At 65.1% G+C, this 115,343-nt stretch carries 92 protein-coding genes, 1 other RNA gene and 1 riboswitch (2 of these 94 running past the window's edge); of the genes, 45 read left to right on the top strand and 48 right to left on the bottom strand.

All coding sequences use genetic code 11. The features are described 5' to 3' along the window. The 6 genes from NDK18_RS07520 to NDK18_RS07495 all read left to right on the top strand — a co-directional run. Positions 1–329 carry the 3' end of a septal ring lytic transglycosylase RlpA family protein gene (locus tag NDK18_RS07520; protein ID WP_250627440.1) on the top strand. Its footprint begins 928 nt before the window's first position, so only the last 329 of its 1,257 coding nucleotides appear in the window; its start codon lies off the left edge, out of view; it ends in the stop codon at positions 327–329. A gap of 58 nt (positions 330–387) precedes the next feature. Continuing rightward, positions 388–1,602, top strand: coding sequence for a D-alanyl-D-alanine carboxypeptidase family protein (locus NDK18_RS07515; RefSeq protein WP_250624905.1), 1,215 nt, complete (start codon positions 388–390; stop codon positions 1,600–1,602). A gap of 14 nt (positions 1,603–1,616) precedes the next feature. Next, a complete protein-coding gene (locus NDK18_RS07510) occupies positions 1,617–1,901 on the top strand; it encodes a DUF493 family protein (RefSeq protein ID WP_250624906.1) in 285 nt (94 codons plus the stop codon). Between the two features lie 71 nt (positions 1,902–1,972). Next, the gene (lipB, locus tag NDK18_RS07505) at positions 1,973–2,641 is read left to right on the top strand and encodes a lipoyl(octanoyl) transferase LipB (protein ID WP_250627439.1); all 669 of its coding nucleotides are present in this window, start codon (positions 1,973–1,975) and stop codon (positions 2,639–2,641) included. A gap of 16 nt (positions 2,642–2,657) precedes the next feature. Further along, positions 2,658–3,656 carry a lipoyl synthase gene (gene lipA / locus NDK18_RS07500; RefSeq protein WP_250624908.1) on the top strand — a complete coding sequence of 333 codons (999 nt, stop codon included), beginning with the start codon at positions 2,658–2,660 and terminating at the stop codon, positions 3,654–3,656. Positions 3,657–3,686: 30 nt separating this feature from the next. Continuing rightward, on the top strand, positions 3,687–6,023 hold the full coding sequence (locus tag NDK18_RS07495) for a carboxy terminal-processing peptidase (protein WP_250627438.1): 2,337 nt from the start codon (positions 3,687–3,689) through the stop codon (positions 6,021–6,023). A 573-nt stretch (positions 6,024–6,596) separates the two neighbouring features. Here NDK18_RS07495 and msrB read toward each other — a convergent pair. Continuing rightward, entirely contained in the window at positions 6,597–7,193 is a 597-nt protein-coding gene (gene msrB / locus NDK18_RS07490; RefSeq protein ID WP_250627437.1) for a peptide-methionine (R)-S-oxide reductase MsrB, read from the bottom strand. Between the two features lie 84 nt (positions 7,194–7,277). Between msrB and NDK18_RS07485 the strand changes: the two genes are divergently transcribed. Further along, positions 7,278–7,706, top strand: a complete 429-nt coding sequence (locus NDK18_RS07485) for a putative toxin-antitoxin system toxin component, PIN family (protein WP_250627436.1) — start codon at positions 7,278–7,280, stop codon at positions 7,704–7,706. 102 nt (positions 7,707–7,808) lie between these two features. After that, a complete protein-coding gene (locus NDK18_RS07480) occupies positions 7,809–9,275 on the top strand; it encodes a GGDEF domain-containing protein (protein WP_250627435.1) in 1,467 nt (488 codons plus the stop codon). On the opposite strand, the gene NDK18_RS07475 is transcribed toward NDK18_RS07480, so the two are convergent. Continuing rightward, positions 9,272–9,994, bottom strand: a complete 723-nt coding sequence (locus NDK18_RS07475; RefSeq protein ID WP_250627434.1) for an HAD family hydrolase — start codon at positions 9,992–9,994, stop codon at positions 9,272–9,274. The genes NDK18_RS07480 and NDK18_RS07475 overlap by 4 nt on opposite strands. A 63-nt stretch (positions 9,995–10,057) precedes the next feature. Between NDK18_RS07475 and NDK18_RS07470 the strand changes: the two genes are divergently transcribed. Beyond that, positions 10,058–10,246 (top strand): CPXCG motif-containing cysteine-rich protein, encoded by a 189-nt coding sequence (locus tag NDK18_RS07470; RefSeq protein ID WP_250624916.1) that lies wholly within the window; start codon positions 10,058–10,060, stop codon positions 10,244–10,246. Here the strand turns inward: NDK18_RS07470 and NDK18_RS07465 are convergent. Further along, positions 10,243–11,115, bottom strand: coding sequence for an NAD(P)-dependent oxidoreductase (locus NDK18_RS07465; protein ID WP_250624917.1), 873 nt, complete (start codon positions 11,113–11,115; stop codon positions 10,243–10,245). The two genes, NDK18_RS07470 and NDK18_RS07465, sit on opposite strands and share 4 nt — an antisense overlap. Before the next feature lie 141 nt (positions 11,116–11,256). Between NDK18_RS07465 and NDK18_RS07460 the strand changes: the two genes are divergently transcribed. Beyond that, positions 11,257–11,631 (top strand): hypothetical protein, encoded by a 375-nt coding sequence (locus NDK18_RS07460; protein ID WP_250624918.1) that lies wholly within the window; start codon positions 11,257–11,259, stop codon positions 11,629–11,631. On the opposite strand, the gene NDK18_RS07455 is transcribed toward NDK18_RS07460, so the two are convergent. Genes NDK18_RS07455 through NDK18_RS07440 form a run of 4 tightly spaced genes read right to left on the bottom strand, consistent with a single transcriptional unit; the run spans position 11,594 to position 15,811 of the window. Further along, a complete protein-coding gene (locus NDK18_RS07455) occupies positions 11,594–12,376 on the bottom strand; it encodes a carboxylesterase family protein (protein ID WP_250627433.1) in 783 nt (260 codons plus the stop codon). The genes NDK18_RS07460 and NDK18_RS07455 overlap by 38 nt on opposite strands. An 11-nt stretch (positions 12,377–12,387) precedes the next feature. Then, entirely contained in the window at positions 12,388–13,806 is a 1,419-nt protein-coding gene (gene cls / locus NDK18_RS07450; RefSeq protein WP_250627432.1) for a cardiolipin synthase, read from the bottom strand. A gap of 13 nt (positions 13,807–13,819) precedes the next feature. Then, complete coding sequence (locus NDK18_RS07445; RefSeq protein ID WP_250627431.1) at positions 13,820–15,190, bottom strand: FAD/NAD(P)-binding protein; 1,371 nt, start codon at positions 15,188–15,190, stop codon at positions 13,820–13,822. 42 nt (positions 15,191–15,232) lie between these two features. Next, entirely contained in the window at positions 15,233–15,811 is a 579-nt protein-coding gene (locus NDK18_RS07440; RefSeq protein ID WP_250624922.1) for a cysteine dioxygenase, read from the bottom strand. Positions 15,812–16,008: 197 nt separating this feature from the next. Here NDK18_RS07440 and NDK18_RS07435 point away from each other — a divergent pair, with 197 nt between their 5' ends. Beyond that, entirely contained in the window at positions 16,009–16,302 is a 294-nt protein-coding gene (locus NDK18_RS07435) for a hypothetical protein (protein WP_250624923.1), read from the top strand. Between the two features lie 47 nt (positions 16,303–16,349). On the opposite strand, the gene NDK18_RS07430 is transcribed toward NDK18_RS07435, so the two are convergent. Together NDK18_RS07430 and NDK18_RS07425 are read right to left on the bottom strand one after the other, a co-directional pair. Next, positions 16,350–17,018 (bottom strand): energy transducer TonB, encoded by a 669-nt coding sequence (locus tag NDK18_RS07430; RefSeq protein WP_250627430.1) that lies wholly within the window; start codon positions 17,016–17,018, stop codon positions 16,350–16,352. Between the two features lie 147 nt (positions 17,019–17,165). Further along, positions 17,166–17,990 (bottom strand): universal stress protein, encoded by an 825-nt coding sequence (locus tag NDK18_RS07425; protein ID WP_250624925.1) that lies wholly within the window; start codon positions 17,988–17,990, stop codon positions 17,166–17,168. A gap of 134 nt (positions 17,991–18,124) precedes the next feature. On the opposite strand from NDK18_RS07425, the gene trhA reads away from it, so the two are divergent. After that, a complete protein-coding gene (trhA, locus tag NDK18_RS07420; protein ID WP_250625878.1) occupies positions 18,125–18,796 on the top strand; it encodes a PAQR family membrane homeostasis protein TrhA in 672 nt (223 codons plus the stop codon). A 4-nt stretch (positions 18,797–18,800) separates the two neighbouring features. Here trhA and NDK18_RS07415 read toward each other — a convergent pair whose 3' ends face one another. Continuing rightward, positions 18,801–19,283: a DUF456 domain-containing protein gene (locus NDK18_RS07415; protein WP_250625879.1), complete on the bottom strand. Its 483-nt coding sequence runs from the start codon at positions 19,281–19,283 to the stop codon at positions 18,801–18,803. Continuing rightward, the gene (locus NDK18_RS07410) at positions 19,283–20,038 is read right to left on the bottom strand and encodes a DUF3298 and DUF4163 domain-containing protein (RefSeq protein ID WP_250627429.1); all 756 of its coding nucleotides are present in this window, start codon (positions 20,036–20,038) and stop codon (positions 19,283–19,285) included. Before NDK18_RS07410 ends, NDK18_RS07415 begins: the two co-directional genes overlap by 1 nt. 140 nt (positions 20,039–20,178) lie before the next feature. Here NDK18_RS07410 and NDK18_RS07405 point away from each other — a divergent pair, with 140 nt between their 5' ends. Next, positions 20,179–20,757, top strand: a complete 579-nt coding sequence (locus tag NDK18_RS07405; RefSeq protein WP_250625880.1) for an RIO1 family regulatory kinase/ATPase domain-containing protein — start codon at positions 20,179–20,181, stop codon at positions 20,755–20,757. Positions 20,758–20,772: 15 nt separating this feature from the next. Here NDK18_RS07405 and NDK18_RS07400 read toward each other — a convergent pair whose 3' ends face one another. Beyond that, a complete protein-coding gene (locus NDK18_RS07400; RefSeq protein ID WP_250624927.1) occupies positions 20,773–21,549 on the bottom strand; it encodes a ferredoxin--NADP reductase in 777 nt (258 codons plus the stop codon). 114 nt (positions 21,550–21,663) lie between these two features. Here NDK18_RS07400 and NDK18_RS07395 point away from each other — a divergent pair, with 114 nt between their 5' ends. Genes NDK18_RS07395 through NDK18_RS07385 form a run of 3 tightly spaced genes read left to right on the top strand, consistent with a single transcriptional unit; the run spans position 21,664 to position 28,584 of the window. Continuing rightward, complete coding sequence (locus NDK18_RS07395) at positions 21,664–25,098, top strand: ATP-binding protein (protein ID WP_250627428.1); 3,435 nt, start codon at positions 21,664–21,666, stop codon at positions 25,096–25,098. A gap of 25 nt (positions 25,099–25,123) precedes the next feature. Then, on the top strand, positions 25,124–27,526 hold the full coding sequence (locus NDK18_RS07390) for a phosphoketolase family protein (protein WP_425600628.1): 2,403 nt from the start codon (positions 25,124–25,126) through the stop codon (positions 27,524–27,526). Continuing rightward, positions 27,523–28,584 carry an acetate/propionate family kinase gene (locus tag NDK18_RS07385; protein WP_250627426.1) on the top strand — a complete coding sequence of 354 codons (1,062 nt, stop codon included), beginning with the start codon at positions 27,523–27,525 and terminating at the stop codon, positions 28,582–28,584. Before NDK18_RS07390 ends, NDK18_RS07385 begins: the two co-directional genes overlap by 4 nt. On the opposite strand, the gene NDK18_RS07380 is transcribed toward NDK18_RS07385, so the two are convergent. The 5 genes from NDK18_RS07380 to ahcY form a co-directional block, all read right to left on the bottom strand. Then, positions 28,581–29,498 carry a branched-chain amino acid transaminase gene (locus tag NDK18_RS07380; RefSeq protein ID WP_250624931.1) on the bottom strand — a complete coding sequence of 306 codons (918 nt, stop codon included), beginning with the start codon at positions 29,496–29,498 and terminating at the stop codon, positions 28,581–28,583. The two genes, NDK18_RS07385 and NDK18_RS07380, sit on opposite strands and share 4 nt — an antisense overlap. Positions 29,499–29,552: 54 nt before the next feature. Further along, a complete protein-coding gene (locus NDK18_RS07375; protein WP_250624932.1) occupies positions 29,553–30,038 on the bottom strand; it encodes a DUF4124 domain-containing protein in 486 nt (161 codons plus the stop codon). 29 nt (positions 30,039–30,067) lie between these two features. Then, on the bottom strand, positions 30,068–30,907 hold the full coding sequence (gene metF, locus NDK18_RS07370) for a methylenetetrahydrofolate reductase [NAD(P)H] (RefSeq protein WP_250624933.1): 840 nt from the start codon (positions 30,905–30,907) through the stop codon (positions 30,068–30,070). Positions 30,908–31,064: 157 nt separating this feature from the next. Then, entirely contained in the window at positions 31,065–32,312 is a 1,248-nt protein-coding gene (locus tag NDK18_RS07365) for a M12 family metallo-peptidase (protein ID WP_250627425.1), read from the bottom strand. Positions 32,313–32,524: 212 nt separating this feature from the next. After that, positions 32,525–33,955 (bottom strand): adenosylhomocysteinase, encoded by a 1,431-nt coding sequence (gene ahcY, locus NDK18_RS07360; protein WP_250624937.1) that lies wholly within the window; start codon positions 33,953–33,955, stop codon positions 32,525–32,527. A gap of 16 nt (positions 33,956–33,971) precedes the next feature. After that, a riboswitch (S-adenosyl-L-homocysteine riboswitch) is annotated at positions 33,972–34,064 on the bottom strand. A 100-nt stretch (positions 34,065–34,164) separates the two neighbouring features. Between ahcY and ppc the strand changes: the two genes are divergently transcribed. Beyond that, positions 34,165–36,870: a phosphoenolpyruvate carboxylase gene (ppc, locus tag NDK18_RS07355; protein ID WP_250627424.1), complete on the top strand. Its 2,706-nt coding sequence runs from the start codon at positions 34,165–34,167 to the stop codon at positions 36,868–36,870. Positions 36,871–36,915: 45 nt separating this feature from the next. Here ppc and NDK18_RS07350 read toward each other — a convergent pair whose 3' ends face one another. The 11 genes from NDK18_RS07350 to NDK18_RS07300 all read right to left on the bottom strand — a co-directional run bounded on the left by NDK18_RS07350 (position 36,916) and on the right by NDK18_RS07300 (position 56,074). Further along, a complete protein-coding gene (locus NDK18_RS07350; RefSeq protein ID WP_250624941.1) occupies positions 36,916–38,796 on the bottom strand; it encodes an ATP-binding cassette domain-containing protein in 1,881 nt (626 codons plus the stop codon). A 127-nt stretch (positions 38,797–38,923) separates the two neighbouring features. Further along, entirely contained in the window at positions 38,924–41,890 is a 2,967-nt protein-coding gene (locus NDK18_RS07345; RefSeq protein ID WP_250627423.1) for a TonB-dependent receptor, read from the bottom strand. 470 nt (positions 41,891–42,360) lie between these two features. After that, positions 42,361–43,572: a methionine adenosyltransferase gene (gene metK, locus NDK18_RS07340; RefSeq protein ID WP_250624944.1), complete on the bottom strand. Its 1,212-nt coding sequence runs from the start codon at positions 43,570–43,572 to the stop codon at positions 42,361–42,363. A 171-nt stretch (positions 43,573–43,743) separates the two neighbouring features. Then, positions 43,744–45,186 carry an efflux transporter outer membrane subunit gene (locus NDK18_RS07335; protein ID WP_250627422.1) on the bottom strand — a complete coding sequence of 481 codons (1,443 nt, stop codon included), beginning with the start codon at positions 45,184–45,186 and terminating at the stop codon, positions 43,744–43,746. Continuing rightward, the gene (locus NDK18_RS07330; protein WP_250627421.1) at positions 45,183–48,497 is read right to left on the bottom strand and encodes an efflux RND transporter permease subunit; all 3,315 of its coding nucleotides are present in this window, start codon (positions 48,495–48,497) and stop codon (positions 45,183–45,185) included. The genes NDK18_RS07335 and NDK18_RS07330 overlap by 4 nt, the downstream gene beginning before the upstream one ends. Beyond that, entirely contained in the window at positions 48,494–51,601 is a 3,108-nt protein-coding gene (locus tag NDK18_RS07325) for an efflux RND transporter permease subunit (protein ID WP_250627420.1), read from the bottom strand. Before NDK18_RS07325 ends, NDK18_RS07330 begins: the two co-directional genes overlap by 4 nt. Positions 51,602–51,620: 19 nt before the next feature. Further along, complete coding sequence (locus tag NDK18_RS07320) at positions 51,621–52,877, bottom strand: efflux RND transporter periplasmic adaptor subunit (RefSeq protein WP_250627419.1); 1,257 nt, start codon at positions 52,875–52,877, stop codon at positions 51,621–51,623. A gap of 121 nt (positions 52,878–52,998) precedes the next feature. Beyond that, complete coding sequence (locus tag NDK18_RS07315) at positions 52,999–53,280, bottom strand: DUF427 domain-containing protein (protein WP_250624949.1); 282 nt, start codon at positions 53,278–53,280, stop codon at positions 52,999–53,001. Between the two features lie 58 nt (positions 53,281–53,338). Further along, positions 53,339–54,325 (bottom strand): tRNA dihydrouridine synthase DusB, encoded by a 987-nt coding sequence (dusB, locus tag NDK18_RS07310; protein WP_250624950.1) that lies wholly within the window; start codon positions 54,323–54,325, stop codon positions 53,339–53,341. 65 nt (positions 54,326–54,390) lie between these two features. Further along, entirely contained in the window at positions 54,391–54,945 is a 555-nt protein-coding gene (locus NDK18_RS07305; protein ID WP_250627418.1) for a methyltransferase family protein, read from the bottom strand. 40 nt (positions 54,946–54,985) lie between these two features. Beyond that, positions 54,986–56,074 (bottom strand): PepSY-associated TM helix domain-containing protein, encoded by a 1,089-nt coding sequence (locus tag NDK18_RS07300; protein ID WP_250627417.1) that lies wholly within the window; start codon positions 56,072–56,074, stop codon positions 54,986–54,988. Between the two features lie 199 nt (positions 56,075–56,273). On the opposite strand from NDK18_RS07300, the gene NDK18_RS07295 reads away from it, so the two are divergent. Beyond that, the gene (locus NDK18_RS07295; protein ID WP_250627416.1) at positions 56,274–56,945 is read left to right on the top strand and encodes a hypothetical protein; all 672 of its coding nucleotides are present in this window, start codon (positions 56,274–56,276) and stop codon (positions 56,943–56,945) included. A gap of 17 nt (positions 56,946–56,962) precedes the next feature. Here the strand turns inward: NDK18_RS07295 and NDK18_RS07290 are convergent, their stop codons facing one another. Continuing rightward, positions 56,963–57,376 (bottom strand): hypothetical protein, encoded by a 414-nt coding sequence (locus NDK18_RS07290; RefSeq protein WP_250627415.1) that lies wholly within the window; start codon positions 57,374–57,376, stop codon positions 56,963–56,965. 494 nt (positions 57,377–57,870) lie between these two features. Then, positions 57,871–59,175, bottom strand: a complete 1,305-nt coding sequence (locus NDK18_RS07285; protein WP_250627414.1) for a NupC/NupG family nucleoside CNT transporter — start codon at positions 59,173–59,175, stop codon at positions 57,871–57,873. A gap of 110 nt (positions 59,176–59,285) precedes the next feature. On the opposite strand from NDK18_RS07285, the gene NDK18_RS07280 reads away from it, so the two are divergent. Then, positions 59,286–59,915, top strand: a complete 630-nt coding sequence (locus NDK18_RS07280; RefSeq protein ID WP_345777070.1) for a LysE family transporter — start codon at positions 59,286–59,288, stop codon at positions 59,913–59,915. A gap of 8 nt (positions 59,916–59,923) precedes the next feature. Here the strand turns inward: NDK18_RS07280 and NDK18_RS07275 are convergent, their stop codons facing one another. The 3 genes from NDK18_RS07275 to NDK18_RS07265 all read right to left on the bottom strand — a co-directional run bounded on the left by NDK18_RS07275 (position 59,924) and on the right by NDK18_RS07265 (position 65,208). Then, a complete protein-coding gene (locus tag NDK18_RS07275) occupies positions 59,924–62,782 on the bottom strand; it encodes an autotransporter family protein (protein ID WP_250627413.1) in 2,859 nt (952 codons plus the stop codon). A 203-nt stretch (positions 62,783–62,985) separates the two neighbouring features. Continuing rightward, positions 62,986–63,360, bottom strand: a complete 375-nt coding sequence (locus tag NDK18_RS07270) for a YraN family protein (RefSeq protein ID WP_284692068.1) — start codon at positions 63,358–63,360, stop codon at positions 62,986–62,988. Between the two features lie 48 nt (positions 63,361–63,408). Then, positions 63,409–65,208 (bottom strand): penicillin-binding protein activator, encoded by a 1,800-nt coding sequence (locus tag NDK18_RS07265; RefSeq protein WP_250624957.1) that lies wholly within the window; start codon positions 65,206–65,208, stop codon positions 63,409–63,411. 144 nt (positions 65,209–65,352) lie between these two features. Between NDK18_RS07265 and rsmI the strand changes: the two genes are divergently transcribed. From rsmI to lpxC, 17 genes are all read left to right on the top strand, one after another. Next, positions 65,353–66,174, top strand: a complete 822-nt coding sequence (gene rsmI, locus NDK18_RS07260; RefSeq protein WP_250627412.1) for a 16S rRNA (cytidine(1402)-2'-O)-methyltransferase — start codon at positions 65,353–65,355, stop codon at positions 66,172–66,174. A gap of 59 nt (positions 66,175–66,233) precedes the next feature. Further along, an RNA gene (gene rnpB, locus NDK18_RS07255) (RNase P RNA component class A) lies at positions 66,234–66,598 on the top strand. 230 nt (positions 66,599–66,828) lie between these two features. Beyond that, positions 66,829–67,275: a division/cell wall cluster transcriptional repressor MraZ gene (gene mraZ, locus NDK18_RS07250; protein ID WP_250624959.1), complete on the top strand. Its 447-nt coding sequence runs from the start codon at positions 66,829–66,831 to the stop codon at positions 67,273–67,275. Between the two features lie 43 nt (positions 67,276–67,318). Beyond that, positions 67,319–68,245: a 16S rRNA (cytosine(1402)-N(4))-methyltransferase RsmH gene (rsmH, locus tag NDK18_RS07245; protein WP_250624960.1), complete on the top strand. Its 927-nt coding sequence runs from the start codon at positions 67,319–67,321 to the stop codon at positions 68,243–68,245. Continuing rightward, a complete protein-coding gene (gene ftsL, locus NDK18_RS07240) occupies positions 68,242–68,511 on the top strand; it encodes a cell division protein FtsL (protein ID WP_250627411.1) in 270 nt (89 codons plus the stop codon). Before rsmH ends, ftsL begins: the two co-directional genes overlap by 4 nt. Next, positions 68,508–70,316 (top strand): peptidoglycan D,D-transpeptidase FtsI family protein, encoded by a 1,809-nt coding sequence (locus NDK18_RS07235; RefSeq protein ID WP_250624962.1) that lies wholly within the window; start codon positions 68,508–68,510, stop codon positions 70,314–70,316. The genes ftsL and NDK18_RS07235 overlap by 4 nt, the downstream gene beginning before the upstream one ends. Further along, on the top strand, positions 70,313–71,794 hold the full coding sequence (locus NDK18_RS07230) for a UDP-N-acetylmuramoyl-L-alanyl-D-glutamate--2,6-diaminopimelate ligase (protein WP_250627410.1): 1,482 nt from the start codon (positions 70,313–70,315) through the stop codon (positions 71,792–71,794). Before NDK18_RS07235 ends, NDK18_RS07230 begins: the two co-directional genes overlap by 4 nt. After that, positions 71,791–73,152 carry a UDP-N-acetylmuramoyl-tripeptide--D-alanyl-D-alanine ligase gene (locus tag NDK18_RS07225; protein ID WP_250624965.1) on the top strand — a complete coding sequence of 454 codons (1,362 nt, stop codon included), beginning with the start codon at positions 71,791–71,793 and terminating at the stop codon, positions 73,150–73,152. Before NDK18_RS07230 ends, NDK18_RS07225 begins: the two co-directional genes overlap by 4 nt. Next, positions 73,142–74,224 (top strand): phospho-N-acetylmuramoyl-pentapeptide-transferase, encoded by a 1,083-nt coding sequence (mraY, locus tag NDK18_RS07220; RefSeq protein ID WP_250624966.1) that lies wholly within the window; start codon positions 73,142–73,144, stop codon positions 74,222–74,224. Before NDK18_RS07225 ends, mraY begins: the two co-directional genes overlap by 11 nt. Further along, positions 74,224–75,444, top strand: coding sequence for a putative lipid II flippase FtsW (gene ftsW, locus NDK18_RS07215; protein WP_250624967.1), 1,221 nt, complete (start codon positions 74,224–74,226; stop codon positions 75,442–75,444). The genes mraY and ftsW overlap by 1 nt, the downstream gene beginning before the upstream one ends. After that, on the top strand, positions 75,441–76,514 hold the full coding sequence (murG, locus tag NDK18_RS07210; protein WP_250624968.1) for an undecaprenyldiphospho-muramoylpentapeptide beta-N-acetylglucosaminyltransferase: 1,074 nt from the start codon (positions 75,441–75,443) through the stop codon (positions 76,512–76,514). Before ftsW ends, murG begins: the two co-directional genes overlap by 4 nt. Then, positions 76,511–77,953: a UDP-N-acetylmuramate--L-alanine ligase gene (gene murC, locus NDK18_RS07205; protein ID WP_250624969.1), complete on the top strand. Its 1,443-nt coding sequence runs from the start codon at positions 76,511–76,513 to the stop codon at positions 77,951–77,953. The genes murG and murC overlap by 4 nt, the downstream gene beginning before the upstream one ends. Next, positions 77,950–78,936 carry a D-alanine--D-alanine ligase gene (locus NDK18_RS07200; RefSeq protein ID WP_250624970.1) on the top strand — a complete coding sequence of 329 codons (987 nt, stop codon included), beginning with the start codon at positions 77,950–77,952 and terminating at the stop codon, positions 78,934–78,936. The genes murC and NDK18_RS07200 overlap by 4 nt, the downstream gene beginning before the upstream one ends. After that, positions 78,933–79,682: a cell division protein FtsQ/DivIB gene (locus NDK18_RS07195; protein WP_250627409.1), complete on the top strand. Its 750-nt coding sequence runs from the start codon at positions 78,933–78,935 to the stop codon at positions 79,680–79,682. The genes NDK18_RS07200 and NDK18_RS07195 overlap by 4 nt, the downstream gene beginning before the upstream one ends. Then, positions 79,679–80,911 carry a cell division protein FtsA gene (ftsA, locus tag NDK18_RS07190; protein WP_250624972.1) on the top strand — a complete coding sequence of 411 codons (1,233 nt, stop codon included), beginning with the start codon at positions 79,679–79,681 and terminating at the stop codon, positions 80,909–80,911. Before NDK18_RS07195 ends, ftsA begins: the two co-directional genes overlap by 4 nt. A gap of 124 nt (positions 80,912–81,035) precedes the next feature. Then, a complete protein-coding gene (gene ftsZ, locus NDK18_RS07185; protein WP_250624973.1) occupies positions 81,036–82,202 on the top strand; it encodes a cell division protein FtsZ in 1,167 nt (388 codons plus the stop codon). 295 nt (positions 82,203–82,497) lie between these two features. Continuing rightward, on the top strand, positions 82,498–83,409 hold the full coding sequence (gene lpxC, locus NDK18_RS07180) for a UDP-3-O-acyl-N-acetylglucosamine deacetylase (RefSeq protein WP_250624974.1): 912 nt from the start codon (positions 82,498–82,500) through the stop codon (positions 83,407–83,409). Positions 83,410–83,700: 291 nt separating this feature from the next. Here lpxC and NDK18_RS07175 read toward each other — a convergent pair whose 3' ends face one another. Next, the gene (locus NDK18_RS07175; RefSeq protein WP_250624975.1) at positions 83,701–84,180 is read right to left on the bottom strand and encodes a DciA family protein; all 480 of its coding nucleotides are present in this window, start codon (positions 84,178–84,180) and stop codon (positions 83,701–83,703) included. 31 nt (positions 84,181–84,211) lie between these two features. On the opposite strand from NDK18_RS07175, the gene NDK18_RS07170 reads away from it, so the two are divergent. Then, positions 84,212–85,162: a M23 family metallopeptidase gene (locus NDK18_RS07170; RefSeq protein WP_250624976.1), complete on the top strand. Its 951-nt coding sequence runs from the start codon at positions 84,212–84,214 to the stop codon at positions 85,160–85,162. 113 nt (positions 85,163–85,275) lie between these two features. Beyond that, positions 85,276–88,005, top strand: coding sequence for a preprotein translocase subunit SecA (gene secA, locus NDK18_RS07165; RefSeq protein WP_250624977.1), 2,730 nt, complete (start codon positions 85,276–85,278; stop codon positions 88,003–88,005). Positions 88,006–88,111: 106 nt separating this feature from the next. On the opposite strand, the gene NDK18_RS07160 is transcribed toward secA, so the two are convergent. From NDK18_RS07160 to NDK18_RS07120, 9 genes are all read right to left on the bottom strand, one after another. Then, positions 88,112–88,948 (bottom strand): hypothetical protein, encoded by an 837-nt coding sequence (locus NDK18_RS07160; protein WP_250627408.1) that lies wholly within the window; start codon positions 88,946–88,948, stop codon positions 88,112–88,114. Between the two features lie 116 nt (positions 88,949–89,064). Further along, positions 89,065–89,916, bottom strand: coding sequence for a symmetrical bis(5'-nucleosyl)-tetraphosphatase (locus NDK18_RS07155; protein WP_250624979.1), 852 nt, complete (start codon positions 89,914–89,916; stop codon positions 89,065–89,067). A gap of 10 nt (positions 89,917–89,926) precedes the next feature. Then, positions 89,927–90,310 carry a Co2+/Mg2+ efflux protein ApaG gene (apaG, locus tag NDK18_RS07150; RefSeq protein WP_250624980.1) on the bottom strand — a complete coding sequence of 128 codons (384 nt, stop codon included), beginning with the start codon at positions 90,308–90,310 and terminating at the stop codon, positions 89,927–89,929. A gap of 64 nt (positions 90,311–90,374) precedes the next feature. Further along, entirely contained in the window at positions 90,375–91,169 is a 795-nt protein-coding gene (gene rsmA, locus NDK18_RS07145; protein ID WP_250627407.1) for a 16S rRNA (adenine(1518)-N(6)/adenine(1519)-N(6))-dimethyltransferase RsmA, read from the bottom strand. Continuing rightward, the gene (pdxA, locus tag NDK18_RS07140) at positions 91,166–92,161 is read right to left on the bottom strand and encodes a 4-hydroxythreonine-4-phosphate dehydrogenase PdxA (RefSeq protein WP_250627406.1); all 996 of its coding nucleotides are present in this window, start codon (positions 92,159–92,161) and stop codon (positions 91,166–91,168) included. The genes rsmA and pdxA overlap by 4 nt, the downstream gene beginning before the upstream one ends. A gap of 6 nt (positions 92,162–92,167) precedes the next feature. Continuing rightward, positions 92,168–93,556, bottom strand: a complete 1,389-nt coding sequence (locus NDK18_RS07135) for a peptidylprolyl isomerase (RefSeq protein ID WP_250624983.1) — start codon at positions 93,554–93,556, stop codon at positions 92,168–92,170. A 43-nt stretch (positions 93,557–93,599) separates the two neighbouring features. Further along, entirely contained in the window at positions 93,600–96,104 is a 2,505-nt protein-coding gene (locus tag NDK18_RS07130) for an LPS-assembly protein LptD (RefSeq protein WP_250624984.1), read from the bottom strand. Positions 96,105–96,176: 72 nt separating this feature from the next. Continuing rightward, on the bottom strand, positions 96,177–96,743 hold the full coding sequence (locus tag NDK18_RS07125) for a cob(I)yrinic acid a,c-diamide adenosyltransferase (RefSeq protein ID WP_250624985.1): 567 nt from the start codon (positions 96,741–96,743) through the stop codon (positions 96,177–96,179). Positions 96,744–96,749: 6 nt separating this feature from the next. Beyond that, on the bottom strand, positions 96,750–97,343 hold the full coding sequence (locus NDK18_RS07120; protein ID WP_250624986.1) for a hypothetical protein: 594 nt from the start codon (positions 97,341–97,343) through the stop codon (positions 96,750–96,752). Between the two features lie 90 nt (positions 97,344–97,433). Between NDK18_RS07120 and NDK18_RS07115 the strand changes: the two genes are divergently transcribed. The 3 genes from NDK18_RS07115 to NDK18_RS07105 are packed head-to-tail and all read left to right on the top strand — an operon-like array spanning position 97,434 to position 100,650. Beyond that, on the top strand, positions 97,434–98,639 hold the full coding sequence (locus tag NDK18_RS07115; protein ID WP_250627405.1) for an FAD-dependent monooxygenase: 1,206 nt from the start codon (positions 97,434–97,436) through the stop codon (positions 98,637–98,639). Then, positions 98,636–99,826, top strand: a complete 1,191-nt coding sequence (locus tag NDK18_RS07110) for an FAD-dependent oxidoreductase (protein ID WP_250627404.1) — start codon at positions 98,636–98,638, stop codon at positions 99,824–99,826. The genes NDK18_RS07115 and NDK18_RS07110 overlap by 4 nt, the downstream gene beginning before the upstream one ends. Before the next feature lie 32 nt (positions 99,827–99,858). Continuing rightward, positions 99,859–100,650: a dienelactone hydrolase family protein gene (locus tag NDK18_RS07105; protein WP_250624989.1), complete on the top strand. Its 792-nt coding sequence runs from the start codon at positions 99,859–99,861 to the stop codon at positions 100,648–100,650. Between the two features lie 46 nt (positions 100,651–100,696). Here the strand turns inward: NDK18_RS07105 and NDK18_RS07100 are convergent, their stop codons facing one another. Together NDK18_RS07100 and NDK18_RS07095 are read right to left on the bottom strand one after the other, a co-directional pair. Then, positions 100,697–101,785, bottom strand: a complete 1,089-nt coding sequence (locus NDK18_RS07100) for a glycoside hydrolase family 18 protein (protein WP_250627403.1) — start codon at positions 101,783–101,785, stop codon at positions 100,697–100,699. 2 nt (positions 101,786–101,787) lie between these two features. After that, a complete protein-coding gene (locus NDK18_RS07095) occupies positions 101,788–102,786 on the bottom strand; it encodes a polyprenyl synthetase family protein (RefSeq protein ID WP_250627402.1) in 999 nt (332 codons plus the stop codon). Between the two features lie 193 nt (positions 102,787–102,979). On the opposite strand from NDK18_RS07095, the gene NDK18_RS07090 reads away from it, so the two are divergent. Both NDK18_RS07090 and ssb read left to right on the top strand, forming a co-directional pair. Further along, a complete protein-coding gene (locus tag NDK18_RS07090; protein ID WP_250624992.1) occupies positions 102,980–103,957 on the top strand; it encodes a DedA family protein/thiosulfate sulfurtransferase GlpE in 978 nt (325 codons plus the stop codon). A 172-nt stretch (positions 103,958–104,129) separates the two neighbouring features. Further along, on the top strand, positions 104,130–104,684 hold the full coding sequence (gene ssb / locus NDK18_RS07085; protein ID WP_250627401.1) for a single-stranded DNA-binding protein: 555 nt from the start codon (positions 104,130–104,132) through the stop codon (positions 104,682–104,684). An 81-nt stretch (positions 104,685–104,765) separates the two neighbouring features. Here ssb and NDK18_RS07080 read toward each other — a convergent pair whose 3' ends face one another. After that, the gene (locus tag NDK18_RS07080; protein WP_250624994.1) at positions 104,766–105,623 is read right to left on the bottom strand and encodes a LysR family transcriptional regulator; all 858 of its coding nucleotides are present in this window, start codon (positions 105,621–105,623) and stop codon (positions 104,766–104,768) included. A 265-nt stretch (positions 105,624–105,888) separates the two neighbouring features. Between NDK18_RS07080 and NDK18_RS07075 the strand changes: the two genes are divergently transcribed. Both NDK18_RS07075 and NDK18_RS07070 read left to right on the top strand, forming a co-directional pair. Then, positions 105,889–106,401, top strand: a complete 513-nt coding sequence (locus tag NDK18_RS07075) for a lipocalin-like domain-containing protein (RefSeq protein WP_250627400.1) — start codon at positions 105,889–105,891, stop codon at positions 106,399–106,401. A 16-nt stretch (positions 106,402–106,417) separates the two neighbouring features. Continuing rightward, positions 106,418–106,942 (top strand): dihydrofolate reductase family protein, encoded by a 525-nt coding sequence (locus NDK18_RS07070; RefSeq protein ID WP_250627399.1) that lies wholly within the window; start codon positions 106,418–106,420, stop codon positions 106,940–106,942. A 63-nt stretch (positions 106,943–107,005) separates the two neighbouring features. On the opposite strand, the gene NDK18_RS07065 is transcribed toward NDK18_RS07070, so the two are convergent. Further along, the gene (locus tag NDK18_RS07065; protein WP_250624997.1) at positions 107,006–108,709 is read right to left on the bottom strand and encodes a ShlB/FhaC/HecB family hemolysin secretion/activation protein; all 1,704 of its coding nucleotides are present in this window, start codon (positions 108,707–108,709) and stop codon (positions 107,006–107,008) included. A gap of 59 nt (positions 108,710–108,768) precedes the next feature. Beyond that, on the bottom strand, positions 108,769–115,343 hold the 3' portion of the coding sequence (locus NDK18_RS07060) for a YDG domain-containing protein (protein ID WP_250627398.1). The gene runs 2,392 nt beyond the window's last position; the window shows 6,575 of its 8,967 coding nt (coding positions 2,393–8,967); its start codon lies off the right edge, out of view; it ends in the stop codon at positions 108,769–108,771.

The following is a 115,343-nucleotide window of genomic DNA, read 5'->3' as shown; positions in this document are numbered from 1 at the left end:
CCCCGTCAGCGGGCGATATTGCCTCGGCCAGCATCGCTTCGGCGTTGCCGCCGGAACCCTCGGCGCCGCCCGCGGTCCCAACCGTCAACCCCAAACCGAAAATCTACCTGCAAGTGGGCGCTTTTTCCGATCTTGCCAATGCCTCGCGCGTGGCCGACCAGCTGGACAAAGCCGGCCTCGGGCCCGTGAGCATCATTCAGGCCGATATCAATGGCCGCAGTGTGCGCCGGGTGCGCGTGGGACCGCTGGCGGACGTGGACACCGCCGACCGCGTGACCGACCAGATCGCAGGCCTGGGCCTGCCCCGACCCTCGGTCGCGGTAGACTGAGCGCTTGGCCTCAAGGCCATGGCACCACTTTGAAGACCTTACCGGACACAACCTAACGATGAAATTTGCACCCCGTTCGCTGCTCGCCCTCGTAGCCACCCTTGCTGTCGCCGCCACTGCCGCCCAGACCGCGCCACCGCGGCCGGTGCCCGTGCCGCGGCCGGTGGTACCCGAGGCGCCGGTGCCGCCGCCACCGGAAGTGGACGGCAAGAGCTGGGTGCTGATGGACTACAACACCGGGCAGGTCCTGGCCTCGAAGGATCCGGACGTGCAGGTCGAGCCCGCCTCGATCACCAAGGTGATGACCGACTACGTGGTGTCGGCGGAAATTGCCAACGGCAAGATCCACATGAACGACCAGGTCAACATCAGCGAGAACGCCTGGCGCGGCGGTGGCGCGGGTACCGACGGCTCCACCAGCTTCCTCAAGCTCAACAGCCAGGTGAACCTCAAAGACCTGCTCTACGGCATGATCATCCAGTCGGGCAACGATGCCGCCATTGCCCTGGCCGAGCACACCGCGGGCTCGGAAACGGCGTTCGCCAACCTGATGAACGCGTACGCCAAGCAGATCGGCATGACGCACTCGCAGTTCCAGAATGCATCCGGCTACCCGATCGCCAACCACTACACCACGGCCCGTGACATCGCCATCCTGTCCCGCGCGCTGATCCACGATTTCCCCGAGGACTACGCGATTTCCGCGGTCAAGGAGTTCGAGTGGAACGGCATCAAACAGCACAACCGCAACCTGCTGCTGTGGCGCGACAACAACGTCGACGGCATCAAGACCGGCCATACCGCGGCTGCCGGTTATTGCCTGGCGGCCTCGTCGAAAGTGGGCGACTCACGCATGATCGCCATCGTCATGGGCGCCAGCAGCGAGAAAGGCCGCGCCGATGCAGCCCTGGCGCTGATGAACTACGGCTTCCGCTTCTACGAGTCGCACAAGCTGTACGACCACGCCAAGCCGCTGGCGACGCCGAAGCTCTGGAAGGGCGCTGAAAACTCCATTCCGCTGGGCGTGGAGGCCGATGTGCTGGTGACCGTCAAGCGCGGCGACTACGACAAACTCAAGGCCGACATGGACGTCCCCGCTACCCTGATAGCCCCGTTCAAGAAGGGCCAGCAGGTGGGCACGCTGCGCATCACGCTCGACGGCCAGCCGGTGTCCAGCACCCCGCTGGTGGCCCTGGAAGATGCGCCCGAAGGCGGGTTCTTCTCACGGCTGTGGGACACCATCATGTTGTGGTTCCATAGCGACAAGAAATAAGCGGAGGGCAGGCGATGCAGATCAACGATATCCAGCCGGCCGAGGGGCAGGGCTTCCAGTTCCCCGGCGAGTTCGAGATCACCGCGATGGGCAACGCCGCTGCCCATCTGGAAACGCTGGTCCCTGAACTGCTCCAGGGCGTGGGGCTCGAAGTGCTGCATGAAACCGTTTCCTCGCGCCAATCCAGCGGCGGCACCTACACCTCGGTGACCATCCGGTTCCTGTGCCGGACCCGCGAGGATTACGACAAGGCCCATGAGGTGCTGCGGGCCCACGACGAAATCCGCTTCACTCTCTAGCCGTCGCGGGGCTTGCGAACGCGGCCCCGAACCCGCAGATTGCCGGCATTGCATTTGATTCCCGGCCTGCCATGTCCCTTCCTCTGAATATCCGCCGGCTCGGCCGCGTCCCGTACGAGGCCAGCTGGAAGGCGATGAGCGCCTTCACCGACAACCGTACCGAGGACACCCCGGACGAACTGTGGCTGCTTGAGCACGATCCGGTATTTACCCTTGGCCAGGCTGGCAAAATGGAACACGTCCTTGCCCCGGGTGATATTCCGGTGGTTCCGGTGGACCGCGGTGGACAGGTCACCTACCACGGACCGGGCCAGATCGTGGCCTACCCGATGGTAGACCTGCGCCGCTCAGGCGTGGGCGTGCGGGAACTGGTGAACCGTATCGAGCAGGCCATCATCGACACCATGGGCCACTGGAACATCGTGGCCGAACGGGTGGAGGGTGCCCCAGGGGTGTACGTGGCCGGGGCCAAGGTGGCCGCCCTGGGCCTGCGCGTGCGCCGGGGCTGCAGCTTCCATGGCCTGGCCTTCAACGTGAACATGGATCTTTCCCCGTACCACCGCATCAACCCCTGCGGCTACAAGGGCTTGGAGGTCACGCAGGTGCTAGACTTGGGCGGACCGTCGTCCCTCGCGGAAGTGGAAAATACCCTGGTAGAGGAATTCTGCCGGCAGTTCGATTTCCGCCCCGTGCAAGCCGATCCCCACCTCCCCGAACTCCCGGCCCGCGTCGCGGTCTGAAAGCCCTAGAGCAGCCATGAGCCAAGTGTCCACGTCCCCCTTGAAGTCCATTCCCATCGCGGTTGTCGACAAGCCTGGCGAGAAAATGCTCGGCAACGACAAGATCGCGCTCAATCGCGCGGGTTTCGATAGCACCGTTCCCACCTTGCGCAAGCCCAGCTGGATCCGCGTGCGCTTGCCGCAGGGCAACGCGGTGCAGCAGCTGAAGGCGCGCCTGCGCGAAAACTCGCTGGTCACCGTGTGCGAGGAAGCCTCCTGCCCGAACATCCATGAGTGCTTCTCCAAGGGCACGGCCACCTTCATGATCCTCGGCGAGGTTTGCACCCGCCGTTGCTCGTTCTGCGATGTCGCCCATGGCCGCCCGCAGCCGCCCGATCCGCTGGAGCCGGCGCGCCTGGCCCAGACCATCGCCGACATGCGCCTGCGCTACGTGGTGATCACCTCGGTCGACCGCGACGACCTGCGCGACGGCGGCGCCTCGCATTTCGCCGCCTGCATCCGTGCCACGCGCCATGCCAGCCCCGACATCCGCATCGAGATCCTCACCCCGGATTTCCGTGGCAAGGGCCGCATGGAGCGCGCGCTGGAAGTGCTCAAGGAATACCCGCCGGATGTGTTCAACCACAACCTGGAAACCGTGCCCCACCTCTACCGCGAGGTGCGCCCGGGTGCCGACTACCAGTGGTCGCTGGATTTGCTCAAGCAGTTCAAGGCGCAGCATCCGGATGTGCCGACTAAGTCCGGCATCATGCTGGGCCTGGGCGAAACCCACGAGCAGGTGCTGCAGACCATGAGCGATCTACGCGCCCATGACGTCAACATGATCACCATAGGCCAGTACCTGCAGCCAACGGCGCATCACCATCCGGTGGTCCGCTACTGGACGCCGGACGAATTCGAAGCACTGCGCGTGGCGGGCGAGGCGATGGGTTTCGACCATGTCGCGTCCGGACCGCTGGTGCGTTCTTCCTACCATGCCGACCTGCAGGCGCACGCCGCCGGCGTCGTCGAATAAACACACGCAACTCCAGGCGAATCCACTGATATGACACTCCGCCCCGCGTTCGCCCTGCTGCTGGCATTGTCCGCTGCCGGCCTCCATGCCCAGGCCGCCGCCCCGGCGAAGGCCAGTGCGCCCGCCGCCCAGGCACCGGCTGCGAATCAGCAACAGGACGCCTCCGAGGCCGCCACCTCGCCGGTGGCCAAGCGCAAGGTTTCGGAGCTTCCGCTGAAGTGGAATCCCACCGAAGCCCAGGCCGCCCAGTTGTCGGCGCGCTTCCTGACGCGTTTCCACTACCAGGCTCAGCCGCTCGACGACGCCATGTCGGCGAAGATCTACAAGGCCTACTTCGATTCGCTGGACAGCGAAAAGGTGTTCTTCACCCAGGAGGACATGACCAAGTTCGAACCGATGAAGACGCAGTTCGACGATGCGGTCTGGAACCAGGATCTCTCCGCGCCCTTCAGCGTGTTCAACCTGTACCTCACGCGCGCGCTCGACCGCATGAACTATGCACGCGGCCTGCTGAAGAAGGGTTTCGACTTCGCCGGCAACGAAACATACAACTACGACCGCAAGAAGGCCGCCTGGCCCAAGGATCAGGCCGAGCTGGATGATCTGTGGCGCCGACGCACCATGAACGACTGGATGCGCCTCAAGCTCGCCGGCAAGTCCGACGATGAAATCCGCAAGACGCTCGACAAGCGCTATGCGAACTACATCGACCGCGTACGCCAGCTTGACCAGGAAGACGCCTTCCAGACCTTCATGACGGCTTATGCCGAATCCACCGACCCGCATACCGATTACCTCGGTCCCCGTGCGGCGGAGAATTTCGACATCGCCATGAAGCTCTCGCTCGAGGGCATCGGCGCGGTGCTGCAGGGTCGCGACGACTACACCATGATCCGTGAGCTCGTCCCGGCAGGCCCGGCGGCGAAGTCTGGCCAGGTCTCGGTGGGCGACCGCATCGTTGCCATCGGCCAGGGCACCACCGGCCCCATGGTGGATGTGGTGGGCTGGCGCCAGGACGATGTGGTGAAGCTGATCCGCGGCAAGAAGGACACCACCGTGCGGCTGGAGATCCTGCCCGCCGATGTGGGCATGGACGGCAAGCACAAGCAGATCACGCTGGTGCGCAAGAAAGTGACCATGGAAGAGCAGGCGGCGAAGAAGAAGATCGTGGAGTGGAAGGACGGCGACGTCGACCACAAGGTCGGCGTGATCGACCTTCCCACGTTCTATCAGGACTTCGGCGCACGCCGCGAAGGCGACAACAATTTCAAGAGCGCCACCCGCGACGTTGCCAAGCTGCTGGGTGAGCTGAAGGCCGAGAAGGTCGAGGCCGTGGTGGTGGACCTGCGCAACAACGGCGGCGGTTCGCTGTCCGAGGCCAATGAGCTCACGGGCCTGTTCATCGACCAGGGCCCGGTGGTGCAGGTGCGCGACGCGCGCGGCCAGGTGGAAGTGCAGGGTGACGACCAGGTGGGCATGAGCTGGGACGGCCCGCTAGCCGTGCTGGTGAACCGTGGCTCGGCGTCGGCGTCGGAGATCTTCGCCGCCGCGATCCAGGACTACGGCCGTGGCCTGATCATCGGTGAGCCGACGTTCGGCAAGGGCACCGTGCAGAACCTGGTGGATCTGGACCGTTTCGGCCAGGCATCGGAGTCGGCCAAGTACGGCGAGCTGAAGATGACCATCGCCCAGTTCTTCCGCATCAACGGCGGCAGCACGCAGCTGCGCGGCGTTACGCCGGAAATCCAGTTCCCGCAGAATGGCGACGCAAAGGATTTTGGCGAGTCCACCTACGACAACGCACTGCCCTGGACGCAGATCGCACCGGCCAACTACAAAGCCGTAGCCGACCTGAAGCCCCTGGTGGCACCACTGCAGGCCAGGCACGACGCGCGCACGGCCAAGTCGCCAGGCTGGAAGCTGATGCTCGACGAGCTCGCCGCCTACCGCAAGGCCCGCGACAAGACCGAAGTCTCGCTCAACTACGCCCAGCGCGAAGTGGAACGCAAGCAGATGGACGCCATGCAGGCGGACTTCCGCGCCCGCCACAAGGCCCTCGACGGCGGCACTGGCAAGCCGGGCGACATTGCCACGGGCAAGGGCAGCGACGACGACGATCCGGCCGACACCGGCGACGACGGCCTGCAAGCCAACGAGCGCAGCCTGAAGAGCGAACTGCAGGCCGAAAAAGACGCCAAGAAAGCCAAGGACCCGCAGCTCGACGAAACCGCCCACATCGTGGCCGACGAAGTCCAGCTGATCAAAGCCGACACGCGCCTGGCCGCTACGGTGCTGCCGTACGCGGGCAAGGGCATGAACACCGACGCTCCGGTGCCGCCGACGCCTACTGCGCAGAATCCGCACTGAGGGTTTTGACGGCTCGGCTTCGCCATCGCGATGGGCGCTCGGCTGCGCCATCGCGGTGAGGAGCCTCCGCCGGCCGCCCTCACCGCGACTGGCTTCGCCGTCCTGACGGGAAAGGAGAGCCGCTGCGCGGCTCGTGTCTTGTGGCTTCGCCCCGTCAAGACCGCACAGTCGGGCGGGGTTTTTCGAATCGGCATCCTGCCTCAGCGAAAAATACCGGCCATCCATGGCCGGCACCGCTGCGCGGCCTTGTCCGCCCGACTGTGCTCGGCTGCAGAAGTCGCGGTGAAGGCGGCCGGCGGAGGCTCCTCACACGTCTCGATGGTTTGGGAGGAGAGCGAAGGGCGAAGGGTGAAGGGCGAAGAGCACGGAACGCGAAGGGCGATTTTGGCGCGTGCGTTTTTGTGAGTTGCTGGTGCGTGAGTTGCGTCCGCGGAACGGACTGGGCGGATGAACACACCGGTCTTTGCACCCTCGCTCAGGTCATCATCGCTTCGCGATAAATGACCTGAGCTACTTCAGCTTGCCGTATTCAGTTTCTTCGCTCGCACCGACGCGATGGCGAAGCCGAGCCCGCTAACCCGCTGCGGCACCAACCGCCACGAACTTCATCGCCACGGCGTTCATGCAGTAACGCAGGCCCGTCGGTCGCGGGCCGTCATCGAACACATGGCCTAGGTGAGCATCGCAGCGTGCGCACGATACGGCGGTGCGTTCTTCGAACAGGCTGGTGTCGCTGCTTTGCACGACGTTGCGTTTGGATAGCGGCTGCCAGAAGCTGGGCCAGCCGGTGCCTGAGTCGAACTTGGTGGCTGAGTCGAACAGGGCGGTGTCGCAGCAGATGCAGCGGTACAGGCCGTTGTCGTGGCGGTCCCAGCCGGGGCCGGTGTAGGCGCGCTCGGTGCCTTCGTGGCGGGTGACTTGCCAGGAGAGCGGGGAGAGTTTTGCCTTCCATGCTTCGTCGGTCATCACCACTTTCGGCTCGACGCAGGTGCCGAGGGGCTTCTTGTCGGCGCCGAAGCAATCCAGGGTGACGTTACCGGTGGGCGGGGCGCCTGACGGGCCCTGGGTGGGCGCCAGGGCGTCGGCCAGCAGGCGGCCGGCGGGCAGGATGCCCACGGCGGCGAGGGCGGCAGCGACGCCGAGGAAGCGGCGGCGGGTGGTGGTTGGCATGGGTGTTCTCCGGTTTGCTGACAAGGAGACCGCCGGAGGGGTGAAGTCATTGCGTAGAGCGCTGGCTTCGTTCAGCCTGCTGCCATGAGCGCTCAACCACTCCCGCCGCGCGTGGTGCTGGACACCAATGTTTGCCTGGACCTGTTCTTTTTCCGCGATCCGCGCTGCCAGGCCCTGGCCCAGGCGCTGACGGAGGGCCGGGTGCAGGCGGTGTCGCGGGCCGATTGCCATGCTGAGTGGCTGCGGGTACTTACCTACCCGGATCTGCCGATCACCGACGCGGGGCGTCAGCAGGCGATGGCGGCCTACGATGCCCATCTGTCGTTTCCGGACCTGGAGGAAAAAGACGGTGTAGCGTTGCCTCGCTGCCGTGATCCCGATGACCAGATGTTCCTGGAAGTGGCCCTGGGGGCGGGTGCGGGGGCGCTGGTAACCAAGGACAACGAGTTGTTGCGCCTGGCTTCGCGCTGTCCGTGGTTTGCCATCGTGTTGCCGGAAGCGTGGCAACCCTAGAGGGACTTTCGACCGGGTCAAATGCGGGGGAAAAAGTCTTTGGCACCAATCTTGTATGGCTAGCGGACCATTGTCGTAACGCAGCGCGCGCGAGGAGGGCGAATGCGGGACTACCTGATCGTCTTTGCCGTGCTGGTGCTGCACGCCGTTTCCGTGAGCGTGGCTCCGGAGATCGGCATGGCGCTGTCGTACTTCTTTTTCGGCGCCTTCGGCGTTGCCGCGGGTGCCGCGGCGGTGCATCGCGCCCTGACCTCAGGCCGGCGGCCGGACCCACGCTGGCTGGCGTTGGCGCTGACCATGGCGCTTTGGCTGTGCGGCGTAGCGTTGTCGGCCCGGCAAAGCTATGTGCTGGACAACGCCAATCCCGCGCCCGGCGACAGTATGTTCTTCTACATCATCTACGTGGTGCCGGCGCTGGTGACGCTTTCGTCATCGCCGGTGGCCGCTCGCAAGCGCTGGGCGCTCGGCATCGACCTGGTGCTGGCCTGCATGCTGGCGACGCTGTTCTATGCACGGGTGTTTGCGTTGGTGACGATGGAAGGCGCGGCGGGAAGGCCCGAGGCCGAAGCCATCGCCACCATGCTGGACATCGAGAATATCTTCCTGGCCGTCGCTGCCACCGTTCGCCTGCTCGCCGCCGAACGGCAGCGTGATGCGGTGTTCTATCGCGCGGTTTCGATCTTCTTTGTCGCGTACACGCTGGTGGTGGGGTACTACAACCATTTCGTGGCGTTGGGTGACTACCCCGACTTCGGATCGTCCTGGGACGTCATGCTCGACATTCCCTTCGCTGCGTGGCTGCTGGCGGCGCGGCGCGGGGATGGTCACGGGCGTGTTCGCTGGCGGCCGCCGGTATTCCTCGTGCGCTTCGTGCAAAGTGCCAGTCCCGTGTTCATGGCCTTGAGTGTGCTTACCTTGGGGTTGATGGTGATGAACGATCACCCGGGATTGGGCATGGCTGCCTGCGCCGCCGCGGTGCTGGGGATCGGTTTGCGCAGCACGTTGACGCAAGTGAGCCTGGTGGAAGTGGAGTCGCGCCTGACAGCGCGCCAGGCCACCCTTGAGGGCCTGGCCTTCCGGGACAGCCTGACGGAGCTGGCCAACCGCCGCGCGCTGGACGCCACCTTGCTCACCGAGTGGCACCGCACGGTTGAACGCAACGAACCGGTCGCCTTGCTGATGATCGATATCGACTTCTTCAAGCAGTTCAATGATCGCTACGGACACCTGGAAGGCGATGAATGCCTGCGCCGGGTGGCATCGGCGCTGGCTACCCGCATCGGTCGTGGCGAAGACTTCTTGGCCCGGTACGGCGGCGAGGAATTTGCGGTGGTTGCGCCGGCTACCACCCTCGCTGGCGCCCACCAGCTGGCACAGGCGCTGCGCGACACCGTGCAATCGATGGGTATCAAGAACGACGGAAGCCCTTATGGCATCGTCACGGTAAGCATCGGCGTGGCCGTGGGTATGGAATCACCCGATGCAGGACCGCTGAGCCTGCTGCAGGCGGCCGATAGCGCCCTGTATCGTGCCAAGGCCGGCGGCCGTAATGCGGTGGCCGCCGCTTAGCCCGCCTGCAACCGGGCGCGTTCTTCAAGCGTACGGACGGCGCCGGGAATGCCCGTGGCGTCGGCCACTTCCACCATGCGGTCGGCATCGTCGATGGCGGCGCCCGTCTCGTGGGCCCATGTAACGTGGTACGGCATGTAGACGCCCCAGGCCCCGAGCGCCACCACCGGCGCGATATCCGAGCGCAGGGAATTGCCCACCATGGCGAATCGTCCGGGCTCAATGTTGAACTCGCCAAGCACGCGCGCGTAGGCGCGGTTGTTCTTCTCCGAGACGATTTCGATGCGGTGGAAGAGGTCGGCGAGTTTCGAGTGGGCGACCTTGTGCTCCTGGTGGAAGAGGTCGCCCTTGGTGATCAGCACGATGCGGTGGCCTTGCGCCACGGCTTCCACGGCCTGGCGGATACCCGGGAGCAGTTCCACCGGGTGGTCGAGCACATCCTTGCCCAGCGACACGATACGGTGGATGTCGCGCGCACTGATGCGCTCGCTGGTGACTTGCACCGCGGCTTCGATCATCGACAGCGTCATGCCCTTCGCGCCATAGCCGAAGCGTGCCATGTTGGCCTGTTCGATAGCCAGCAGCCGTTCGTGCAGGCGAAGGTCGGCCAGGTCCACGTAGTTGCCCACGATGGCTTCGAATGCGCTGCTGGCAATCTCGAAGTATTCCTGGCTCCGCCACAGGGTGTCGTCGCCGTCGAAGCCGACCAGTTCAATCATGGCTTATCTTCCTTCCACCGACGGGGCGTTACGATACTCCATCGTCCTTGCCGGAGCTTATCGATGCTCACCCCCGTGGATGTCCATTGCCCGTACTGTGGCGAGCCGCTGGAATTGCTGGTGGATGCCGGCGAGGATGGCCAGCGCTACATCGAGGATTGCCAGGTGTGTTGCCGCCCGATCAACGTTACCGTCACCGTGGAAGGCGACGGCAGCATTGGCGTGAACGTGCGCAGCGAAAACGAAGGCTAGGTTTTCCGTCCTGCACGCCGCAGCGCGGTCTTGCCCAGCACGGCAAGGTCGCTCTCGCCATCACCCATGGCGACGGTTTCGAGCAACGCATCGTGCACCACGCTTGCCAGCGGCATGGGCACCTTCGCCGTGCCCGCCGCGGCAAGCACCAGGCGGAGGTCCTTGTGCGCCAGCCGTGCGGCGAATGCTGCCGGTGTGTAGGACGAACTGGCGATGCGGGCACCGTAACCTTCGTACACCGGACCCGGAAATACGGTGCCTGTGATCAGCTTGATGAAGGCATCCGGTTCCAGGCCATGCGCGCCGGCAAGTGCCGCCGCCTCCGCCGTGGCTTCGATCGCGGCACCCAGCATGAAATTCACCGCCAGCTTCACCGCGTTCGCGCGCGAGGGAACCTCGCCCAGATGCCAGGTTTTCTGGCCGATGGCGTCGAGCAGGGGCTGGACATGAGCGAGTGTCTTCGCGTCGCCGCCGGCCAGGATGTTGAGCTTGGCGGCCGCAGCGACATCGGGACGACCCAGTACCGGCGCCGCGAGGTAAGCCACACCCTGTGCCTGGTGCGCCTTGGCCATCTCCTCGGCCAGCGCCACTGACACTGTGGCCATGTTGACGTGGACCAGGCCTTTCTTCGCCTGCGCCAGCGCGCCGGAAGCCACGATGGCCTCGCGCACCGCGTCGTCGTCGGCCAGCATCGAGAAAACGGCGTCGCCGGCGAATGCCGCCGCCGGCGAGCCGACCGCGATGGCTCCCGCTGCCTCCTGCGCAGGCCCCGGCGATCGGTTCCACACACGCACCGTATGGCCCGCCTTCACCAGGTTGGCCACGATCGCCCGGCCCATGTGGCCAAGGCCGATGAATCCGATGTCCATCACGGTTCTCCTTCAGGGGAATAACAATCTGCCATCATGCGCTGCTGGACGTTGTGGCGGCGTATGGGCAAGTTCCTTCGGTGATTGATGGGCTACCATCGCCGCATCACCGGCCATCCATCCCGCGGAGCTTTCAGAAACATGTTCGATCACGACTGGCTCGGTTACGGCATCGTCGGGGCACTTGAAATCGGCGCCATCGCGCTCGTCGTCGGCTTCGTGCTGTACGCAGTGCTGCAGGCGATCAAGCGCGATGCAAATCATGGCGTACTGATGGCCTGGTCGTGGATGGCATCCACCGCACTGGTGGGCGCGGTGGATTTCAAGGACCTCTTCTATTTCAATTTCTCGAGGTTCCAGTCGATCCAGCTGCTGCGCCTGCAGCTGGCCGAAGTGCATGATCCCGACGCCATCGGCCTGCGGTGCTTCTTCGTGATGGTGGGTGCGATCGTTGGTGTCGGGTTGGCGTGGCTGATCTTCAGCCTGGCTTTGTGGCGTCGCCGAGGCGATGGCTGAACATCCACGGCCATAGGTCGGGTTCGTCGTAGGCCGGCAGCCACGATCCATGCCCTACGCCTGGGTACTCGGTGTAGCGGACTTCATGGTGGATGGCTTTAAGCGCCTGGTGCATCTGGCGCGATTGTTCCACCGGCACCGAGCCATCGTCCGAGCCGTGGAAAATCCATACCGGCGTAGACCCCATGCGCGAGGCGACCCAGGCGAAGGCGTCCGGGTCCTGGCGCCGGTCGTAGACCCGCTTGAAGGCATCCACGCCGTCCGGTTGGATGCCCCCGCAGATGACGGCGGCCGCGGCGAAGGTGGCCGGGTATTGCACCAGGAGTTCCCAGGCGCCGTAGCCGCCCATCGACAGGCCCGTCAGGTAGATCCGTTTACGATCCCCGTCGACAGCCTTGATGGTGTCTTCCAGCGCCTTCATCGCCGCTTGGGTGACCTCGCCACGCCAGAGCTTGTCTTCCGGCGCTTGCGGGATCACCACCACGCCCTGGAAGTCCGGGTGCTTGGCCAGCCACGGTGGCAGCCCCTGGGTCATCTGCGCCTTGTTGTCGGAGCCGCGCTCGCCCGAGCCGTGCAGGAAAAGCACCACCGGTGGATGGGCCGCTGCTTTGCCGTCGGGCGTGTACACCTGGTAGGGATAAGCGTGGCCGTTCACCGTGACCGTGTGCTGGCTGAAGGCAGCGTGCGCAGGGACGGTGGCAAGACCAAGCACGCAGGACAGCGCGGCGATCATGGGGATGCGCATGGGCGGCTCCTTCAAAGGATGGGGTCGAACAAGCGTGCCACGTGCATGGCAACGCGGGAAAGATAGCGGGTGCGGGCGTAGTCGGCGGGGAGCACTTCCACCGATTGCGCGAAGTCGTCGGCCAGCATGGCTTCGACTTTGCCGGCGAAGGCTAAGTCCACGGTGAGGGCTGCAATTTCGAAGTTCAGCCGGAACGAGCGGTTGTCGAGGTTCATGCTGCCGATCACCGCGGTGTCGTCATCCACCAGCATCACCTTCTGGTGTACGAAGCCGGGCTGGTAACGGAACATGCGGATGCCCGCCTGTACCGCCTCGTGGGTATGGAAGCGCGAGGACAGGAACACCGTGCGGTGGTCGGGCCGGGAGGGAATAAGCACGCGCACGTCCACGCCCCGGTAGACGGCCAGCCGCAGGGCGGCCAGTACGGCTTGGTCCGGCACGAAATACGGCGTGGACAACCACAGCCGGGTACGGGCGACAGCGATGGCCTGGGTGAAGAACAGCGAACAGCTTTCCTGCAGGTCCGCCGGGCCCGTGGCGGCGACAAGTACCGCGGCGCTGCCTTCGCCATCGGGCGGTGGTCGGAACGGTGGCACCTCGCCCGTCACCCAGTACCAGTCTTCGGAGAAGCTGCGTTGCAGCTCGGCCACGGCCGGGCCATCCAGGCGCATGTGGGTGTCGCGCCAGGGCGACAGGGGTGGCCGTGCACCCAGATATTCGTCACCGGCGTTGAGGCCGCCGACGAAGCCGGTGGCGCCGTCGACCACGACGATCTTGCGGTGGTTGCGGAAATTCAGCTGAAGGCGGTTGCGCCAGCGCCGCGTGCGGAACGGACGTACGTCCACGCCTGCCGCCTGCAACGAGGCCACGTAACGCTGGGGAAGGTCATGGCTGCCGATGCTGTCGTAAAGCAAATGCACCGTGACGCCGTTTGATGCGCGCTCCACCAGTGCATCGCGCAGCCGCCTGCCCAGCTGGTCGTCGTGGATGATGAAGAACTGCACCAGCACGTAGTGCCTGGCCTCGGCGATGGCCGCGAACATCGCCGCGAAGGCGGCTTCTCCATTGATCAAGAGTTCCGTGCGATGACCCCCGCTGATGTGCGATGCCAGCATGCGCGCGATCGGTTCGAAGCGCGGATGCACGCCGGCATGGCGTCGCAGGTAGTCTTCGCGCTGCGGCCAGCTGCGGTTGCCGTGTTGCTGGCGGTTGCGGATGCGCAGCAGACGGTGCATGTCGACGTAGCCGGCGAAGTGGCTGCTGCCCAGGAACAGGTAGGGCACCAGCGTGACATAGGGCAACAGCACCAGGCCCAGTACCCAGGCAAATGCGCCCTGGGGCGTGCGTGTATGCATCACTGCATGCATTGCCGCACCGATGCCCGCCACATGCAGGCACAAGGCCACCAGGGTGAGCACCGTGACCAGCATCGTGTGCCGGGCCTTAGCTGATGAGTCGATCGGCCAGGAGCCGCGCCTGCTGGCGGATCTCCGGCATGGCGGTGGTTTCCCATAGCAGGCCGCGCAGCAACGTGCCCATGGCGAACAGGTGCGTCGACGTATTTCCCGCGGCATCGAGCACGCCGAAGGTCGTATCGGCGTCCAGTCCCAGCCCAAGCACGTCGGCGCGCACATGGCCGTTGTCGCACAGCTGGCGCAGCAGCGGATGATCGCCACGCTGCACGTCGGTGTTCAGGCCCACCGTCTGGACCACCAGATCCGCCACGCGCATGCCGTCGGCGCCGTCGATCAGATGCAGGTCGACGTCGAGGCGGCCATCCGGGCGCAGGGTCACATGGCGAAGACGCCCGCGCATGCGCGTAAGGCGACCGTTGTGTTCGAGTGCGTCGACGCTCGCCGCCACCTGTGGCGGCATGCGGTGGCGGGCACGTTCCCACGCCCAGCGTGCATGGCGCAGGAAGCGGGCGCGCTCTTCCATGGGCAATTCATGCCATAGCGCCTGCGTGTGCGGACGCAGGCTGTCAATCACCGGACGCCAATCCTCGCCTTGGCCGGCGGCCTCGCGGATATGCTGCATCCATGCCCGTGCCGCGGGTTCCTCGCGCATTTCCTCGACCAGTTCCGCCCCGCTGTCGGCGGGCGCGGCGGCTTTCACCGGATGTACCTCGGGTGTGTGGCCATGCCGCGATATGGCGGTGAAGCGGGCGTTCGGCCATAGGGAAGCTAAGTCCAGCAGGACATCCACGGCGGTAAGCCCCATGCCGATCAGCATGACTTCGCGAGGCTCGTCGCTTTCTTGCGCGCCGGCCAGGTAGGACCACGGATCGACCACGTAGTTGCCGTGGGCGATGGCGGCCGGGTCCACGCCTGGGATCGGGCGTGGTGGTAGCGAGCCGACGCAGAGCACGGCCCGGTCCACGCGCGAGGATGCCTCGCCCACGAAGATGTCCACGCCGCCAGCGTCGGGAACGACGGCGTCGACGGCGACGGGCACCAGGTTCACCACATGCCCGCGCAGGCGCGCATCGTCGATGGCGCGACGGACCTCCGATTCAACATAGTCGCCGTACAACCGCCGCGGCAGGAAGTCGGCCCCCGCAACCTTGGCATCGATGTCCTGGGCGTAGTCAAGAAAGCCCTGCGGCTTTGCTGCCGTTAGACCCATGGCTGCGGCGCGCACGTTCAGAAGGTGGCGCTCGGATGAGGTGCCGTAGGCCACGCCGCGGGCGAACGGATGCGCCGAACCGGTGTACCAGTCCAGATGCAGTGGGCGGGGGGTTCGCCGCGCCAGCAATTCGCTGACCAGCGTGGCGCCCGCCGCGCCACCGCCGATGACGGCGACTCGTTTAGACATGCATTTTCCTTCTAGGGGACCGTTCGAAGGTCCCGCCGGACGTCAGGCTGTCAGGCGTCCGGCGAGTTCGGACTGCCGCGGGCGGGCAATCCAGTGGTCAGTCGGTCCAGGCTGCTCATAGGCCATGTACTGTGCCAGATCGCCGCCGTAAACATGAAGCGTCAGGGCCGATTCCTGCCGCGAAAGATTGCGGCAGCGATGCACATAGGCGTCGCCCGCGTCGAACCAGGCAGCGTCGCCTGGCCCGAGCCATGTGCGATTCTGGTGGCGCAACTGGCCTGTGGTTTCCTCGCGCAGGAAAGCATCGATCTCCAGGGCGCCGCTCAGCGACATTTCCAGTCCCCACAGGCCGCCATGGTCGTGCACGGGCGTGGCGTAGTTGGCGGGCCAGGACAGTACCAGCACGCTGATGCCCGGCTTGGCATGTTCGGCCACCAGCCAGCGCTCGAAGCCTCGCCGGCGGGCGCGCAACGGCGCCAATTGCTGTTCCAGGGCATGGCCGTCGCGGTGCACGGCCTGGCCCAGTTCGCGCGCCATGCTGGCCAGATCCGGATGCTCGGTGGCACCGGCATCGAAAGCGATGTCACGCAAGGTCTTCAGTACGTGTAATCGCTTGATCATGGGGGATTTCCTGCCGAAAAACGCTACGTCAACGGCGGAAAGTGGATCACGGGGGCCGTTAAACGGACGTAACCCGGCACCAGGGCTCGGCTTGGTACTTCTTTCACTGTCGCCCGGGGCCAGGTGGCAGTAACTTGCAGTCACGCTGCTGGCCCTTCGCCGGCCCCGTACGCCAAACGTGCAAGGAGCTTGCTGTCATGATCGTTGCCGCCATTCTCGTGTTGGGCATGCTGTGGCTGATGGGCGCCGTGGTGGGTGCCGTCTTCAAGCTGGTTTTCGGTCTCATCGGAGGCGTGTTCACCATTATCGGCGGCGCGCTGGGCATCCTTTTCGGCGGCCTGGCACTGGTGGTGATCGGCCCCCTCGTTGCATTGGCAATGCTTCCGGCCCTGCTGCCGGTGCTGTTGGTAGCAGGCCTTGTCTGGCTGATTGTTCGCGCCACGCGCAAACCGCCGGTGATCGTGGTCACGCCCGACCAGGTGCGTCGCTAAAGGCCTCGCACAGGGACCGGAGTTTTACTCCGATCCCTCGGCGGGTTTTAGCCGCCTTGCAAATTGAAGGTCACCGGGATGCGGGCCCATGCCTGCGTCGGCCGCCCTTGCGCGGTGGCGGGCTGGAACCGCCACTTCGACAGCACCTGGTTTTGCGCGGCGCGGTCGAGTTCCGCATGACCACTGCTTGACTCCACCAGCACTTGCAGCGGCTTGCCATCGATATCCACCAGCACGCGCAAGACCACCGTGCCTTGCATATGCATGCGTCGAGCAGCCGAAGGATACATAGGTGCCGGCGCCTGCATGTAGGCGAGGGTGGCTTCGACAGGCCCAGACGGCGCCGCTTCCACCGGTGTCGATGGCGTGGCCGGTGCCGCCGTTACCGGCACGGCATTCACGTTGGTCTCTTCAATCGCCGTCGGTGCCGGCGTCGGTGCCGGCGTGGGTACCGACCTTGTCACCGTGTGATGCGCCGGTGGAGGCGGGATGTCTATCACCGGTACGGGCTTCACTTCGGGAGGTGGACTGATCCACGTGACGATGATCGGCTCGGCGACACGCTTGATGGTTTGCACGAAGTCCGGGGCCATCGGACGGATCACGGCGATGAGGGCGGCGATGTTGAGGGCGATCGACGCGCTCAGTGCGACGATGCGAACGGCATCGGGGTGGAACTGGAACGCGGGGCGTGAAGCGATTGCGGCAGACGACATGGCACACCTCCATCGAGTGGGGGAAGGCAAGCTGCGGTCTTCTAAGGACGCCACGGCTTTTGCCGAGGGGGATGCGTCCGGCTTCAGACTATGCCCACGCCGGGATGCTCCGCAAGAGCCCGGCAAGCCGGCTGTCGGCTGGGTGGTTTAGTGGGCCACCAGCATGGGGATGTCGCTGTTCATGAAAAGATGCCGGGTAGTGCCACCGAGCACCATTTCCGACAGGCGTGAACGCCCCCAGGCGCCCATCACCAGAAGGTCCGCGCCTGCTTCGCGTGCAATGGCCAGCAGCGAGGGACCGGCCTGGTCGCGTTCGGCCGCCGACAGGTGGCGGACCGTCGCCTTGATGCCGTGTTCGCTAAGCCAGTGATCGATGTCTTCGGCGGGCAGCGGATGGGTGGTGGCGTAGGGTTCGTCGCAGCCGTCGAGCACCACCACCTCGTCGGCGCGCTCCAGTAGCGGAAGCGAGGCCCGGATCGCCAGCGCGGACTGCCGGCTGCCATTCCAGGCCAGCAGCACGCGCGTGCCCAGGCCCGTGACCTGGGCCAGCTCCGGTACCACCAGCACCGGCTTGCTGCTGCCGAATACCGAGCGCGAGACATTGCCGAAGCCCACCGGCGCATCGCCGCGGAAACCGCCGCGCTCCATCACCAGCCAGTCGTAGCCGGCCGCCGCATGGCATACCAGCGGCACCACGTCGCCCTCGGCCACCCGCCACCGGCCCTCAAGGCCTGCCTGGGCCAACACGGCATCGAAGGCCCCGCTGGCCGCGCGAGCTTCGTCAGCACGCTGGCGCACCGAATCCATCTGTAGCGGCATGGCTTCGGGAAGCGTGAAGGCGGCCGGAAGCATGTCGACCACGAACAGGGCGTCCAGCCGCGCCTGCATGCGCTGGGCCAGGGCCACGGCGGCAGCGATCGCCGCCCCCTGGAGGGGCAGGCGGGCCACGTGGAGCAGGAGCTCGGTCTTCATCGTCTGTGTCGGCTTCCGCACTTGAAGGGCGTTCGACGACACAATGCCACCGCTCGCGGGGGGTTGCAAAAGGCCGCTACGGGGGTGACCCTCAGGTCATGCGCTCGACCCTGGCGCGCCACCCCACGTTGCGCATGAATCTCCAGGCAAGCCTTTCCCCTCCCGTTTACCGACGCGGCGACGAAGTCGCCAGCAGCCTGATCCACGGCATCGGCATCGTGCTCAGCATCGCAGGGCTCGTGGTGCTGGTGGCATTCGCGGCGCGGTTTGGCGATGCGCGCGCAGTGGTGGCAAGCGCGGTGTTCGGCAGCACGCTGATCCTGCTCTACACCGCATCCACCCTGTACCACGCCATACCTGGCGCGATGGCCAGGCGCGTGCTGCGCACGCTCGATCACATTGCCATCTTCCTGTTGATAGCAGGCACCTACACGCCATTCACCCTGCTGGCGCTGCCCGGCGTCTGGGGCTGGAGTCTCTTCGGCACCATCTGGGCCCTGGCCATCATCGGCAGCATGCTGGAAGTAGGCCTGCTCAAACGCTACCGGAAGGCGGCGGTGTTCCTTTACGTGGCCATGGGCTGGGTGGCGATGATCGCCTTCAAGCCGTTGAGCGAGAGCCTTTCCACTGGCGGTATGGCGCTGTTGATTGCCGGGGGCGTGGCCTACACGGCGGGCGTGCCGTTCTACCTGGCCCGCAAGCTTCCCTATCACCACTCGGTCTGGCACTTCTTCGTGCTGGCCGGCAGCGTGCTGCACTATCTGGCCGTGCTGCTGTATGTATTGCCCAACGCGCCCGCGGGCTAGGCGTTCAGCCGAACACGAAGGCGAAGGCGAACATCCCCAGCATCACGAAGGACATCACCAGTTTCACCAGCGTGCCCACCAGCATGCCGAACCAGGTACTCAGGCCCACGTGTGCCGAACGCAGCACGCTGGTGCCCGAGGCTAATTCCCCCAGCAGCGCGCCGATGAACGGCCCAAGCAACAGCCCGGGCAGGCCGAAGAACATGCCTACCACCGTGCCGATGGCAGCGCCCCACAGCGCGCGGCCGCTGGCGCCGACGCTGCGCGCGCCCAGGAGCCCGGCGACGAAGTCCATGGCCATGCCGATGGCACCGGCCACCGCGATGGCCACCAGCCACCACAGGCCAAGATGCTGGTAATGGTCCACACCCGCGGCCAGCCAGATGCCGGCGAAGATGAGCGGGATGCCGGGAAGCGCCGGCAGGATCGCCCCCGCAACGCCAGCCACCATCAGCAGCGCCGCCACCACATAGAGGGCGACGTCGATCATGGCGTGGCGAAGCTGTCGCGATAGTCAGGCTTGAGCCATGGGGCGAAGACGCGGATGGGTACGTCCACTGTCTGCGTACCGGCGACATAGGCCGCCACCTGGTAGGGCGGAAACAGGATGGTGAGGTTGCCCGCGCGGCCATCGTGGCCCGGCGAAAGGGTAAAGACGTCGAAGTGGTGCTGCCCCGGCTGCGTACCGTCGTTGATCGCCTCTGCACTGGATGCCAGCGGAGCGTTGTCGTCCAGGCGCGTCAGCAGTTGTCGCCGCGCCTCCGCGGCCAGCGCCGATTCGGCGGCGGCGGGGTCGGTGAAGAGGTCGTCGAGCGACACCAGGCGTCGGGCCAGCGTGTCGTAGGTGAAGGTATCGAGGATCGGGCTGGGATGGGCGCCCCCGGTGAAGGATGACCCTTGGGCCTGCACGCTCACCAGGCGGCCGGCCTGGCCCAGTACTTCGATGTCCAGATCAAGGTCCCAGGGCAGCTGGTGGGCCTGCTCGCGTGCGCCGGGTTGCTTCAATCCAGCGAGGAAATTGGTCTTTTTTTGCGCCACATAAGCCTCAAGACCCTGCCGCAGCGGGCTCCAGTCAGGCTTGAGCTTGGGCAGGCGGGCCTCGATGGTGTAAAGGGTGGGCTCGCTGTATTGGGTATGCTGCGCGGCCGAAGGCATCGACGCAGTTGCCTCCGGTGCATGGCCGCCTTGGCAGGCGGCCAGCACGGCACAGGATGCCGGCACGGCCAGCCAACGTTGCATCATCTGTCCATTTCTCCCTCGATGATGTGACACGTTACCCGACGTTGCGTGACTTGCGAAGGAATGGTGTGGAAAAGGACGAAATCATCTTGCTCAAGGCCGATGAATTGGGCCGGATCGAATGCCACCGTCGCGGCGGCGTGATGGTGATCGTCCGCAATATTGCCGCGGCCCGCTGGTGGGCTCGCCGCTTTGCCCGGAATGCTGCCGCGCGCGAGGCCAGGGCACTCGAACGCCTGGAGGGCATTGACGGCGTGCCGCGGCTGCTGCGCTTCGATGGCCGGGTGCTTGAGCGCAGCTTCATGGCCGGAGCTCCGATGCAGCAGGCCCAGCCGCGCAACGCCGCCTATTTCCGGCAAGCCCGGCGCCTGCTGGCCTCGTTGCACCGCCGCGGCGTGGTGCATAACGACCTGGCCAAGGAGCCCAACTGGTTGGTGCGCGACGATGGCACGCCGGCGATGGTGGACTTCCAGCTGGCCTTCACGCGTCGCCGCCGGGGCCGACTGTTCCGCTTGCTGGCACGCGAGGACATCCGGCACCTGCTCAAGCACAAGCGCACCTACTTGCCGGAATTGCTCACTCGGCGCGAGCTGCACATCCTTGCCACGCCGGCGATGCATGCCAGGGTGTGGCGGCAGACGGCCAAACGCCTGTACAAGCTCATCGCGCGCAAGCTCTTCGGCTACTGGGACAACGAAGGCCAGGGCCGCGTCCGGCGTTAATCCGCAGCACGCGCGTTATTTCTCGACGAAGGCACGCTCGATCACGTAGTCGCCGGGTTCCCGCGTGCGCGGCGAGGCATGGAAGCCGCGCCCATCGAGCAGGGCGCAGGTGTCCTCGAGCATCGCCGGGCTGCCACACAGCATCACGCGGTCGTGAGCGGGATCCAGCGGCGGCAGGCCCGTCACGCGCGCCATGTCGCCGTCGGCAATGGCGTCGGTGATGCGTCCGCAATTTCGGAAGGGTTCGCGCGTGACCGAGGGGTAGTAGATGAGTTTCTCGCGCACCAGATCGCCCAGGTAGTCGTGGGCGGGTAGTTCCTGCTCGAGGTAGTGGGCATAGGCGAGGTCGGCGATGTTGCGGACGCCATGGGCCAGCACCACGTGCTCGAAGCGCTCGTAGGTTTCCGGGTCGCGCACGATCGACAGGAAGGGTGCCAGGCCCGTACCCGTGCCCAGCAGGTAAAGCCGCTTGCCGGGCTTCAGGTCGTTGAGCACCAATGTGCCGGTCGGCTTGCGCGACACGATCACCGGATCGCCGGGCTTGAGGTGTTGCAGCCGCGAGGTAAGCGGGCCGTCCGGCACCTTGATCGAGAAGAACTCCAGGTGTTCCTCATAGTGGGCGCTTGCAATCGAATAGGCGCGCATCAGCGGCCGGCCATCCACTTCCAGGCCGATCATGACGAAGTGCCCGCTCTCGAAACGGAAGCCCGGATCACGGGTCGTGCGGAAACTGAAGAGCGACTCGTTCCAGTGATGCACGTCGATGACGTGCTCGGTTGCCAGTGCCACCATGGGAAGGAAGGTTCCTTTCGGCGCCCTTGCGCCAGTCAACTGCGTATTCTAGCTGGCTTCGCAGCGACAGTCCGGCGATCATGGGTACCTGAAGGACGGCTGGGAAAGGATCCCATGGATAAGCGACGTTCGATGGCGGCCTTCGTGGCCGTCCTGGTTGCCGTGCTGGCCATGGGCTTTGGCTCGCTTGCGCGCGCCCAGGCGGCTACCGGGCTGGATCCGGCCTGGGCGCGCGCGCACCCGGTGGTGCGGGTGGGCGCCCTGCGCCCCGGCGTGCCGCCCATGCAGATAGTGGAAAACGGCCGCCTGCTGGGTGTGGGCGCCGATTTCCTCGAGCAAGCCCTGCCATCGATGGGGGTTTCGTGGCAGCCGGTGCTGTTCGATTCGCGCCAGTCCCTGCTCGATGCCTTGTGCAAGGGCACGGTGGATATTGCCCCGGAGATGATTTCCACCCCCGCCGCCATGCGTTGCATCGACTTTGGCACGCCTTACCTTGCGTCCTCGCCCGTGCGCGTGGCCCGCAATGGTGATTCGCGCTTCGTCGACGACGCAGCACTGGCGGGTGCCCGGATCGCCGTGGTGGCGGGCAGCCCGGCAGAGGAAATCATCGTCGCGGCCTTGCCGAACGCGAAGCTGTTGCGAGCGCCGGATGACCTCTCAGCGCTTGACGCCGTGGTGCAGGGGCGGGCCGATGTGTACCTGGCCAATCCGCTGATGGCCGTGCGCGAACTCGACCGCCTTGTCGCCACCGGCAAGCTGCAATACACAGGCCGTAGCACACTGCCGCTGGCACGTTACGGTTTCGCCTATGGAAGTGGGGCCAGGCCCCTGGAAGCGGCACTGCAAGTACGCCTCGACACGCTTGGCGACGAGGCGAGGGGCCGCGTCGTCGGGCGCTGGGTGGCGGTGTTCGAGCCCAGCGAAGATGCGAGCCTGGCCACGCCACTCAGTGCCGGGGAGCGGCAGTTCCTGCAGTCGCTACCGGTGATTGGCGCCGGCATCGACTCGGACTGGGCGCCGATGAGCTACATGGACCGCAACGGCGTGTCCGTCGGGGTCGCCTCCGACTACGTCGCCGAACTCAATCGCGCCCTGGGTCTGCGCACGCGCCGTGTCAACGTCGATACCGTGGCCGAGGCGCAGCAGGCGATCGCCGATGGCAAGGTGCAGATGCTGGTGAGCGTGGCGCGCGACAATCCCCTTTCGGCCGGGCTGGTGCTTAGCCGGGCTTACGAAGTTGCGCCACTGGTGGTGGCCGGGCGAAACGATGCGAAGTCCGTGTCGGGCCTGGACGACCTGCGTGGCAAGCGCGTGGCGGTGGTCGACCGGCCGTTCGATATCGCAACCCGTTTGCACAGCAGCGTCCCCTCGCTGCAGGTGGTGAGCTTCCCTTATACCGATGATGCCTTGCACGCACTGGCCGAACGTCGCGTGGACGCCGTGGTCGATACGGTGTCGGTGCTCTCGCAGCACATCGATGCCGACTACGCCGGCAGGCTGCGCATACTCGGTCCTTCGGGCATCACCATGAGCGTGCACATTGGCGTGGTGCCTTCGCAGGCGCAGCTGGTGCCGCTGATCGACCGTGTCCTTGCCGACGTAAGCGCGGCGCGAAGCCAGGCGATCCGCGCGCGCTGGATGCGCACGACCTACAGCTACGCCACGCCGTGGTCCGATATTGCGCTGATCAGCATACCGATCCTGCTGGTGGGCGTGGTGGTGGTGATCATCGTGCTGCGGGCCAACCGGCAGCTGCGGCACGCGGTGGAGGCCGAGCAGCGTGCTCGCGCCATGGCCGAGGACGCCACGCGTTCGAAGGCGCAGTTCCTTGCCATGATGAGCCATGAGATCCGCACACCGATGACCAGCGCCCTGGGCATGATCGACCTGCTCGAGCGAACACCGCTGGACGATGACCAGCGCGACATGGCTGGCGTGATGCGCGAATCGGGCGACAGCCTCCTGCGCATCATCGACGACTTGCTTGATTTCTCCCGTTTTGAGGCCGGCCAGATGCCATTGGAGGCCGTGCCTTTCGATGTGCGGCCGCTGTTCGATGACGTGGCCGGCCTTTTAGGCGCCACGGTGCGCGCCAAAGGCCTGCTGCTATATGCCAGCGTCGACGCCCGTGTCGGCGCGCGCCTGGTGGGTGATCCGGCTCGCTTGCGCCAGGTGCTGTTCAACCTTACCGGCAATGCGGTGAAGTTTACCCAGCGGGGCTTCGTGCGCATGCACCTTGCCTGGGTCGGCGGGGTCGATACGCAGCAATTGGCCATCGTCGTACAGGACACCGGGGTCGGCATTGCACCGGAGCGTAAGGCGGAGATATTCGAGCCCTTCATCCAGGAAGACGCCTCTACCCAGCGCCGCTTCGGCGGAACGGGACTGGGCCTTGCCATCGTCAGCCGCATCGCCACATTGATGGGCGCACGCGTGACCCTGGAGAGCATCATCGGCACGGGGACGCGATTTGAGTTCGCCTTCGATGCTGCCGTTGAGGCAACCCTGCCTGCCGTCGATTCGCGCAGGTTTCGGTTGGAGCTTGCCGATCCGATGCTGGCCGAGTGCGTCGCTTCGTATCTGCAGTTCGCCGGGCTGCAGGCGGAAGACGGCGCGCAGGCGGCTGGTGTCGTGGTTACTTTGGTGGGCGATCCATCGCGCCCAGCCGATGCGCAACTGCAACTGGCCGGCGCCGGGCGCACGGCAACGCTGCCGGCATGGCCGCCCAGGCTTGCCACCCTTCGGCGTGCACTGCACGTACTCGAGGGACATGTCCAGGCGGAGGACGGTGAAGGCGTCCGCATGACGCGTCCGGCACCATCGCGCGAGGTGGCCCTTGGCGAAGGGCGGCTGGTGATGGTGGTGGATGACCAGCCGCTGATCCAGCGTCTGCTGGTGCGGGAGTTGCGCATGCTTGGGTACGCCTGTGACGTAGCCAGCGATGGCGAGGAAGCCTTGCGATGCATGCGCTCGACCAACTACGGCCTGCTGCTTACCGATTGCTTCATGGCCGGCATGGACGGGTTCGAGTTGATGCGCCGGGTGCGTGCGTCGGGATGGCATTTGCCGATGTTGGCGATGACGGCCAGTCCCTTGCCCGAACTGATCGAGCGCTGCCGCCGTGCGGGCGCCGATGGCGTGGTGACCAAGCCGCTGCGCCTGGGTGAGCTCAAATCCATGCTCGAGCGTTACCTGCCGGAAACGGCATCGCCAGGCACGGAGGAGGCCGTGGAGGGGCCGGCTACCATCGTTGCGAATCTTCGCGGGGCCATGGGCGATGAGGCGGCGGGATTCATCGCACAGCTCAAGGCCCAGGCCGGCCGGGATCGCAGCGCGTTCGCCGATGCCATCGATGCGGGCGATGCGCCTGCAGTGGCGACGATCGCTCATCAATACGCCAGTATCTTCGGCTGGGCCCGGGCTCCCCGTCTGCGGGAATTGGCGCGTGCGGTGGAAGCGGAAGCACGCTCTGGGACCGACGTCCCGCCATCGGCCCGCGCCCTGTTGGCGTCATTGCAGGAACTTGACGCATGGCTCGCCCTGGAATGACTTCACGCGGCTGAAATACCCGGCGGTGCAGCATGGGAGCTCCACCGCAACGAAGCGAAGAGCCCCCATGGCCGACGTCCTGTCGAAATCCCTCTTGCGCAAGATGGACGCCTATTGGCGCGCGGCAAATTACCTTACCGTCGGCCAGATCTACCTTCGGGACAATCCCCTGCTGGAGCGGCCGCTGGAAATCGGCGACATCAAGCACCGCCTGCTCGGTCACTGGGGCACCACCACCGGCATCAATTTCATCTACGTGCACCTGAACCGGCTGATCACCGAGCAGGACGTGGACATGATCTACGTGATCGGGCCCGGCCACGGCGGCCCAGGGCTGGTCGCGCACACCTATCTTGAAGGGTCCTACACCGAGACCTACCCGCACATCGAGCGCAACCGCGATGGCATGCGGCAGTTGTTCCGGCAATTCTCCTGGCCCTACGGCGTGCCCAGCCACGTGGCCCCCGAGACGCCGGGATCGATCCACGAGGGCGGGGAACTGGGGTATTCCCTGTCGCACGCCTTCGGTGCGGCCTTCGACAATCCGGACCTGGTGGTGGCGTGCATCGTTGGCGACGGCGAGGCGGAAACCGGCGCGCTTGCCACCGGTTGGCATTCGAACAAATTCTTGAATCCCGCACGCGACGGCGCGGTGCTTCCGATCCTGCACCTGAACGGTTTCAAGATCGCCAACCCCACCGTGCTTGCGCGCATCGGCAAGGATGAGCTCACCGACCTGATGCGCGGCTATGGCTACGAGCCGCATTTCGTCGAGGGCCACGAGCCGATGAAGATGCACCAGGCATTGGCTGCAACCCTGGATACATGCATGGCCCGGATCCATGCCATCCAGAAGGAAGCACGCGAAGACGGCAACACCACCCGCCCGCGCTGGCCGATGATCGTGTTCCGCACGCCCAAGGGATGGACCGGGCCGAAGGTCGTCGACGGCAAGCCGGTGGAAGGCACCTGGCGCGCCCACCAGGTGCCGATTACAGACTTTGAAAAGCCCGGGCATTTGCAGATCCTGGAAGACTGGCTGCGCAGTTACCGGCACGAGGAATTATTCGATGAACACGGCAAGTTCCTCGACGAACTTGCCGCGCTGGCGCCGACCGGGCGCCGTCGCATGGGCGCCAATCCGCATGCCAACGGCGGGTTGTTGCTCAAGCCGCTGGAGATGCCGCACTTCCGCGACTTCGCCGAGGAAGTGAAAACCCCGGGCGATCACAAAGCCGAAGCCACGCGCGTGCTGGGCAAGTTCCTGCGCGAGGTGATGCGCAAGAACATGGCTACGGCCAACTTCCGTCTTTTCGGTCCCGACGAAACCGCATCCAATCGCCTGGAGGCCGTGTACGAGGCCAGCGGCAAGGCATGGATGGCGGAAGTCGAGGATGTCGATGAGAACCTCTCCCCCGACGGCCGGGTGATGGAGGTGCTGAGCGAGCATCAGTGCCAGGGCTGGCTGGAGGGATACCTGCTGACCGGCAGGCACGGTTTATTCTCGTGTTACGAGGCTTTCATCCACATCATCGATTCGATGTTCAACCAGCACGCCAAGTGGCTCAAGACCACCCGCACGATCGCATGGCGTGCTCCGGTCGCGTCGCTCAACTACCTGTTGACCTCGCACGTATGGCATCAGGACCACAACGGGTTCTCGCACCAGGATCCGGGCTTCATCGACCACGTGGCCAACAAGAAGTCCGAAGTGGTGCGGATATACCTGCCACCGGATGCCAATTGCCTGCTGTCGGTGGCCGACCATTGCCTGCGCAGCAGGCAGTACGTGAACCTGATCATCGCCGGCAAGCAACCGGACTGGCAGTGGCTGACCATGGACGAAGCCGTGCGCCACTGCACCGCCGGCGCGGGCATCTGGTCGTGGGCAGGGCAGGGGGAAGATGATCCCGACGTCGTCATGGCTTGCGCCGGCGATGCGCCGACCGTGGAAACCCTGGCGGCGGTCATGCTGTTGCGCGAGTTCGCGCCGGACATCCGCATCCGCGTCGTCAACGTGGTGGACCTGATGTCGCTCGAGCCCAATGAAGAACACCCGCACGGCATGGACGACGACCAGTTCGACGAACTCTTTACCCGCGACAAGCCGGTGATCTTCGCCTTCCACGGTTATCCCGGCGTGGTGCACAAGCTCACCTATCGTCGCCACAACCACGACAACATCCACGTGCGCGGTTACAAGGAAGAAGGCACCACCACCACGGCCTTCGACATGATGGTGCTGAACAATCTCGACCGGTTCCAGTTGACCCTGGATGCCATAAACCGTATTCCTCGGTTCGAGAATCTTCGCCAGGCCGCGGCCCATAACTACTGGACGGGCATCGAGAAGCATCGCCTTTACGTCAGTGAACACGGGCAGGACATGCCCGGGATCCGCGACTGGCAATGGAAGGGCGCCAAGTGACCACGGTGCTGGCCCTGAACGTGGGTTCGTCGACCCTGAAGTTCGGCTTGTTCGACGTGGATGCGGACGTTGCCCATGTCCGCGTTGCGGGCGATGCCGACACTGCCCACGAGGGCAGCATCCGTGTGCATGGCAAGCAGGTGGATGCACCTGGCGACGCGCTCGACCGCATCGCCCATGTACTGAAGGATCAGCCTCAGGTAGAGGCCATCGGCCATCGCATCGTGCACGGTGGGCCGAAGCTGCGCGAACATCGGCGCATCGATGGCGAAGTGCTGCGGATGCTCGACGCAGCCCGGGCCTTCGCGCCGCTGCACGTGCCGGCGGCATTGAAGATCGTCCGCCGCGCCGGCGAGGTGTTTCCCGGCGTGCCTGCCGTCGCCTGCCTGGATACCGCGTTCCATTCGACCATGCCGGAGGTAGCGCGGGTCCTGCCGTTGCCGCGTGCGCTTCGCGATGAAGGCATCGAACGCTATGGGTTCCATGGCCTGTCATGCGAGTCGATCGTCCGTGAACTGGGGCCGGACCTGCCCACGCGAACGGTGATTGCCCACCTGGGAAACGGCGCGAGCGTCACCGCCGTGCTCGATGGGCGCTCGGTGGATACCAGCATGGGCCTGACGCCCACCGGCGGCATCGTCATGGGCTCACGCCCAGGCGACCTTGATCCGGGCGTGATCGAATGGCTTATGCGCGAGAAGGATTGGTCCGCCGACGAACTGGACACCTGCATCAACCGGCAGTCGGGCCTGAAGGGCCTGTCGGGTATTTCCAGTGACATGCGCGAACTGCACGCATCGAAGGAGCCTGCGGGCCAACTGGCCATCGACGTATTCGTGCATACGGCACGCAAGGGCATCGCGGGCATGGCCGCGTCGATGGGCGGCGTCGATCTTCTGGTGTTCACTGGTGGCATCGGCGAACACGATCACCTCGTGCGCGACGCCATCGTCGAAGGCCTGCACTGGGCCGGTATCGGCACGACCCACATGGCGGTGGTGCCGACCGGCGAGGACGCGCAGATTGCCCTGCACGCCGCCCGCCTGGCGTTTACCTAGAGCGGTTCGAGCCAGCCCCAGCGATCAGCTGTGCTGCCGTCGAACAGGCCGAAGAAACGATCCTGCAACAGGCGCGTGATCGGGCCTGCGGAGCCCGAGCCCACCTTCTTGCCGTCCACTGAACGGATCGGGGTGACTTCGGCCGCCGTACCGCACATCAGGATCTCGTCGGCGAGGTACAAGTACTCGCGGGGCAGATCGCGCTCGATCACGTCGATGCCTTCCTCGCGCGCCAGGGTGATCAGCGTGTGGCGGGTGATGCCGGCGAGGATGGAAGCACTGGCAGGCGTCGTATGCAGTGCGCCGTCGAACACCAGGAAGAGGTTCTCGCCGGCGCCTTCGCTCAGGAGGCCGGACGACGCCAGTGCGATGCCTTCGCCAAAGCCCAGGCGACGTGCTTCGCGCGCGATCAACTGGCCGGAAAGATAATTGCCGCCGGCCTTGGCACCGGCGGGAATGGTGTTGGGCGCGAAGCGCTGCCAGCTCGACACGCAGGCGTCGATGCCCTGTTTGAGTGCCTCGGGCCCAAGATAGGGACCCATCGGCCAGGCCGCCACGGCGGTGTCGGTCGGGCAATCTGCGGACAGGCCGAAGCCGCCCAGGCCGCGGAAGGCCACCGGTCGCAGGTATGCCGCCGCCAGTCCGTTCTTTTTGATCACGTCGCGGCAAGCGGCGGCCAGTTCATCGATGCTGTAGGGGATGACGATGTCGTAGATCTTCGCCGACATGTACAGGCGTTTTAAATGATCGGTCAGCCGGAAGATCGCAGCGCCGTCGGGCGTGGCGTAGCTGCGGATGCCTTCGAACACGGACGAACCGTAGTGCAGGGCATGCGCCATGACGTGCACCGTGGCCTCTGGCCAGGGCTTGATCGCACCGTTCTGCCAGATCCACTCGGGGTATTGCTGCGACATGGGCTTCTCCAATCGGACCGCCTATTCTAACCCGGCCGATTGATCGCTACCGGATCAGCCGGGGGCGAGCCAGAGGCAACCGGAGCGCCGGCGCAGGCCAAAGTGGGCTTCATTGCTGCCGCCACTGCCCGATGTACGAACCGTCAGGCCGTCGTGTTCGTTACCTTCCACCGCCAGCAGCGGCTGGCGCACCAGGCCCGCCCACTGGCGAAGGCTGGCCACGGCATCCTCACGACCGCCTTCCCAAAGGGTGATGCCGCCCAGGCGGTTGGCATCCCGGGCCGCGAAGGCATCGGCAACGGCCTGGCGCAGCGTATCGAGGTCGGCGGCGCACAAGGTGGGCGCGAGCGAGGTGGCCGTTGGATCGACGTTGGCCGCGACACCCGGCTGCGGTGTGGGAGCCGCCGGTTGGGCACCGAGGGCCTGGCAAGGCTGGTCGGTGAACACCGATTGCCCGTCGGCGGCGACGCAGCGATGGATGACATCCTGGGCGAATGCCGTTGGGCCAAGAAAAAGCAGGGCAAGGAAGGCAAGGCGCATCAGCCAAGCCTAACCGGTTGCAGCCCTTGTCATCCCTTGCCGTGGATGCCGATCCTTGCCAGCACCGCCTGCGTGGCCTTGGCACGGTTGATCGTATAGAAGTGCAGGCCAGGCGCGCCGCCATCGAGTAGGCGCTGGCACAGTTCGCCTACCGCATCGGCCGCAAGTTCGCGCGTGGCCGCCGCGTCGTCGCCGTGGGCCTGCATGCGCTTGACCAGCCAGCGCGGGATTTCCGCACCGCAGGCCTCGGAAAACCGCCTCAGCTGGGTGAAATTGGCGATCGGCATGATGCCGGGCACGATGGGGATGGTGACGCCCAGCTTGCGCACGTCGTCGACGAAACGGAAATACGCGTCGGCATTGAAGAAGTACTGGGTGATCGCGCCGTCGGCGCCGCAGGCGACCTTGGCACCAAAGTGCCGCAGGTCTTTCAGCGCGTCATCGGCTTGGGGATGAGTCTCGGGGTAGGCGGCCACCTCGATGTGGAAATGATCGCCGCTGTGCTCGCGGATGAAGCACACCAGTTCCGAGGCATAGCGGAAGTCGCCCGGGCTTGCCATGCCCGAGGGTAGGTCGCCGCGCAGCGCCACGATGCGCCTGCAGCCGCCGGCCTTGTAGCCATCGAGCAAGGCGGCGATCTCCGCCTTGGTGCCACCCATGCAGCTCAAGTGCGGCGCCACGCTGAAACCGTGTTCCTCGCGCAGATGACGCACGGTCAGGTCGGTATAGCTCAAGGTTGACCCGCCGGCACCGAAGGTGACCGAGACGTAGTCCGGATCGTAGGCAGCCAGGCGGCCAGCGGCGGTATCGAGCTGGGCGCGCTGTTCATCGGTCTTGGGAGGGAAGAACTCGAAGCTGATGGCGGCCATGGGGGGTCCGTCGAAGGGAGTCGTCACAGTATATATCTTTGTATTGAGATGAAAAGATAAGGGGGGGCATGCCTGGCACGCCCCCTTCATCAAGCCCCCAGGGGAAATGACTGCTATCCATCCGCCGGGTTTACACGGGAGTTACCTGACTTAAGGCTCACCTGAAGTTGCCGACGGTACCCGCACGAGCGTTCAACACGCGCGTATTGTCCGATTCATGCGCATTGCCCATGACATTGCCATTCCAGCGATTGTTGGGACCAGACCAGATGTTCACGCGCGTGCAGCCGCCGCTGCAGTCGTAGGCCATGACGGTACGCAGGCGTGCGCCCAGGTGCTGAAAACCATGTCCATACGGGTAGTTGTTGTTGCGCCCGGCGGCGGGATCATGCGTGGCCCCGTAGTTGTGGCCCAATTCGTGGCCATAGCTGTAGTAGCCGGTAGCGCAGTCTTTTGTGGCGACGGTAAATGCACTGCCTGCATTGGAGTTCAGATAGCCGACACCGCATGCGTCGCCACCAGCGGTGATGAGCGTCACCAGGTCCGCCTTCTTCTCGTTTCTGAGCGTGTGGATCCAGTCGATGAAGCCATCATTGGTACTGGTAAGGCGCCCAAGATCCGTACCCAGCCTGCCGGAATCCCTATATTCAGAGGTATAGACAGCGTCGATCATCTGCAGACGATGAGTCACACCGCTGCGGGCGTATCCGTCGTTGGTCTCGGCCACGGCAAGGTGGGCCAGGGCGATCGGATCGGCGAGGGCTCTGGTGGCGTTGTCGCTGAATACGATCATCACGCGCGCGTTGATGTCGTTGGTCGAGTTTTCACCCAGCGTGGGTCCATCGCCGGCCATCGGCAAGGTGTCGACGCTTTCCAGCGGCGGAAGCTCACCCGGCAGGTCGTCTTCGGCGACCGCAATGATCGCGTGGCCGCCGGAAGCCAGGGGCCTGATCGCGTAGAGCTGGCCATTTGCACGAACGGAACCCGTGATGCGCCCGCCACGATTGACCAGCGTGACCTCATTGGCGGCCTCAAACCACGTCGGTTGTGTGTTGAGCCCCATGAGGGCCGAGGAGCCATCGCTCCATTGCCCGCGCCAGACCGCACTGCCATCGGGTAGGGTTTGCGCATGTGTCCGCCGGACGGCACCGTGAAGCTGCGGGGCGAGCGACAGGTAAATTTCCGGGGTGTCTTCGCGCAATGCGTCGGCATCGGCGGCGACGCGGTTGATCATGTGGTAAGCGGGCACATCGTGAATGGCGCTCAATGTGGGGTCTTGCGCGGATTGCAGTGCGGCCATGGGCATGGGCATGAAGAGCTCCCTGGTATCGCTTGCCACGGCAGAGGCGATGGGGGCCAGTGCAAGCAGAAGTACCGAACAGATCTTTCGCGGATAGGGGTGCATGCGGCAATTCCTTTTCAAACGTGGGATATCCACGTTTTTTCATGTTGCACGCATGCATTGGGCGACGCGGACAGATTCGATCAGCACTTCAGGTACGCATAACCCGGCGCCGAATGCTGGACTGCCCACGGTATGTAGGATGCAGACGACTGGCCTGAATAAAAAAGGCGACCCGAAGGCCGCCTTTCTTTTTCACGCGAATATCCAGACGATCAGTAGCGGTAATGATCCGGCTTGTAGGGGCCTTCCACCGGCACGCCGATGTAGTCGGCCTGTTCCTGGGTCAGTTTGGTCAGCTTCACGCCGATCTGCTCAAGGTGCAGGCGGGCCACTTCCTCATCGAGCTTCTTGGGCAGGCGGTACACCGTCTTTTCGTAGGTGTCCTTGTTCGTCCACAGGTCGATCTGGGCCAGCGTCTGGTTGGAGAAGCTGTTGGACATCACGAAGCTCGGGTGGCCATGGGCGCAGCCCAGGTTCACCAGGCGGCCTTCGGCAAGCATGTATATCGCGTTGCCACCGGCGAAGGTATAGCGGTCGACCTGCGGCTTGATGGTCTCGCGCGAGACATCCTTGGCGGCGTTCAGGCGATCGATCTGGATCTCGTTGTCGAAGTGGCCGATGTTGCACACCAGGGCGTTGTTCTTCATCTTCGACATGTGCTCGAAGGTGATGATGTCCTTGTTGCCGGTGGTGGTCACGTAGATGTCGGCGGTGCCGAGGGTTTCTTCGATCGTGGTGACCTGGAAGCCTTCCATCGCCGCCTGCAGGGCGTTGATGGGGTCGATCTCGGTCACGATCACGCGGGCGCCGAAGCCCTTGAGCGAATGCGCGCAGCCCTTGCCGACGTCGCCATAACCGCAGACCACGGCCACCTTGCCGGCGACCATCAGGTCGGTAGCGCGCTTGATGCCATCGGCCAGCGACTCACGGCAACCGTAGAGGTTATCGAACTTCGACTTGGTCACCGAATCGTTGACGTTGATCGCCGGCACCAGCAGCTGGCCGGCCTCGGCCAACTGGTACAGGCGATGGACGCCCGTGGTGGTTTCTTCCGACACACCGCGCCATTCGGCGGCAACCTTCTTCCAGAAGCCCGGGCGCTCCTTGGCGACGCGCTTCAAAAGATCCTTGATGACCTGTTCTTCGTGGTTGGCGCCCGGGCTGTTGACCCAATCCGAACCGTTCTCCAGTTCCAGGCCCTTGTGGATCAAGAGGGTGGCGTCGCCACCGTCGTCCACGATCAGCTGCGGGCCGGTCTCGCCCGGGTGGGTGAGCATGTCGAGCGTGCAGTCCCAGTACTCCTCGAGGGTCTCGCCCTTCCAGGCGAAGACCGGCAGGCCGCCGACGGCCATCGCGGCGGCGACGTCGTCCTGGGTCGAAAAGATGTTGCACGAAGCCCAGCGCACCGAGGCGCCCAGCTCGCGCAGGGTTTCGGCCAGCACGGCCGTTTCCTTGGTGACGTGCAGGGAGCCGGACAGGCGAACGCCCTTGAGCGGCTTGTCCTTGGCGTAGCGGGCACGAATCTGCATCAGGCCCGGCATTTCCTCTTCCGCCATGCGGATGCGGCGGCGGCCGAGGTCGGCCTGGGACATGTCACGGACGTTGTAGTCGTGCTTGGTGGAATCTTTGGTAACGGCGTTCATGGCGTAGCTCCGGTTGGGTACGGGGGCGCCGTTGTGCAGCTGCCGCGTCGAGCCTGGCCATGGGGCGATCGCGTGGGATCGGCCGTCGGTCGCAGCGCCCCTCGACGGGCAAAACGGAAGTCCGATTATATCTCGACTTCCGTATGAACGGATATATGACACGGTTTGGGTATGCTTGCTGCTTTGCAGCGTGTCAGGCCTTCGACCCCATGGAAACCCCCCGCGACCCCGAATTCCTGCCCCACGACGGGCCCCTGAGAGAGGACGTGCGCCGCCTGGGCGCCCTGGTTGGCCAGATGCTGGCCGAACAGGAGGGCCAGGACTTCTTCGACCAGGTCGAACACGTCCGTACGGCAGCGATTGGCCGGCGTCGCAGCGGGCAGGGCGTGGAGGTGCTGGGCACGCTGCTGACGGGCCTGCCGGCCGGGCAGGCCGAGGCTCTGGCTCGGGCCTTCGCCACCTATTTCCAGGCCGTCAACACCGCCGAACGGGTGCATCGCATCCGGCGCCGTCGCGATTACCAGCGCGAGGGTGGGGCGCCCCAACCGGAGTCGCTGGCCGCGGTGCTGGGTCAGCTGAAGGCGCAGGGCGTATCGCTGGACGAGTTGATGGCGCTGCTCGCCAGGGTCGACATCGAGCCGGTGTTCACCGCCCATCCGACCGAAGCCGTGCGTCGATCCCTGCTTGAAAAGGAGCAGGAGATCATTCGCGCCCTGGTGGATGAGTTCGATCCCACCCGTACGCCGCAGGAGCGCCGCGATGACGACGCCCGCATCCTGATGGCGCTGTCGGCAGGCTGGCAGACGGCCGAGGCATCGCCGGTGCGTCCAAGCGTGCAGGATGAATTCGACCATGTCGGTTTCTACCTGGCGCAGCCGATCTATCGCGTACTGCCCTCGCTTTACGAGGCGATGGGCCAGGCGCTGGCCGAAGCCTATGACAACCAGGCGCCGGTGCCGCGCCTGCTCCGCTTCGCCACCTGGGTCGGCGGCGACATGGACGGCAACCCGAACGTGGGGGCCGATACCATCGAAGCCTCGCTGGGCGCACAGCGCACGCATGTGCTTGAGCGCTATATCCAGGACATCGGTGCACTGGCGCGGCTGCTGAGCCAAACCGATAGCCGGGTGGAGGTGGACGGCAAACTGGCTCGCCGGCTCGAGGCCTACCGCGAGAAATTCCCTGCCGCCGCCGCGGCGATTCGCCCGCGCCACGCGAACATGCCCTACCGGTCATTCCTGACCCTGGTCCAGGCACGCCTGCAGGCAACCCTGCACGGCGATGGCGAGGCCTATCCATCGCCCCAGGCCTTTGTCGAGGACATCGACCTGGTCGAGCACAGCCTGCTTGGCCACGGCGGCGCCCATGCCGGTGCGTATGCCGTACAGCGCGTGCTGTGGCGCGCGCGCACGTTCGGCTTCCACCTGGCGCGGCTGGATGTCCGGCAGGACTCCAGCGTGCACGACGAAGCGCTTTCCGCGCTGCTCGATGACAGCGGTTTTGCCGGCTACGACGCCGGCAAGCGCACCTTGCTGCTGCGTCCCTACGCTTCGGGCGAGCGCAGTTTCGTCGCCGGCGAAGGCGATGAGGCGGCCCGTTCGCTCAAAGCCGTGTTCGCCACGCTGGCCCAGGCACGCGGGCGCTACGGTGTGGATGCGACGGGCCTGTACATCATCAGCATGGCGCGCAGTGCCGCCGACGTGCTGGCGGTACTGGCCTTGGCGCGCCTGGGCGGCATGCTCGAGGACGGCGGCGTGCCACTGGACGTGGCGCCTCTTTTCGAAACCATCGATGACCTGGCCGCTGGCCCCGACACGCTTCGCGCGCTGCTGGCAGACCCGGTCTACCGGGCGCACCTTGCCCGCCGCGGCGATCGTCAATGGGTGATGCTGGGCTATTCCGATAGCGGCAAGGATGGCGGCACGGTGGCGTCGCGCTGGAGCCTGCAGCGCGCCCAGGTGGAGCTGATGGAGGTAGCGCAGGAGGCGGGCATCGTCGTTTCCTTCTTCCATGGCCGTGGTGGTTCGGCAAGCCGCGGTGGTTCGCGCATCACCAATGCGTTGATGTCCTCTCCGCGCGGTTCGGTGGCGGGCGTGTTGCGCGTGACCGAACAGGGTGAAGTGATCCATCGCAAGTACGGCGTGCGCGCGCTTGCCGTGCGCAACCTGGAGCAGACGGTGGGCGCGGTGTTGCTGGCGTCGCTGCGGCCTCGCGATGCCGAGCCGCGCGAGGCCACCTGGCGCGCGGTGATGGCCGACGTATCGGCACGCAGTCGCACGGCCTATCGCCAGTTTGTCGAGACGCCGCGGTTCGTCGACTACTTCCGTGCGGCCACCCCGATCGACGTGATCGAGCACATGACTTTGGGTTCGCGCCCGTCGCGCCGCCGCAGCATGAAGGGCGTGCAGGATTTGCGCGCCATCCCCTGGGTATTCGCCTGGACCCAATGCCGGGCCGTGCTTACCGGTTGGTATGGGCTTGGCGCGGGCCTGGAAGCGGTGGCCTCGGAGCAGGGGGAAGAGGCGCTCAAGCAGATGGCCGCCGACTGGCCGTTCTTCCGCAGCATGCTGGCGGACGTTGAGATGGTGCTGGCCAAGGCGGACCTCGACATCGCCGAGGCATTCTCGAAATTATCCGGCGACCTGCACGACACTTTCTTCGGCATGATCCGCAGTGAGTTCGAGCGAACGCTGCTATGGGTATTGAAACTGCGCGGCGCCCCGGGCCTATTGCACGATGAGCCGCGGCTTGCGGTATCCATCCGCCTACGCAATCCCTATGTCGATCCGATGAGCGTGCTGCAGGTTGACCTGCTTCGGCGCTGGCGCGAGGCGGGATCGAAGGAAGATGACCTGCTCGGGGCGTTGGTAGCTTGTGTCAACGGCGTGTCGCAGGGGTTGCAGAACACCGGTTGATGTCGCAAGGCCGGAATGGCCTTGCGACGATGTTTGAAGCAGGTATCAGCCGCCGGCTTCGAGGGCTTCCCAACGCGCGAAGGCGGCGTCGAGTTCCGCCTGCAACCTGGCGATGTCCTCGTTCGCCCTGACGATCGCTGTGCTGTCCTGCTGGAAGAACTTCGGATCGTTCATCGCCTGCGTTCGCGAGGCGATTTCGGCTTCGAGCTGTTCGAGTTTTCCAGGTAGCGCATCGAGTTCGCGTTGTTCCTTGAAGCTCAGCTTTCTCTTCGAGGCTTGTGCCGCCGCAGGTGCGGGCGTGCCTGCGGTGGAAGACGATTTCGCTGCGGCGGCGGATTTCATCGTCGCGGCGTGGTCGCGCTGGCGTACCCAGTCGCTGTAACCGCCAACGTATTCACCCACATGGCCTTCGCCCTCCAGCACCAGCGTGCTGGACACGACGTTGTCGATGAAGGCGCGGTCATGCGACACCAGCAGCAAGGTGCCCTGGTAGTCGCCCAGGAGTTCTTCGAGCAGCTCCAGCGTTTCCACGTCCAGGTCGTTGGTGGGTTCGTCCATCACCAGCAGGTTCGATGGCTGGGCAAACAGCTTGGCCAGCAACAGGCGATTACGCTCGCCACCGGACAGGCGCGTGATCGGCGCCCGCGAGCGCTCGGGGGAGAACAGGAAATCCTGCAGGTAGCCCACGATGTGCTTGCGCTGGCCGTTGAGTTCGATGAACTCCCGGCCCTCGGCCACGTTGTCCAGGGCGTTCAGTTCGTCGTTCAACTGGCCGCGGTGCTGGTCGAAGTAGGCCACCTGAAGGTTGGTGCCCAGCGACACTTCGCCACTTTGTGGAGCCAATTCGCCCAGCATGATCTTAAGCAATGTGCTCTTGCCCGCGCCGTTCGGACCGACGATGCCGATGCGGTCGCCGCGCATCACCACGCTTGAGAAATCCTTCAGAAGCAGGCGGCCGCTGTAACCGTGGCTGACATCCTTGATGTCCACCACCTTGCGCCCGGAAGCCTGCGCCGTGGCCAGCGTCATGCGCGCATTGCCGCCGAGCTCGCGGCGCTCGGCGCGCTCGTTGCGCAATGCTTTCAGTGCCCGCACGCGGCCCTCGTTGCGCGTGCGCCGGGCCTTGATGCCCTGGCGGATCCACACCTCTTCCTGGGCCAGGCGCTTGTCGAACAGCGTATTGGCCTGGGATTCGGCATGCAGGCGTTCTTCGCGGCGGCGCAGGTAGTTGTCGTAGTCGCCGGGCCAGCTGGTGAGCGCGCCGCGGTCGATTTCCACGATGCGGGTGGCAAGGGCGCGCAGGAAGCTGCGGTCATGGGTGATGAAGATGATGCTGCCGGCGAAGTTGCGCAGGAATTCCTCGAGCCAGGCAATGGCCTCGATGTCCAGGTGGTTGGTCGGCTCGTCCAGCAACAGCAGGTCCGGTGCGCTGGCCAGGGCGCGACCCAGCAGCACGCGGCGCTTCATGCCGCCCGAAAGCGAGCCGAAGCTGGCGTCGCCAGGAAGATCCAGGCGCTCGATCACCTGACTCACCCGGTTGTCCAGGTCCCAGCCGTGCTGGGCCTCGATCTGTACCTGGACATCGCCCAGGCCATCCATGTCGCCCTCGGCCAGCAGGTGGTGGTAGCGCGCGAGCAGGCGGCCGAGTTCGCCCAGCCCGCTGGCCACCACGTCGAACACCGTGCCTTCGGTGTCGTGGGGCACTTCCTGGGTGAGACGGGCCACGCGCAGGCCGCCCTGCGGCCGCACCTCGCCGTCGTCGGCTTTCAGTTCGCCGGCGATCAGCTTGAGCAGGGTGGACTTGCCGGCGCCGTTGCGGCCGACGATACAGACACGCTCATTGGGCTCGATGACAAGATCGATGCCTTCGAGCAGGAGCGGGCCGCCGACAGAGAAGTCGACTTTCTGGAGTTGGATAAGAGGCATCCCCCTAGTGTAGCTCCGGACGGCCCGGCCGGTCCTGAAAAAAGGCCGCCCTTGCGGGCGGCCAACTGGGGAGGGGAGCGCCGCAGCGGGAACGGCGGCGCGTTTTACTCTCTTGTTATGGCTTGGATTACAGGGAGAAGTCGTAGCGAACACCCAGGCGGACGTAGCGCGGCGTCTGGAAGCTCAGCGGACGCAGGTAGTTGATGTCGCGAGTACCTGAGTCCGTCTCGCCGTACTCGTAGACGCTCAAGGTGCGCTGCTGGGTGAACACGTTGAAGACATCGGCGGTGAAGGCCAGTTTGTTCTTCGCGAAGTCCGGCATGTACTGGGCGCTCAGGTCCAGGTTCCAGGTCCAGGGCAGGCGGCCGCGGGAGCCGCGCGGTGACGGCTTGCCGTCGCAATAGAAGTAGGCCGCGCCGTAACCGATGACATCGTTCGGGCCGACACCGAAGCAGTTCTTCGGGCGCCCGGAGGCGACGCTGAGGTTGCTGCTGAACAGCCAGCGTTCGGACGGCTGGAAGTAGCCGAAGGCCTTGATCACGTGTGTGCGATCGTTGGGCAACGGTCCATTCGCGCCCATCGTGATTTCAGGCGAGTCCCAATCCTGCGTCACCGAAGGATCGAGCTGGCCGATGTCGGACTTCAGGAGCCCTTCCGAGTTGCCATAGCTGCGCGAGAAGATGTACTGAAGTTTCCCGTACCACTGGTTGTTGAAGCGATGCTCCAGGTAGGTATCGAGCGCGTAGTAGCGGCGCTTGAGGTCGGGAAAGCCCAGTTCCTTCTTTGACAGCCGGATGTCCTGGTAGTCGCCCTTGCCCGTCATGTCGATGCGGAAGGTGTTGGACTGGCCCGGGTTGAAGATGAAGCAGCGATCGATGTTGGCCTGGCTGAAGTCCACGCCGTTGGCTTGGGCATACCGTGCGAATGGCCGCGTGTCGCAGAAGTCGTCGATGGAGCTGCGCAGCTTGCGGTAGGTGACGCGGGCACCAAAAGCCCAGTCGGACGACAGCTGCTTGTCGAAGCCGAGGATGAACTCGTCCTGGTAATAGGCCTTGAGGTTGCGCGCCGCCACCTGCTTCGGATCGGGCGTGCGCCCATCGGCACCGTTGGCGTAGCTGATGCTGGAGATGGGAGTGGTGCCGATAGGCACGCCGGTCACCGGGTCGACGCCGTCGAAGGTGAACCATTCGCGTTCGAACAAGGATGCGGACGCACCGCGGATGGCCACGTTCGACGGCACGGCCAGGTGATACCGGCCCGCATTGGCGTATACCTTGAGCGAGGAATCGCCGAGGACGTCCCAGCTGGCGCCAACGCGCGGTGCCAGCTGGTGGCGTTGCTTCACGTAGACCTGGCCATCGCCGTTGAAGTTCTTGAACTGCTCGTTGCGCAGGCCCAGGTACACCAGCCACTTGTCCGATACCTGCCAGCGGTCCTCGATGTACTGGGCTTCCTGGTTGGTACGTGCGCGAGCCTCGCTGATGAAGCGCCGACGAAAGACGACATCCGATCCATCTGACGGAAACTGGATGTCGGGATAGGCAGCGACAATGTTCTCGATGACTTCCGGATCCGTCGGCACGGTCTGGTAGTTCCAGTAGTTGTTGCCCTCGTAGCGCGAACCACTGAAGGATTCGAGGAACTGGTTGTCGACGCCAGCCCGCAGGGTATGGTCGCCGATGGTGTACTGGAGGTCGGCGCGCCAACTGCGCGTCTTGTCATAGGCGCCAGGCGCACCCAATGAACCACCAACGACACTGCAGCCGGTGATGGGGTTGGAGCCACGGTCAGTACGCGAATCGGCCACGATCGGGCAATCGCGACCCGTCGCGCTGGTCGTGGTATCCACGTGGTTGCTGCGGCTGCGACCGGCCAGCACGTTGAGCGTGAGGTCGTCGCTGAGGTAGCCGGTGTAGCGGGCGATGTAGACGTTGCCGCCAGGCGCGGAACCCGCGGTCGCGGAGTTCTTTCGATACCTCTCGCCGCGATATGTACCTTCGAGGCCATCGGCCACGGCGTAGTCGTAGCGGCGCGTGGTGTCCTCGGCGTTGTCGCCGATCGCGGTGAATTCGACGATGTTGCTGTCGGTGATGTTCCAGTCCAGCTTGGTGAGCCAGCGAGTCGCCTTGCCCTGCAACTGATCGAGCGTGTTGGTGGCGATGCTTCCCTGTGTACGCGTGGTCTCGCGGGTAATGTCCGCGGCGGTGTAGAAGAACAGCTTGTCCTTGATCAAAGGGCCACCCAGGTACGCGGCATACTCGTAGGACCAGTCCTTGTTGTGGCTGCGGTCCTGGTACAGGCGCCCTTGGCGGTAGATGTTTCGCGGCGAGTCGCGAAGTGCCCGGGGCGTCCAGAACACCTGTGCGCCACCTTTCCAAGTGTTGCCGCCGCGCTGGGTGACGATATCCACCACGCCGCCGGTGGAGCGGCCGTATTCGGCGCCGTACCCGCCGGTGTAGATCTGCTGCTGGTCGATGGCATTGAACGGCAGGCCGATCGAGCCGATGCCGGTAAGGGCATTCGTGACGGAGAATCCGTTGATGTAGTACTGGTTTTCCGCGGCAGAGGCGCCACCGAAAGAAGCGACGTTGCCGTAGTGCGAGTCCGATTGCACCGTGCCCGGAGCGAGGAGAGCCGCAGCAGTGGTATTCCGGGCCAGCGGTAGCTTGCGCAGCTGTTCGGCGTTGATCACGGTACGCGAGTCCGTGGCCGAGACGTCGATCGTGGGCAACGCGTTGGCGCTGACACTGACGCCCGCCAGGGCGGTGGCTGCCGCGACGAAGCTGACATCGATGCCGGCGCCAAGATTGACGCTGACGCTCTCCCTCGACTGCTCCACGGCGCCGTTGCGCTTGAGGTCCACGCGGTACTGGCCAACGGGCAGCGATGGCGCACGGTAGCGGCCTTCGGCATCGGCGGTGATTTCGCGCACCAGGCCGTTGTCGAGGTTCTCGACACGGACGGTGTCACCCGGAGCGACGCGGCCGAAGATCACGCCCGAGGCGTTGGACTGGGCGAAGGCGGGTGCGCTGATGGCGCAGGCGAGGGCGGCGCAGAGCAGGCGGCGGCTTGGCGTTTGGTGCGATGGCGTCATGCGGGTGGATCTCCCCAGTGCAACTTGGATGGCCGGATCGGTGAACGACACGGCGAACTGGGGTGGATGTCGAAGCGCGGCATGGCCGTCCTGGCCGATGGTGCGCGTGCATGACCCGACATCCGTATCAGGTCGCCGGACGTGGCGGTCCGGTGCGCGCCGCGACTGTGCGCGGCTGGTGTTGAACCTACATAGCGCTAGAGGCGCATGTCAACGGAATGAGCGTGCACGCGCGATTGTCGGCCCACTTTTGAGCCATATTCGATGAACTTGCTGTCGGCGAAGCACGCAGATGTTCGGGCAGTGGACGTGGGGATCGGAGGGAGGGCGGCGGGTGTCACCCTGGGAACGCTTCCGCAGGAGGGCGAAGCCCGACGAGGACTTAGTGACCAGGGTGACACCCGCCGCCCTCCCCCCTCGAGGCAAAAAAAAGGCCGCCCGGAGACGGCCTTTCTGTTCGAGCGATAACCTTACTTGCGTTTGGCGACCAGGCCGGCCGCTTCGCGGATTTCGTCGGCCTTGTCCGTCTTCTCCCACGAGAACGCGGTGAAGGTGTTGCCATGGGCATCCTTCATCTCGTACGGCGTGCGGCCGAAATGGCCGTTCGACGCGGTGGGCTGGTAGATCGGGTGCACCAGGTCGAGCATCTTGATGATGCCGTACGGGCGCAGGTCGAAATGCTTGCGGATGATCTTCTCGATCTTCTCGTCGGCAATCTTGCCGGTGCCGAAGGTGGTGACGGAGATGGACGTGGGCTCGGCCACGCCGATGGCGTAGGACACCTGGATCTCGCAGCGGTCGGCAAGGCCGGCAGCCACGATGTTCTTGGCGACGTAACGCGCGGCGTAGGCGGCCGAACGATCCACCTTGGACGGATCCTTGCCCGAGAACGCACCGCCACCGTGGCGGGCCCAGCCGCCGTAGGTGTCGACGATGATCTTGCGGCCGGTCAGGCCGCAGTCGCCCACCGGGCCGCCGATGACGAACTTGCCGGTCGGGTTGATGTGGAACTTGGTGCCTTTGTGCAGCAGCTTGGACGGCAGCACGGGCTTGAGGATCAGCTCGCGCACGCCTTCGATCAGATCCTTCTGCTTCACGCCTGGATCGTGCTGGGTGGAGAGCACCACTGCATCGATGGCCACGGCCTTGCCGTCTTCGTAGCGCAGGGTGACCTGGCTCTTGGCATCCGGGCGCAGCCACGGCAGGGGCGAGTTCTTCTTCTTGCGCACCTTGGTCTGCTGTTCGACCAGGCGGTGGGCGTAGTGGATCGCCGCCGGCATGAACTCCGCCGTTTCGTTGGTGGCATAGCCGAACATCAGGCCCTGGTCGCCGGCGCCCTGTTCCTCGGGCTTCTTGCGGTCCACGCCCTGGTTGATGTCGGGCGACTGCTTGCCGATCAGGTTGAGCACGCCGCAGGTCTCGCCGTCGAAGCCGACTTCCGAGCTGTTGTAGCCGATGTCGAGGATCACCTTGCGGGTGAGCGCCTCCAGGTCGATCCAGGCGCTGGTGGTGATTTCACCGGCGACGATGGCCACGCCTGTCTTCACCAGCGTTTCGCAGGCAACGCGAGCGGCCGGGTCCTGCCCGATGATGGCATCGAGGACGGCATCGGAAATCTGGTCGGCGATCTTGTCCGGGTGGCCTTCGGAAACCGACTCGGAGGTGAAGAGGTAGCTGCTCATCGCGGCGATATATCCTTCTTTTCGGATAAAGAGATAAATAGGGGTCGCCATGATACACGGCCCCGGTTGGATTTGCAGGAATCTTCAGGCTACGCGGGGCGTATGGCATCTATGCGGCAACGTGGTTCAGGTTTCAGGCGGTGTCGCAAATGGCGATGAGACCGCCCTGAACTACCGCCCGGCGGTCCGTGGCGTGAGCTCATCGTCCGACCATCCGCCGCCCAGGTCGCCGATCAGCGTCACCGTATCCACCAGCTGCTGCTGGCGCAGGCTCAGCGCGTCCTGCGCCGTGCCCAGGGAAGTGGCCTGGGCGGCCGCCACGGTGGCGTAATCCACGGTGCCGGCACGGTACTCGTTGAGGGCCACCTCCGCCCCCTGGGCCGCATCGCTCACCGCGGCCGATTGCACCTGGGCCTGTTGGCCGAGGATGCGCAATCCGGAGAGGTCGTCCTCGACGTTCTGCAATGCCGTCAGCACGCTGCCGCGATAGTTGGCCACCGATGCCTCGTAGCCGGCCCGTGCGGCGGCCACCTGGCCATGGCGTGCCCCGCCATCAAGAAGGGTCTCATCGACGTCGGCACCCAGTGACCAGACATGATTGGCCACATGCAGCAGCCCCGCGAGCGGCGACTGCGAGAAGCCATCGGCCGCCGACAGGGAAATGCTGGGGTAGTAGGCGGCGATGGCCACGCCGATCGCCGCATTCTGGGCAGCCATCTGGCGCTCGGCGATGGCGACATCCGGACGGCGCTGCAGCAGCGTGGACGGCACGCCGGCAGGTATCACGGGCGTGGCCGGGAGCGTGCCGTCGTGGGGGATATCCAGGTCCTCCGGATTCATGCCAACCAGTACGGCAATCGCGTGGACGAACTGCGCGCGCGCCACGCCCAGCGCGATCAGGTTCGACTGGGCATTCTCCAACAGGGTGCGCGCGGTGATCACGTCCGACGGCGCGGCGGTGCCGGCGGCACCCTGGTTGCCGACCACCCGGGCCGCTTCCTTGTAGGTATCGACGGTTTTCGAAAGCAGGTCGGCGTTGGCGTCGGTGATGCGCAACTCGATGATCGCCGTGGCCAGGGCGGTCTGCTCGGACAAGGTGGCGTTGGCCAGGGTCGCCTGGCTGGCCTGCGCGGCGGCCGTGTTTTCCTCGATGCTGCGGCGGACGCGGCCCCACAGGTCCGGTGCCCAGCTGGCGCTGCCTTCAAGCGAGCCTGAGTTTTCGATCGATCCTGGATTGGCGCTTGCCGTGGTCGCCGCATTGCCGCGTCCGCTGCGCTGCCGGGTGGCGGAACCGGTAACGCCCAGGGTCGGGAACAGCGCGCTGCGCGCTACCTGCACCTCGGCCAGCGCCTGCTGGTAGTTGGCGTAGTTCAGGCGCACCGTCTGGTTGGATACCGAAACCATCGGCTCCAGGCGATCGATGAGCGGGTCGTGGAAGCCTGTCCACCAGTCGCCCTTGGGTGCCTCGGCGGCGGGTGCGGCCACCGTCCAGCCCGGCAGCTCCTTGAACGACGCGGGCATCTTCACCTGCGGGCGTTGGTAGTCGGGCCCCACCATGCAACCGCCGAGCATCACGGCTAGAGCAACGGAAAGGACTTTCAGGGTATGGCTCATGATTGTGCGCTCGCGTCGGACCGGTTCCAGGGCAGGCCGCCCGACCATGCGGCAAGCCTGGCGCGGAGGCGATCGAGGTAGAGATAGATCACCGGCGTGGTGTACAGGGTGAATACCTGGCTCAACACCAGGCCGCCCATGACGGTAATGCCCAACGGCTGGCGCAGCGACGCGCCCTGGCCCAGGCCGACGGCCAGCGGCACGGCGCCGAGCACGGCCGCCGCGGTGGTCATCATGATCGGCCGCAGGCGAAGCACGGCGGCGTCGTGGATGGCACGTGGTGCGTCCATGTGTTCGTCGCGCTGCAGGTGGATGGCCACGTCGATCATCATGATGGCGTTCTTCTTGACGATGCCGATCAACAGGATGATGCCGATCATCGCGATCACCGAGAACGGCGTGCCGAAGATCAACAAGGCAAGCGTGGCGCCGATGCCGGCCGAAGGCAGGGTGGACAGGATGGTTATCGGATGCACCGCGCTTTCGTACAGCATGCCGAGCACCAGGTACACGGCGGCCAGCGCGGCCAGCACCAGCAACGGCATGCTCGACATCGATTGCGAATAGGCTTGGGCGGCACCGGCGAAGGAGCCGTGGATGGACGCTGGCAGGTGCAACTCCTGCGATACCTGGTCGAGGGTCGCCGATGCCTGGCTCAACGACCCGCCAGCCGGCAGGTTGAAGGAAATCGTCGCGGCCACCAGGCCACTCTGGTGGCTGACCTGCGTGGCCGTGTGGTTGCTGGTGTACGAGGCCAGCGCCGGGAACGGCACCAGGGTTTCAGTCGAGGTGCTGTCGGCGCTGCCGCTGGAACTGCCGCCCTTGGCATTGGAAATGGCGTTGGTGAGCTGGTTGGCCTCGGCGTTCGCATTGAGCGCATTGGCCGGCGATGCGGACGATTTGGAGGTAGATACCACCGTCGCGGCAGTCGGCGCCTTGACCAACGCCTGCGACATCTGCGTCTGCGCCGTGCCCGAGGCATTGCCCGCGGCCGTGCTGAAGCGCATCCGGTCGAGCATCTGCGGATACTGCCAATAGGACGGCGCCACCTCCATCACCACGAAATACTGGTTGAGCGGGTTGTAGATGGTCGATACCGTGCGCTGGCCGAAGGCGTCGTACAGCACGCTGTCGATCTGGTTGGGCGCGAAGCCGTAGCGCGCCGCGGTGGCGCGGTCGACATTGACGTAGATCTGCAAGCCGTTCTGCTGCAGGTCGGAATTGACGTCCAGTACCTGGCCACGATCCTTGCTCAATGCGGTGACCAGTTTCGGCACCCAGGTGTACAGGGCCTCCGGATCGTCGCTGGTGAGCGTGTACTGGTATTCGGCCGCCGAGGAACGGCCGCCGATGCGAAGGTCCTGCGCCGCCTGCAGGAACAATCGCGCACCTGACACCGCATTGAGCTTCGGCCGCAGATGGTTCACCACTTCGGTGGCGCTCACGCCGCGTTCGGCCAGGGGTTTGAGTTCGATGAATACATTGGCCGTGTTCTGCGCGCGGCCGCCTGTGAAGCCCGCCACCGACGCCACGGCTGGATCTTTCTGGACGATGGACTGCAACTGCGCGAGCTTCTGCGCCATGGCCTGGAAGGAGATGCTCTGGTCGGCGATGATCTGTCCCTGCAGGATGCCGTTGTCCTGCTCGGGGAAGAACGTCGACGGCACCAGGCGTATCAGCGCCACGTTCAATACGATCAGGCCGATGAGCGTCAGGCCCACCAGTGCCGCATGGTCGAGCACCGCGGTCAGCGAGCGCGAATAAGCCTGTTTGAAGCGCTCGAACTGAGCCTCGTACCACACCGCCCAGCGCGCTTTCGAATGCACGGCACGGTTCTTGTCCAGGACGTACGCCGCCATGGTGGGCGTGATGGTGAGCGAGATCACCAGCGAGAACATGATCGCGATGGACAGCGTCACGGCGAATTCATGGAACAACAGACCCACGATGCCCGGCATCAGCAGGATCGGCAGGAACACCGCGATCAGCGACAGGCTCATCGAGATCACCGTGAAGCTCACTTCAGCACTGCCGCGAAGCGCAGCCTCGCGCGTGTCCATGCCCGATTCGACATGCCGCACGATGTTCTCCAGGACCACCACGGCGTCGTCGACCACGAAGCCGGTGCCGATGGTGAGCGCCATCAGCGAGAGATTGTCCAGGCTGTAGCCCAAGAGGTACATCGGGCCGAAGGTGCCGATGATCGACAGCGGCAGCGCCACGGCGGGCACCATGATCGACCTTGGCGATTGCAGGAAGACGAAGACCACACCGATCACCAGCAGCACGGCGATGAACAAGGTCTTCTGCGTGTCGTTGACCGCGGCATGCACCGATTCGGAGCGGTCCAGTGCCACGTCCAGGTGCACGTCGTGGGGCAGCACCGCCTGGATGTTGGGCAGCGCCTGGCGGATCTGCCCCACGGTCTTGACGATGTTGCCGCCGGGAATGGGAAAGACGATGACCAGCACCGCCGCCTTGCCATTATAGAGGCCGGCGTTGCGCAGGTTTTCGGCCGAATCCTGGATATCGGCGACATCGCGCAGCATCACCGGGGCGTTGTTGCGATAGGCGATGATCAGGTCGCGATAGGGCGCCGCCTTGCTGATCTGGTCGTTGGAGATCACCTCAAAGCGCTGGTCGCCCTGGTCGATGTGGCCCTTGGCGCTGTTGGCGTTGGCCGAGCTGATGGCCGCGCGTACGTCTTCAAGGCCGATGCCGTAGCTGTTGAGCTGGTCGGGCTGCAATTCCACCCGCACCGACGGTAGCGCGCTGCCTCCCAGGGTGATCTGGCCCACGCCATCCACCTGCGAAAGCTGCTGCTGGATCACCGAATTGGCCGAGTCGTAGAGCTGGGCCCGGGTGAGCGTTTCGGACGTGAGCGCCAGCACCATGATCGGTGCGTCCGACGGGTTGTACTGGCGGTAGGTGGGGTTGTTGCGCAAGGTGGTGGGAAGGTCCGCCCGGGCCGCCTGGAGCGCCGCCTGCACGTCGCGGGCGGCGCCGTTGATGTCGCGGTCGAGCCCGAACTGGATGGTGATCTGCGACGAACCCACCGAGCTGGTCGAGGTCATCTCCGACACATCGGCGATCGTGCCCAGCCGGCGCTCCAGTGGCGCTGCCACGGTGGAAGCCATGGTCGAAGGACTGCCGCCGGCCATGCTGGCCTGGACCACGATCACCGGATACGTGACATTGGGCAAAGGTGCCACCGGCAGATGGAAATACCCCAGCGCACCTGACAGCACGATGGCGACGGCCAAGAGGGTGGTCGCCACCGGGCGCCGGATGAAGACGCCGGGGATGTTCATGCCGCCGGTTCCACCGCTTCGCCCGGACGCTTGCGCCCTACGCGCTGCGCAAGACGATCAAAGAACAGGTACACCACGGGCGTGGTGAAAAGCGTCAGCACCTGGCTCAGGGCCAGGCCACCGATGATGGCAAGTCCCAGCGGCCGGCGCAGTTCCGAACCCGTGCCGCTACCTAGCAGCATCGGCAAGGCGCCGAGCATGGCGGCAAGCGTCGTCATCAGGATCGGACGGAAGCGCAACAGCGAAGCCTCGAAGATCGCTTCCGCCGGCGGCTTGCCGTGTTCGCGTTCGGCTTCCAGGGCGAAGTCGACGATCATGATCGCGTTTTTCTTCACGATGCCGATCAACAGCACGATGCCGATGATGCCGATCACGTCCAGGTCGTTGCCGGCGATCATCAGTGCAAGCAGGGCGCCGATGCCCGCCGATGGCAGGGTGGAGAGGATCGTCAGCGGATGGATGAAGCTTTCATAGAGCACGCCAAGCACGATATACACGGCCACCAGGGCAGCGATCAGCAGGTACACCTCGCTGGAGAGTGAGTCCTGGAACGCCTGGGCGGCACCCTGGAACGACGAGGTGATCGATGGTGGCAGATGCACCGCCTGCTCGGCGGTGTTGACCTCGTCCACGGCCTTGCTTAACGATGCATCGCGGGCCAGGTTGAAGGACACCGTCACCGCCGGGAACTGCGCCAGGTGGCTGACCACCAGCGGCGAACGGGTGACCTTGATCGCGGCAATGCCCTTCAGTTGCACCTGGCCGCTGCTGCCTGTCTGGCTGGGCAGGTAGATATTGCCCAGTGCCTCGAGCGACGGAATGCTCTCGGGCTTGGCCACCAGGATCACCCGGTACTGGCTGGACTGGTTGAAGATGGTCGAGACGATGCGCTGGCCCAGCGCATCGTAAAGCGCATTGTCGATCGTGGCGGGCGTGATGCCGTAGCGTGCCGCCAGTTGGCGGTTCACCTCCACGTCGACGCTCAGTCCATCGTTGTTAAGATCACTGGTGACATCGGTGATCGATGTGATCTGCTTCATGCGCTCCAGCAGCGCAGGCACGTATTGCTTGAAGGCATCCTGCGTGGGCCCGCGCAACACGAACTGGTACTGGTTCGGCGATACCGTGGTGTCGAGGGTAAGGTCCTGCTCCGGCTGCAGGAACAGCTTGATGCCCGGGATGTCTGCCACCTCCTTCTGCAGGCGGCGGGCAACGTCGGAAGCACGCTCCGACCGGTCGCCAATATCCTTGAGGTTGATCAGGAAGCGGCCGTTGTTGAGCGTGGTGTTGGTGCCGTCGATGCCCACGTATGAGGTAAGCCCGGTGACGTCGGGGTCCTTAAGGATGGCGTCGGCAAGCTGTGCCTGGCGGTCCACCATGGCCCGGTACGACACCGAATTGTCCGCGATGCTGATGCCCTCCAGCACGCCGACGTCCTGCACGGGGAACAGGCCCTTGGGGATCACCACATACAACACGGCGGTCAAGGCCACCGTGGCCAGGAATACCAGAAGCGTGGTGGTCTGGTGGCGCATCACCACGCGCAGGCCGCGCTCGTAGGCGGCCAGTGTCTTGTCGAACAGTCCTTCGCTCAAGCGCTCGAAGCGGCTCGGGCGGCGCTCGGATTGGGCGCGCAGGATGCGCGCGCAAAGCATCGGCACCAGCGTAAGAGACACCACGCCTGAAAGAACGATGGTGACGGCAAGCGTCACGGCGAATTCGTTGAACAGCCGTCCGATCACCCCGCCCATGAACAGCAGCGGGATCAGTACGGCGATCAGCGATACCGTCAGCGAAACGATGGTGAAGCCGATCTGCCCGGCGCCTTCCAGCGCCGCTTCCATCGGCGTGTGGCCTTCTTCCAGGTAGCGCACGATGTTCTCGATCATCACGATCGAGTCGTCCACGACGAAACCGGTGGCGATGATCAGCGCCATCAGCGAGAGGTTGTCGATCGAGTAGCCAAGCTGGTACATCACCGCCAGCGTGCCCACCAGCGATACCGGCACCGAGATGCTGGGGATGATCGTGGCCGGCAGGTTGCGCAGGAAGACGAAGATCACCAGCACCACCAGCACGATGGCCAGGACCAGTTCGAAGGCGGCATCGGCTACCGACGAGCGGATCACGCCGGTACTGTCGGCCACCACCTCAACTTTCATTCCTGCCGGCAGCGTCGACTCGAGCTGCGGCAATTCCTTCTTGATCTGGTCCACCGTGGCGATCACGTTGGCGCCCGGCTGGCGCTGCACGTTCAGCACGATGGCCTGGGTGCGGTCGTACCACGCGCCTTGCTCGGTGTTCTGCGCCGACTGGGTAACCCGGGCAACGTCGCGCAGGTACACCGGGGCGTTGTTCTGGTAGGCGATTACCGTAGCCAGATAGTCCTTCGGATCGGAGATCTGGTCATTGCCGTTGATGGTGTAGTCGAGCTTGGGGCCGTCGAAGTTGCCCTTGGGCTGGCTTACGTTGACGTTGGCGATCAGCGAGCGAAGATCGTCGATGTTGAGCCCGTACGCCGCCAGCTTCTGCGGGTCGGCCTCCACGCGGACGGCCGGGACGTTACCGCCGGCGGGTGTCACCAGGCCCACGCCTGGCACTTCGGAGATCTTCGCGCCCAGGCGGTTGTTGGCCACGTCCTGAAGCTGCGGCAGCGACATCGAGTTGGACGTCACGGCGAGGGTCAGGATCGGCTGGTCGGCCGGATTGACCTTGGCATAGGTCGGTGGCGCTGGCAGGCCCGAGGGCAGCAGGCTGTTGGAGGCGTTGATCGCTTCCTGCACGTTCTGTTCGGCAATATCCAGGTTCAGCGCAAGGTTGAACTGCAGCGTGATCACCGACGCCCCCGCGGAGCTGTTGGAGGTCATCTGCTGCAGCCCGGGGATCTGCCCAAGCTGTACCTCCAGCGGCGCGGTAACCGTCGTTGCCATCACCGACGGGCTGGCACCGGGATAGAACGTACGTATCTGGATCGTCGGGTAGTCGACGGCGGGAAGGGACGAGACCGGCAGGAAGCGCACCGCGACCACGCCCACCAGCACCAGGGCGATCATCAACAGCGACGTGGCCACGGGCCTGACGACGAACAGGCGGGAAATATTCATCGGTTAAGGAATAACCCGCCTAGGACGCCTGGGTGGACGGTGCCGCGCCGTGCGCATGCCTGCCGCCCTTGCGTGGCGCGTCGCCGGCTGACGATGCGCGAGCCGGAATGCCCGCACCCTGCGCGGACTTCGCCCCGGCGAGCCTGATCTTGGCGCCGTCACTCAGGCGGTCCATGCCGTCGGTGACCACGGCCTGGCCTGCCGTGAGGCCGGCCAGGATGACGGTGTCCTTGCCGTCGCTCGGCCCCAGCGTCACCTTGTGCACGGACACGCTCTGGTCGGCATTGACGAGGTAGACGTAGTCGCCGGGCGCGCCGCTAAGTACTGCCGGCGTCGGCACCAGTACGGCCTGGTGCAGCGTGTCCACCAGCAGGCGGATGTTGACGAATTCGTTGGGATAAAGCGTTTCGTCGTCGTTGGGGAAGCTCGCGCGCAGGCTGACGGTGCCGGTGCCGGTGGCCATCTGGTTGCCCAGCGCGTAAAGCGAGCCCGTGCCCACCTGCTTGCTGTTGTCGCTATTGAAGGCCGTGACGTTGAGCTTGTCCTGGCCATGGAAACGCTCGAGCACCTTGGCCAGTGAATTCTGCGGGATGGTGAATTGCACCGTGGTCGGCTTCATCTGGGTGATGGTGACGATGCCCGGCGATGTCGATTGAGTGACGTAGTTGCCCGGGTCCACCAGGCGCAGGCCCACGCGTCCGGCAATCGGCGCGGTGATGTGGCAGTAGGTCAGGTCCAGGTCGAACTGCGCGATGCTGGCGCGGTCGGCCTGCACGGCGGCTTCGTCCTGCTTCACGGTGAACTGCTGGTCAGCGAAGGTCTGTTCGGCAATCGACTTCTGCTGGTTCAATTGCGTGAAACGAGCGAGGTCCGCGCGCGCCTGCGCCAGGCTCGCCTGGTCCTTGGCCAACTGCGCCTGGGCCTGCTGCTTGTCGATTTCGTACTGGCGCGGATCGATCTGCGCGAGGAACTGGCCTTGGGCAACGTCCTGGCCTTCCTGGTAACCGACCTGGGTGAGGTAGCCGCTCAGCTGGGGCAGCACGTTGACCGTGGCGATCGGCGTGACCGTGCCCAGTTCGTCGAGCACCTCGGGCATGTCGCCGAGCCTTGCGGCGGCAGTACTTACCACCTGCGGCGGTGTACCGGGCCTTTCCTTCTTGCCACCCAGGACGTGGATGGTGATCAGTACCAGGACGATGATGATGACAATGGACAAAACCACGAGCCCGCGCCGTCGATGGAACGGCCGGGCTGCGTGCGGGGTACCACCACTCATGAAGGGTCTCCGTGTGCTCGCACCACGGTTAACGGCCCAGCGGCGGGTGTCGTTGACTACCGGCGGCGCCCACTGTCATGAATTATGTTTCATGCGGCGCCGGACGCCGGATGTGCTTGCCTTAAGGTTCGATGCGAATGCCCTTCCAGAACGCCACGCGGTGCGCAATCTGCCTGGCGGCGCTGGAGGGTTCCGGGTAGTACCAGGCGGCATTGGGATTGGTTTCGCCGTCCACCACCACGTCGTAGTAGCTCGCCGTGCCCTTCCAGGGACACACGGTGTGGTTGGAAGTTTCGCGAAAGAATTCCTTCCGCAGGGAGTCGGCCGGGAAGTAGTGGTTGTTCTCCACCACCACGGTATCGTCGCTTGTCGCAAGGACGGTGTCTTTCCAGATCGCGCGCATGGGGATCAACCTTCGGTTCGATAAAGATGAATCTTACGCGCGCCGCGTGAAGCGGGCATCAGGCGGCCAGGCGTTCGCCGGCGGCAAGGGCGGCGAAGTAGTCGGCGGTCAGGCGCAACTGTTCGCCCGCCGTCTCGGCACGATTCACCACCTGGCGGAAGGCGGCATTCTGCTCGCGGTCGCGGGCGTACCAGCCCAGGTGCTTCCGGGCGATGCGTACGCCCTGCAGTTCACCGTAGAAGGCGTAAAGCGCGTGCAAGTGCCCGCAGAGGATCGCGGCCACCTCGCCGGGTCCAGGCTCCGGCAGGTGTTCGCCGGTGGCCAGGAAGTGGACGATTTCCCGGAAGATCCATGGCCGTCCCTGCGCACCGCGGCCGATCATGACCGCATCGGCGCCGGTGACGTTGAGCACGTGACGGGCTTTTTCCGGGGTATCGATGTCGCCGTTGGCAAGCACCGGGATGCCCACCGCGCCCTTGACCGCGGCGATGGTGTCGTATTCGGCGAGGCCTTCATATTTGTCGGCGCGGGTGCGTCCGTGCACGGCGAGTGCGGCGATGCCGGCATCCTCGGCAATGCGGGCGATGGCGAGCGCGTTGCGGTTGTCGCGGTCCCAGCCGGTGCGGATCTTGAGCGTCACCGGCACATCCACCGCGGCTACCACCGCCTGGACGATGCGTGCCACCAGGGGTTCGTCCTGCAGCAGCGCGGATCCCGACCACACATTGCATACCTTCTTGGCCGGACACCCCATGTTGATGTCGATCAGCTGGGCACCGTTGGCCACGTTGAAGCGCGCGGCCTCGGCAAGCATCGCCGGGTCGTAGCCGGCGATCTGCACGCTCACAGGTTCCGGCTCGCCCTCGTGGTCCATGCGCCGCAGTGATTTCGCCGTATGCCACAGGCGTGGATCGGCGTTGGTCATTTCCGACACGGCCAGCCCCGCGCCCAGCTGCTTGCACAGCAGGCGAAAAGGCTTGTCGGTGACCCCGGCCATGGGCGCAAGCACCACGGGCGGATCGATGGCGTACGGGCCGATCTGCATCCGTCCATTGTAAGGCATGGGGTCGGAGTCACTACTTGCGACCCCCAACGGGCAGCTGGTGCCGGTCAATAGATGCCGGGCAAAAGCCTTTTGGTACGGGCGGCGTAGGCGGCCCAGCGGGGTCCGAAGGCCTCCGCCAGTACCGCTTCCTCGACATGGATGCGCCAGCCGAACACCGCCAGCGCCGGCAGCATGATGATCGCCAACGACAGCCAGTGGCCGATGCATAGGCCCAGGCCCAGGAACGCCAGCAGCGCGCCGGTGTAGGAGGGGTGGCGGACGAAACGATAAGGACCGGTATCCACCAGCGGCTGGTCGGCGGCAATCGCCACGTTCACGGTGAACCAGCGGCCCAGCCAGAGGATGGCAAACCATCGCAATGCGATGCCGCCCAGGGTAAGCGCAACGCCCAAGGGGTAGAGCACCTGGCTGGCCGGAAGCGAAGGACCCTGCCGGGAGAGTCCGAATGCGAAGAACAGCGCCACGCCGATCACTGTCCAGATCAGAGCGAGCGACGATCGATCCTTCGACGATGCATCGCCTTTGGATCGCTTGAACAGGGAAAGCCCCAGTTCGGAAACCCCGAACAGCGCTCCCAATACGTAGGCGGAATACCACATGTACTTGCCCCCTTTGCGGCACACTTGCCGCCAGGCGAGCTTATGCCGGTTTGCGGCCGGGTGGGCGACGCCGGCGTGCGCGCCAAAAAAGGAAGCCCGTCACCAGCAGGAAGCTGGGCATCAGGCCGGTGAGCGTGGCGACGATGCGCCAGGCCATGCCACCCACGGCGGCGGTGTGGATCGGATAGAGCGCGTTGTTGATGCGGGCGCCTTGTCCGGCGTTGCGGGCGTCGTCGCTTGCCACCACCTGGGCGGTGACCGGATCGATCCACAGGCTGCTGCGGCCCTCCGGATGCCACTCGCCGGGCTGGCGAATGCGAAGGGTGATCGGCATGCCGGGTTTATTGGGAAGCATGACGCGGCTGAATTCCGCCTCCGGCGCTGCGGCACGCGCGGCGGTAAAGACGGCCGGCCAGTTGATCGGGCCGGTGGCCGTACCCACGGCCGGCGGCTTGGTGGGCTTGGCGTCGTGGAAGACGGCAACCAGTCCATTTCGCACCGCGCCACGGTAAGCCATGGTGGTGCCGGTGCCGATCATCACCAGCAGCAGGGGCAGGGCTGAAAAACCGACCATGCGGTGCCAGCTGGCCCAGCGCAGGATGGGTGGCCGGGCGTGCGGCTTCAGGTGCGAAATCACGCGCCGGCGGCCGGGCCAATACAGCCAGGTACCGGAGATCAGCATCACCAGGCCCGCGATGGCCACGATGCCCAGGATCGTTTCACCCACTTCGCCCGATAGCAGTTTGGTGTGCCATCCCATCACCAGCAGCATGAAGTCGCTCGAGGCGTGGCGTGTCTCCAGGTATTGCCCCGTCCCGGCGTCGAAGTAGAGCTTGTCGCCGCCGCGTGCCGTGGCCTCGAACACCGGCATGTCGTCCGACGGCAGGGATATCCCGCGCAGTCCCTGGCCCTGCGGCAGCGCCAGCAGCCGGCCCAGTGCCGTGGCCTGCTGGGCAGGCGGCGGCAGCGGGCGGTCCACCAGTTCGTGGTGGGTTGCCTCAACGATGGGGTCTTCCCACAACAAGGTGGCCCCGGCCAGGGTCACCAGGGAAAGCACGACACCAAGGCTCAGGCCAATCCATAGATGGATGGTCTTGAGCAGCGAACGGGCGCGGCGGGGCCCGGTCATGCGCTCGGACCGGAAGGGCGAAGAAGGGAAGAAGTCATGCGGGCGAATCGGCGAAGGCGACTGTCCGCATGCTAGGTGAGAATCATTCTCATGGCAACGGCGAGGTTTCGCCGCAGTTTCTTGCGATCAAAGGCTGAATTGCGCAAAACGTCGCTGTATGAACACGTTAGGGTGATGCGCCCATCGGAGTTCCAAACACATGAGCCTTACCTCCCTGGTGTACGCGGATCGCTCTAGTCCGGGGTTCCACACAGCGATTGCATGCCGGATTGGTATCACCGCCCAATTGAAGACCATCGGTCCGGTGAGTGCCAATGGTCCGGTGTCCAGGTGGCAGCGCGACCACGACGTAGCGTCCGTGCATCCGCGAAAGATCGCGGCGCTCACGGCGAAGCTCGGTGACCCGTCGTGCCGCGATGCGCTCGGGATGATGGCAAATGCAGAGGCCTTTCATGCAGGCGAGTTGCCTCCCCGACCTGAGAACGAATACGAGAAGGACGACGCCGTCAGGTTCGTGAGAATGGCTGTTGCTTGGGAACGCCGATATGCCGGTACCGGCGGCGCGGTGATCGGCGCAGTGCTGCGTGATGCCGCAGACGAGGCAAGGCGAGCAGCCACACCGGCATCGCTCAGCTTGCGACGGCTGGCGGTAACGGCGGTGGTCGACCGATGCGCCGATGTCATCAGCGCCAGCGACGATCCGCAACGACAGCGGGTGGTACTGGATGCATTAACCCGCGAGGTTGCACCGCTTTGGGCGGAATTCGTGCTCGTTGGCAGGTTGAACGCCTTGCCCGCCGCGATGCGCCCGCTCATGCAACTTGTCGACCCACCCTCGGGCCGCGAGGCCAGGCAGCCTCGCGCCACCTGACCCCGCCACGAACGAACTCAGTGATCGTTACGCGCCAGTGCCCTGCCTGGCTGCGTATAGCTGACGACCCTGCCATTGCCGTAGTTGAGCCGCACGGGCTCGCCCGGCTGGTGCGGTACGGCGAGGCGGCCGGTGTGCCCGTTGCTTCTGACTGTTATGGCGACGCCTGGCGGTCGATTGTTGATGTTGACAAGCAACGCCCGGGTGTCAGGCCGCCGGGGCGTTCCGATGGCAGCCAACGGTGGCGTCACCACCTGGACGACCACGGGGCGGTTCCGGCGGAGCGGAATGGAGAGCACGGCGTCCCTTCCCTGAGCGACCACAGGTACCTCCGCCCGGCCGCTACGCTGATCGAAGCTGCTGCCAGGCGGCAGCATCACCGCATCGTTCTGGGTGGTGAGTTCCCCGCCGCCCTCCACTGCGTTTGGCAACGCACGATCGGCATTCGTAGCCTTCCTCGACCAGCCTGAGAATGGCCGCACTTGCGATACCGCTCGGGCTCGATCTGCCGGGGTCGATGCCAGACTGCGCCTGGGCGAGTCGACGTTTATCGCGTGCCAGGTGATCGGAGTCGAGGTCCCACGACTCGTCGTCCCAACCCTTGATGAGGGCGGCGTTATCGTCGTAGCCGTGGTGGGCCATGCGGATGACATCGGCCAGCTCCCTGACAGCTGCCTCGCGGGTTGATCGCGTAGGGGTATTGCAGGTGCTGTTGAGCGTCGCAGCGACGACGCTGGTGGTCGGGCTGTTGCTGGCAACAGGCACGGGGCTAGATGGCAAAGCGGGGGTCGCCTCGCTTGCGTTTAACATGTAACGCTCCTTGTTGCGAAGCGCCGGACATCATGTCCGGATCGCGCCGTGACGTTAACCCGGCGTCACCCGTCGCGATATCAGATTAAATCCACGATACGGTCAGAACGTTTGCTCAGAGTCCTTCAAGTACACCGGCGATAGTCGCCGTCATGAAGGTCGCGATCGACCCACCCAGGACCGCGCGCAAGCCCAGCCGGGCAAGGTCGCCACGGCGGCCTGGCGCCAGGCCGCCGATGCCGCCGATCTGGATGGCAATGGAGGAGAAGTTGGCGAAACCGCACAGGGCGTAGGTGGCGATCAGCCGGCTTTGCGGCAGCAGTTGGTCCAGGTGGCCGGCAAGGTCCGCATAGGCCACGAACTCGTTGATCACCACTTTCTGGCCGATGAAGCTGCCCACGAGGTTTGCGTCGCGCCAGGGCACGCCGATCAGCCACGCCACGGGCGAGAGCACCCAGCCGAAGATCGTCTCAAGGCTCAAGGCCACCGGGTGGCCTGCCTGCACGGTGAGCCAGTGGTTGATGCTGCCGTCACCGCCGAGGGTGCCGACCCACTGGATGGGCGCATTGACCAGGGCGATCAGCGCGATGAAGGCCAGCAACATGGCGCCGACGTTCATCGCCAGTTTCAGGCCATCGCCCGCGCCGTTGGCGGCAGCGTCGATGATGTTCGCGGTGGTCTTCTCCACTTCCATGCGTACGGTGCCGCGGGTGAGCGGTTCCTGGGTCTCGGGCACCAGGATCTTGGCCAGCACCATCGTCGCCGGCGCCGCCATGACCGACGCCGCCAGCAGGTGCTTGGCATAGAACACCTTCTGCACCGGGTCGTCGCCACCGAGCATGGACACATAGGCCGCCATCACGGAACCCGCGATGTGCGCCATGCCGCCGATCATCACCGTCATGAGCTCGGCCTGGGTCATGCGCTCGATGTAGGGCTTGATGGTCAGCGGGGCCTCGGTCTGGCCGATGAACACGCTGGCGCAGACGCTGGTGGTTTCGGCGCCCGACACGCGCATCACCTTGGTGATCAGCCACGCCATGCCCTTGACGATCTGCTGCATCACGCCGATGTGATACAGCACGCCGGTGAGGGCTGCGAAGAAGATGATGGTGGGCAGTACCTTCACCGCGAAGATCACGCCGAACTTCTGCGTGTCCAGCAAGGATCCGAAGATGAAGCGCGAGCCCACCTCGACATAGTCAAGCAGGCGCACGAAACCGGTGGCGATGGCGTCGAAGACGATGCGGCCCGCCGGCACCTTCAACACCACGAAGGCGAAAGCCACCTGCAACGCCACGCCAGTCACGACCAGTTTCCAGTCGACCTGACGCTTGTTGTTGGAGAAGGTAAAGGCGATCAGGACCAGTACGGCAAGTCCGAACAGGCCAAAACCGACGTGGCCGAGTGCTTCGAGCATCGAGATTCCCCGTGGCGGGAACGATCCCGGCACCATGCATAAAAACCGGCAGGTTAGAGGACGCGGTGTCCGGGAGCAAGGCGCGGCGCGGCACGCCGGGACCGCCTATCATGGCGTCCATGACCCTGTTCCTGACCATTGCCCTTGTCCAGCTGCTGGCGCTGATGAGCCCCGGCCCCGATTTCTTCTTCGTCTCCCAGATGGCGATCAGCCGCTCACGACGTGATGCCATGGCTGGTGTCGCCGGCATTGCGCTTGGCGTGGTGGTCTGGGCGACCCTGGCCCTGCTTGGCTTGCAGATCCTGTTGCATCGTCTAGCGTGGCTGGGGCGGTTACTTGCTGTTGCTGGTGGCCTTTACTTGTGCTGGATGGGCGTGCAGATGCTGCGCGGCGCGTTTGGGCCCACTCGGCCGGCGCAGGCGGTAGAGCTTGAATCCAACGCGATGGCGGCGCTGCGCCGTGGCCTGTTGACCAATCTGGCCAATCCCAAGGCGGCGGTGTATTTCGCCAGCATCTTTTCGGCCCTGGTGGGCAGTGGCGCCAGCGCCGGAACGCGCTGGGGCCTGCTGGTGCTGGTCTCGGTCGAGACCTTCGTTTGGTTTGCCGTAGTGGCGGCGATTTTCAGCTTGCCGGCCGTCCGACGCGGCTACCTGCGCGCGCGGCGATGGATTGACGGCGCCGCCGGCGCCGTCTTCATTGCGTTCGGCCTGACCTTGGTGTTCGACCGCCGACTGACCTGAGCTTAAGGCTAGAACGACAGCCGTACGCCCAGATTGCCTGCCCAGCCACGGAACCCGTGGCTGCCGATCGCAGTACGCCAGGTACCCTCGCCGTAGAGCTGCACGTTAGCCCTGGGGTTGGCCGCCAGCCCTGCGCCCACGCGCAACTGCCGTCCGGCGCGGCCGCCGGCTAGGGTCACGTCATCGCCCGGTGTGTCAAATACCGCATGGCCGCGACCTCCGGTGCTGCTGACGACATCCACGCGGGCGTACGGGATCAACCGGCCATGGGTGGTGCGCCGCAGCCGCGCGCCCAGGCGGGTGGTCAGTTGCTGCGCATCGCTGAGCGCAGCCACGACATTGTCCTTGTCGCGCAGTGGTTGGAAGGTAAGTGTCTGCCAGCTCACCTGCATCTGCGGCTCAAGCGACCAGTGCGCGCCCAGGCTGAACGGATAACCCGTCTCCACGGACAACAGGCGGCCATTGGCGCGCAGCCGCGCGACATCGCGACCGCGCAGATCCGTGTCCACGGCACCCCGATAACGTTGCGCCCCGACCACGGCATCGACATACCAGCCATCGTGGTGTTGCCAGGTGAGCCACGCGGAGAATCCTTGGGCGCTATAGCGTGTCTGGCTGACACCATCCGGTGCGCGTGGCGTGACGGTGGTCGTGCCCCGGTCGAGCGCCCATCCGGCGCGCAGGCTGTCGGCCTGATCTGTCAGATTTACGATGCTTCCACCGACCTGAAGCATCTGCGTCGACTGACGAAAACCGAAGCCGAAATCCATTGGCGCCACGTCCGACGCATAGTGTTGCCGGCTGCCTGTCTGGCGTGCGAATACCTCGCCCCGCGTGGCGGCGGGGTTGTTGCGGATCTCGCCGAGGCGGTCGTGGAGACCGTCGATGGCGCCAAGTCCATAGGCGAACAACGCTGTATGGGCGGCAAGGTAAGAGGGCACCTGCGGGACGACTATGGGGCGGCTGCCCTCGGGGATGAGCGGTCGGCCACCGCCTTCGGGAATGATGCTGCCGCCCGGTCCATCGGGTCCATCGGGTCCATCGGGGCCGCCCGGACCGCCCGGACCATCGGGACCATCGGGACCATCGGGACCGCCCGGACCATCCGGACCATCCGGACCATCCGGACCATCCGGACCATCCGGACCGCCCGGACCATCCGGACCGTCGGGACCATCCGGACCGCCATCATCACAATCGACAACGCAAACATAGGCATTGGCCAGCCGGTAATCCCAATTCAGCGTGCCACCATCAAGCAGGTTCTGGCTGGCATCGGTGCGTCCGGGTCCGAAGGCGTACAGCTTGTATTGCCACGGCCCTGCGGCGACGTAACCACCGCGAAGCGCGAAGGCATCCGCACGCGAATGGCCGCCCACCTGCACGATCGAGATACCCTCGTGGGGCTCGACAATGCCGTTGTGATTGCTGTCGGTAAGTGCACCGGGCCCGATCGATCGGATGTGCAGCGATGTCACGCCCGTCGTGCCGACATTGCCTTCTACCAGCAGCCGGTCGGTGTGTTGTCTGGCGATTGCGCCGCCCTCATCCAGGTGTGTCTGCAATGCCACCGTGCCACCGGATCCTGTCAGGTCACCCTCGATACGCAGGGCGCCAGGGGTGTCGTAGCCGTAGCCGGGCAGGTAGACGAATCCTTCGGAGAGATCCAGGCGCCCCACGCTTGAGTCACGGCCCAGCCACCAGGAACTTGCCGACGCCACCGACATGTCGCGGACGATATCGGTGCTGCCCGCCCAGTAGCTTCCGTTGGCAAGCGCCACCTCGACGTTGCGGGTGGTGCCCGACGAGCGAACGATGTCGCCGTGGCCGATGCTGCGGTCGAAGAAGATATCGGCCGAACTGGCATCACCCACCAGCAAGGCCAGCCGGCCGTCACCAAGTGCCGAACTGCTGTCGAGCATGCGCCAGCGTCCATCGCCCTCGACGGTGAGCGCCGCATGGTTGAAGGCGTGCATGGTCGAACGGGTCGATTCCACCAGCCCGCCGTCGCCCACGTGCACGGCGGCCGCGCCGTCGCCACGGGTGTTGATCGAACTATCGCTCATGGTGACGCTGGCGCCTTCACCCGTTGCCGATATGCCATGTGCCTGGTTGCCGGTGGTAGTGACGCTATTGTTGTTGATCTGCAGTTCCCCACCGTCGGCCCACGCACCCCTGGCCTGGGTGCCGGAAGTCCGGATCGTGTCGCTCGTCAATTCGATGCGTCCGTCGGTGCCGGCAACAGCGCCGTGGCTACCATTGCCTGATGTGGTGATCGTGCTGGCGACGACGGTAGTGGAAGCGTGCTCGGCACTGACGCCCGTGCTGCCCGTGCCCAGTGTGACGATCGACCCGATGTCGAAGTTCACCTGGCCACCGTCGCGTACGACCACGCCGTGGGCTTGGCTGCCTTCGGTAACGATCCCGTACGAAGGCGCCAGGATGATGGCGTCGGCACCACCGACCCAAAGCCCGGCGGCATCGTCCCCCAGCGTGCGGATAACGCCGCTGCCGCCCAGCACAATCAGGGAATTGGCATGGGCGACGGCCGCGTGGGCCGCGTGGCCCTGCGTGGTGATCGAGATATTCGACGTCGTGAGGCGACCGCCATTGAGCACGTACAACCCATAGCCGGTTGACGCCGGGTTGGTCGAGCCGTCCAACTGGGTGATGTAGTGGAAGCCGGGCGTACCCGTTTGCGAGCCGCCATCGACCACCAGGTTCCCCGTGGGTGGTATCAATTCGCGGGCTCCTGCAACACCGGGGCTGGCCAGTAGCGCGATGGCGATGGCGCAGGCGAGATGCGGATGGCGCATGCGATGACACGGCGTGCGGCCCCCGGCCACACGGTCTAGATGTTTGCTCATGATGACGTCCCTTGGTTTTGCCTGGCTGTGCACTGACGGCATGTAGTGCCGTACTGACAGACGAGAGGCGGACCTTAGGGAGTCGACTTGCTCATCGACATACGAAAATTCTGAATTGTCAGAATAGTTGGCGTAAGGGCCACATTTGCGCGAAACATGAAAGCGTCAGCTGCTTTCTACGATAAGAATAAAAAGTTTTTTGACTATCTTTGCTCTACTTCGAACGCCGCGCGATGCCAATGTGATGTCGGTTCGTTGACATCGCCATCGTAGGTAACCACGTCGAAGCGACAGGCAGCGCCGCCGTAGCCGCGCCCGGTTGCCAGGAAGTGGCGCGCGGCGCGCACGATGCGCTGCCGCTTGGCTGGTGTAATCGATGCCGCGGCGCCGCCGAAACGGTTGCTGGCGCGATAGCGCACTTCCACGAAAACCAGCTCGCGGCCGTCACGCATGATCAGGTCCACTTCGCCATCGCGCGTAAGGTAGTTGCGCGCCACGCACGTCAGCCCGTGCCCTTCAAGCATGCGGCAGGCCAGTGCTTCGAAGTGGTCGCCAGTAAGGCGGCGGCGGGTAGCCATGTCGTTCCCTCGACAGTTGGCCGGCATCCGTGCCGGCAACGGTGCAACTTATTGCGTGCTGGTGGAACTGTCCTCGATGCCCGACGCCGCGGGGGCGTCCATTTCCAGGCTGCCGGCGACGGGTCGGGCCAGCCCATCCTGGAAGCGGGCCCAGGTAAGCACGCGGCGCACGCGACCGAACTCGTCGGCGGTGAGCTGGCCGCTGGCGCCGGGCAGGTAACTGCCCACATGCGATCGCAGCCAGTCGAGGTAAGGCACCAGCGCCCAAGCATCCATGCCGAAGGCGAATAGCCGCGCGTTCACGCCACGCACGGTGGCCAGGCCCGCGGCAAGATCACCGCGCCGGGGCAGGCCAGGCTGTGCGTCGAACATCCACGGTGCGTCGCAGAACTCCACGCCGTCAAGATCCTTGTCGCTGGTGGCGTCGTCGACACCGGCATAGATGTGCGAAGTGCCGAAGACGGGTGCGGCGACCTTGGCCAGGTGCAACTGCGGCAGCAACAGGCGCGCCTGCTGCGGTTTCATGCTGATGAAGATGCCCGACCCTTCGGCGCTATCGATACCGCCGATCTGGTCGCTGAAATTCACCGCGCTCGCCTGCAGCGTGGTGGTGCGGGTGATCTTGCCGCCTCGTGCCGTGTATTCGGCGGCGAAGGCCTTGCCGGCGCGCGAAGCGAAATCGTCGCTGCTTAGCATGGCCACCGCCGAGGTGATGCCGCGATCGATCATGTGGTCGGCGACCTGGGCGCCTTCGGCTTCGGGCAGCAGGCCAAATTCGCTGGTGCCACCGGGGGGCAGTACGCGTTCGGTGGGGTGGTTCAGCGCCAGCACCGGCACGTTCAATGCGCCGCGACCGAACAGGGCGGCCACGCCGTCACGGTTGAGTGGTCCCACCACCAGGGTGGCACCATCCTTCACGGCCTGATCGTAGGCGCTCAGGGCATGGGCGGCGTCGCTGCCGCTGTCGTACACCTTCACGGTGGGTCGCGGTGCGCCGTTGCGGCCGGCGTCGAGGTAGGCGGCGAAGAATCCATCGCGAATGACGTTCCCGGCGCTTGATAACGGCCCGCTGGCAGGCAGCAGCAAGGCCACGGCGGTGGGCGCACGGTAGCCCTCGCGCACGCCCGGCTGGCCACCGGCGCCGACCGTGCCCACCGGCTGGGCAAGCTGGGCTGGTGCGCGGGCCACGGCCACGCCCAACTGGGTCTGCGCCTCGTGCACCCAAGGCTTCAGGCGATCGTCGGGCCCCAGCTTTGCGTCGGTGGCGGCCAGGTTGTCGGTGCCCATGGCGACAAGCTCCGCCAGGGCGAGCTTGCGGTTGTGCTCGCGATCGATGCCGGTGAGTGAATCATCCATGCCGATGCGCGTCTGCGCCGCGCTCCAGTGGTCGCCGCTGGCGGCCTGAGCGCGGGCACGCACCTCAAGCAGGCGCGCCTGCAGGCTCGGGGAAATCGGGTGTGCGGGATTGCCCACGAGCGACAGCGCGGTGGCCGGGTCGTTCCTGCGCAGCGCGAACTCCGCGCGCAATAGGTCGAAGCGGATGGAATCCTCGCCTTCCAGGTGGTTACGGCGGACGTCCGCAAGAGCCTGCTCGCTGCGGTCGAGTTTGCCGCCCTGGCGCCAGGATTCGGCGGCGAGCAGCTTGTAATAGTCGGAATACTGGGCATCCTGGCCGGCCAACGCCATGTAGGCATCGGCCGATTGCTCGAACTGGCCCCGCGTATACAGCGCCTGGGCGCGCTGGGCGCCGTCGTTGGCTGGAGGCGTGCGGGTGCCCGGCAACGGTACGCAGGCCAGCAACATCATCGAAAGCGCCACGGCCGCGGCCGGCAGGCGAAGCATGCGCATACGGATCAATTCCTCAGGCGGGGACCACTTCGAATTCACCGCCGATCATAGCCGAAGCGGTCGTTGGCCCGGTGCGAAGCCGCGCGCGTTGGCGCCGCGACGCGCCCAGCGCCTACACTGGTCGTTTCCGACGCCATCACCATCATGACCGGTTCCCTATATATCGTTGCCACGCCAATCGGAAATCGCGATGACATCACCGCGCGCGCCGTTCAGGTGCTGCGCAAGGTGACCGTGATCGCCGCCGAGGACACCCGGCATAGCCGCCCCTTGCTGCTGCACCATGGCATCGACACGGCGTTGATGACGGTCCACGACCACAACGAGCGCGATGCCGTGGACGGGGTGATCGCCCGGCTCAAGGCCGGTGACGACGTGGCGCTGATTTCCGATGCGGGCACGCCCCTGGTGAGCGATCCGGGCTTTCGCCTGGTCCGCGCCGTCCGCGCCGAAGGCCTGCGCGTAGTGCCCGTACCCGGGCCCTGCGCCGCCATCGCTGCGCTGTCGGTAGCCGGATTGCCCAGCGACCGCTTTGTCTTCGAAGGCTTCCTGGCGGCCAAGGCTTCAGCCCGGCGCACGCGGCTGCAAGCCCTCGCCACCGAAACGCGCACGATCATCTTCTATGAATCGGGCCATCGCATCGTCGAAGCCCTGGCCGACATGCGCGATGTTTTTGGCCCATCCCGCGCCGCGGTGCTGGCCCGCGAGCTGACCAAGATTTACGAAACCGTGATCGACGAGCCGCTCCAGTCCCTGGCCACGCGCGTGGCTGGCGATCCGGATCAGCAGAAGGGCGAATGCGTGGTGCTGGTGGCCGGGGCCGGGGATGATGCCGATGCCAGGCTTGTCGAAGGCAAGCGCGTATTCGCCTTGCTCCGCGAGGAATTGCCGGCTTCGCGCGCGGCCAAGCTGGCGGCGGCGATCACCGGCGCGCCGCGCAAGGAACTCTATGAGGCAGGCGATTGAGTCTGTAAATCGCCGCCCTGCCGACCTCAGGTTAAGCCGGGTGCTGTATCATCAATCCTGGAGTCGGCCGGACAGTCGCGTCCCGCGCAAGCGGATCGAGGAAAGTCCGGGCTCCATAGGGCAGGGTGCCAGGTAACTCCTGGGCGGCGTGAGCCGACGGCCAGTGCAACAGAGAGCAAACCGCCGATGGCCCCGCGAGGGGATCAGGTAAGGGTGAAATGGTGCGGTAAGAGCGCACCGCGTACGGGGCTAACGTCGTACGGCTAGGTAAACCCCACCCGGAGCAAGACCAAATAGGGGAACCATAACGCGGCCCGCGTTGTTCCCGGGTAGGTTGCTGGAGCCTGGCGGAGACGCCAGGCCGAGAAGAATGACTGTCGCGTCGCAAGGCGTACAGAACCCGGCTTATAGGCTGACTCCACCAACGCAAGGCGAAGGGGCGACGTGCAAACGTCGCTCCTTCTTTTTTGTGATCTGAAAATCAAAAAAACCCGCTGATTCAACCACCTCACGCACCTTCCTGAGAAACGTCCCGAAATAGGGATGAACGCAGCCTTTCTCATTGATTCACAAGTAAAAATCGCTTGACAGTCTCATGAGGCGAGACTATCGTGGGCCCCAGTGGAAAAACGTGGAAAATAGTGGAGCTGTCTCGTGTTCCAAGGTGAAACCGCCATCACGGTCGACGACAAGGGTCGACTGACGATCCCGACGTCGTATCGCGACACGGTGGCGGCTGACTGCGGGAACCGACTGGTGGTCGCCTACAACCCGTTCGAAACAGGCTGCCTGTGGATTTTCCCCTTCCAGGAATGGGAGAAGGTCCGCGACCAGGTCAACGCGCTACCCACGGTCAAGGCCGTCCACCGGGCCTTGCAGATGAAGCTGGTGGGTGCGGCGGCCATCGTGGAGCCCGACGGCGCTGCCAGGTTCCTGCTCCCGGCAAGCCAGCGCGCAGCGGCAGGCATCGAGAAAAAAGCCGTACTGCTCGGCATGGGCAATAAGTTCGAACTGTGGAGCGAGCAAGCGCACCTGGCGAAGATCCGCCAGACCATCGGCGAAGACGAGATCAGCGACGACATGGCCGATTTGCGCTTGTAGGAAATCAATCGAGGTGGCGGTGGAACGGGAGCGGGATGCAGTGATGGCGGGGCGCGAACTGCGGCATATCCCGGTGATGCTTGACGAGGTCTTGGAGGGGCTCGCCGTGCGGACGGGCGGTCGATATCTGGATGGCACTTTTGGTCGCGGTGGACACGCCCGCGCCATCCTTGCCCGTCTCTCCGAATCCGGTCGGCTGTTCCTGATGGACCGCGACCCGACCGCCATCGCCACGGCTACGGCCGAGCACGCAGGCGATGCCCGCGTGACCATTCGCCACGAGAATTTCGCCACGCTCGCGCAGTGGAGCGAAGCCACCGACCTTGACGGCATCCTGCTAGACCTGGGTGTTTCCTCGCCGCAGCTCGACGATGCCGAACGCGGCTTCAGCTTCATGGCCGACGCGCCCCTGGACATGCGCATGGACCCCACCCGCGGCGAAAGCGCCGCGCAATTCCTTGCCCGTGCCAGCGAAGAAGACATCGCCCAGGCGCTGTGGACCTACGGCGAGGAGCGCCATGGCCGGCGCATCGCCCGCGCCATCGTCGCCCGCCGCGAAGAGCAGCCCTTCGAGCGCACCGGTGATCTTGCCGCTTTCTGCGCCAAGCTGCTCGGCCGCCGCGAACCGGGCAAGAACCCGGCCACGCGCACCTTCCAGGCCCTGCGCATCCAGGTCAACGCCGAGCTCTCGTCGCTGGACGAAGGTCTCGATGCCGCGCTCGAAGCGCTGCGCCCCGGCGGCCGCCTGGCGGTGATCAGTTTTCATTCGCTCGAAGACCGCGCCGTCAAGCAGTTCATCCGTCGCCATGAAGGCCGTGTGCAGGGTAGCCGCCGCGCACCGCCGGCGTTGACCAAGCCCGTGGCCCGCCTGGCCCCGGTGGGCAAGGCGATCTTCCCCTCCGATGCCGAGATCGCGGCGAATCCGCGCTCGCGCTCGGCGGTGCTGCGCGTGGCGGAGAAGCTCGCATGAAGATCTTCGGCGCCATCGTGCTGCTGATCCTGCTGGCCGCCACGCTCGCCAGCGCCGTGGCTGTGGTGTGGACGCGTCACGAAAGCCGCATGTTGTTCATCAGCCTGACCCGCCTGCAGGACCAGCGCGACGACCTCAACGTCGAATATGGCCGCCTGGAACTGGAGCAGGCCACGTGGGCTGAGCCCGCGCGCATCGATGCCGAGGCGCGGAAGCTGGGCATGCTCGATCCGCGTCCACAAGACATCCAGTTGGTGCGCCGATGAAATTCCGTGCCGACCGCACCCCGGTTCCCAGCCGCCGCCGCGGCCAGGGTCCCTCCACGCGCAAGCGCATGATGCTGGTGGTGGTCTTGCTTGGCCTGGCCTCCGCCGGGCTCGTGGTGCGCGCGTTCGACCTGCAAGTGGTGCGCAAGCAGTTCTACCAGGACCAGGGCGACGCCCGCTTCCTTCGCGAAGTGCCCATCGCGGTGTCGCGCGGCACCATCTTCGACCGCAACGGCGAGCCGCTGGCGGTGTCCACGCCGGTGATGTCGATCTGGGCCAACCCGCCCGAGGTGCTAGAAAACGACGATCGTATCCCGGAGCTTGCCAAGGCGCTTGGCATGGATCCGGCGGACCTCAAATCCAAGCTCGAACAGCGCTCGGACCGCGAATTCATGTACCTGATCCGGCAGATGCGTCCGGACCGCGCGCAGGCCATCATCGACATGAAGATCCCCGGCGTGAACGCGCAGCGGGAGTTCCGTCGTTATTACCCGTCCGGTTCGGTGACGGCCCATATTCTTGGATTCACCAATATCGACGATCGCGGCCAGGAAGGCCTGGAGCTCGCCTTCGACGACTGGCTCGCCGGCAAGCCGGGCTCCAAGCGGGTGATCCGCGACCGCATGGGCCATACGGTGGAAGATGTCGAGCAGGTGCGCGAGCCACAGCCTGGCCGCGACATCACGCTGTCCATCGACCGCCGCATCCAGTACCTGGCCTACAGCGCACTGCGCGAAACCATCCAGAAATTCGATGCGGATTCTGGCTCCATCGTGATGCTCGACGTACACACCGGCGAAGTGCTGGCCATGGCCAACCTGCCGGAGTTCAACCCGAACAATGTCAGGGGCAGCACGCCCAACGATCGCCGTAACCGTGCGATGACCGACGTCGTCGAACCAGGCTCCACGATGAAGGCGTTCACCCTCACCGCGGCGCTCACGTCCGGCAAGTACACGCCTACCAGCCCGCTGATCGAAACCTCGCCTGGCACCTGGATGATGGGTGGCCATCCGATCCGCGATACCCACAATTGGGGCACGCTCACGCCTACGGGCGTCATCACCAAGTCGTCGAACGTGGGTGCGGCGAAGATCGCCATGACGCTCGACACCGACCTCATGTACAGCACGTACAAGGCCTTCGGTTTCGGCAGCAGTACCGGTAGCGGTTTCCCTGGCGAAGCTGCCGGTTACCTGCCGGTAGGCCGTAGCTGGAAGCCGATCGAGAAGTCGCGCATCGCCTACGGCTACAACCTCAACGTCACGCCGCTGCAGCTGGCGTCGGCTTACGCCGCCATCGGCAACGGCGGCGTGCTGCACTCACCGAGCTTCGTCAAGGGCCAGGACAATCCCGCCCAGCAGGTCACCACGCCGGAAATCGCCGGTGAACTGGTGAAGATGCTCGAAACGGTGGTCGCTCCCGGCGGCACCGGTTCGCCCTTTGCCGCCGTCGCCAACTACAGCGTTGCTGGCAAGACGGGAACCTCGCACAAGGCCAACGCCGGCGGCTACGACGCGAAGGGTTATATCTCGCTGTTCGTCGGCATGGTCCCGGCAAGCAACCCGCGCCTGGTTACCGCGGTGGTGATCAATGGCCCGAAGACCCGCGCCTATTACGGCGGCGTCGTCGCGGGACCGGCCTTCGCCCAGGTGATGGAAGGCGCCGTGCGCCTGCTGGACATCCCGCCCGACAACGTCGGCCGCTGGTACGCAGGCGGCCCGAGCCAGGGCGGCATGATCGGCGCCACCAGCATGCCGCCGCCGGCCGCCGATGACTCGGCCGCCGAAGAGACGGTGCCATGAGCGAGCCGATGAGCCTTTCCGTGCTGCTCGATGGCATCGCCGACGCCGGCAAGCGTGGCGACATCGTCGTATCCGGCCTCACCCTTGATTCGCGCAACGTGAAGCCGGGCGATGCATTTATCGCCCTGGCAGGCACCCGCGAGCATGGCATTGCCTATGCGGCGTCCGCCGTGGAAGCCGGTGCCGCCATCGTGCTGGCCGAGGTGCCGTTGCCTGCCGAAGCCTCCCGACCGGCCAATCAGGTGGTCTCCATCAAGCACCTGCGCCGCCATGTCGGCGAACTCGCCGCGCGCTTTTACGGCCGTGCCTCCGAAGCGATGACCGTGATCGGCGTGACCGGCACCAACGGCAAGACATCCACTGTGCAGATGCTGGCGCAGGCCTTCACCGCGCTGGGCAAGCGCACCGCCACCATCGGCACGCTTGGCGCGGGCCTCCACGGTTCGGTGGTGGCCGGCGAACGCACCACGCCTGATGCCATCAGCATGCAGGCGCAGATGGCGGATTTCCGCGCCGCGGGGGCTACCCACGTGGCGATGGAAGTGTCCTCGCACGCGCTCGAGCAAGGCCGGGTGAACGCGGTGGCCTTCGACATTGCGGTGTTCACCAACCTCACGCGCGACCACCTGGACTACCACGGCACGATGGAAGCCTATGGTGCGGCCAAGGCGAAATTGTTTACCTGGCCGGGCCTGCGCCATGCGGTGATCAACGTCGACGATCCGTTCGGCGCCAAGCTGGTCAAGCAGGTGGGCGAGGGCGTGCAGGTATGGCGCACCAGCACCGCCGGCGGCAGCGATGCAGACGTCCGCGCATCGATGATCACCACCAACGGCCAGGGCATCGCCTTCGAACTGACCACCCCGTGGGGCGTGCGGGTGATCCGCAGTCGTCTTATCGGCCGGTTCAACGTGGCCAATCTCCTCAGTGTGGTTGCAGCGCTCGGTGCGTCGGGGGAGTCGTTCGAATCCATCGTCAATGCCATCACCGCGCTCGAACCCGTCGAAGGCCGCATGAACCGCATCGGCGGCGAGCGCGGAAAGCCACTGCTGGTAGTTGACTACGCCCATACGCCCGACGCGCTTACCCAGGCGCTGAGCTCGGTGCGCGCGCATACCAGCGGCAAGGTGATCTGCGTGTTCGGCTGCGGCGGTGAGCGTGATGCCGGCAAGCGGCCACAAATGGGCGCCATCGCCGAGAAACTGGCCGACCTTGCGATCGTCACCGACGACAATCCTCGGGGCGAGGACGGCGACACCATCGTGGCGCAGATCCTGGCCGGGTTCACCCGCGCCGATGCCGCCGTGGTCGAGCGTGACCGAGAAGCTGCCATTCGCCTGGCCCTGCGCCACGCCCGCAAGGACGACGTGATCCTGGTCGCCGGCAAGGGCCACGAGACCTACCAGGAAGGCGCGCAGGGCAAGCGCCCGTTCGACGACATGGCGGTAGCCCGCGCCGCGATGGAGGCCCGCGCATGATGCGGCTCTCCACTATCGCCCTGTGGACCCACGGCGCGCTGCAAGGCAGCGACGCCGAGGTGGGCGGCGTCTCTATCGATACGCGCACGATCAAGCCGGGCGATCTCTTCGTGGCCCTGGTAGGCGAGCGGCACGACGGCCATGAGTTCGTCGCCGACGCTGCCATGCGCGGCGCCGTTGCAGCGCTCGTCACCCGCCAGGTGCCTGAACCGATCGCGCAGGTCGTGGTGGATGACACCCTGCTGGCCCTGGGCGACCTCGCCAGCGCCGTGCGTGCCCAGTCGGACGTGCGCGTGATCGGCATCACCGGATCGAACGGCAAGACCACGGTGAAGACGCTCACCGCCTCCATCCTGTCCCGCCATGGCCGCACGCACGTCAACAGCGGCAATTTCAACAACGAGATCGGCATGCCGCTCACGCTCCTGGCCATGCCGGCCGATACCGAATATGCCGTGCTGGAAATGGGCGCCGGCAAGCCGGGCGACATCGACTACCTCGCTGCCATCGCAAGGCCCGACATCGGTCTCGTCAATGGCATCGCGCCGGCGCATCTTGCGCGCATGGGAACTGTCGAGGGCGTGGCCGAAACCAAGGGCGCGCTGTATCACTCCTTGCCCGCCGACGGCGTGGCCATCGTCAATGCCGACGACGCCTTCGCGCCGATGTTCATGGGCATGGCGGGCGGCCGCCGCGTTTTGCGCTTCGGCCTGGACCATGCCGCGGACATCGGCGCGGACATCATCGAACTACGCCCGGAGAGCTCGCATTTCGTGCTGTCCACGCCGCATGGCGATGCCGACATCGAGCTGCCGCTGGGAGGTCGCCACAACGTCGCCAACGCCCTGGCCGCCGCCGCGATCGCGGTGGCGCTGGACGTGCCGATGGACACCATTGTCGAAGGTCTCGAGCACGTTCCGCCCGTACCCGGCCGCCTTAACCTGCAGCCGATGGAAGGTGGCTGGACGCTGATCGATGACAGCTACAACGCCAATCCGGGTTCCACCGCCGCGGCCATCGATACGCTGGCGCTGGCCACGGGCGAGCGCTGGCTGCTGCTGGGCGACATGGCCGAGCTTGGGCCCGATGCCGCGCGGATGCATGCGCAGGCGGGCGAGCTGGCGCGCCTGCGCGGTATCGACCGTCTGTATGCCACCGGGCCGTTGTCAGCCTCGGCGGTGCAAGCCTTCGGTGAGGATGCCCGTCATTTCGATAGCCAGCAGGCACTGGCCGATGCGGCGATCGCCAACCTCAAGCCCGGCGTCACGGTGCTCATCAAGGGTTCGCGGTCCTCGGCCATGGAGCGTGTCGTAGCCGCACTGGTGAAACATGCCAAGGGAGGCTCCGATGCTGCTTGAGCTTGCCGACTGGATGGCCCGCCACTACACGGCGCTGCACCTTTTCCAGTACATCACCTTCCGCACGATCATGGCAGCGCTCACGGCGCTTTCGGTGTCGCTGCTTCTTGGCCCGGCGATGATCCGCCGACTGGCCGCGCTGAAGGCCGGGCAGGTGGTGCGCAGCGATGGTCCGCAAACGCATCTGGTGAAGGCCGGTACGCCGACCATGGGCGGCACCCTGATCCTTTTCGCCGTCACCATCAGCACGTTGCTGTGGGCGGACCTTCACAACCGCTACGTGTGGGTGGTGCTGGGTGTGATGCTGGCCTTTGGCGTGATCGGTTTCTACGACGACTACCGGAAGCTGGTGTTGAAGGACAGCCGGGGCCTTGCCAGCCGCTGGAAGTATTTCTGGCAATCGGTGTTCGGCCTGGGCGCGGCGCTGTTCCTTTACTACACGCACCAGCTGCCGGCCGAGACCGCCCTGTACGTGCCGCTGTTCAAGCAGGTGGCGCTGCCGCTGGGCCTGGCGTTCGTGGTGATCGCCTACTTCATCATCGTCGGTTTCTCCAATGCGGTGAACCTGACCGACGGCCTGGACGGGCTGGCGATCATGCCCAGCGTGCTGGTATCCGGTGCATTGGGCGTGTTCGCCTATCTCGCCGGCAACCGCGTGTTCTCCGAATACCTTGGTATCCCCTCCATTCCCGGTGCGGGCGAAATGGCCGTGTATTGCGGTGCACTGGCCGGTGCGGGCCTCGGCTTCCTCTGGTTCAATACCTATCCCGCCCAGGTGTTCATGGGTGATGTCGGCGCGCTGGCGATCGGCGCGGCGCTGGGCGTGGTGGCGGTGATCGTGCGCCAGGAAATCGTGCTGCTGGTGATGGGCGGCGTGTTCGTGATGGAAACCGCGTCCGTGATGCTGCAGGTGGCCAGCTTCAAGCTGCGCGGCAAGCGCATCTTCCGCATGGCACCGGTACACCACCATTTCGAGCTCAAGGGCTGGCCTGAGACCCGGGTCATCGTTCGTTTCTGGATCATCAGCGTCGTCCTCGTGCTGGTGGGCCTTGCCACGTTGAAGGTGCGGTGATGGGCCTCTTCGACGCCACCCAGGCACGCCGGCGGCAGGGGCCGCGCGGACACTACGACATGCTGCTGATGGTGGCGGCGATCCTGCTGGTGAGCGTGGGCCTGGTGATGATCGCCTCCAGTTCCATCGCCGTGGCCGACGGCGCCAACAAGGGCGCGTTCTATTTCCTGAAGCGCCACACGCTGTTCATCTCGCTCGGCTTCCTGTGCGCCGTGGTCGCCGCTCGCACGGAACTGAAGACGCTGGAGAAGCACAGCTTCCTGCTGATGCTGATGGCCGTGATCATGCTGCTGGCGGTGTTCCTGCCGGTGTTCGGCATGCGCATCAACGGTGCGCGCCGCTGGCTGAATCTTTTCGTGACCAGCTTCCAGCCCGTGGAGGCGGTGAAGCTGATCCTCGTGGTGTACCTGGCCAGTTACCTGGTGCGGCATCGCGATGGCGTGGAATACAAACTGTTCGGTGTGGTCAAGCCGTTGCTGGTGGCGGGCATGGTGATCGTTCTGCTGCTGGCGCAGCCGGATTTTGGATCCTCTGCGCTGGTGATCGCGGTGACGGTGGGCATGATCTGGCTGGCCGGCGCTCGCATGCGGAACCTGGTGCTGCTTGGCCTGCCGCTGGTGCCCGCGATCGCCTGGGCGGCGATGACCGAGGATTACCGCATGAAGCGGTTGACCTCGTTCCTGGATCCCTGGGCCCATCCTTACGACGACGGTTTCCAGCTCACCCAGGCGCTGATCGCCATCGGCCGCGGCGAGTGGCTGGGCGTGGGTTTGGGTTCGAGCGTGCAGAAGCTTTTCTACCTGCCCGAGGCACACACCGATTTCATCCTGTCGGTGATCGCCGAGGAACTGGGCCTGGCCGGCGTGCTGTTCATCATTGCGCTGTTCGCGGTGCTGGTGGGCCGTGGCCTGATGCTGGGCCTGCGCGGGGTCGAGATCGGCCAGCGCTTCGCCGGCTACATCGCGTTTGGGCTTTCGCTGATGATCGGCCTGCAGGCGATCGTCTCGATCGGCGTGAACCTGGGCGTGCTGCCGACCAAGGGCCTTACCTTGCCGTTGATCAGCTACGGCGGTTCGTCGGTGCTGCTGACCTGCGTGATGGTGGGCGTGCTGTTGCGCGCCACGTTCGAGATCAACCGGGCCATCGATGCCCGGGCAATGGGTCCGCGCGTGGCGACCGACGGCGTCAGCGTGCCGCTTGAACAAGGGGAGCCGGCATGAACGCGCAGGCACCCGTGCTGATCATGGCCGGTGGTACCGGCGGCCACATTTTCCCGGGGCTTGCCGTGGCCGAGTCGCTGCGCGCGCAGGGCGTGCCGGTGGTGTGGCTGGGCGCCGACGGTGGCATGGAAACCCGCGTAGTGCCGGCGCACGGCATCGAACTGCACACGGTGGCCGTGGGTGGCTTGCGCGGCAAGGGCCTGCGCACGCGCCTGGGCGCGCCGCTGATGCTGCTGCGCTCATTGATGGCCTCGCGCAAGGTGCTCGGTTCGCTGCAGCCGCGAAGCGTGCTGTCGATGGGCGGCTACGTCGCCGGTCCCGCCGGCATTGCCACCTGGATGTCCGGCCGGCCGCTGCTGGTGCACGAACAGAACCGCGTGGCCGGATTCACCAACAAGGTGCTGGCGCGTCTGGCGCGCCGGGTGCTTGCGGGTTTCGCCGATGCATTGCCCCATGCCGAGTGGGTGGGCAACCCGGTGCGTGCGGTGATCGCGGCGCTGCCGGTGCCGGAGCAGCGTTTCGACGGTCGCCATGATCGGCGCCGCTTGCTGGTGCTCGGCGGCAGCCTGGGCGCACGGGCCTTGAACCTCAACGTGCCCGCGGCACTCGCCCTGCTTCCCGAAGAACATCGTCCCGAGGTGCTGCATCAGTGCGGCGCACGCGGTGTCGAAGAAGCGCGAAAAGCCTACGCCGACGCCGGTGTCGCCGCGCGCATCGAACCCTTCATCGAGGACATGGCCGCCGCTTACGGCTGGGCCGACCTCGCCGTTTGCCGTGCCGGAGCACTGACCATCGCTGAACTTACCGCCGCGGGCCTCGGCGCCGTGTTGATTCCTTTCCCGCATGCCGTGGACGACCACCAGACGCGCAATGCGCAGACCCTGGTGGCCGCCGGTGCCGCCGAACTCGTTCCTGAGCGCGGCATGGACACGGCCGCACTCTCCACGCGCCTGCGCGAACTGCTGGGTGACCGCCATCGAATGCTGTCGATGGCCCAGGCCGCGCGCACCCTGGCCAAGCCCGACGCGGCGGCGGCCATCGCCCGCGCCTGCCTGGAGGTGGCGGCATGACGCCCGTCCGCCTCCGGGCCACCGACGACTTCATGTCGTCCTTCCGTGCCGTGCACTTCATCGGCATCGGCGGCGTCGGCATGAGCGGCATCGCCGAAGTGCTGCGCAACTTAGGCTATACCGTGTCTGGCTCCGATCGCGCCGCCAGCGCCACCACGCGCCGCCTGGAGTCGCTGGGTATCACCGTGCACGTGGGTCACCGGCCGGAGAACGTGCAGGGCGCCGACGTGGTGGTGACCTCCAGCGCGATCGCCCGGGACAACGCGGAACTGATCGCCGCCCACGATGCACGCACCGCGGTGATCCCCCGCGCCGAGATGCTCGGTGAGTTGATGCGCTTCCGCCGCGGCATCGCCATCGCCGGCACCCATGGCAAGACCACCACCACCAGCCTCACCGCCAGCGTGTTGGCCGAGGCGGGCTACGACCCGACGTTCGTGATCGGCGGCCAGCTCAACGCCGCCGGTGCCAATGCCCGGCTCGGCGCCGGCCAGTACCTTGTGGCCGAGGCCGACGAGTCCGACGGTTCGTTCCTGCTGTTGTCGCCGGTGATGGCGGTGGTGACCAACATCGACGCCGACCATCTGGAGAACTACGGCGGCGACTTCGCTCAAGTGAAGAAGGCGTTCGCCGATTTCCTGCACCGCCTGCCGTTCTACGGCCTGGCCGTGCTGTGCGTGGACGACCCGGAAGTGGCGGAGCTGGCCAACACCACGGTGCGCCGTGCGATGACCTACGGCATCGACAATCCCGACGCCGATGTCCGCGCCACCAACGTGAGCCAGGACGGCTTCCACATGCATTTCGACTTGCACCTGCCGGGGCTGCCCGAGCCGTTGCCAGTGGTGCTGAACTTGCCTGGCCGGCACAACGTGCTAAATGCCATGGCCGCCGCGACCGTCGGTTGGCAGCTTGGCGTGGAGGCCGAAGCTATCGCGCGCGCGCTTGCCGAATTCCAGGGCGTTGGCCGTCGCTTCCATGCCCGCGGCGAAATTGCCCTGGACCACGGCACTGCGCTGCTGGTGGACGATTACGGCCATCACCCGCGTGAACTGGCCGCCGTGTTCGCCGCCGCGCGCGGCGGCTGGCCCAACCGTCGCCTGGTGGTGGCCTTCCAGCCGCATCGCTATAGCCGCACGCGCGATCTGATGGACGACTTCGCCAAGGTGCTGACCGAGCCCGACGTCTTGCTGCTGACCGAAGTCTATCCGGCAGGCGAAGCGCCGATCGCCGGTGCCGACGGCCGTGCACTCGCTCGCGCAGTGCGCGCGCGCGGCAAGGTCGATCCGGTGCTGGTGGACCATCCGCGCGACCTCGCCGCCACCCTGCCGGCGCTGCTGCGCGACGGCGACATCCTGCTGATGCTCGGCGCCGGCGACATCGGCCACGCCGCGCTTGAACTTGGCAACACCGCATCCTTAAGGACCCCCAAGGCATGACCACACCGTCACCCATCGCCTTCACCGTGACGGATCCCGCGCAGTTCGGCCGCGTCGCCGTGGTCATGGGCGGCAGCTCCGCCGAGCGCGAGGTCTCGCTCGACTCCGGCCGCAACGTGCTCGACGCGCTGCGCCAGCGGGGCGTGGACGCTCACGCCATCGACGGCATTCCCGCCCTGCTGGACGCTTTGCGCGCCGGCCATTTCGCGCGCGTGTTCAACATTCTCCACGGCCAGCACGGCGGCGGCGAAGACGGCGTGCTGCAGGGTGCGCTGGAGTCGCTCAATATCCCGTACACCGGTTCCGGCGTGCTGGGCTCGGCGCTGTCGATGGACAAGGTGCGTTCGAAGATGGTCTGGCAGGCCCTGGGCCTGCCGACGCCTGCGTATATCGCGCTGAAGAAAGGCGACGACATCCATGCCGCCGCGGCCAAGATCGGCTTCCCGCTGATCGTCAAGCCCGTCAGCGAAGGTTCGAGCGTGGGCATCACCCGCGTGTTCACCGATGCCGACCTCGACGCTGCGGTGGAACTGGCCGCGCGCTATCCGGGCGATCTCATGATGGAAACGCTGATCGAAGGCGACGAGCTCACCGTCGCCGTGCTCGGCCGCGAAGCGATGCCCTCGATCCACATCGTGCCCAAGGGTGCGTTCTACGATTACAACGCCAAGTACATCGCCGACGACACGCTCTATCTGTGCCCGGGCCTCAAAGGCGAGGCCGAGACCGAGATACGTGCGCTTGCCTTGCGCGCCTTCGACGCCTTGGGTTGCTCAGGATGGGGCCGCGTCGACGTGATGCGCGACCGCCAGGGCCGCAACTGGCTGCTCGAAGCGAACACCGCGCCGGGCATGACCACCCACTCGCTGGTGCCCAAGGCGGCCGCACAAGCTGGCATCGATTTCGCCAGCGTGTGCTGGCACGTGCTGGAGACGTCGCTGCGCGACTCCGGCGGCAACACTTTCTCGGAGGTCACCCCGTGAGGGCCGGCGCCACCACGCGTGTCGTTGCCTGGGGCATCGCCATCACGCTGGTGGCGCTGCCGATCGTGGGCGTGCTCCAGGGCTGGTTCGCCGCCAGCCGCTGGCCGGTGAAGCAGCTGAAAGTGGAAGCTGAGTTCGTGCACGTCACCGACGCCCAGATCAAGGGTGCGGTGATGCCGCAGCTGGGGCGGGGTTTCTTCGCCGCCGACCTCGACGAAGTGCGCAAGTCCGTCGCCGCCTTGCCGTGGGTGGAATCGGTCGAGGCGCGCAAGCACTGGCCCGACTCGATCCTGCTGCGCATCTACGAACGCCAGCCGTTCGCACGCTGGAACGACAACGACCTGATCAGTCGCCAGGGCAAGGTGTTCCCGGCTCGTGAGGCCGAGCACATGGACGGCCTGCCGCAGTTGCGCGGCCCCGACGCGCGCCTGGCCGAAGTGGTGAGTTTCTACGCACAGGCGCAGAAGCAGTTCGCCGGCTCCCACTTGCAGGTGGCGGGTGTCACCTTGAGCAATCGCGGAAGCTGGAGCGTGGTCACCGCAGGGGGCGCGGAAGTGGTGATCGGCGACGGCGACCAGGTGGACCGGCGGCTGCGCCGGTTCCTCGATGTCTACCCGCAACTGGCTTCAACCCATCCCGGCGGCTTCGCCTCGGTGGACCTTCGTTACACCAATGGATTCGCCGTCAGCTGGCCGCAGGCCCAGGCCCCCGCTGCCACCGACACCCGGAGCGCACCGCGCACATGAAGAACAAAAACGACAAGCAGCTCGTGGTCGGACTGGATATCGGCACCTCCAAGGTCGTCGCCATCGTCGGCGAATACGAGCCGGGCGAACCGATCGAGGTGATCGGCATCGGCTCGCACGTGTCGCGCGGCATGAAGCGAGGCTCGGTGGTGGATATCGAATCCACCGTGCATTCGATCCAGCGCGCGGTGGAAGAAGCCGAGCTGATGGCCGGTTGCGACATCCGCTCGGTGTTCGCCTCGATCTCAGGCTCGCACCTGGAGACGAAGAACTCGCACGGCACGGCCGCGATCCGCGACCGCGAAGTCACCGCGGGGGACCTTGAGCAAGTACTCGAGGCGGCCAGCGCCGTGGCCATCCCGGCCGACCGCAAGGTGCTTTACAAGGAATCGCAGGAGTACCGTATCGACGGCCAGGACGGCATCCGCCATCCGGTGGGCATGAGCGGCGTGCGCCTGGAAGCCAGCGTGCACCTGGTCACGGGGGCGGCCAGCGCCGTGTCCAATATCTCCAAGTGCATCCAGCGCTGCGGGTTGTCGGTGGACGAACTGGTACCGGCCGCGGTGGCCAGCGCCAAGGCGGTGTTGACCGAAGACGAGCTCGAGCTTGGCGTGTGCCTGGTGGACATCGGCGCCGGTACCACCGACATCGCCATCTACACCCAGGGCGCGATCCGCTACACCAAGTCGCTGCCCGTAGGCGGCGACCAGGTCACCAACGACATCGCCTACGGCGTGCACACGCCCACCGCGCATGCCGAGGAAATCAAGATCAAGTACGCCTGCGCGCTCGCGCAGTTGGCGCATGCGGAGGAAACCATCCAGGTTCCTTCCGTCGGCGATCGGCCGCCCCGCCGCCTGGCCCGCCAGTCGCTGGCGCAGTCGGTACAGGCGCGCTACGAGGAGATCTTCGAGATGGTCCAGGACGAGCTGCGCCGCTCCGGCTACGAAAGCCTGGTGGCCGCGGGCATCGTGCTCACCGGCGGCGCCTCGAAGATGGAAGGCGCGCTGGAACTGGCCGAGGAGATCTTCCACAAGATGGTGCGCGTGGGTGTGCCGCAGCACATCTCGGGCCTCGGCGACGTGATCTCCAACGAATTGCATGCCACGGGCGTCGGCCTGCTGCTGCACGGCTCGCGTTCGTCGGGCGTGCGTGCCGGGGGTCCGGTGGGCGGGTCGGTCGGCGGCATGGTGGGCAAGCTGCGCGGCTGGATAAGCAAGAACTTCTAAGGATCGACGGGGCCGACAGGAAGACGGCCCCGGGGCAAGGGAAAGCCCGACACCCTGGCGCGGCAGGAGCCGCGACAGGGCAACAAAGGCAACACAAAACTATAAAAACTATCGGAGACGGGAAATGTTTGAACTAGTCGAAAAACTCGCACCCAATGCAGTCATCAAGGTCATCGGCGTGGGCGGTGGCGGCGGTAACGCCGTGGCCCACATGGTCAATGCCAACATCGAAGGCGTGGAGTTCGTCGTCGCCAATACCGATGCGCAGGCGATGAAGAGCTGCAACTCGCGCACCCACCTGCAGTTGGGTGGCAATGTCACCAAGGGTCTTGGCGCCGGCGCCAACCCCGAAGTCGGCCGCCAGGCCGCGCTGGAAGACCGTGAGCGCATCGAGGAAATGCTCGAGGGCGCCGACATGGTGTTCATCACTGCCGGCATGGGCGGCGGTACCGGTACCGGTGCAGCACCCGTGGTGGCCCAGCTGGCCAAAGAGAAGGGCATCCTTACCGTGGCGGTGGTCACCAAGCCGTTCCCCTTCGAGGGTCGCCGCCGCATGCAGGTGGCGCTCAAGGGTATCGAGGATCTCTCCCAGCACGTCGATTCGCTGATCACCGTGCCCAACGAGAAACTCCTTTCAGTGCTGGGCCGTGAAGTAACCCTCCTCAACGCCTTCAAGGCCGCCAACGATGTGCTCCAGGGCGCTGTCCAGGGTATCGCCGACCTCATCACCGCCCCGGGCCTGATCAACGTCGACTTCGCCGACGTGCGCACCGTCATGAGCGAGATGGGCATGGCCATGATGGGTTCGGGCACCGCCCGCGGCGACGACCGCGCCCAGGCTGCCGCGGAGGCTGCCATCAACAACCCGTTGCTCGAGGACGTCAACCTCCACGGTGCCTGCGGCATCCTGGTCAACGTCACGGCCGGTCCCAACCTCACCATGCGCGAATTCGACGAGATCGGCCGGGTGATCCACGACTTCGCCTCCGAAGACGCCACCGTGGTGATCGGCACCTCGCTGGATCCCGACATGCAGGACGATGTCCGCGTGACGGTGGTCGCCACCGGCCTGAACCGGGCTAACGCCGCCCGTCAGCCGGCACGTCAGGCAGCCCCCCAGCAGGTGGAGATGCGCCAGCGGCCGCGCCCGGTGGTGCTGCGCACGGGCACCGGCAATGAAGTGATCGACTACACCCAGGCCGAGGCCAGCCCCCGCATGGAACCTGCCAAGGCTGAACCGGCGATCGATTACCTGGATATCCCGGCGTTCCTGCGCCGCCAGGCCGACTGATCCAGCCGGCGCGTTAAAAAACCAGCGTCACGGATGACGCGCGGCGGCAGGCAAGAAGCCAGCCGCCCCGATGCCCCGACCCCGGCTCCCGTCCCGGGGCGGGGCGTCGACCCTTCATGAAAGAAAATATGAACTTTCAGTGATTTCGTGGGTCTAGGCCACCTTGCACGAGCGAAATTTGCTGAAGGGAGGGTGAAGGGATGCAGAACTGGTCAGTACGGTTTTTCTTGCCTGAGGTTAAGACTGTGTTAGGATACCCGCTACTTAGGCGTCTGCCGCGCAGGTTTACCTACTCATGATCAAGCAGCGCACCCTCAAGAACACCATCCGCGCCACCGGCGTAGGCCTGCATACCGGCGACAAGGTGTACATGACCCTTCGCCCGGCCGCGCCCAACACCGGCATCGTGTTCCGCCGCACCGACTTGAACCCGCCGGTGGATCTGAAATCGCGTCCTTTCAATGTAGGTGATACGCGCCTGTCCACCACGCTGGTCAACGGCGACGTGCGCGTTTCCACCGTGGAACACCTGCTTTCGGCCATGGCCGGATTAGGCATCGACAACGCTTACGTCGACCTTTCCGCCCCGGAAGTCCCCATCATGGACGGCAGCGCCGGCCCCTTCGTTTTCCTGCTGCAGTCCGCGGGCATCGAAGAACAGGACGTTGCCAAGCGCTTCATCCGCATCAAGAAGGCGGTGAAGGTGCAGGACGGCGACAAGTGGGCCCGGTTCGAGCCGTTCGACGGCTTCAAGGTGGGTTTCTCGGTCGAGTTCAACCATCCGATGTTCAACAAGCGCAACTCGCGCGCCGAGATGGATTTCTCCACCACCTCCTTCGTCAAGGAAGTCAGCCGCGCCCGTACCTTCGGCTTCATGCGCGACATCGAGATGCTGCGCGAGCGCAACCTCACCCTCGGCGGTTCGATGGACAACGCCGTGGTGCTGGACGACTACCGCGTGCTCAATGAAGACGGTCTCCGTTACGAAGACGAGTTCGTCAAGCATAAGATCCTGGACGCCATTGGCGATCTTTACCTCCTGGGCCATAGCCTGATCGGCGCTTACCACGCCCATAAGTCCGGCCACGAGCTCAACAACAAGCTGTTGCGTACCCTGATCTCCGACGCCGAGGCGTGGGAGGAAGTGAGTTTCCAGGACGCCGCCAAGGCGCCGATTTCCTACGCCCATCCGGCGCAGGCGATCTGAAACGCTGCTTGAAAGACCGTTAGGCCGGGCTCCGCCCCGCCCCGTGAAAAAGCCGCCTGGTTGGGCGGCTTTTTCGTTTCCGGTTAAAGAAAACGCCCGCCTGAGCCGAAAAGCCCCCATGCGGACCATCCGCGTGCGGCACGTCTCAGTTTGCCCATGCCGTGAAGGCTAGGTGAACTTTTTCTTTACAGGGCCGTGATATAAAAAACCCCCGCCCGACCCTAAAGGTCTGCGGACGGAAGCAGGCACAGGGGTGTTTTCTTTCGAATAATCAGGCACATAGCCACGAGTTTAGTCTTGCGGCTCATCGTCATGCGCACCGCGTGCGGCGACTGAGGCAAGGCGCAGGAACATGGCCCGAAGTTCCGGGTCAGACATGGATGCCGCGGCTGCCTGGAGGTGGCCTGCGGCACCCACGGAAAGCGGTTTGGCTGGCGGTAGCTCGGGTAACCCCGGGGGCAGCGAAGCCACTTTCACGGTTACCGAACTTGCCCGCGTGCCCATGGCCCGCGCCGCTTCGAGGATCTGGGCCTGGTGCAGGCGCAGGCGCGAGGCCCAGGCAGGGGAGGGCGCCAGGAAGACAAGTCGTCCCTCGCGAAGGTCAGCAAATCTCACCTGATCGCGCAGCGGGTTCGGCAATGTCTGGCGCAGCTGCCGGTCCAGGTCGTCCAGTTGCTTCGCGCGCCGTGCAAGCGAAGCAATCGGGCCGACGTCGATCGCGGACTTCAATCCGCGGGTCGGTCGGCGGGGCGACGGGGTCGAACGCTGCATGGGACCGTTTTTGACCAATATGCGGTAGGCAATGCAAATCATACTCGTGTCACGGGACCGCAAGGCTCCCACCCGGCTGGACCTCACCTGCCCGCGCTTGCGCGGCAAGGCGATCGGGGCTGCCGTCGCCGTGGTACTGGGACTCGCCGGTATCGGCGCCGGTGTGGCCCTGGCCCTGGCCAGCCCCCACCGCCGGGCCATGAACGAACTCGATGCCCTGCATCAGCAGGTCGCCGCCCAGAACGCCCAGCTGGCGACGGTACGCCAGGACGCCCAGCGCGATCTGGATGCCCTCGCCGTGAAGCTCGGCCAGCTGCAGGCCCAATCCACCCGCATCAACGCCCTCGGTGAGCGCCTGACGGAAGTGGGCAAGCTTGGCGATGGTGAATTCAACTTCGACGAAGCACCACCCATGGGCGGCCCGGAAGTGAGCAGCGCCGACAGCGCCTACAACCTGCCGGCCACGCTCGATGCCAGCATCAGCCAGCTCTCGGCCACCTTCGACAGCCAGCAGTCGCAGCTGCAGGCGCTTGAGCGCCTCCTGCTCGATCGCAACATCGACTCCAGCCTGAAACCCACCGGCATGCCGGTCGATGGCTACATTTCCTCGTATTTCGGTGGCCGCCCCGATCCCTTCAGCGGCCACGCCGCGCGCCATACGGGCCTGGACATCGCCGCTCCCCTGGGCACCAGCGTCCATGCCGTGGCCGAGGGCATGGTCACCTTCGCCGGCGTCCGCAGCGGTTATGGCGACGTGGTCGAGATCGACCACGGCAACGGCTACATGACCCGCTACGCCCACAACAGCGCCATCCTGGTCCACGCCGGCCAGCATGTACGCGTGGGCGAGACCATCTCCCGCGCCGGCTCCACGGGCCGTTCCACCGGCTCTCACGTGCATTTCGAGGTCTGGCTGAACGGACGCGTGGTCAATCCGCTCGCCTACGTCAAATCCGTCCGCGGCGCCACGACCGGTACTTGAAAGCGCGGCTCCGCGCCGCCACCCGGGTTGGGGTCGGGGCGTAGTATCATCGTCCCCTTTGACTCCGGGCCCATTGGCGCCCGGGGACTTTTGTCTCCTGATCCGGATGATCGATGTTCAATCGCGCCCTGACGAGCATTTTCGGCAGCCGTAACGAGCGCGTCCTGCGCCAGCTGTCCAAGACCGTAAATCGTATCAACGCCCTGGAGGCGGAGTACGAGAAGCTTTCCGACGCCCAGCTGCAAGCCAAGACACCCCAGTTCAAGGAGCGTCTGGCGGCTGGTGAGACGCTGGACAAGATCCTGCCCGAAGCCTTCGCCGTGGTCCGGGAGGGCGCCAAGCGCACCCTGGGCATGCGCCACTACGACGTGCAGCTGATCGGCGGCATGGTGCTCCATGGCGGCCGCATCGCCGAGATGCGTACCGGCGAGGGTAAGACCCTGGTGGGTACCTTACCGGTGTACCTCAACGCGCTGGAAGGCAAGGGCGTCCATGTCGTTACCGTCAACGACTACCTGGCCCGCCGTGACTCGGCCCAGATGGGCAAGCTCTACGGCTTCCTTGGTCTCAGCGTCGGCGTGGTGTATCCGGGCATGGACCACGGCGATAAGGCCGCGGCCTACAACGCGGACATCACGTACGGTACCAACAACGAATTCGGTTTCGACTACCTTCGCGACAACATGGCGCTCAGCCGCGAGCAGCGCTTCCAGCGCGGGCTGAACTACGCCATCGTCGACGAAGTCGATTCCATCCTGATCGACGAGGCCCGCACCCCGCTGATCATCTCCGGCCCCGCCGAAGACTCCCCGCAGCTGTACATCGCGGTCAACCGCATCGTGCCGCGGATGAACCGGCAGGAGAAGGAAGACACCACGGGCGACTACTTCGTCGACGAAAAGCAGAAGCAGGTGCACATGTCCGAAGAGGGCATGGAGCACGCCGAGCAGCTGCTGCAGGAAGCGGGCGTCATCGACGCAGATACCGGCCTGTACGATTCGAAGAACCTGGCGGTGGTGCATCACTTGAACGCCGCGCTGCGCGCCAACGCGCTGTACCAGCGCGATGTCGATTACATCGTGCGCGACGGCGAAGTGATCATCGTGGATGAATTCACTGGCCGTACGCTGGCCGGCCGCCGCTGGTCCGATGGCCTGCACCAGGCGGTGGAAGCGAAGGAAGGCGTGCCGATCCAGCGCGAGAACCAGACGCTCGCCACGATCACCTTCCAGAACCTCTTCCGCATGTACACCAAGCTCGCCGGCATGACGGGCACCGCCGATACCGAGGCGTATGAGTTCCAGTCGGTCTACGGCCTGGAAGTGGTGGTGATCCCCACCCACAAGCCGATGATCCGCAAGGACAACGCCGACCTGGTGTTCCTGGGCGCGGAGTCGAAGTTCAAGGCCGTGGTGCAGGACATCAAGGATTGCCACGAGCGCGGCCAGCCGGTGCTGGTGGGTACCGCTTCCATCGATGTCTCGGAGCTTGTCTCCGGGCTCCTGAAGAAGGAAGGCGTGCGCCACGAAGTGCTCAACGCCAAGCAGCACGAACGCGAGGCGCACATCGTGGCCCAGGCTGGCGCGCCGGGCTCGGTCACCATCGCCACCAATATGGCCGGCCGCGGCACCGACATCGTGCTGGGCGGCAGCCTCGAGGCCGATTTCGCGACGCTGGGCGACGACGCCACCGATGAGCAGAAGGCCAAGGTGCGCGATGAATGGCAGAAGCGCCACAACGCGGTGATCGAGGCCGGCGGCCTGCACATCGTGGGCACCGAGCGCCATGAGTCGCGCCGCATCGACAACCAGCTGCGTGGCCGTTCCGGCCGCCAGGGCGATCCGGGTTCCTCGCGCTTCTACCTGTCGCTGCACGACAACCTGATGCGCATCTTCGGTGGCGAACGCATCGAGCGCTGGATGCGCATGTTCGGCATGACCGACGACCAGCCGCTGGAAGACCGCATGATCTCGCGGCAGATCGAGAAGGTGCAGCGCAAGGTCGAGCAGCACAACTTCGACATCCGCAAGAACCTCCTGGAGTTCGACGACGTCGCCAACGACCAGCGCAAGGTGATCTACGCCCAGCGTGATGAACTGATGGAGTCCACCGACGTGTCGGACACCATCAAGGACATCCGCGACGATGTCGTCGTGGCCGTTGCGCGCCGTTTCGTGCCCGCCGAGAGCATCGATGAGCAGTGGGACCTGGCCGGCCTCGACCGCGAGCTGGATAACGAATTCAGCCTGAAGTTCGACGTCAAGGGCTGGGTCGAACGCCAGACGTCCGACGTGGACGACCACGCCATCGTGGCCTACGTACGCGACGAAACCGCCAACTACTTCACCACCAAGGAAGCTGATGTAGGTGCCGACGTGATGCGCCAGCTCGAGAAGCACATCATGCTCTCGGTGGTGGACAACGCCTGGAAGGAACACCTGGCAAGCATGGATTACCTGCGCCAGGGCATCTACCTGCGCGGCTATGCGCAGAAGCAGCCCAAGCAGGAATTCAAGCGCGAGTCGTTCGAGCTGTTCTCCACCATGCTCGACCGCATCAAGCTCGAAGTGATCCAGATGCTTGCCCGCGTACGCGTGCGCAGCGAAGAAGAAGTCGCTGCCATGGAAGCGGAGCAGCTGCGCATCGCCCAGGCCAAGCAGATGCAGTTCCAGCATGCCGATGCCGGCGCGATGGGCCAGCAGGAACCGGAAGGCGTCGCCGCACTGCCGCCGATGGCTTCGTCGCTGGTGCCAGCCGACGCCGGTCCGAAGATCGGTCGCAATGATGCTTGCCCCTGTGGATCGGGGAAGAAGTACAAGCATTGCCACGGGCAGTTGAGTTGATTGCCTGGTAATGGTTGCGAAAAAGCCGGGAATTTCCCGGCTTTTTTGTACCTCGGCTTTACGTGGTCGGTAGCGGCGATCAGCCTTGGGCGCATCATGCCACCGGTCAGGAGGAATTCTTCTCGTTGATGTGCGTGGCCAGCAGCCGCAGCAGGGTGTGAGCCTGGTGATTATTCATGCTCGCATCCGCAGCCACGAAATCCTTGTTCACCCTCCTTGCAAACGCCGCGCGATCCTCCTGCGTACGCATCAGCTCAGGTTGGAGCCGATAAATCTGCTCCCCTGCGCTCGTTGCCAGTCCATGCAAGCGGTAGCTCAGGAGACAGGCTTCTTCCATGAACGACTCCAACCCCAGGGCGTCATCCAGCAGTTCGATCAGGCGAGTTGCCGTATAACGCTGGCCTGGGTCGGCCAGGTCCTGCCTGGATGCCGATGAATAAAACCACAGGAGAGATTCAGTCTGCTCCATCGTTCGGGCATAGGCGTCTGTTGTGCGCATGATCTGGTTTGCCTTGACCGTGATCTGCCGGATCCTGTGGCGCATGGGCTCGGGCAAGGTTGAAGCCGCCGGGGAAGGCCGGTACCGGGCCATGCTCCGGGATACCACCTTGGCGTCGTCGGTATCCGCGCTGATCTGCTGCCAGCGGGATATTCCCCGCAGCGCGCATTCGACAATGCTTCGGTCAGGACCGAACTGGGGGACCCATGGCTCACTCAGGCAGGCTTGCATCCCCGACGACCATTCGTTCTGCCAGCGCGCGTGAGCCTCGGTTTGCAGCCCTCCGCCATGCTGCTGCCCTGGCGGGCGGGCTGAAGCGTCACAGGCATTGGAAACGCCGCCGAAAGCCGCGAGAAACCCGACCAGGGCTTTGGGGATGGCGTGGAATATCTGTCCAATCGAAGGGATGTTGAATGAAGGGGATGCTGCACCCGTTGCTGGCATTGTCAGGCCGCTCCTTGCGTCATGATGCAAAGAACGCAACGGTAGCCAGCGGCATGATCAGCCGCTAGCAAGAATGGGTCACAAGTTCGGCGCGCAGGGCTGCACCAACCGCGCGTTCAGTCCCCGCCGTCCTTCGGCTTGGTCCGGAACGACTCCGCCTGCACCGTGATGTACTCAGGCTCCGGCGTATCCAGCCGCAACGCGGTCAGCTGGCCACCCCACACGCAGCCGGTGTCGATGCACCACACGCCCAGGCCTGCGAAGCGACCCAGCGACGACCAGTGCCCACAGACGATGCGCGTCTCGCGCTTCTTCATCCCGGGAACTTCGAACCAGGGATACATGCCCGGCTTCTGCGTGCCGGGCGTGCCTTTGCTTTCGAAATCGATGCGGCCGCTGACATCGCAGTAGCGCATGCGGGTGAAGGTGTTGATCGCCGCGCGATGGCGGTCCACGCCCTGCAGTCGGTTGCCCCAACCTGCCGGGCGGTTGCCGAACAGGTTGCGCAGCAGGCGGCCGTGGCGCGGACTGCCCAGTTCGCGCTCGACGTCCATGGCCACGCGCTGGGCCTGGCGTAGCGTCCACGAAGGCGCCATGCCTGCATGAAGCATCGTCCAGCCGAGGCTTTCGTCGTGATGCATCAGCTTCTGCGTGCGTAGCCACTCCAGCAGCACGCCGGCATCCTCGGCGAACAGCACTTCGCGCAGTTCCGGGTTCACCCGGGCTTTGGCGTCGTCGCGACGCTGGCCGATGGCCAGCAGGCTAAGGTCGTGGTTGCCCAGCGTGATGATCGACGAATCGCGCAGTGAATGAATGAGCCGCAAGGTGGCCAGCGATTCGCCGCCACGGTTGACCAGATCGCCACAGAACCAGAGCTTGTCGGCGGCCGGATCGAATTTGAGTTTCTCCAGCATCCGCTGGAGCTCGGGGTAGCAGCCCTGGACATCCCCGATCGCATAAACCGCCATCGCGCCGGGCCTAGTGCAGCGTGCGCGGGATGGACAGGACGAATCGCGGGATGGTCGCCTCGAACTCCATGCCGTCGTCCGTGATCATCTCGTAGCTGCCGTGCATGGTGCCCACGGCGGTTTCCAGGATGGCGCCGGAGGTGTACTGGTAGCGCTCGCCGGGCTTCATCCACGGCTGCTCGCCCACCACGCCGTCGCCATGGACTTCCTCCACCTTGCCGTTGGCATCGGTGATCACCCAGTGGCGCGTAAGCAGCCGTGCGGGACGCTTGCCCGTATTGCGCAGGGTGACCGTATAGGCAAAGACATAGCGCCCATCGGCGGGCTTGGAGTGATCGGCATCGAAACGACTGGTAACGTCGATGTCGATCGCGTTGGTGGACTTCTCGTTCATGGGTCGATTGTCCGGGAGGGCCGTCATGGCGGCAAGCGCCGTGGTGTGCAGGACGTGTCGACGTTCAGCCCCGTTGCCGGGCATAGGTTTCCGCCAGGGCGACGAATTGGGCTGGTGACAGCGTTTCGGCACGCGCGCGCGGATCGATACCGCAATCGATGATGCCCGCTTCGCCCACCAGGCCCTTGAGCGTGTTCGATAAAGTCTTCCGGCGCATGCCGAAGGCGGCCTTCACGACGCGATCGATGGCCTGGGGCGCAACCGTGGGCAGCTTTTCCGCTGGCAGCGGCACCAGGCGCACCACGGCCGAGTCCACTTTCGGCGGCGGCCGGAAGGCGCCCGGCGGCACCACGAACAGCGATTCCACCCGGCAGGCGAGCTGCAGCATCACGCTCAGGCGCCCGTAGACCTTGCTGCCGGGGTCGGCCGCCATGCGATCGACCACTTCTTTCTGCAACATGAAGTGCATGTCTTCGATCACGCCTGAGTGATCCAGGCAGTGGAACAGGATGGGGCTGGAAATGTAATAGGGCAGGTTGCCGGCAATGCGCAGGCGCGGCGCGCCCATCTCCGCCGCCATGCGGGTGAAATCCACCTTCAGGACGTCCTGGTGGACGATGTGCAGCTCGCCGATCTTGTCCGCGCGGGCCTGCAGGGCGGGGATAAGGTCGGTATCGAGCTCCACCGCGGTCATTCTCCGCGCCACGGTAAGCAGCGGCAGCGTGAGCGCGCCTTCACCGGGGCCTATTTCAATCACGGTATCACCGTCCCGCGGCGAGATGGCCGAAACGATGGAATCGATGTAACGCTTCTCGTGCAGGAAATGCTGGCCGAAACTTTTCTTCGGTCGGGCGCTCATGCACGCACCCGGCCGCGATGGGCAAGATCCAGCGCCATGCTGGCCGCGGCAATCAGGCTGGCGGGGTTGGCGCGGCCGCTGCCGGCCAGGTCCAGCGCCGTGCCGTGGTCCACCGAGGTGCGGATGAAGGGCAACCCCAAGGTGATGTTCACCGTGCGGTCGAAGGCTTCGCTCTTGAGCACGGGCAGCGCCTGGTCGTGGTACATCGCCAGCACCGCGTCATAGCTGGCGCGTTGCGCGGGCACGAAAGCCGTGTCGGCGGGGATCGGTCCAAGCAAGGCCATGCCCTCGGCGCGCAGCCGGGCCAGCAAGGGCTCGATGCGCTCGATTTCCTCGCGGCCCAGGTGGCCGGCTTCGCCCGCGTGGGGGTTCAGGCCCAGCACCGCAATGCGCGGGTGGTCCAGGCCGAAGCGCTCGCGCAAGGCGCGGTCGACGATACGCAATACGCGCTCGAGCAAGGTTTCGGTGATCGCGGCGGGCACTGCCGAGAGCGGCAGATGGGTGGTGGCCAGCGTTACCTTAAGTTCCGGGCTTGCCAGCATCATCACTACCTCGCAGGCGGCGCGTTCGGCGAAGAACTCGGTGTGGCCGCTGAAGGCAATACCGGCATCGTTGATGGTGGCCTTCTGCACGGGGCCGGTGACCACCCCGGCGAAGCTGCCATCCATGCAGCCGTCCGCGGCTTGCCTGAGGGTGCTGAGCACGTAGCCGGCATTGGCCGGATCCGGGTGGCCCGGCCGCGCGGCGCTGGCCAGGGGAACATGGCGGATCCTCATCGAGCCCGGCGCGCGATGTCGGCGCGGTTTGCCATCGTCGTCCTCGAGCGCCAGCAGCAAGCCGGTGGCCCCGGCGGCGTCGAGCAGGAGTTCGCGGTCTGCGATCACGACGAAATCGGCCGCGAGCGGGCTCGCGGCCAGGTGGGCGATCAATTCAGGGCCGACCCCGGCCGGTTCGCCGGGTGTGACGGCGAGCCGGGGCAGCGCGCTAGGCATGGTGCGTTACGAGTTGGTCTTCGGCGGCGCGACGACGGCGTTGCCGTTGGCGTCGATGTCCTTCAGCGCCGGGTCGATGATTTCCACGTACGAGGTGGAACGCAGTTCGCGCAGGTAGTCGTCGTAAGCCTGGTCGGCCTTGCGGTTGCCGATGGCCTGGCGGGCCTGGTCACGGGCCATCTGGTCGGTGCGGTCGGCGTCACGCGAACCCATGCGCTGCAAGACGATCCAGCCGGCATCGGTCTGGAACGGCTTGGATATCTCGTTGTCCTTCAACGTGGTGATCTGGGTGGCGATGGCCTGGCCCCAGGCCTGCTGCGCGAACCAGCCCATGTCGCCGCCATTGTTGGCGGTGGTCTCGTCCTTCGAGTCCGTCTTGGCAACGGCTGCGAAATCTTCCTTCTTGGCCGTCAGGCGCTGGTAGATCGCATCGGCCTTGGCTTCGGCCTGGGCCATGGTGACGATCTCGGACGGTTTGATCAGGATCTGTCGCGCGTGGTACTCGGTGACCATCTGCTTCTGCGGGGCGCGCTGTTCCACCAGCTTCAGGATGTGGAAGCCGGTGGGACCGCGCAGCGCCGGCGACACGTCGCCCGGCTTCATGTTGGCGATGGCATCGGCAAACGCCGGCGGCACTTCGTCCATGCGGCGGAAGCCCAGGTCGCCGCCTTCAAGGGCGTCCTGCGCATCGGAATAACGGATGGCCGCTGCGTTGAAGTCCATGCCGCCCTTGATGGCCGCCTCGGCGGCTTCGGCCTTGGTCTGGGCCGCGGCGATGTCGCTGGCGCCGCCGCCACTGGGCACGCTGATCTGGATGTGCGCCAGATGCACTTCGCCCGCCTTGTAGGTGGGGCTGGCCAGCAGGTTGTTCACTTCCGAATCGGTGACGTTCACCGAATCACGCACCACGCTTTCATGCAGGCGCTGGGCGGTGATCTGCTCGGAAATCTGCTGGCGGAAGCCGGCGTAGCTGAAGCCGTCCTGGGCCACGGCGGCGCGCAGCTGGTCGACGGTCATCTTGTTCTGCTGGGCCACGTTGTTGATGGCCTGGTCGATGTCGCTGTCGGCCACCTTGATGCCCTGGTCCTGGGCGCGCTGCACCTGCAGGCGGGTGAGCACGAGGCGCTCGAGCACCTGGCGGCGCAGTACATTTTCCGGCGGCAGCTGCTGCGGATTCGACGCGTACTGCTGCTGTACCGAACGCACGGCGGCGTCCAGTTCGCTCTGCAGGATGACGTCTTCCTCGACCACCGCGACGATCTTGTCGAGCGGGCGGTTCGGATCGTTCATCTGGGACGACTGCCCGGCACCCGCGCTGGGAAGGAACTGAGCCTGGGCCTGGGGCGCCAGGGCCATGGCGAGCGCAAGCGCGAGGAGGGCGGGGGTCTGCTTCATCGAATGATTTGCCTGGCGCCGCTCGCGGCGCGCGTTGAGTGTTTTATTGATATCCAAGGATATCACGATGCAGGAGGGTATCGATTTGCGGGCTGGTGGTACCCAAGCCCTTGAATTCAACCTCGAACATGACCGAATTCCGGGTGGTTGCGTCCAGGATCTGCCCGGTAACGCCCGGGTTGGTGCTGCTGACGTAATGACGGCCAATCAGGCGTATTTTCGTGCAGCAGTTTTCATATTCCACGCCGGCGAGAGCCTCGAGCGTGCGGTGATCCAGTTTCGAAAATACCCAGCGTCCCAGCACCCTCCAGCGATCGGAAATCGGATAGACAGCGGAGGCATCGAATTGTTCCAGGTAGGCAACATTCTGGTTCGGGGTCTGCCGGCGATAGCGGTAGCCGAAATTGATGATGCCGTCCGTTCCCAACCGGTGCTGGATCGAGAATGTGCCTAGATCCGGGCGACGATACTGGGGATCCCATTGAAAGCTCGAGGCTGCCTTCCAGTCATCATTGAGCTGCATGGTGGCCTGGGCGACATAGTCGGAGGTGTAATTGTCGGTCGGCGTCGGCTGCTGGACGCTGATGCTGCCGTCCGCGTTCCTGATCAATGTCTGGTAGGCGGCCTGCACACGCTGCGAACCCTTCAGGTACTGGATCTGGCCCAGGCTCGCGGAGAAGCGTTCCACGCCGTTGTCATCGAGCAACCGGGTCGTCACCGCGGCGGTGAGGTTGTTCGCGTCCATCTGGCGGTCGGCGCCGGAGAACTCGTTTTCCGAGAACAGCTGCCAGTAGTCGAACGACATCAGCGCCGTGTCGAACAGCGGCAGGTTGCCCTGGTTGCGATAGGGCACATACAGATAGTAGAGCCTGGGCTCCAGCGTCTGGGTGTAGCTGTTGCCGAACAGGTTCGTATCCCGGTCGAAGATCAGGCCGGTGTCGAAGCTGGCGATGGGCAGGCTGCGCGAGGGCGTGCGGTCGTTGAAGATCTTCGCGTTGGGCGTGACGCCATCGCGCGCAAACTGGTAGGCCGGATCGAAGCTTGAATACGCCTTGTAGTCGTAGTCGTCGATCAGGTCGTAGGCCGTGTAGCGGTAACCGATCTTCGGACGCACGAACCAGTAGGCCCCCTGGAAGTCGGCCTTCAGGAACGGGTACAAGTCCAGGCGGTTGCCTTCGACCTGTTGGGTTGCCAAGTCGTTCTTGCGGAAGGCAACGGCCTCGTTGTTCATGCCGAACTCGAGCCAGCGCTCGATCGGCACGTCCAGGTTGAGCGTGGCCCGCGGCCAGCGTTTGTAGGGGACCACGTTGTCGGGCAGGTAAGCATCGACGTTCTGGTAATCGTCGGCGCCGAACGAGGTGGACCAATACTTGCCGCCGCCATAGATATAGGCGTTCGACGACAGGATGCCGATCGACGAGTTGTACAGGTCGTTGGCGAAGTCGTGGAAATAGGCGCGATCGGAGGCGCGGTTGATCGAGGTACCGAACGACCAGCCCGGGAGCAGGTAAGTTGAGTCGACGAACTTGTACAGGTAGCGCGTGCCGCCATCGACCTGATCATTGGGCAGGTATTGGAAGTCGAACGAGCCGCGGTTCCTTGGCGTGAGGTAGCGGAACTCACCGCCTAGCATGGCGCCGCGGCGTGCGTAGATCGTCGGCGTCAGCGTGGCGTCGTAGTTCGGCGCCAGGTTGAAATAATAGGGCGCTGCGATGTAGTAGCCCGACTGCTTGTTGCTGCCGAACGTGGGGAACAGCCAGCCGCTCTTGCGGCGGTTGTCCACCGGGAAGGTGAAATACGGCAGGTACAGGAACGGGATGTTCTTGTAGCGCATGGTGGCGCTGCGGGCCACGCCTATGCCCGTGTCCTTGTCGATGGTGATCGTCTTGCCGCGGAATTCCCACACGTGCTTGCCCAGGTCGCACGTGGAGTACGACGCGGTGGTGTACTTGCTGTGCTGCTTGTCCAGCATGTCCGCGTGCACCGCGGTGCCGTTGCCGTGCGACTGCAGCAGCTGGTAGGTGACGTTGTCGGCCTCGACGTGGTTGGTTTCGTTCACGCCCCAGATGTGGTCGGCCTGCAGCAGGGTGCCCGCTTCCTGGTAGCGCACATCGCCCACGGCGTCATACGCCGTGGTGTCGTCGTTATAGGTGGCGTTGTCGGCCAGGATCATCTGGTCGTAGCGGACGATCTTCACGTTGCCGTTGAAGTGGTACAGCGTCTGGTCGGAACCATCGACCGACACCGCCTGGGGGTAGGTGATCGCCGTATCGCGGCCCGTGGTGTCCTGCGGCAGGGTTGGATCGTAGAAGCCGAGCATGGCGTTGGGACGGCACTGCTCGTAACTAACTGGCTTGATGGGGCACATGAACGAGCCCAGCGCGCACACCGGCGACGGCGGCGGCGCATTCCAGTCCTTGGGCGTATGCGGGGCGGGCGCGGGCACGGCTTCCTGCGCCTGGCTGGCTCCCGCGGCACCGAAAAGGAATACCGAGGCGGCGATCGCCAGGAGGCGGCGGGGCGGCAGGGTGCGAAGGCTTGTCGGCACGGGCGCATTCTGTCTGACGAAAGGCGGCCAAGTTAGCAGAAAACCCCTCCCCCTAGGACGTTACCTTAGCTTTCAGGCGCTGCCCTTGCGACGCCTTTCATGCTGCCAGAGTACCTCGCCATGGCCGCTGGCGCGGGCCATCACGCGACAAAGGACGAAAAGAAGGTCGGACAACCTGTTCAGGTAACGCTGCGCCTGGGGGCGGATGTCCTCGGCCCGGGAAAGGGCGACCACATCGCGTTCGGCGCGGCGGCATACCGTGCGGGCCAGATGGCCGGTAGCCGCGGCCATGCCGCCGCCGGGCAGGATGAAATCCTTCAGGGCGGGGAGATCGGCGTTGAAATGGTCCAGCACCTGTTCCAGGCGGTCGATGTCAGCGTCGTGGATCATGGCCATGCCGGGGATGCAAAGCTCGCCGCCCAGGTCGAACAGTTCATGCTGCACCTGCACCAGGGCCTCGGCTATGTCCGCGGGCAGCCCCTCGGCGGCCAGCACCATGCCGATCGTGCTGTTGAGCTCGTCCACCGTGCCGTAGGCGGTGACGCGGAGTGAATCCTTGGGCGTACGCGAGCCGTCGCCCAGGCCCGTGCTGCCGTCGTCGCCGGTGCGGGTGTAGATCTTCGAAAGGCGGTTGCCCACGGGTGGTTAGTGGGCGAGACGGCCGTGGTCGCGGTGCAACCGGGCTGCCAGCTGTACCACCAGCACGTGAAGCACGGCGCCGATGGCTACATAAATGGCGGCGGTGCGCAGGTAAGGCAGGTACCAGTCGGCCAGGTTCGCGCCCCAGGCGCCGAAGCTGCGCGGCTGCGGAACCGAATCGCTGAGCCAGTAGAAGCTGCCGTTGGAGATCAGGTAGCAGGTGCTTGCCGCCACCACCAGGCTGGCCACCAGCAGGCCCAGGCTGCGCAGTTCCAGCCGGCTGCCATGGCGGGCGAGCCAGCTGCCACCCAGCCACATGCTGAAATAGGCCGGCACCAGGCACCAATAGGCCACCGACACGCAATAGTGGTCGAAGAAGCTGATGCCCTGGCCACGGATGACGAAGAAATCGACCAGTACCGCTTCAGCCATCAGCAGCGGGAAAGCCCAGCGTGCCGAGCCGCGCAACCAGAAACCGCCGAGGAAGAATACCGCCCAGCTGGCGTCGGGCAGGGCGCCGAAGTGGTTCACGCGGGTGGCGGCCATCACGATGGCGAGCAGCGCGAAGATGCCGGTGCGCTGTACATGCGTCAAAGCCATGGGGTCGACTCCACTTCGAAAGATTTAAGTTGGGCAATGCTCATTCTAGCACCGCGGGCCGCCGGAGCCGGCAACGCGTATCATCGGCGGATGACCGACGCGCACCCCATCCTCATCGTCGGCGGTGGCCTGGTCGGCGCCAGCCTCGCCATCGCGCTGGACGCCGCCGGCCGCGACGCCATCCTGGTGGAAGCCGGCGCCCCGCGTGCCCCAGCACCTGCCGCTCCCGGCGACCGCAACCTGGCGCTGGCACGGGCCACCGTGAACGGACTCGTCGCCATCGGCGTCTGGGAACATGCCCGTGCGGCGGCCACGCCCATCACCGATATCCACGTTACCCGGGCTGGCGACTTCGGTAGCGTGCGGCTATCGGCCCGGGCCGCCGGCGTCGACGCCATGGGCTGGACGTTGCCCGCCCCCGCGCTGGGCGCGGCCCTGGCCAGCCGGCTGGACCGTTGCACCCGGTTGCAAAGGCTGGCGCCGGCGCGCCTGGAGGGGCTGGAATATCGGGACGACGCTTGGGGTGCCCGGCTTTCCACGCCCGAAGGTGAGCGTGAAGTCCACGCCGCCCTGCTGGTCGGTGCCGACGGCACCGATTCCTTCGTGCGCGCCAACCTGGGCATCGGTACCGACGACATCGACTACCAGCAGTCGCTCTTCGTCGCCACTGCCACGCCGGCGCGTGCCCACCAGATGCGGGCCTTCGAACGCTTCACCGACGATGGCCCGGTGGCGATCCTGCCGTTGGCGCAGGGGCGGGTGGGCATCATCGTCACCGTCGCCGCTGCCGAGGCCGACCACATCCAGGCCATGGCGGACGACGATTTCTGCGCCGAGGTACAGCGCCGCTTTGGCTGGCGACTGGGCAAGCTCACCCGACCGGGACCGCGCTTCCGCCACGATATTCGCCGCGTGGCCGCCTCCCGCATCGTCGGGCCGCGAGCCGTGCTGGTGGGCAATGCCGCCCAGACCATCCATCCGATCGGTGCACAGGGCTTCAACCTGGGCCTGCGCGACGCACTGACGCTGGCCGAACTTGCCGCTCCCGCGACCGATCCCGGCGCAGCCGGATTGCTCACCGCCTATGCCGAGCGCCGCCAGGCCGACCGCGAAGCCACCATGGCCATGAGCCACGGCCTGGCGAGCCTGGCGTGCCTGCCCGAACCCGCCCTCGGCCCGTTGCGTTCGCTGGCGATGCTGGCGATGGGCGTGCCGCCGCTTCGTGCCGCGATGACGGCGCGTGGCATGGGCTTGCGTGCCGGTGCCCCCATCGCCGTGCGCGAGGGGCAGGCATGAGCACGCGGCGCAGTTCATCGTTGCTGGACGTCGCGGTGGTCGGCGGTGGCATGGTGGGCGCCGCGGCAGCGCTGGCCCTGGCACGCGACGACTTCCATGTGGCCCTGCTGGAGGCGCGGGATCCTGCGCCCTGGAAGCCCGATGCCGAAGTGGACCTGCGCGTGGTGGGCCTGGCCGAATCATCTATTTCCCTGCTGCAGGAACTCGGCGCCTGGGACACGATCCGCGCCGCTCGTGCCTGCGCCTACCGGCACATGCATGTCTGGGACGAAGCCACCGGCAGCGCCATCGATTTCGATGCCGGCGATCGTGGCCGCAAGGCACTGGGCTGGATCGTGGAGAACAGCCTGGTGCAGCAGGAGCTTTTCCAGCGCCTGCCCGGCGCCGGAGTGATGCTGCGCAGCCCGGCAACGGTATCGGCGTGGCACGCCGATGCCGAACGTTCCACTCTCACGCTTGACGATGGCAGCACGCTGCACGCTCGCGTGGTGGTGGCCGCCGATGGCGGTGCTTCGCCCCTGCGCGCCATGGCCGGCATCGGTACGCGGGGACGCAACTACAACCAGCGCGCCGTGGTGGCCCATGTGTCCCACGAACGTCCGCACCAGGCCACGGCCTGGCAACGATTCCTGCGCGGCGGTCCACTGGCCTTGCTGCCGCTGGCCGATGGCCGCAGTTCCATCGTCTGGTCACTGCCCGAGGCCGAGGCGGAGAGAATCCTTTCCTTAAGCGACGCCGATTTCCTGCATGAACTTGGCGCTGCCTGCGATTTTCGCCTGGGACCGATGCTTGCCACCAGCAGGCGGGCAGCTTTCCCATTGCACATGCAACTGGCCACGAGCTACCAGGCCGCGCGTTTCGTGCTACTGGGCGACGCTGCGCACACGGTGCATCCGCTGGCCGGACAGGGCGTGAATATCGGCTTGCGCGACGTTACGGAGCTGCGCGACACACTGCGCCAGGCACGTGTGCGCGGCGCGGATATCGGCGCCGCGCACGTGCTGCGTCGCTACGCACGCCGCCGCCGCAGCGCCGATGAACTCGATGCCTTGTCATTCGATGCGCTGGCGCGGATCTATGCCACGCAATGGCCACCCGTGGCCGCCGCGCGTGCGCTGGGCGTGGCCGCGCTCAACGCGATCGCGCCGCTGAAGAATCTGCTCATCGCCCACGCCAGTGGGCGATGACTCATCGTAAGTCCACCAGTGGAGAAATGTTCATGCGTATGAGGCAATGGTTGTTCGGAAGCATCGTGTTCGCCATCGCGAGCGTCGCGCAGGCGGCGATGGTCGCAAAGCCGGTGAGCTGGACGCAGGACGGCAAGACCTTCGACAGCGTGCTGGTGTACGACGACGCGGTGAAGACTCAGCGTCCGGGGCTGGTGATGGTGCCCAACTGGTACGGCGTGAACGACATGGCCATTGCCAAGGCCAAGATGATCGCCGGCAAGGACTATGTGATCCTGCTCACCGACATGTACGGCAAGGGCGTGCGTCCGACCAACGACGACGAAGCCGGCGCCGCGGTCAAGCCGTTCTATGCCGATCGTTCGTTGATGAAGAAGCATGTGACCAAAGCGCTTGAAGAGCTCAAGGCCCAGGTGGGCAAGGCGCCGATCGACGGCACGCGCCTGGCGGCCATCGGCTTCTGCTTCGGTGGGTCGGCCGTGCTGGACCTCGTTCGCAGCGGCGCCGACATCGCTACGGTAGTGACTTTCCACGGCATCCTGTCCACCGACGATGCTACCCAGGCGAAAAACATCAAGGCCAAGGTGCTGGTATTGAACGGCGCCGACGACAGCTACGTGCCCAACGACCAGAAAGCCGCCTTCGAGAAGGAAATGCGCGATGCCAAGGTCGACTGGACGCTGGTCGACTACGGCAACACCGTGCATTGCTTCACCGAGAAGGAAGCCACCGGCAAGGCGGGCAATTGCCGCTACGACGAACGCTCGGCCACGCGCGCATATGCATTGATGCACGAATTCATCGCGGCGGGCTTCAAGAAGTAAGTACGTCTACGAAGTAGGCGGACTATCAGCAGGCGACGGGCGTGTACTAGCGCGCCTTGTCGCCTGCCACCGCGCGCAGCAAGTCGCCGTCGGTGTCCAGGCTTTGCTCCCAGTACATCACGCCACCCAGGTGCATCTTCCTGACGAAGGCCACCTTGGCGGCGATCGACTGCGGATCGTCGTAGCTGATGAAAGTGCCGGTGCTGGCGTTCCACACGTACGGCGCCTGCGCATCGGCATCCCAGTAGCGCTTGAAGCCGTTCTTGTCGATGTATTTCGCTTTCAGTTCCGGCCATGGAATTTCAGTGCCGTACTTGCCATAGCGCTGGTACACGCCGTTGGCCTCGGGCTTCACGCCGTTGAACTGGCGGCCATAGAACGCCACACCGATGAACAGCTTTGACGCGGGCACGCCTGCCGCCAGGAACTGCGCCACGGCACGGTCGCCCGTGCGTGCGTCGGCCGGTGCCAGTGCCGACGGATGCAGGCCGCTGTGGTGGCCGGTGGTCGGGGTGAGCGAGTTGTTGAAGTCGTACGTCATCAGGTTGAACCAGTCCAGGTACCGGTTCGCCGCCGGGATGTCCACGCCGTCGACGAAGGCGCCATCGGCCACCGCGGCGCTTAAAGTGTGGTGGCCGGGCAGGGCATCGAGCGCCTTGCGCGTGGCAGCCAGCAGCAACGGGAAGTTCACCCGGTCGGCCGGGCTGCTGGCGATACCCGATTCCCCGTGGCCGGGATATTCCCAGTCGATATCCAGGCCGTCGGCGTAATGGTCGGCCAAAAGCTTCGCCGCGCTGCTGGCGAAGCGTTGCCGGCCTTCCACGGAAGACGCGGCCTGCGAGAATCCGTCGGCCGTCCAGCCACCGACGGAGATCACCACGCGAAGCGAGGGATTGGCCTTTTTCAGCGCCACCACCTTGGCCAGCGAGTCGGCGGCATAAGGAAGCAGCACGACCGCGTCGTGGTCGACCTGGGCGAACGCGTAGATCAAGGTATCGATGCGCGAGGCATCGATGCGGTCGGTGTGTTCGGTGTCGCTGATATAACCGACCACCCGGTAATCGCGCGTGGGTGCCGCGCATCCGGCCAGCACGATGCAGGCCAACAGGCCCAGGGTGATGAAAACCTTGTGCATGGTCAGAACGACCGGTCTACCGAGTACCGGGCCAGGGTGGCCAGTGCGTCGCGCCACTCCGACGGCGGCAGCACCTCGAGCGCGGCAAGCGCTGCATCGGCGTGGGCCAGTGCGCGTTCGCGGGTAAGCTCCAGCGCGCCGGATTTGCGAATGGCCTCGATAATGGGCTCCAATGACTCCAGCCCACCCTGCTCGATAGCGCGGCGCATCGATTGACGGTCTTCCTCGCTGGCGCGTTCGGCGGCGAAGATCAGCGGCAAGGTGGGCTTGCCCTCGGCCAGGTCGTCACCGATGTTCTTGCCCAGCGTGCCGGCATCGGAGAGGTAGTCCAGGAGGTCGTCGGCGATCTGGAATGCGTAGCCCAGCTCCATGCCGTAAGTGCGAAGCGCGGCCACTTCGGTGGCGGGCAGCCCGCCGAGCAGGCCGCCCAGTTCCGTGGCCGCGGCGAAGAGCACCGCGGTCTTTCGTTCGATCACCGCCAGGTACGCTTGTTCGGTAACGTCCGCGTTGCCGATATTCAGAAGCTGCAGCACCTCGCCCTCGGCGATGGTGTTGGTGGTGTCAGCCAGGATGCGCATGATGCGCATGTCGTCCAGTTCCACCATCAACTGGAATGAACGGGAATAGAGGAAATCGCCCACCAGCACGCTGGCGGCATTGCCCCACAGTGCGTTGGCCGTCTTGCGACCGCGGCGAAGGTCCGATTCATCCACCACGTCGTCGTGCAGCAGGGTCGAGGTATGGATGAACTCGATGATCGCGGCGAGCTTGGCGTGGTTGTCGCCCGTGTACCCCGCGGCGCGCGCAGCCAGCGTATGCAGCATGGGCCGCAGCCGCTTGCCGCCGCTGGCGATGATGTGGTCGGCGATCTGGTTGATCAGTACCACGTCGGAGGACAGCCGTGCGCGGATCAGGGCATCCACCTGTGCCATGTCGGCGGCGGCAAGATCCCGGACGCTGGAGAAATCGAGGGCCTGACGGGCCGCGGGCACGCTGCTCATGGAAACCTTTGAAAGGGGGTACGGCAATTCCACGGGATTATAGGCGGAAGGGCGTGAGCGCGGTGGTCGCCCTCTCTGGCGCAGCCACGACCGGTCCGGCGAGCGGGTCATCGCCCTCGGCCGGCTTGCAAATCCGCGGCCCTGGCCCAACTATTCCGGGCATCGACAGGGGGAACCTGGCGCGGAACCGGTCATGGCCCAACACATCATCGAACTCATCGCCCAATACGGCCTGTTGGTGGTTTTCATCAACGTGCTCGTCGAGCAGGCGGGTGTGCCCCTGCCCGCGGTTCCCACCCTGGTGGTGTCCGGCGCACTGGCGGCGATCGACCGCCTGCCGCTGCCGCAACTGGTGGGGGTGGCGATCCTCGCATGCCTTCTGGGCGATCTTGCCTGGTACATGGCCGGGCGTCGTTTCGGCTCGCGCGTGATGCGCACGATATGCCGGATCTCGCTGTCCCCGGATTCCTGCGTGAAAACCTCGGAACTCCGCTTCCAGCGCTGGCGCGGCATGCTGCTGCTGGTGTCGAAGTTCGTGCCGGGCCTATCCACCGTTGCGCCGCCCATGGCCGGGGCGATGGGCCTGACACCGGCGGCCTTCGTGCTGATGGACGGCCTGGGTTCGCTGCTCTGGGCCGGTCTTGCCATCGGCATCGGTTATGCGTTTTCCGCCCAGATCGACACCCTGCTGGCTAGCCTGGCCAGCGCCGGCACCGTGGCGGGCGAAGTCGTGCTGGCCCTGCTTGTGGTCTATATCGCGATGAAGTGGTGGCAGCGCCGCCGGCTGCTGCACTCGCTTGAGATGGCCCGGATCACGGTGACGGAATTGAACAACGCCCTGGCCGAAGGCCGCGGCCCGCTGGTGGTGGACATCCGCGGCATGGCCAACCGCATCGTCGACACCCGCACCATTCCCGGGGCGATCCTGGCGGACCTGGCGGGCCTGGACGAACTGGTCAAGGAAGTGCCCACCGATCGCGAGATGGTGATCTATTGCACCTGCCCGAACGAGATCAGCGCCGCGCGCGCCGCGCAGTTGCTGGGGCAGCGAGGCTACCGCCGGGTGCGTCCGCTGCTCGGCGGCCTCGATGCATGGGCCGACGCCGGCTATCCGGTCGAGGAACTGGTAAGCGAGGGCCTGGTGCAGGCCCCGGGCATTCGCCCGGCCTGAGCTGACCTGCCCGACCCCCGACGGGGGCGGGGCCGACACCCTTCATTGGCCGCCCGGCACTCCGGCAGGGCCGGCGCCTTGCTATCATCCTAAGCGCCCCGGCACGCTGCCGGCGCATCCACAACTTCGCCGACTTCGCTTTAAGTTTCGGCATGTAACCCAAGGAATTCCCATGGCACGCGGCGTCAACAAGGTCATCCTGATCGGCAACCTGGGGGCAGACCCCGAAACCCGTTACACCGGCAGCGGCACGGCCATCACTTCCCTTCGCCTGGCCACGTCGGAAAGCTGGACGGACAAATCCAGCGGCGAGAAACAGGAACGCACCGAGTGGCACCGCGTGAAGCTGTTCGGCCGGCTGGCTGAGATTGCCGGCGAATACCTCAAGAAGGGTCGCCAGGTGTATATCGAAGGCTCCCTGCGCACCGACAAGTACACCGACAAGGATGGCGTGGAGCGCTTCTCCACCGACATCGTCGCCAACGAGATGCAGATGATCGGCGGCAACGCCGGTGAAGGTGGTGGCGGCGGTGGATTCGGTGGTGGCGGTGGTGGCGGTGGCGGCGCCCGCAGCGGCGGCGGTGCTCCGCGCGGCCCGGCCCGCAGCGCTGGTGGCGGTGACGGTGGCGGTGGTGACTACGGCGCCCGCGGCGGCAACGATCGCGCTCCCCAGCGCAATCCGCCCCCGTCGAACGACAACTTCGACGACGATGACATTCCCTTCTAGGGCACGCCTTAGCCCGTTTTTGTAGGGCCTGTTGCACTGGACCCCCGATGATTCGGGGGTTTTTTTCTTTTCGGAATTCGACTAGGCGGCTTTAGACAGATTCTTGAATGCCATCGCCAGCGTATGTAGCGCATTGCGCGATCGGCGATCATGGAGCGCCGAATACAGCACTACCTCGTGTGTAGGTAGCGCAGGCAATGAAAGCGCGTGGCCAATATCGATGGTGCCAGAGGGCGCAGCACGCCTCGGCAGCACGGCTACGGCCAATCCAATCGACGCCGCAGCCCCCACCACGGCGGCGCCCTTGCCGATAAACACCTCCGTCCAGGCGATGCCGGCACTATCAAGCGCACGGACCGCTGCCGCACGGATGCTGCATGTCTCCCCTTGCGTCGATAGCGGCAACGGTTGACCTGAACGCATCTGCCAGTGCGGTGCGGCGATCCAGGCGAACGATTCGGCGAATAGCACTTCACCGTTGCGACGACGATCTTCCGGCTGCAATACCAGGGCGGCGTCCAGCACACCATCGTCGTAGGCCTTGAGCACTTCGTTAGAGCCGGCGACTCGTAGCTCGATCACCAGATTCGGATCGTGCTCGTTCATCCAACGCAACAAGCCGGGCAACTCGCTGCCCACCAATAGGTGGCTGATGCCGATAACCAGTCGGCGCTGCTTCACTTCAAAGGAGGCGATGGCGCGCTCGTGCGCCCCGACCAACTCGCGCGCGGACTCCATGAAAGCGGCCCCCTCGGCAGATAGCCGCACCTGGCGCGGCGTTCGCTCCAGGAGTCGTCGGCCCAACTGGTCTTCCAGTCGTCGCAGTTTCAGGCTGATCGCCGATTGCGTGCTGTCCAGGGCTTCTGCGGCGCGGGTGAAGCTCTGCAGTTCAGCAGTCAGGACAAAGGCTTTGACGGCATCCAGGTCGAGGGACTTCATGGCCTATCCATTTCATTTTGTTATGGCTGAAATACTTATTCATATGTTTTCTAAATGTATCGTAGCGCACTACGCTGCACGGCACATCGTCAATTTTTGTCATCGGCCAACTTCCAGCCATCCATCGGGAGAGGCGCTTGTTCATGCGATAGCTCTGGCGCGGCCTGCTAACCCTGCACGGCCATGTCGTCGTTTCGCGTCGCAGGCTCCTATGGGCCGATCAACACACAGCCGATTCGCCGGAACCTTGCAGGAAACCGAAGTCATGAAATCAGCAAAGACATTTCTATTCGCCCTTCTGGCCCTTCTCCCGATTCACGCAGTCACCGCCACGGAGCCCAGTAAAATGAATACAGTGGCTGCCATCGAAGGCACCTGGACGCTTGCCTTTGCCGACGTTCAACATCCGGACGGAACGCGCGGACATGACTACGGCGATGCTCCCAAAGGCCTGCTGCAGATTGATCACGCCGGGCACTATTCGGCGTTTATCTTCGACAGCTCTCGTCCAAGGTTCGCCGCCAACGACAAGAAGGCAGGAACGCCAGAGGAATTCCGGGCTTCCGCACTGGGGACAAGCTCTCATTTCGGCACCGTCGAAATCGACACCATGAAGGGCACGCTTACCTTCCATATCGACGGATCAACGTATCCGAATTGGGAAGGAACGACCCAAGTGCGCAGTTATCAACTAAGCGGTGACATGCTCAGCTGGAAAGTGCCGCCGCGACCCAATGGCGATATCCCACTGACGGGGTGGAAGAGAATTTCGCATTGATACGGAGAATCTGAAGATGATCACTTCCGTTTTCATCGGCGCCAGCGTCGACGGGTTTATTGCGCGGGTAGACGACAGCCTGGATTTCCTGCCCGAAGGTGGCGGCGAACCGCATGGGTATGACGAGTTCATCGCCAGTGTCGATGTGATCGTGATAGGTCGCAAGACGTTCGAGAAGGTGCTCACGCTCGGCCCGTGGCACTACGGCAGCAAGCGTGTCGTGGTGCTGAGCAGCCGGCCCGTCGATTTGTCGGCCGCCGTGGGCGGCGTCGTTGAACAGATGGCGGGGCCTCCTGCCGACATTGTTTCGCGACTTGCCGCAAGCGGTGCCCGCCACGTCTATGTCGACGGCGGTATCACCATTCAAGGCTTTCTGCGTGCCGGCCTGATCCAGCGCCTCATCATCACACGTGTGCCAGTGCTGATTGGACAGGGCATTCCGCTTTTCGGCGCTTTGCCGAGTGACATCCCACTGCGGCATGTCCAGACGCAACACTATGCCGGCGGACTGGTGAAGACCGAGTACCAGGTCGGCGGGTAGCGTTGTGTTCTTTCATCAAAAAAGAAACCCCCGAATCATCGGGGGTTCTTCATCTGCGGTGGTTCAGTAGAACCCTTTCTGCACCTGCACCCAGAAGCGTGTCTTGGTACCTACATCGCCCAGCAGTTCAGGCGTGTTGCCGATCGGCTTGGAGGCGCTGGCGCTCACCGTCCAGTTGTCGGCGGCCGCCCAGTGAAGGCCCAGGCCCGCGCTGCTCATGCGGCCGCTGTTGACGCCGTTGACAAACGGGTTCTTGTACACCTGCACGCGGCCGGTATCGGCGAACGCCGCTGCCTGCCAGTGACCTGGGACGCTCGGAAGGTTGAAGTCGTGGCGGAACTCGGCGGTGAGCAGGTTGCCCTGTGAACCTGCCAGCGCTCCCACGTCGTAGCCGCGTACCGTGTTGGGGCCGCCCAGGTAGAACTCTTCCGAGGTGTCGAGGTTCTTGTTGGACCACTGCTGGCTGTAGCCGACATAGATCGCATTGTCGGGATTGAGCTGCTGCAGGCGCGATACCGAGGCACTGAACTTGGTGTAGGTGCCCTGGCTGTTCGCGGTGAGCAGGTCAATGATGTCGGCAAGGGTGTCAGTATAGGTGATCTTGCCGTGGGTGGCGCTGATATTGAAGTTGGTGATGCCGGTACTGTCGCGCTGGTCGCCGGCAAGGGTCGCGCTCCAGACATTGGCCTGGCGATCGTTGTGCACGAAGGCCACGTCGATATCGTCCCTTAGCAGTCGACGATCGAATTCGATCTGGCCGTACAGGTTGACCGCGGTGTTGCGGATGATCGGCTGGCTCAATGCGAGGCTGCCCACCAGGGCCGAACCATGCGCATCAAGCGCTTCCAGGCCGTTTTCCAGATGGTAGTGCAGGGTCGATACTGCCGCGCGCAGGGTGGTGCCCTGGCCGTTGAGCAAATAGCGGTAGCCGCCTTGCGCATAGTTCATGCCGCCGCCGGAGCTCAGCGCGCTGAAGTCGAGCAGGTCGCCCTGGTGCAGCAGGCCGTTGACATCGAAGTTGCCGCCCAGGCGCGCACGCCCCGTGTAGCGATTGCCGAAGTCGTCCAGGCCAACGGTGCCGGTATAGCGCGGCGCTGAATTGACATTGACCAGGAGGTCGGAAGTACCCGGATCGGTGCCCGGACGGACCACGGAACCCGTGAGCGCGCCGGGGATGTCCGACAGCAACAGCAGGCTGCGCTCGAGTGTGTAGTTGCTTACCGGCTGGCCTGGCTGCAGCGGTGCCAAGGTGGCGTTCAAGGGGCCGTCGGCCACCGAGCTTTGGTTCTGCAGCACTACCTTGCCGTAGCGGGCCTCGACCACGGCGATCTTCACCACGCCCTCGCGAAGGGTCTGGGGCGGTACGTAGGCACGCGCCAGCGGATAACCGGCACGCTGGTAGGCCATGCTGATGCGGTCGGCTACGTCGCTTAGTTCGTTGAGGGTGAGCTCCTTGCCTTCGCTATCGGCAACCAACGCATGCAGCTTTTCGGTGGGAAGAAGAGTGTTTCCACTGATTTCAATGCTGCGCACCATGAACGGGCGGGTGTCTTCGCCGCGTTCGCGCTGCGGGCGAAGCATATTCAGGTCGAGGTCCGACGAAGGCACGTTCGACGGCTGTTGCGGCACCTGCTGCAGCAACTGCCCGCTATTGGGCAGCTGCACCGGCGGTACGGCCTGTGCGTGCGCGGCGGTGCCGAGCAGGACAAGCGAAAGTGCCGAACCGAGTACGGTCTGACGCAGGGCGGTGGGGTGCTTCGAAGTCATGGCTTGGGTTCTATGCAAAAAGGGCAAGGGGCGCCGTACGGCGATCATCGACGCGGACCTCATGGCAGCAGGTTCCCCGGCATCTGCACGCCGCCGTTCTCGACCTTGAGCGCCAGGCCCGAGGTGAAGTCGTCGCGGCTGCGGTTGCGTTCGACGGGACGATGCAGCTTCTTCTGGTTGCCGGTGAACATGCCGACGGTGTCTTGCTCGGCCACGCCGTAAGGCGTGGCGATCTGTGTCGGGCCGATCGCGTACTGCAGGCTTGCCAGCGTGCCGTCGGCGACGCCGAACGAGGACGGACGGCCACCGGTGATGTTCGCCGTGGTCGTGGTGGTCGGATCGGCAATCACGTAGTTGCCCGCGTCCGCGCCGTTGGCCTGGATGCCGGTCACCGTCACCGTCTTGCCGTTGCCCACGGCCGGGTCGCCGAAGTTGGCCGCTGTGTCGGTGAAGCCGACCTGGTCGCCGGCAATCACGCCTTGACCACTCAACGCCACCTTGTCGCTGGTGTTGCCGTCGAACAGCTTGTTGGTGCCGGTGGCAGTCACGTTGATCGACAGCGGCGTGATGTCGGCGACCAGGCTGGTCGGCTGCACCAGGATGTAGTTGCCGGTATCGCCACCGGTGACCGTCATCGCGGTGGTCACGGTCTTGTTATTGCCGACGTTCTTGGTGTCGAACAGGCCGCTGCCGGCATTGCCCAGCACCGCATCATCGCCGCTGAACAGGCCGACCAGCGTGGCACCGCTCACGGTGGCGTTGCGCGTGCCGTCGTAGGTGCGGTCATGGGCAACTGCGCCGGCCACCGTCAGCGTGGCGGGCGTAATGGTCACCCAGTCAGTGCCGCCGACCAAGGTGTAGTTGCTCGCCAGCGTGCCGCCATTGCCGGCCAGGCTGAAGCCGGACAGGCCGCCGGGGGCGAAGGCTTTCTGCGAACCGACATTCTTGTCACCGAGCGTACCGCTGCCAGAGAGGGTCAGCGTTTCGCCGCTGATGCCCGCCAGCATGCCGTTGTTGCCGAACAAGCCGGCATTCGCACCGGTGGTGGCGTCGTAGACGCGCGTGCCGGTCAGGTTCAGCACCACCGGGGTGATGTTAGCCGTGGTGGTGGTGTTGGTGGTGAGCAGGTAATTGCCCGCGTCGCCGCCGTTCAGGCTGCCGGCCACGTCGACCGTCTTGCCGTTGCCGGCGTTCTTGTCCTGGAAGCTGCCGCTGCTGGCGATACCAACCTGGTCGCCGGCAATCACGCCGCTCAGGCTGCCGCTCACGCTGGCGCCGGTGCTGCCGTCATATACCTTGTTGCCGGCAACGATGGTGCCGCTGATCGCCAACGGAGTGATATTGGCCGTCGTGGTGGTGTCGGTATTGAAGGTGTAGTTGCCGGCATCGGCGCCGCTGGCGGCAATGCCATCGACCGTGACCGTCTTGCCGTTGCCGACGTTCTTGTCGCCAAAGGCGGCCGAGCCTGCGGTGAAGTCCACCGTATCGCCGCCCAGCACGCCGCTGCTGCTCACCGTGGCGTTGGCTCCGGTGGTGCCGTCGTAGACCTTGTTGCTGGCGGTGGCGCCCACGGTGATCGCCAGCGGGGTGATGTTGGCGGTGGTGGTGGCGATCGCGTTGTAGGTGTAGTTGCCGGCATCGGCACCGCTGGCGGTGATGCCGTCCATGGTGACTGTCTTGCCATTGGCCACGTTCTTGTCGCTGAAGGTAGCCTGATTGCCAGTGAAGTTCACCGTATCGCCGGCAATCACACCCGTGTTGCTGAAGGAAGAGATGACCGCCGAATTGTTGCCGTCATACACCTTGTTGTTGGCGGTAATGCCCACGAGGATCGCCAGCGGGGTGATGTTGGCGGTGGTGGTGGCGACATTGTTGAACGTGTAGTTGCCGGCATCGGCGCCGTTGGCGACGATGTCGTTCACCGTGACGGTCTTGCCGTTGGCCACGTTCTTGTCGCTGAAGGTGCCCGGATCGCCGCTGAAGTCCACCGTGTCACCGGCGAGGACGCCGGTGCCGCTGAGCGCGGTGACAGCCGACGTGTTGCCGTCATAGACCTTGTTGTCGGCAGTGGCGCCCACGGTGATCGCCAGGGGCGTGATGTTGGCGGTGGTGGTGGTGTTGGATGTGAACGTGTAGTTGTTCGCATCACCGCCATCGAGCGCGCCGGAGACGGTCACGGTCTTGCCGTTGGCGACGTTCTTGTCACCGAACTGGCCGCTGGTATCGAAACCGACAGTGTCGCCGGCCAACACGCCGGTCAGCACGCCGTGGGTGGTCGCGCCGAGCCCGGCGTCGTACACCTTGTTGTCGGCAGTGATCACGCCGGTGATCGCCAGCGGCGTGATATTGCCGGTGGTTGTCGTCCCGGTGTTGAAACTGTAGTTGTTGGCATCAGCGCCCGAGGCAGTAATGCCGGAGACAGTGATGGTCTTGCCGTTGGCGACGTTCTTGTCGCTGTAGGTAGCGCTTCCATCATTGAAGCCGATGGTGTCGCCGGCCAGGATGCCGGTACCCGAAAGCGTCACGCCGGCTACGTTGTTGCCGTCATAGACCTTGTTCGAGCCGGTGGCGCCCACGGTGATCGCCAGCGGCGTGATATCCATCGACGACGTGCCGATGGCGTAGTTGCTCGACAGCGAGCCGTTGCGGCCGCCCAGCGTCATGTCGCCGACGCCATCGAACACCTTGTTATTGGCCACGTTCTTGTCGGCAACGTTTGAAGCGCCGTTCAGCGTCAGCGTTTCACCGTTGACGCCGGTGAGGACGCCGCCAGCGCCGAACAGCGATGAACTCACGTCGGTCAGGCCGTCATACACGCGGGTGCCGTGCAGGTTGATGATGAACGGCGTGACATTGGCCGTGGTGGTGGTGCCGGTGTTGAACGTGTAGTTGCCCGCGCCGGGGCTTGAGCTGGTGATTCCCGTGACTGTCACCGTCTTGCCGTTGGCCACGTTGGCGTCGCCGAAATCCGAGGCGCCAGCGGTAAAGGCCAGTGTGTCGCCGCCTACAAGGCCGGTGGTGCCGAGGGTGACGTCGTCGTGAACCAAACCGTCGTAGGCGCGATTGGTACCCGTTGCCGTGACGGTGATCGCCAGCGGCGTGATATTCGCCGTGGTCGTGCCGTGCACGAAGGTGTAGTTGCCGATATCGCCGCCTTGGACCGTGATGTCGTCCGTGACGGTCTTGCCATTGCCGACGTTCTTGTCGCTGAAGTGTCCGGCAATCGCATTGAGGCTGACGTCGTCGCTACCCAGAATGCCGTTGAGGGTCGATACATGGATGGTCGCGGCGGTGCCGCCGTCATAGATCTTGTTGTCGGCAGTGAAGCTGGCATTGAGCTGGGCCTTGGTCACGGTCAGCTTGGCATCGTCCAGCACATAGTTGCTGGACAAACCGCCATTGCTGCCATTGCCCAGGCCCAGGGTGTCCAGGGTCACGGCCTTGCTGTTGCCCACGTTCTTGTCGGCAAGGCTGCCTGCGCCGGTAACCACCAGGGTCTCGCCGGCAACGCCCGTGGCGAGCTGGCCGCCGCTCATGAACAACGCGGCATCGGCATCGGTCAACGCGTCGTACACGCGCGTACCGGTCAGGTGAATCTCGCGCGGCGTGATGTTGGCCTGGGTTGCAGCCGTCGTATTGTCCAGCACGTAGTTGGATGCGTCGCCGCCGGTGGCGGTGATGCCGGTGACCGAAATGCCGATGTTGTTGGCAACGTTCTTGTCGGCGAAGTTGGCAGCGCCCGGGTTGAAGCCGATGTTGTCGCCGCCGATCACGCCCGCGCTAGCCAGGTCCACGGCGGCGGTAGTGGTGCCGTCGTATTCCTTGTCATGGCCGCTGGCGCTGACGGTGATGTGCAGCTGCGAGATATCAGCCAGGGCCGTGCCCTGGGTGAAGACGTAGTTGCCGGCATCGCCGCCGGAGATCGTCATGTTACCGGTGACGGTCTTGTTGTTGCCGGCGTTCTTGTCGCTGAAGTTGCCGGTGGCCGTGTTATTCAACGATACGAGGTCACCGGCCACCAGGCCGCGATTGCCAGCGGCCGTTTCCAGCGCGGCACCGGTCAGGGTTGCCAAGGTGGTGCCGTCATAGGTCTTGTCGTTTGCGCCAAAGGTGGCGGTCAGCGCGCGCGGCGTCACCGTCACCCAGTCGGTGCCGCCGACCAGCGTGTAGTTCGAGGCCAGGGTGGCGCCGTTGTCGACCAGGGCCAGCGTGCCAAAGTCGTTGAACGCCTTCTGGTTGCCGACGTTCTTGTCCACCAGGTTGGCGGAGCCGGTGAGCTTGACGATTTCACCGTCTACGCCGGCAATCGTGCCGCTTGGCGCGAACAGCGAGGCATCGGCGCCCGCGGTGCCGTCATAGATGCGAGTGGCGGTCAGGTCGATGATCGCCTTGGTGATCGTGCCGGTACCCGTGCCGGTGGTCGGCAGGATGTAGTTGGCAAGGCTGGTTCCCGCGGCGGCGACGAAGTCGGAGACCACCAGCGTGGAGTTGACAGTGATGCCGCTGCCAGCGTTCTGGGTGAGGTAGTTGGCCGTGGCGGACTGCGGAACACTGGCGCCCTGGCCCGCAACGAATCCGTTCAGCAGGTAGTTGGCGGCGGTCAACGTGGTCGACGTGCTGCCGTCGTAGGCCTTGGTCGGGTCGCCGATGATCGTGGCGGTCAACTGCTTCGGCGTGATGTTGATCGTGCTGGAGCCCGGCTGGCTGAGCGCATAGTTGTTGGCTAGCGTGCCCGTCAGCGAGTAACCGCCGAACAGCACCGCCAGGTTGTTGCCCACGTCGGCGGTGCGCGTGTTGGCTGCGGCACCCGTAGCGTTCAACTGCACCGAGGCTGCGTCGCCGCCGAGCAGGCCGTTGAGCACGGCGGTGCCGTTGATGTTCACCAGGGTGCTGCCGTCGTAGATCTTGCTCGGGTCGATGCCGATGCCCGACAGGGTGAGCGGGGCCGGCGTGATGTTGGCGAAGAGGCTCGTCAACGGCTGCAGGGTGTAGTTGCCCGCCTCACTACCCGAGAGCGAGAATACGCCCGGAGTGACGGCAATGCCGCTGCCCGCGTTCGCCGTGGCGAAGTGGCCGGTAGCCGGCGCATTGAGCGTTACATCGCCACTGTCGGCAGCGACCAGGCCCTGCAGCTGCGCACCGCCCACATTGAGCGTAGCCAGGTCCGTGGTGTCATAGACCTTGTTCTGCGCGCTGACGCCGGTGATGAAGAGCGGCGCTTGGTTGATCGTACCCATGCCGTCGGCTTCGGTCGGCAGGACGTAGTTGGAGAACAGCGTGCCGGAGTTTGCCGTGAACGAGGTTACCGCCAGCAACGCGACGATGTTCCAATTGCCGGCATCCTTGCTGGCGTAGGCCACGTGCGAGGACGGCGTAATGCTGCCGCCTTCGCCCGCCACGAAACCGTCCAGTTCATAGTTGCCCGAGCCCAGCGACACCTGCGGGCTGCCGTCGTAGGTCTTGGTCGGGTTGCCGATGATGCGCGCGGTCAGCACGGCCGGGTTGATGATGCCGGTGCCGAAGGCCTGCGCTGGAAGGGTGTAGTCCTCCGGATGGGCTGAATTGACGCTCAGGTCGCCACCGTTGAAGTTGGCGGTAAGCGACTGCGTGCCGACGTTCTTGGAACCGAACAGGCCGATCAGGCTGGCGAAGTTCGTCTGCACCGTATCGCCGTTCGTGAGGCCGGTGAAGGAGAAATTGGCAGGCAGCAGGCTGATGGTGTTCAGCCCGTCATAGGTCTTCGATGCGCCGACCAGGCCGGCGATGATCAGGCCGCCCACCGGGACGGGCGTGATCTGCCCGGTGCCCGTGGCAAGGCTCGGAATGGAATAGTTGTTGAGATTGGTGCTGCCATTGGCGATCAGGTTCGCCGCGGTAAGCAACGCGGTGACTCCCCACTGACCGACGTTCGGGTCGGCGTAGGTGCCGGCGGTCTGGTTGACCGTCGCGCCCTGGCCCTGCAGGAAGCCGTCGATCTGGAAGTTGCCTGCGTTGAGCGTGGCCGCATCGCTATTGTCGTAGACCTTGGTCGGGTTGTTGATGATGCCGATCGTCAGCGGCGCCTGGGCGATCGTGCCGGTACCGTTCACCGTGGTGGCGAAGGTGTAGTTCGACATCAACGTGCCCGACGCGGTGTGGAAGTCGGAAGCTTCCAGCGTCGCGGCAAGGCCGATGTTGTTGCCGGCATCGGGGCCTGAGTAATTCGCCGTCGACACCTGGTCCAGCGTCGCGCCCTGGCCGCCCTGCCAGCCGGTGATCTGCCAGTTTGCCGCCGTGGTATCGGCGGTGGTGGTGCCGTTGTAGGTCTTGGTGGGATTGCCGATCAACGCGATGATCAGCGGCGCCGGCGTAATGTTGGCCGACAGGCCCGTGGGCTGGGTCAGCGTGTAGTTGCCCGAGCCTGCGCCGGTCAGCGCGAAGCCGCTGGCGGCGACCGCGATGCCGTTGCCGACATTGGGCGAAGCGAAGTTGCCGATCGCGCTACCGGTATCCAGGGTGACGCCGTCACCCGACACCACGCCTTGCAGCGCGGCGGTGCCGAAACCGAGCGCATCGAGCGTGGTCGCGTCGTAGTTGCGGTTGGTTGCGGTCACGCCGGCAATGGTCAGCGCCTTGGGCGTGATGCTGGCGCTCA

It is taken from the genome of Pinirhizobacter soli (assembly GCF_015905305.1).
In the GTDB taxonomy this organism is placed as follows: Bacteria; Pseudomonadota; Gammaproteobacteria; order Xanthomonadales; family Rhodanobacteraceae; genus Pinirhizobacter; species Pinirhizobacter soli.
Note: the sequence above shows the minus strand (reverse complement) of the source record. Positions and strands in the feature narration are given on the sequence as shown.

Excerpts from the sequence above, each read along its gene's own strand:
- NDK18_RS07375 (WP_250624932.1), bottom strand. The coding sequence starts at position 30,038 with ATGCGCCTTGCCTTCCTTGCCCTGCTTTTTCTTGGCCCAACGGCATTC.
- NDK18_RS07170 (WP_250624976.1), top strand. The coding sequence starts at position 84,212 with ATGCAAATCATACTCGTGTCACGGGACCGCAAGGCTCCCACCCGGCTG.
- NDK18_RS07350 (WP_250624941.1), bottom strand. The coding sequence starts at position 38,796 with ATGCCTCTTATCCAACTCCAGAAAGTCGACTTCTCTGTCGGCGGCCCG.
- NDK18_RS07235 (WP_250624962.1), top strand. The coding sequence starts at position 68,508 with ATGAAATTCCGTGCCGACCGCACCCCGGTTCCCAGCCGCCGCCGCGGC.
- NDK18_RS07365 (WP_250627425.1), bottom strand. The coding sequence starts at position 32,312 with ATGCACCCCTATCCGCGAAAGATCTGTTCGGTACTTCTGCTTGCACTG.
- NDK18_RS07315 (WP_250624949.1), bottom strand. The coding sequence starts at position 53,280 with ATGCGCGCGATCTGGAAAGACACCGTCCTTGCGACAAGCGACGATACC.
- lipA (WP_250624908.1), top strand. The coding sequence starts at position 2,658 with ATGAGCCAAGTGTCCACGTCCCCCTTGAAGTCCATTCCCATCGCGGTT.
- ppc (WP_250627424.1), top strand. The coding sequence starts at position 34,165 with ATGGAAACCCCCCGCGACCCCGAATTCCTGCCCCACGACGGGCCCCTG.
- ftsA (WP_250624972.1), top strand. The coding sequence starts at position 79,679 with ATGAAGAACAAAAACGACAAGCAGCTCGTGGTCGGACTGGATATCGGC.
- NDK18_RS07105 (WP_250624989.1), top strand. The coding sequence starts at position 99,859 with ATGCGTATGAGGCAATGGTTGTTCGGAAGCATCGTGTTCGCCATCGCG.
- NDK18_RS07225 (WP_250624965.1), top strand. The coding sequence starts at position 71,791 with ATGATGCGGCTCTCCACTATCGCCCTGTGGACCCACGGCGCGCTGCAA.
- NDK18_RS07485 (WP_250627436.1), top strand. The coding sequence starts at position 7,278 with ATGAGCGCTCAACCACTCCCGCCGCGCGTGGTGCTGGACACCAATGTT.
- NDK18_RS07305 (WP_250627418.1), bottom strand. The coding sequence starts at position 54,945 with ATGTGGTATTCCGCCTACGTATTGGGAGCGCTGTTCGGGGTTTCCGAA.
- NDK18_RS07325 (WP_250627420.1), bottom strand. The coding sequence starts at position 51,601 with ATGAATATTTCCCGCCTGTTCGTCGTCAGGCCCGTGGCCACGTCGCTG.
- rsmI (WP_250627412.1), top strand. The coding sequence starts at position 65,353 with ATGACCGGTTCCCTATATATCGTTGCCACGCCAATCGGAAATCGCGAT.
- rsmH (WP_250624960.1), top strand. The coding sequence starts at position 67,319 with ATGGCGGGGCGCGAACTGCGGCATATCCCGGTGATGCTTGACGAGGTC.
- NDK18_RS07070 (WP_250627399.1), top strand. The coding sequence starts at position 106,418 with ATGATCACTTCCGTTTTCATCGGCGCCAGCGTCGACGGGTTTATTGCG.
- NDK18_RS07460 (WP_250624918.1), top strand. The coding sequence starts at position 11,257 with ATGTTCGATCACGACTGGCTCGGTTACGGCATCGTCGGGGCACTTGAA.
- NDK18_RS07445 (WP_250627431.1), bottom strand. The coding sequence starts at position 15,190 with ATGTCTAAACGAGTCGCCGTCATCGGCGGTGGCGCGGCGGGCGCCACG.
- NDK18_RS07345 (WP_250627423.1), bottom strand. The coding sequence starts at position 41,890 with ATGACGCCATCGCACCAAACGCCAAGCCGCCGCCTGCTCTGCGCCGCC.
- apaG (WP_250624980.1), bottom strand. The coding sequence starts at position 90,310 with ATGAACGAGAAGTCCACCAACGCGATCGACATCGACGTTACCAGTCGT.
- NDK18_RS07465 (WP_250624917.1), bottom strand. The coding sequence starts at position 11,115 with ATGGACATCGGATTCATCGGCCTTGGCCACATGGGCCGGGCGATCGTG.
- NDK18_RS07270 (WP_284692068.1), bottom strand. The coding sequence starts at position 63,360 with ATGGCTACCCGCCGCCGCCTTACTGGCGACCACTTCGAAGCACTGGCC.
- metF (WP_250624933.1), bottom strand. The coding sequence starts at position 30,907 with ATGGCCGCCATCAGCTTCGAGTTCTTCCCTCCCAAGACCGATGAACAG.
- NDK18_RS07295 (WP_250627416.1), top strand. The coding sequence starts at position 56,274 with ATGAGCCTTACCTCCCTGGTGTACGCGGATCGCTCTAGTCCGGGGTTC.
- NDK18_RS07135 (WP_250624983.1), bottom strand. The coding sequence starts at position 93,556 with ATGAAGCAGACCCCCGCCCTCCTCGCGCTTGCGCTCGCCATGGCCCTG.
- lipB (WP_250627439.1), top strand. The coding sequence starts at position 1,973 with ATGTCCCTTCCTCTGAATATCCGCCGGCTCGGCCGCGTCCCGTACGAG.
- ftsW (WP_250624967.1), top strand. The coding sequence starts at position 74,224 with ATGGGCCTCTTCGACGCCACCCAGGCACGCCGGCGGCAGGGGCCGCGC.
- NDK18_RS07200 (WP_250624970.1), top strand. The coding sequence starts at position 77,950 with ATGACCACACCGTCACCCATCGCCTTCACCGTGACGGATCCCGCGCAG.
- murG (WP_250624968.1), top strand. The coding sequence starts at position 75,441 with ATGAACGCGCAGGCACCCGTGCTGATCATGGCCGGTGGTACCGGCGGC.
- NDK18_RS07275 (WP_250627413.1), bottom strand. The coding sequence starts at position 62,782 with ATGAGCAAACATCTAGACCGTGTGGCCGGGGGCCGCACGCCGTGTCAT.
- rsmA (WP_250627407.1), bottom strand. The coding sequence starts at position 91,169 with ATGAGCGCCCGACCGAAGAAAAGTTTCGGCCAGCATTTCCTGCACGAG.
- NDK18_RS07395 (WP_250627428.1), top strand. The coding sequence starts at position 21,664 with ATGGATAAGCGACGTTCGATGGCGGCCTTCGTGGCCGTCCTGGTTGCC.
- NDK18_RS07285 (WP_250627414.1), bottom strand. The coding sequence starts at position 59,175 with ATGCTCGAAGCACTCGGCCACGTCGGTTTTGGCCTGTTCGGACTTGCC.
- NDK18_RS07425 (WP_250624925.1), bottom strand. The coding sequence starts at position 17,990 with ATGAAGACCGAGCTCCTGCTCCACGTGGCCCGCCTGCCCCTCCAGGGG.
- NDK18_RS07380 (WP_250624931.1), bottom strand. The coding sequence starts at position 29,498 with ATGTCGCAGCAATACCCCGAGTGGATCTGGCAGAACGGTGCGATCAAG.
- NDK18_RS07090 (WP_250624992.1), top strand. The coding sequence starts at position 102,980 with ATGGCCCAACACATCATCGAACTCATCGCCCAATACGGCCTGTTGGTG.
- NDK18_RS07080 (WP_250624994.1), bottom strand. The coding sequence starts at position 105,623 with ATGAAGTCCCTCGACCTGGATGCCGTCAAAGCCTTTGTCCTGACTGCT.
- NDK18_RS07095 (WP_250627402.1), bottom strand. The coding sequence starts at position 102,786 with ATGAGCAGCGTGCCCGCGGCCCGTCAGGCCCTCGATTTCTCCAGCGTC.
- NDK18_RS07475 (WP_250627434.1), bottom strand. The coding sequence starts at position 9,994 with ATGATTGAACTGGTCGGCTTCGACGGCGACGACACCCTGTGGCGGAGC.
- NDK18_RS07110 (WP_250627404.1), top strand. The coding sequence starts at position 98,636 with ATGAGCACGCGGCGCAGTTCATCGTTGCTGGACGTCGCGGTGGTCGGC.
- ssb (WP_250627401.1), top strand. The coding sequence starts at position 104,130 with ATGGCACGCGGCGTCAACAAGGTCATCCTGATCGGCAACCTGGGGGCA.
- cls (WP_250627432.1), bottom strand. The coding sequence starts at position 13,806 with ATGCTGGTCACGGTGCTCACCCTGGTGGCCTTGTGCCTGCATGTGGCG.
- murC (WP_250624969.1), top strand. The coding sequence starts at position 76,511 with ATGACGCCCGTCCGCCTCCGGGCCACCGACGACTTCATGTCGTCCTTC.
- NDK18_RS07400 (WP_250624927.1), bottom strand. The coding sequence starts at position 21,549 with ATGGTGGCACTGGCAACCGAGCACGTCATCGACGTGCATCACTGGAAC.
- ahcY (WP_250624937.1), bottom strand. The coding sequence starts at position 33,955 with ATGAACGCCGTTACCAAAGATTCCACCAAGCACGACTACAACGTCCGT.
- mraY (WP_250624966.1), top strand. The coding sequence starts at position 73,142 with ATGCTGCTTGAGCTTGCCGACTGGATGGCCCGCCACTACACGGCGCTG.
- NDK18_RS07100 (WP_250627403.1), bottom strand. The coding sequence starts at position 101,785 with ATGCACAAGGTTTTCATCACCCTGGGCCTGTTGGCCTGCATCGTGCTG.
- NDK18_RS07115 (WP_250627405.1), top strand. The coding sequence starts at position 97,434 with ATGACCGACGCGCACCCCATCCTCATCGTCGGCGGTGGCCTGGTCGGC.
- NDK18_RS07320 (WP_250627419.1), bottom strand. The coding sequence starts at position 52,877 with ATGAGTGGTGGTACCCCGCACGCAGCCCGGCCGTTCCATCGACGGCGC.
- NDK18_RS07410 (WP_250627429.1), bottom strand. The coding sequence starts at position 20,038 with ATGATGCAACGTTGGCTGGCCGTGCCGGCATCCTGTGCCGTGCTGGCC.
- NDK18_RS07405 (WP_250625880.1), top strand. The coding sequence starts at position 20,179 with ATGGTGATCGTCCGCAATATTGCCGCGGCCCGCTGGTGGGCTCGCCGC.
- NDK18_RS07265 (WP_250624957.1), bottom strand. The coding sequence starts at position 65,208 with ATGCGCATGCTTCGCCTGCCGGCCGCGGCCGTGGCGCTTTCGATGATG.
- secA (WP_250624977.1), top strand. The coding sequence starts at position 85,276 with ATGTTCAATCGCGCCCTGACGAGCATTTTCGGCAGCCGTAACGAGCGC.
- NDK18_RS07435 (WP_250624923.1), top strand. The coding sequence starts at position 16,009 with ATGATCGTTGCCGCCATTCTCGTGTTGGGCATGCTGTGGCTGATGGGC.
- lpxC (WP_250624974.1), top strand. The coding sequence starts at position 82,498 with ATGATCAAGCAGCGCACCCTCAAGAACACCATCCGCGCCACCGGCGTA.
- NDK18_RS07155 (WP_250624979.1), bottom strand. The coding sequence starts at position 89,916 with ATGGCGGTTTATGCGATCGGGGATGTCCAGGGCTGCTACCCCGAGCTC.
- NDK18_RS07510 (WP_250624906.1), top strand. The coding sequence starts at position 1,617 with ATGCAGATCAACGATATCCAGCCGGCCGAGGGGCAGGGCTTCCAGTTC.
- NDK18_RS07300 (WP_250627417.1), bottom strand. The coding sequence starts at position 56,074 with ATGACCGGGCCCCGCCGCGCCCGTTCGCTGCTCAAGACCATCCATCTA.
- NDK18_RS07335 (WP_250627422.1), bottom strand. The coding sequence starts at position 45,186 with ATGAGCCATACCCTGAAAGTCCTTTCCGTTGCTCTAGCCGTGATGCTC.
- NDK18_RS07160 (WP_250627408.1), bottom strand. The coding sequence starts at position 88,948 with ATGCCAGCAACGGGTGCAGCATCCCCTTCATTCAACATCCCTTCGATT.
- metK (WP_250624944.1), bottom strand. The coding sequence starts at position 43,572 with ATGAGCAGCTACCTCTTCACCTCCGAGTCGGTTTCCGAAGGCCACCCG.
- NDK18_RS07280 (WP_345777070.1), top strand. The coding sequence starts at position 59,286 with ATGGCGTCCATGACCCTGTTCCTGACCATTGCCCTTGTCCAGCTGCTG.
- NDK18_RS07455 (WP_250627433.1), bottom strand. The coding sequence starts at position 12,376 with ATGCGCATCCCCATGATCGCCGCGCTGTCCTGCGTGCTTGGTCTTGCC.
- msrB (WP_250627437.1), bottom strand. The coding sequence starts at position 7,193 with ATGCCAACCACCACCCGCCGCCGCTTCCTCGGCGTCGCTGCCGCCCTC.
- NDK18_RS07470 (WP_250624916.1), top strand. The coding sequence starts at position 10,058 with ATGCTCACCCCCGTGGATGTCCATTGCCCGTACTGTGGCGAGCCGCTG.
- NDK18_RS07440 (WP_250624922.1), bottom strand. The coding sequence starts at position 15,811 with ATGATCAAGCGATTACACGTACTGAAGACCTTGCGTGACATCGCTTTC.
- NDK18_RS07515 (WP_250624905.1), top strand. The coding sequence starts at position 388 with ATGAAATTTGCACCCCGTTCGCTGCTCGCCCTCGTAGCCACCCTTGCT.
- trhA (WP_250625878.1), top strand. The coding sequence starts at position 18,125 with ATGAATCTCCAGGCAAGCCTTTCCCCTCCCGTTTACCGACGCGGCGAC.
- NDK18_RS07065 (WP_250624997.1), bottom strand. The coding sequence starts at position 108,709 with ATGACTTCGAAGCACCCCACCGCCCTGCGTCAGACCGTACTCGGTTCG.
- NDK18_RS07430 (WP_250627430.1), bottom strand. The coding sequence starts at position 17,018 with ATGTCGTCTGCCGCAATCGCTTCACGCCCCGCGTTCCAGTTCCACCCC.
- ftsL (WP_250627411.1), top strand. The coding sequence starts at position 68,242 with ATGAAGATCTTCGGCGCCATCGTGCTGCTGATCCTGCTGGCCGCCACG.
- NDK18_RS07175 (WP_250624975.1), bottom strand. The coding sequence starts at position 84,180 with ATGCAGCGTTCGACCCCGTCGCCCCGCCGACCGACCCGCGGATTGAAG.
- NDK18_RS07120 (WP_250624986.1), bottom strand. The coding sequence starts at position 97,343 with ATGGCTTTGACGCATGTACAGCGCACCGGCATCTTCGCGCTGCTCGCC.
- ftsZ (WP_250624973.1), top strand. The coding sequence starts at position 81,036 with ATGTTTGAACTAGTCGAAAAACTCGCACCCAATGCAGTCATCAAGGTC.
- NDK18_RS07330 (WP_250627421.1), bottom strand. The coding sequence starts at position 48,497 with ATGAACATCCCCGGCGTCTTCATCCGGCGCCCGGTGGCGACCACCCTC.
- NDK18_RS07230 (WP_250627410.1), top strand. The coding sequence starts at position 70,313 with ATGAGCGAGCCGATGAGCCTTTCCGTGCTGCTCGATGGCATCGCCGAC.
- NDK18_RS07495 (WP_250627438.1), top strand. The coding sequence starts at position 3,687 with ATGACACTCCGCCCCGCGTTCGCCCTGCTGCTGGCATTGTCCGCTGCC.
- dusB (WP_250624950.1), bottom strand. The coding sequence starts at position 54,325 with ATGCAGATCGGCCCGTACGCCATCGATCCGCCCGTGGTGCTTGCGCCC.
- pdxA (WP_250627406.1), bottom strand. The coding sequence starts at position 92,161 with ATGCCTAGCGCGCTGCCCCGGCTCGCCGTCACACCCGGCGAACCGGCC.
- NDK18_RS07075 (WP_250627400.1), top strand. The coding sequence starts at position 105,889 with ATGAAATCAGCAAAGACATTTCTATTCGCCCTTCTGGCCCTTCTCCCG.
- NDK18_RS07480 (WP_250627435.1), top strand. The coding sequence starts at position 7,809 with ATGCGGGACTACCTGATCGTCTTTGCCGTGCTGGTGCTGCACGCCGTT.